The organism is Nocardioides humilatus (assembly GCF_008373755.1).
Classification (GTDB): Bacteria; Actinomycetota; Actinomycetes; order Propionibacteriales; family Nocardioidaceae; genus Nocardioides; species Nocardioides humilatus.
In genome coordinates this window covers 682565-794758 of the sequence record NZ_VUJV01000001.1, presented here as the reverse complement: position 1 = coordinate 794758, position 112194 = coordinate 682565, and the positions used below count along the sequence as shown (strand labels likewise).

114 protein-coding genes, 1 tRNA gene and 1 riboswitch (2 of these 116 only partly in view) are annotated in these 112194 nt (G+C 70.2%); of the genes, 67 read left to right on the top strand and 48 right to left on the bottom strand.

Features of this window, described 5'->3' with window-relative positions; translation table 11 throughout:
- The 4 genes in view from cysS to F0U44_RS03660 are tightly spaced (at most 32 nt apart) and all read left to right on the top strand, a layout consistent with a single transcriptional unit that may run on beyond the window.
- Positions 1-757: the 3' portion of a cysteine--tRNA ligase gene (gene cysS, locus F0U44_RS03675; RefSeq protein WP_149726869.1), read on the top strand. The gene continues 629 nt to the left of window position 1, outside the view; 757 of the gene's 1386 nt are visible here — the last part of the coding sequence; the start codon falls outside the window, past its left edge; its stop codon occupies positions 755-757.
- Entirely contained in the window at positions 757-1734 is a 978-nt protein-coding gene (gene rlmB / locus F0U44_RS03670; RefSeq protein ID WP_149726868.1) for a 23S rRNA (guanosine(2251)-2'-O)-methyltransferase RlmB, read from the top strand. Before cysS ends, rlmB begins: the two co-directional genes overlap by 1 nt.
- 32 nt (positions 1735-1766) lie before the next feature.
- Complete coding sequence (locus F0U44_RS03665) at positions 1767-3281, top strand: metallophosphoesterase (protein ID WP_149726867.1); 1515 nt, start codon at positions 1767-1769, stop codon at positions 3279-3281.
- Between the two features lie 18 nt (positions 3282-3299).
- Entirely contained in the window at positions 3300-4445 is a 1146-nt protein-coding gene (locus F0U44_RS03660) for an acyl-CoA dehydrogenase family protein (protein ID WP_246160276.1), read from the top strand.
- Here F0U44_RS03660 and F0U44_RS03655 read toward each other — a convergent pair.
- A complete protein-coding gene (locus F0U44_RS03655) occupies positions 4420-4944 on the bottom strand; it encodes a tumor necrosis factor receptor family protein (RefSeq protein WP_149726866.1) in 525 nt (174 codons plus the stop codon). The two genes, F0U44_RS03660 and F0U44_RS03655, sit on opposite strands and share 26 nt — an antisense overlap.
- A 78-nt stretch (positions 4945-5022) precedes the next feature.
- Here F0U44_RS03655 and F0U44_RS03650 point away from each other — a divergent pair.
- Together F0U44_RS03650 and F0U44_RS03645 are read left to right on the top strand one after the other, a co-directional pair.
- A tRNA-Gln gene (locus F0U44_RS03650) sits at positions 5023-5101 on the top strand.
- Between the two features lie 66 nt (positions 5102-5167).
- Positions 5168-5881 (top strand): hypothetical protein, encoded by a 714-nt coding sequence (locus tag F0U44_RS03645; RefSeq protein ID WP_149726865.1) that lies wholly within the window; start codon positions 5168-5170, stop codon positions 5879-5881.
- Positions 5882-5895: 14 nt separating this feature from the next.
- On the opposite strand, the gene F0U44_RS03640 is transcribed toward F0U44_RS03645, so the two are convergent.
- A complete protein-coding gene (locus tag F0U44_RS03640) occupies positions 5896-6864 on the bottom strand; it encodes a hypothetical protein (RefSeq protein WP_149726864.1) in 969 nt (322 codons plus the stop codon).
- A gap of 125 nt (positions 6865-6989) precedes the next feature.
- On the opposite strand from F0U44_RS03640, the gene F0U44_RS03635 reads away from it, so the two are divergent.
- The gene (locus F0U44_RS03635) at positions 6990-8357 is read left to right on the top strand and encodes a calcium-binding protein (protein WP_149726863.1); all 1368 of its coding nucleotides are present in this window, start codon (positions 6990-6992) and stop codon (positions 8355-8357) included.
- 16 nt (positions 8358-8373) lie between these two features.
- Here F0U44_RS03635 and F0U44_RS03630 read toward each other — a convergent pair whose 3' ends face one another.
- A complete protein-coding gene (locus F0U44_RS03630) occupies positions 8374-10329 on the bottom strand; it encodes a DUF5050 domain-containing protein (RefSeq protein ID WP_149726862.1) in 1956 nt (651 codons plus the stop codon).
- Between the two features lie 254 nt (positions 10330-10583).
- Between F0U44_RS03630 and F0U44_RS03625 the strand changes: the two genes are divergently transcribed.
- The 4 genes from F0U44_RS03625 (at position 10584) to F0U44_RS03610 (ending at position 16035) form a co-directional block, all read left to right on the top strand.
- The gene (locus F0U44_RS03625; RefSeq protein WP_149726861.1) at positions 10584-10853 is read left to right on the top strand and encodes a hypothetical protein; all 270 of its coding nucleotides are present in this window, start codon (positions 10584-10586) and stop codon (positions 10851-10853) included.
- A gap of 16 nt (positions 10854-10869) precedes the next feature.
- Positions 10870-11739 carry an oxidoreductase gene (locus F0U44_RS03620; RefSeq protein WP_149726860.1) on the top strand — a complete coding sequence of 290 codons (870 nt, stop codon included), beginning with the start codon at positions 10870-10872 and terminating at the stop codon, positions 11737-11739.
- Positions 11740-11883: 144 nt separating this feature from the next.
- Positions 11884-13776: a choice-of-anchor D domain-containing protein gene (locus F0U44_RS03615; protein WP_188113304.1), complete on the top strand. Its 1893-nt coding sequence runs from the start codon at positions 11884-11886 to the stop codon at positions 13774-13776.
- A gap of 60 nt (positions 13777-13836) precedes the next feature.
- Positions 13837-16035 (top strand): WD40/YVTN/BNR-like repeat-containing protein, encoded by a 2199-nt coding sequence (locus tag F0U44_RS03610; protein ID WP_149726858.1) that lies wholly within the window; start codon positions 13837-13839, stop codon positions 16033-16035.
- Positions 16036-16039: 4 nt separating this feature from the next.
- Here the strand turns inward: F0U44_RS03610 and F0U44_RS03605 are convergent, their stop codons facing one another.
- The 3 genes from F0U44_RS03605 to F0U44_RS03595 all read right to left on the bottom strand — a co-directional run bounded on the left by F0U44_RS03605 (position 16040) and on the right by F0U44_RS03595 (position 20339).
- Entirely contained in the window at positions 16040-18022 is a 1983-nt protein-coding gene (locus F0U44_RS03605) for a PD40 domain-containing protein (protein WP_149726857.1), read from the bottom strand.
- 80 nt (positions 18023-18102) lie between these two features.
- On the bottom strand, positions 18103-19227 hold the full coding sequence (locus F0U44_RS03600) for an oxygenase MpaB family protein (protein WP_223163564.1): 1125 nt from the start codon (positions 19225-19227) through the stop codon (positions 18103-18105).
- A complete protein-coding gene (locus F0U44_RS03595; RefSeq protein WP_149726856.1) occupies positions 19224-20339 on the bottom strand; it encodes a saccharopine dehydrogenase family protein in 1116 nt (371 codons plus the stop codon). Before F0U44_RS03595 ends, F0U44_RS03600 begins: the two co-directional genes overlap by 4 nt.
- Positions 20340-20487: 148 nt before the next feature.
- On the opposite strand from F0U44_RS03595, the gene F0U44_RS03590 reads away from it, so the two are divergent.
- Entirely contained in the window at positions 20488-21828 is a 1341-nt protein-coding gene (locus tag F0U44_RS03590; protein WP_149726855.1) for a lipase family protein, read from the top strand.
- Here F0U44_RS03590 and F0U44_RS22900 read toward each other — a convergent pair.
- On the bottom strand, positions 21785-22681 hold the full coding sequence (locus tag F0U44_RS22900; RefSeq protein WP_188113303.1) for a hypothetical protein: 897 nt from the start codon (positions 22679-22681) through the stop codon (positions 21785-21787). The two genes, F0U44_RS03590 and F0U44_RS22900, sit on opposite strands and share 44 nt — an antisense overlap.
- A gap of 57 nt (positions 22682-22738) precedes the next feature.
- Between F0U44_RS22900 and F0U44_RS22895 the strand changes: the two genes are divergently transcribed.
- Complete coding sequence (locus tag F0U44_RS22895; protein ID WP_188113302.1) at positions 22739-23179, top strand: SRPBCC family protein; 441 nt, start codon at positions 22739-22741, stop codon at positions 23177-23179.
- A 7-nt stretch (positions 23180-23186) separates the two neighbouring features.
- Here the strand turns inward: F0U44_RS22895 and F0U44_RS03575 are convergent, their stop codons facing one another.
- A complete protein-coding gene (locus F0U44_RS03575; RefSeq protein ID WP_188113301.1) occupies positions 23187-24923 on the bottom strand; it encodes a calcium-binding protein in 1737 nt (578 codons plus the stop codon).
- A 138-nt stretch (positions 24924-25061) separates the two neighbouring features.
- Positions 25062-26693: a helix-turn-helix domain-containing protein gene (locus tag F0U44_RS03570; RefSeq protein ID WP_188113300.1), complete on the bottom strand. Its 1632-nt coding sequence runs from the start codon at positions 26691-26693 to the stop codon at positions 25062-25064.
- A 76-nt stretch (positions 26694-26769) separates the two neighbouring features.
- Between F0U44_RS03570 and glmU the strand changes: the two genes are divergently transcribed.
- Entirely contained in the window at positions 26770-28209 is a 1440-nt protein-coding gene (gene glmU, locus F0U44_RS03565) for a bifunctional UDP-N-acetylglucosamine diphosphorylase/glucosamine-1-phosphate N-acetyltransferase GlmU (RefSeq protein WP_149726850.1), read from the top strand.
- A 90-nt stretch (positions 28210-28299) separates the two neighbouring features.
- On the top strand, positions 28300-29280 hold the full coding sequence (locus F0U44_RS03560) for a ribose-phosphate diphosphokinase (protein WP_149726849.1): 981 nt from the start codon (positions 28300-28302) through the stop codon (positions 29278-29280).
- A 5-nt stretch (positions 29281-29285) separates the two neighbouring features.
- Here F0U44_RS03560 and F0U44_RS03555 read toward each other — a convergent pair whose 3' ends face one another.
- Complete coding sequence (locus F0U44_RS03555) at positions 29286-30467, bottom strand: ATP-binding protein (RefSeq protein WP_149726848.1); 1182 nt, start codon at positions 30465-30467, stop codon at positions 29286-29288.
- A 279-nt stretch (positions 30468-30746) separates the two neighbouring features.
- Between F0U44_RS03555 and F0U44_RS03550 the strand changes: the two genes are divergently transcribed.
- The 5 genes from F0U44_RS03550 (at position 30747) to F0U44_RS03530 (ending at position 35315) form a co-directional block, all read left to right on the top strand.
- Entirely contained in the window at positions 30747-31403 is a 657-nt protein-coding gene (locus F0U44_RS03550) for a 50S ribosomal protein L25/general stress protein Ctc (RefSeq protein WP_149726847.1), read from the top strand.
- Positions 31404-31498: 95 nt separating this feature from the next.
- A complete protein-coding gene (gene pth / locus F0U44_RS03545) occupies positions 31499-32095 on the top strand; it encodes an aminoacyl-tRNA hydrolase (RefSeq protein ID WP_149727527.1) in 597 nt (198 codons plus the stop codon).
- Between the two features lie 19 nt (positions 32096-32114).
- On the top strand, positions 32115-32894 hold the full coding sequence (locus F0U44_RS03540; RefSeq protein WP_149726846.1) for a 3'(2'),5'-bisphosphate nucleotidase CysQ: 780 nt from the start codon (positions 32115-32117) through the stop codon (positions 32892-32894).
- A gap of 49 nt (positions 32895-32943) precedes the next feature.
- Positions 32944-34713: a DUF2207 domain-containing protein gene (locus F0U44_RS03535; protein WP_149726845.1), complete on the top strand. Its 1770-nt coding sequence runs from the start codon at positions 32944-32946 to the stop codon at positions 34711-34713.
- 41 nt (positions 34714-34754) lie between these two features.
- Positions 34755-35315, top strand: a complete 561-nt coding sequence (locus F0U44_RS03530; RefSeq protein ID WP_149726844.1) for a LemA family protein — start codon at positions 34755-34757, stop codon at positions 35313-35315.
- 38 nt (positions 35316-35353) lie between these two features.
- Here F0U44_RS03530 and F0U44_RS03525 read toward each other — a convergent pair whose 3' ends face one another.
- Positions 35354-35977 carry an alpha-ketoglutarate-dependent dioxygenase AlkB gene (locus F0U44_RS03525; protein WP_223163563.1) on the bottom strand — a complete coding sequence of 208 codons (624 nt, stop codon included), beginning with the start codon at positions 35975-35977 and terminating at the stop codon, positions 35354-35356.
- A gap of 123 nt (positions 35978-36100) precedes the next feature.
- Here F0U44_RS03525 and F0U44_RS03520 point away from each other — a divergent pair, with 123 nt between their 5' ends.
- Positions 36101-36823, top strand: coding sequence for a GntR family transcriptional regulator (locus F0U44_RS03520; protein ID WP_281292616.1), 723 nt, complete (start codon positions 36101-36103; stop codon positions 36821-36823).
- Positions 36824-36836: 13 nt separating this feature from the next.
- Here the strand turns inward: F0U44_RS03520 and F0U44_RS03515 are convergent, their stop codons facing one another.
- Entirely contained in the window at positions 36837-37211 is a 375-nt protein-coding gene (locus tag F0U44_RS03515) for a DUF8819 family protein (RefSeq protein WP_149726842.1), read from the bottom strand.
- Between the two features lie 51 nt (positions 37212-37262).
- On the opposite strand from F0U44_RS03515, the gene F0U44_RS03510 reads away from it, so the two are divergent.
- A complete protein-coding gene (locus F0U44_RS03510) occupies positions 37263-37532 on the top strand; it encodes a DUF4031 domain-containing protein (protein WP_149726841.1) in 270 nt (89 codons plus the stop codon).
- On the opposite strand, the gene F0U44_RS03505 is transcribed toward F0U44_RS03510, so the two are convergent.
- On the bottom strand, positions 37515-38132 hold the full coding sequence (locus F0U44_RS03505; protein WP_246160275.1) for an HD domain-containing protein: 618 nt from the start codon (positions 38130-38132) through the stop codon (positions 37515-37517). The genes F0U44_RS03510 and F0U44_RS03505 overlap by 18 nt on opposite strands.
- Before the next feature lie 58 nt (positions 38133-38190).
- On the opposite strand from F0U44_RS03505, the gene F0U44_RS03500 reads away from it, so the two are divergent.
- Both F0U44_RS03500 and F0U44_RS03495 read left to right on the top strand, forming a co-directional pair.
- Entirely contained in the window at positions 38191-38484 is a 294-nt protein-coding gene (locus F0U44_RS03500; RefSeq protein ID WP_149726840.1) for a chorismate mutase, read from the top strand.
- Between the two features lie 4 nt (positions 38485-38488).
- Positions 38489-38773 carry a DUF2087 domain-containing protein gene (locus F0U44_RS03495; protein ID WP_149726839.1) on the top strand — a complete coding sequence of 95 codons (285 nt, stop codon included), beginning with the start codon at positions 38489-38491 and terminating at the stop codon, positions 38771-38773.
- Positions 38774-38780: 7 nt separating this feature from the next.
- On the opposite strand, the gene F0U44_RS03490 is transcribed toward F0U44_RS03495, so the two are convergent.
- Together F0U44_RS03490 and F0U44_RS03485 are read right to left on the bottom strand one after the other, a co-directional pair.
- Positions 38781-40436 carry a DNA repair helicase XPB gene (locus tag F0U44_RS03490; RefSeq protein ID WP_149726838.1) on the bottom strand — a complete coding sequence of 552 codons (1656 nt, stop codon included), beginning with the start codon at positions 40434-40436 and terminating at the stop codon, positions 38781-38783.
- A 9-nt stretch (positions 40437-40445) separates the two neighbouring features.
- Positions 40446-42716: a helicase-associated domain-containing protein gene (locus F0U44_RS03485; protein WP_149726837.1), complete on the bottom strand. Its 2271-nt coding sequence runs from the start codon at positions 42714-42716 to the stop codon at positions 40446-40448.
- A 108-nt stretch (positions 42717-42824) separates the two neighbouring features.
- Here F0U44_RS03485 and F0U44_RS23680 point away from each other — a divergent pair, with 108 nt between their 5' ends.
- Positions 42825-44291 (top strand): FHA domain-containing protein, encoded by a 1467-nt coding sequence (locus F0U44_RS23680; RefSeq protein ID WP_149726836.1) that lies wholly within the window; start codon positions 42825-42827, stop codon positions 44289-44291.
- Positions 44292-44303: 12 nt separating this feature from the next.
- On the opposite strand, the gene F0U44_RS03475 is transcribed toward F0U44_RS23680, so the two are convergent.
- Positions 44304-44897, bottom strand: a complete 594-nt coding sequence (locus tag F0U44_RS03475; RefSeq protein ID WP_223163562.1) for a GNAT family N-acetyltransferase — start codon at positions 44895-44897, stop codon at positions 44304-44306.
- Between the two features lie 134 nt (positions 44898-45031).
- Between F0U44_RS03475 and F0U44_RS03470 the strand changes: the two genes are divergently transcribed.
- Positions 45032-45427 (top strand): cold-shock protein, encoded by a 396-nt coding sequence (locus F0U44_RS03470; RefSeq protein ID WP_149726834.1) that lies wholly within the window; start codon positions 45032-45034, stop codon positions 45425-45427.
- Here F0U44_RS03470 and F0U44_RS03465 read toward each other — a convergent pair.
- Positions 45424-46869, bottom strand: coding sequence for an MFS transporter (locus tag F0U44_RS03465; RefSeq protein WP_149726833.1), 1446 nt, complete (start codon positions 46867-46869; stop codon positions 45424-45426). The two genes, F0U44_RS03470 and F0U44_RS03465, sit on opposite strands and share 4 nt — an antisense overlap.
- Before the next feature lie 63 nt (positions 46870-46932).
- Between F0U44_RS03465 and F0U44_RS03460 the strand changes: the two genes are divergently transcribed.
- A complete protein-coding gene (locus F0U44_RS03460; protein WP_246160274.1) occupies positions 46933-47709 on the top strand; it encodes a DUF3027 domain-containing protein in 777 nt (258 codons plus the stop codon).
- Between the two features lie 3 nt (positions 47710-47712).
- Here F0U44_RS03460 and F0U44_RS03455 read toward each other — a convergent pair whose 3' ends face one another.
- A complete protein-coding gene (locus tag F0U44_RS03455) occupies positions 47713-48327 on the bottom strand; it encodes a SecDF P1 head subdomain-containing protein (protein ID WP_149726831.1) in 615 nt (204 codons plus the stop codon).
- A 7-nt stretch (positions 48328-48334) separates the two neighbouring features.
- Positions 48335-48625, bottom strand: a complete 291-nt coding sequence (locus tag F0U44_RS03450; protein WP_246160273.1) for a DUF2530 domain-containing protein — start codon at positions 48623-48625, stop codon at positions 48335-48337.
- A gap of 105 nt (positions 48626-48730) precedes the next feature.
- Between F0U44_RS03450 and F0U44_RS03445 the strand changes: the two genes are divergently transcribed.
- From F0U44_RS03445 to trmB, 9 genes are all read left to right on the top strand, one after another.
- A complete protein-coding gene (locus F0U44_RS03445) occupies positions 48731-49180 on the top strand; it encodes a MarR family winged helix-turn-helix transcriptional regulator (RefSeq protein ID WP_246160272.1) in 450 nt (149 codons plus the stop codon).
- Positions 49177-50523 carry an MFS transporter gene (locus tag F0U44_RS03440; protein WP_306461703.1) on the top strand — a complete coding sequence of 449 codons (1347 nt, stop codon included), beginning with the start codon at positions 49177-49179 and terminating at the stop codon, positions 50521-50523. Before F0U44_RS03445 ends, F0U44_RS03440 begins: the two co-directional genes overlap by 4 nt.
- On the top strand, positions 50441-51895 hold the full coding sequence (locus tag F0U44_RS03435; protein ID WP_149726828.1) for an NCS2 family permease: 1455 nt from the start codon (positions 50441-50443) through the stop codon (positions 51893-51895). Before F0U44_RS03440 ends, F0U44_RS03435 begins: the two co-directional genes overlap by 83 nt.
- Positions 51896-52107: 212 nt before the next feature.
- A complete protein-coding gene (gene rpsL, locus F0U44_RS03430) occupies positions 52108-52482 on the top strand; it encodes a 30S ribosomal protein S12 (RefSeq protein WP_109692297.1) in 375 nt (124 codons plus the stop codon).
- A gap of 1 nt (position 52483) precedes the next feature.
- Positions 52484-52954 (top strand): 30S ribosomal protein S7, encoded by a 471-nt coding sequence (rpsG, locus tag F0U44_RS03425; protein WP_149726827.1) that lies wholly within the window; start codon positions 52484-52486, stop codon positions 52952-52954.
- 80 nt (positions 52955-53034) lie between these two features.
- Positions 53035-55149 (top strand): elongation factor G, encoded by a 2115-nt coding sequence (gene fusA, locus F0U44_RS03420; RefSeq protein WP_149726826.1) that lies wholly within the window; start codon positions 53035-53037, stop codon positions 55147-55149.
- 78 nt (positions 55150-55227) lie between these two features.
- On the top strand, positions 55228-56421 hold the full coding sequence (gene tuf, locus F0U44_RS03415) for an elongation factor Tu (protein ID WP_149726825.1): 1194 nt from the start codon (positions 55228-55230) through the stop codon (positions 56419-56421).
- Between the two features lie 94 nt (positions 56422-56515).
- On the top strand, positions 56516-56869 hold the full coding sequence (locus tag F0U44_RS03410) for a DUF4190 domain-containing protein (protein ID WP_149726824.1): 354 nt from the start codon (positions 56516-56518) through the stop codon (positions 56867-56869).
- The gene (trmB, locus tag F0U44_RS03405) at positions 56866-57609 is read left to right on the top strand and encodes a tRNA (guanosine(46)-N7)-methyltransferase TrmB (protein WP_246160271.1); all 744 of its coding nucleotides are present in this window, start codon (positions 56866-56868) and stop codon (positions 57607-57609) included. The genes F0U44_RS03410 and trmB overlap by 4 nt, the downstream gene beginning before the upstream one ends.
- A 3-nt stretch (positions 57610-57612) precedes the next feature.
- Here trmB and F0U44_RS03400 read toward each other — a convergent pair whose 3' ends face one another.
- Positions 57613-61419, bottom strand: a complete 3807-nt coding sequence (locus tag F0U44_RS03400; protein WP_149726823.1) for a M6 family metalloprotease domain-containing protein — start codon at positions 61417-61419, stop codon at positions 57613-57615.
- A 63-nt stretch (positions 61420-61482) separates the two neighbouring features.
- Positions 61483-62208: a tetratricopeptide repeat protein gene (locus F0U44_RS03395; protein WP_149726822.1), complete on the bottom strand. Its 726-nt coding sequence runs from the start codon at positions 62206-62208 to the stop codon at positions 61483-61485.
- Between the two features lie 266 nt (positions 62209-62474).
- On the opposite strand from F0U44_RS03395, the gene phoH2 reads away from it, so the two are divergent.
- From phoH2 to F0U44_RS03375, 4 genes are all read left to right on the top strand, one after another.
- Complete coding sequence (phoH2, locus tag F0U44_RS03390) at positions 62475-63782, top strand: RNA 5'-3' helicase PhoH2 (protein WP_246160270.1); 1308 nt, start codon at positions 62475-62477, stop codon at positions 63780-63782.
- Between the two features lie 191 nt (positions 63783-63973).
- Positions 63974-64642: an aggregation-promoting factor C-terminal-like domain-containing protein gene (locus tag F0U44_RS03385; protein WP_246160269.1), complete on the top strand. Its 669-nt coding sequence runs from the start codon at positions 63974-63976 to the stop codon at positions 64640-64642.
- A 35-nt stretch (positions 64643-64677) separates the two neighbouring features.
- Positions 64678-64995: a DUF1129 domain-containing protein gene (locus F0U44_RS03380; protein WP_149726821.1), complete on the top strand. Its 318-nt coding sequence runs from the start codon at positions 64678-64680 to the stop codon at positions 64993-64995.
- A 5-nt stretch (positions 64996-65000) separates the two neighbouring features.
- Entirely contained in the window at positions 65001-65504 is a 504-nt protein-coding gene (locus tag F0U44_RS03375) for an HIT family protein (protein WP_149726820.1), read from the top strand.
- 1 nt (position 65505) lies between these two features.
- Here F0U44_RS03375 and F0U44_RS03370 read toward each other — a convergent pair whose 3' ends face one another.
- The 5 genes from F0U44_RS03370 to F0U44_RS03350 all read right to left on the bottom strand — a co-directional run bounded on the left by F0U44_RS03370 (position 65506) and on the right by F0U44_RS03350 (position 70523).
- Positions 65506-66894 (bottom strand): class II fumarate hydratase, encoded by a 1389-nt coding sequence (locus tag F0U44_RS03370; RefSeq protein WP_149726819.1) that lies wholly within the window; start codon positions 66892-66894, stop codon positions 65506-65508.
- Between the two features lie 46 nt (positions 66895-66940).
- On the bottom strand, positions 66941-67387 hold the full coding sequence (locus F0U44_RS03365; protein WP_149726818.1) for a hypothetical protein: 447 nt from the start codon (positions 67385-67387) through the stop codon (positions 66941-66943).
- 89 nt (positions 67388-67476) lie between these two features.
- The gene (locus F0U44_RS03360) at positions 67477-68451 is read right to left on the bottom strand and encodes a hypothetical protein (protein WP_149726817.1); all 975 of its coding nucleotides are present in this window, start codon (positions 68449-68451) and stop codon (positions 67477-67479) included.
- Between the two features lie 36 nt (positions 68452-68487).
- A complete protein-coding gene (locus tag F0U44_RS03355) occupies positions 68488-68760 on the bottom strand; it encodes a TFIIB-type zinc ribbon-containing protein (RefSeq protein ID WP_149727520.1) in 273 nt (90 codons plus the stop codon).
- 77 nt (positions 68761-68837) lie between these two features.
- Positions 68838-70523 carry a fumarate hydratase gene (locus F0U44_RS03350; protein WP_246160267.1) on the bottom strand — a complete coding sequence of 562 codons (1686 nt, stop codon included), beginning with the start codon at positions 70521-70523 and terminating at the stop codon, positions 68838-68840.
- Positions 70524-70587: 64 nt separating this feature from the next.
- Between F0U44_RS03350 and F0U44_RS03345 the strand changes: the two genes are divergently transcribed.
- The 8 genes from F0U44_RS03345 (at position 70588) to thiC (ending at position 77260) form a co-directional block, all read left to right on the top strand.
- Entirely contained in the window at positions 70588-71691 is a 1104-nt protein-coding gene (locus F0U44_RS03345) for an NAD(P)-binding domain-containing protein (RefSeq protein WP_149726815.1), read from the top strand.
- Positions 71657-71766: riboswitch (TPP riboswitch) on the top strand. Its footprint overlaps the gene before it by 35 nt.
- Positions 71766-72383, top strand: a complete 618-nt coding sequence (gene thiE, locus F0U44_RS03340; protein ID WP_149726814.1) for a thiamine phosphate synthase — start codon at positions 71766-71768, stop codon at positions 72381-72383. Its footprint overlaps the riboswitch before it by 1 nt.
- 4 nt (positions 72384-72387) lie before the next feature.
- On the top strand, positions 72388-73344 hold the full coding sequence (locus F0U44_RS03335; protein ID WP_188113373.1) for an FAD-dependent oxidoreductase: 957 nt from the start codon (positions 72388-72390) through the stop codon (positions 73342-73344).
- Positions 73341-73544: a sulfur carrier protein ThiS gene (thiS, locus tag F0U44_RS03330; RefSeq protein ID WP_149726812.1), complete on the top strand. Its 204-nt coding sequence runs from the start codon at positions 73341-73343 to the stop codon at positions 73542-73544. Before F0U44_RS03335 ends, thiS begins: the two co-directional genes overlap by 4 nt.
- Positions 73541-74302, top strand: a complete 762-nt coding sequence (locus F0U44_RS03325; protein ID WP_149726810.1) for a thiazole synthase — start codon at positions 73541-73543, stop codon at positions 74300-74302. The genes thiS and F0U44_RS03325 overlap by 4 nt, the downstream gene beginning before the upstream one ends.
- Positions 74302-74856, top strand: a complete 555-nt coding sequence (locus F0U44_RS03320; RefSeq protein WP_149726809.1) for a thiamine phosphate synthase — start codon at positions 74302-74304, stop codon at positions 74854-74856. Before F0U44_RS03325 ends, F0U44_RS03320 begins: the two co-directional genes overlap by 1 nt.
- On the top strand, positions 74853-75572 hold the full coding sequence (gene thiD / locus F0U44_RS03315) for a bifunctional hydroxymethylpyrimidine kinase/phosphomethylpyrimidine kinase (protein WP_149726808.1): 720 nt from the start codon (positions 74853-74855) through the stop codon (positions 75570-75572). Before F0U44_RS03320 ends, thiD begins: the two co-directional genes overlap by 4 nt.
- Positions 75569-77260: a phosphomethylpyrimidine synthase ThiC gene (thiC, locus tag F0U44_RS03310; RefSeq protein ID WP_149726807.1), complete on the top strand. Its 1692-nt coding sequence runs from the start codon at positions 75569-75571 to the stop codon at positions 77258-77260. Before thiD ends, thiC begins: the two co-directional genes overlap by 4 nt.
- Here the strand turns inward: thiC and F0U44_RS03305 are convergent.
- The 3 genes from F0U44_RS03305 to F0U44_RS03295 are packed head-to-tail and all read right to left on the bottom strand — an operon-like array spanning position 77214 to position 78512.
- Positions 77214-77555: an ArsR/SmtB family transcription factor gene (locus F0U44_RS03305; RefSeq protein ID WP_149726806.1), complete on the bottom strand. Its 342-nt coding sequence runs from the start codon at positions 77553-77555 to the stop codon at positions 77214-77216. The two genes, thiC and F0U44_RS03305, sit on opposite strands and share 47 nt — an antisense overlap.
- On the bottom strand, positions 77552-78016 hold the full coding sequence (locus tag F0U44_RS03300; protein WP_149726805.1) for an SRPBCC domain-containing protein: 465 nt from the start codon (positions 78014-78016) through the stop codon (positions 77552-77554). Before F0U44_RS03300 ends, F0U44_RS03305 begins: the two co-directional genes overlap by 4 nt.
- 34 nt (positions 78017-78050) lie before the next feature.
- The gene (locus tag F0U44_RS03295) at positions 78051-78512 is read right to left on the bottom strand and encodes an SRPBCC family protein (protein WP_149726804.1); all 462 of its coding nucleotides are present in this window, start codon (positions 78510-78512) and stop codon (positions 78051-78053) included.
- Positions 78513-78610: 98 nt separating this feature from the next.
- On the opposite strand from F0U44_RS03295, the gene F0U44_RS03290 reads away from it, so the two are divergent.
- Positions 78611-78931, top strand: coding sequence for a DUF1905 domain-containing protein (locus F0U44_RS03290; protein ID WP_246160265.1), 321 nt, complete (start codon positions 78611-78613; stop codon positions 78929-78931).
- Here the strand turns inward: F0U44_RS03290 and F0U44_RS03285 are convergent.
- Positions 78906-79298 (bottom strand): VOC family protein, encoded by a 393-nt coding sequence (locus tag F0U44_RS03285; protein ID WP_149726803.1) that lies wholly within the window; start codon positions 79296-79298, stop codon positions 78906-78908. The genes F0U44_RS03290 and F0U44_RS03285 overlap by 26 nt on opposite strands.
- A gap of 23 nt (positions 79299-79321) precedes the next feature.
- Between F0U44_RS03285 and F0U44_RS03280 the strand changes: the two genes are divergently transcribed.
- Positions 79322-80143, top strand: a complete 822-nt coding sequence (locus tag F0U44_RS03280) for an arylamine N-acetyltransferase family protein (protein ID WP_223163561.1) — start codon at positions 79322-79324, stop codon at positions 80141-80143.
- A 7-nt stretch (positions 80144-80150) separates the two neighbouring features.
- On the opposite strand, the gene F0U44_RS03275 is transcribed toward F0U44_RS03280, so the two are convergent.
- Positions 80151-80789, bottom strand: a complete 639-nt coding sequence (locus F0U44_RS03275; RefSeq protein WP_149726802.1) for a TetR/AcrR family transcriptional regulator — start codon at positions 80787-80789, stop codon at positions 80151-80153.
- An 80-nt stretch (positions 80790-80869) separates the two neighbouring features.
- Between F0U44_RS03275 and F0U44_RS03270 the strand changes: the two genes are divergently transcribed.
- Together F0U44_RS03270 and F0U44_RS03265 are read left to right on the top strand one after the other, a co-directional pair.
- Positions 80870-81748, top strand: coding sequence for an oxygenase MpaB family protein (locus tag F0U44_RS03270; protein ID WP_149726800.1), 879 nt, complete (start codon positions 80870-80872; stop codon positions 81746-81748).
- Complete coding sequence (locus F0U44_RS03265) at positions 81732-82214, top strand: PaaI family thioesterase (protein WP_149726798.1); 483 nt, start codon at positions 81732-81734, stop codon at positions 82212-82214. The genes F0U44_RS03270 and F0U44_RS03265 overlap by 17 nt, the downstream gene beginning before the upstream one ends.
- Positions 82215-82227: 13 nt before the next feature.
- On the opposite strand, the gene F0U44_RS03260 is transcribed toward F0U44_RS03265, so the two are convergent.
- The 5 genes from F0U44_RS03260 to F0U44_RS03240 are packed head-to-tail and all read right to left on the bottom strand — an operon-like array spanning position 82228 to position 87516.
- On the bottom strand, positions 82228-83421 hold the full coding sequence (locus tag F0U44_RS03260) for an ABC transporter ATP-binding protein (protein WP_149726797.1): 1194 nt from the start codon (positions 83419-83421) through the stop codon (positions 82228-82230).
- 7 nt (positions 83422-83428) lie between these two features.
- Positions 83429-84313 (bottom strand): carbohydrate ABC transporter permease, encoded by an 885-nt coding sequence (locus F0U44_RS03255; RefSeq protein WP_149726796.1) that lies wholly within the window; start codon positions 84311-84313, stop codon positions 83429-83431.
- Positions 84313-85257 carry a carbohydrate ABC transporter permease gene (locus F0U44_RS03250; protein WP_246160263.1) on the bottom strand — a complete coding sequence of 315 codons (945 nt, stop codon included), beginning with the start codon at positions 85255-85257 and terminating at the stop codon, positions 84313-84315. Before F0U44_RS03250 ends, F0U44_RS03255 begins: the two co-directional genes overlap by 1 nt.
- Positions 85254-86519, bottom strand: coding sequence for an extracellular solute-binding protein (locus F0U44_RS03245; protein ID WP_188113299.1), 1266 nt, complete (start codon positions 86517-86519; stop codon positions 85254-85256). The genes F0U44_RS03250 and F0U44_RS03245 overlap by 4 nt, the downstream gene beginning before the upstream one ends.
- A gap of 52 nt (positions 86520-86571) precedes the next feature.
- Entirely contained in the window at positions 86572-87516 is a 945-nt protein-coding gene (locus F0U44_RS03240; RefSeq protein ID WP_149726794.1) for an alpha/beta fold hydrolase, read from the bottom strand.
- A gap of 59 nt (positions 87517-87575) precedes the next feature.
- Between F0U44_RS03240 and F0U44_RS03235 the strand changes: the two genes are divergently transcribed.
- Positions 87576-88409 carry an esterase/lipase family protein gene (locus F0U44_RS03235; RefSeq protein ID WP_188113298.1) on the top strand — a complete coding sequence of 278 codons (834 nt, stop codon included), beginning with the start codon at positions 87576-87578 and terminating at the stop codon, positions 88407-88409.
- Positions 88410-88421: 12 nt separating this feature from the next.
- Here the strand turns inward: F0U44_RS03235 and glpX are convergent, their stop codons facing one another.
- The 5 genes from glpX to F0U44_RS03210 all read right to left on the bottom strand — a co-directional run bounded on the left by glpX (position 88422) and on the right by F0U44_RS03210 (position 92413).
- Entirely contained in the window at positions 88422-89432 is a 1011-nt protein-coding gene (gene glpX, locus F0U44_RS03230; protein WP_149726792.1) for a class II fructose-bisphosphatase, read from the bottom strand.
- A 98-nt stretch (positions 89433-89530) separates the two neighbouring features.
- The gene (locus F0U44_RS03225) at positions 89531-90493 is read right to left on the bottom strand and encodes an ABC transporter ATP-binding protein (protein ID WP_223163560.1); all 963 of its coding nucleotides are present in this window, start codon (positions 90491-90493) and stop codon (positions 89531-89533) included.
- On the bottom strand, positions 90490-91284 hold the full coding sequence (locus F0U44_RS03220; protein ID WP_149726791.1) for an ABC transporter permease: 795 nt from the start codon (positions 91282-91284) through the stop codon (positions 90490-90492). The genes F0U44_RS03225 and F0U44_RS03220 overlap by 4 nt, the downstream gene beginning before the upstream one ends.
- A complete protein-coding gene (modA, locus tag F0U44_RS03215; protein ID WP_223163559.1) occupies positions 91281-92021 on the bottom strand; it encodes a molybdate ABC transporter substrate-binding protein in 741 nt (246 codons plus the stop codon). Before modA ends, F0U44_RS03220 begins: the two co-directional genes overlap by 4 nt.
- Entirely contained in the window at positions 92018-92413 is a 396-nt protein-coding gene (locus tag F0U44_RS03210) for a TOBE domain-containing protein (protein ID WP_149726790.1), read from the bottom strand. Before F0U44_RS03210 ends, modA begins: the two co-directional genes overlap by 4 nt.
- Before the next feature lie 110 nt (positions 92414-92523).
- Here F0U44_RS03210 and F0U44_RS03205 point away from each other — a divergent pair, with 110 nt between their 5' ends.
- The gene (locus tag F0U44_RS03205) at positions 92524-93087 is read left to right on the top strand and encodes a DUF4245 family protein (RefSeq protein WP_149726789.1); all 564 of its coding nucleotides are present in this window, start codon (positions 92524-92526) and stop codon (positions 93085-93087) included.
- A 2-nt stretch (positions 93088-93089) separates the two neighbouring features.
- Here F0U44_RS03205 and F0U44_RS03200 read toward each other — a convergent pair whose 3' ends face one another.
- Genes F0U44_RS03200 through F0U44_RS03190 form a run of 3 tightly spaced genes read right to left on the bottom strand, consistent with a single transcriptional unit; the run spans position 93090 to position 96268 of the window.
- Positions 93090-93305: an exodeoxyribonuclease VII small subunit gene (locus F0U44_RS03200; RefSeq protein ID WP_149726788.1), complete on the bottom strand. Its 216-nt coding sequence runs from the start codon at positions 93303-93305 to the stop codon at positions 93090-93092.
- Positions 93302-94534, bottom strand: a complete 1233-nt coding sequence (xseA, locus tag F0U44_RS03195; protein ID WP_149726787.1) for an exodeoxyribonuclease VII large subunit — start codon at positions 94532-94534, stop codon at positions 93302-93304. The genes F0U44_RS03200 and xseA overlap by 4 nt, the downstream gene beginning before the upstream one ends.
- A 54-nt stretch (positions 94535-94588) precedes the next feature.
- Positions 94589-96268 carry an NAD(P)/FAD-dependent oxidoreductase gene (locus F0U44_RS03190; RefSeq protein ID WP_149726786.1) on the bottom strand — a complete coding sequence of 560 codons (1680 nt, stop codon included), beginning with the start codon at positions 96266-96268 and terminating at the stop codon, positions 94589-94591.
- A 58-nt stretch (positions 96269-96326) separates the two neighbouring features.
- Between F0U44_RS03190 and F0U44_RS03185 the strand changes: the two genes are divergently transcribed.
- From F0U44_RS03185 to F0U44_RS03175, 3 genes are read left to right on the top strand one after another with little or no spacing between them, the layout of a single operon-like run.
- Positions 96327-97217, top strand: coding sequence for a PfkB family carbohydrate kinase (locus F0U44_RS03185; protein WP_149726785.1), 891 nt, complete (start codon positions 96327-96329; stop codon positions 97215-97217).
- 19 nt (positions 97218-97236) lie between these two features.
- Positions 97237-98079 carry a tRNA pseudouridine(38-40) synthase TruA gene (truA, locus tag F0U44_RS03180; RefSeq protein WP_149726784.1) on the top strand — a complete coding sequence of 281 codons (843 nt, stop codon included), beginning with the start codon at positions 97237-97239 and terminating at the stop codon, positions 98077-98079.
- Positions 98076-98678: a class I SAM-dependent methyltransferase gene (locus tag F0U44_RS03175; RefSeq protein WP_149726783.1), complete on the top strand. Its 603-nt coding sequence runs from the start codon at positions 98076-98078 to the stop codon at positions 98676-98678. The genes truA and F0U44_RS03175 overlap by 4 nt, the downstream gene beginning before the upstream one ends.
- Here F0U44_RS03175 and F0U44_RS03170 read toward each other — a convergent pair.
- Positions 98668-99339, bottom strand: coding sequence for a maleylpyruvate isomerase family mycothiol-dependent enzyme (locus tag F0U44_RS03170; RefSeq protein ID WP_149726782.1), 672 nt, complete (start codon positions 99337-99339; stop codon positions 98668-98670). The genes F0U44_RS03175 and F0U44_RS03170 overlap by 11 nt on opposite strands.
- Positions 99340-99374: 35 nt before the next feature.
- Between F0U44_RS03170 and F0U44_RS03165 the strand changes: the two genes are divergently transcribed.
- The 7 genes from F0U44_RS03165 (at position 99375) to F0U44_RS03135 (ending at position 106586) form a co-directional block, all read left to right on the top strand.
- Positions 99375-100040, top strand: a complete 666-nt coding sequence (locus F0U44_RS03165) for an SIMPL domain-containing protein (RefSeq protein ID WP_149726781.1) — start codon at positions 99375-99377, stop codon at positions 100038-100040.
- A 55-nt stretch (positions 100041-100095) separates the two neighbouring features.
- Positions 100096-100635: a SigE family RNA polymerase sigma factor gene (locus F0U44_RS03160; RefSeq protein ID WP_246160262.1), complete on the top strand. Its 540-nt coding sequence runs from the start codon at positions 100096-100098 to the stop codon at positions 100633-100635.
- Positions 100628-101458 carry a hypothetical protein gene (locus F0U44_RS03155; RefSeq protein WP_149726780.1) on the top strand — a complete coding sequence of 277 codons (831 nt, stop codon included), beginning with the start codon at positions 100628-100630 and terminating at the stop codon, positions 101456-101458. The genes F0U44_RS03160 and F0U44_RS03155 overlap by 8 nt, the downstream gene beginning before the upstream one ends.
- Before the next feature lie 65 nt (positions 101459-101523).
- On the top strand, positions 101524-103218 hold the full coding sequence (locus tag F0U44_RS03150; RefSeq protein ID WP_149726779.1) for an ABC-F family ATP-binding cassette domain-containing protein: 1695 nt from the start codon (positions 101524-101526) through the stop codon (positions 103216-103218).
- A complete protein-coding gene (locus F0U44_RS03145; RefSeq protein WP_149726778.1) occupies positions 103215-104237 on the top strand; it encodes a GNAT family N-acetyltransferase in 1023 nt (340 codons plus the stop codon). Before F0U44_RS03150 ends, F0U44_RS03145 begins: the two co-directional genes overlap by 4 nt.
- Before the next feature lie 64 nt (positions 104238-104301).
- Complete coding sequence (locus tag F0U44_RS03140; protein ID WP_149726777.1) at positions 104302-105480, top strand: S1C family serine protease; 1179 nt, start codon at positions 104302-104304, stop codon at positions 105478-105480.
- Between the two features lie 152 nt (positions 105481-105632).
- Positions 105633-106586 (top strand): type IV toxin-antitoxin system AbiEi family antitoxin domain-containing protein, encoded by a 954-nt coding sequence (locus F0U44_RS03135; RefSeq protein ID WP_223163558.1) that lies wholly within the window; start codon positions 105633-105635, stop codon positions 106584-106586.
- A gap of 64 nt (positions 106587-106650) precedes the next feature.
- Here F0U44_RS03135 and F0U44_RS03130 read toward each other — a convergent pair whose 3' ends face one another.
- On the bottom strand, positions 106651-108270 hold the full coding sequence (locus F0U44_RS03130) for a long-chain-fatty-acid--CoA ligase (protein WP_149726775.1): 1620 nt from the start codon (positions 108268-108270) through the stop codon (positions 106651-106653).
- A gap of 77 nt (positions 108271-108347) precedes the next feature.
- Positions 108348-108944, bottom strand: a complete 597-nt coding sequence (locus F0U44_RS03125) for an HAD family hydrolase (protein ID WP_149727513.1) — start codon at positions 108942-108944, stop codon at positions 108348-108350.
- A gap of 72 nt (positions 108945-109016) precedes the next feature.
- Here F0U44_RS03125 and F0U44_RS03120 point away from each other — a divergent pair, with 72 nt between their 5' ends.
- On the top strand, positions 109017-109796 hold the full coding sequence (locus F0U44_RS03120) for a DUF2127 domain-containing protein (RefSeq protein WP_223163557.1): 780 nt from the start codon (positions 109017-109019) through the stop codon (positions 109794-109796).
- 106 nt (positions 109797-109902) lie between these two features.
- Here F0U44_RS03120 and F0U44_RS03115 read toward each other — a convergent pair whose 3' ends face one another.
- A complete protein-coding gene (locus F0U44_RS03115) occupies positions 109903-111192 on the bottom strand; it encodes a citrate synthase (protein ID WP_223163556.1) in 1290 nt (429 codons plus the stop codon).
- 257 nt (positions 111193-111449) lie between these two features.
- On the opposite strand from F0U44_RS03115, the gene rplM reads away from it, so the two are divergent.
- Complete coding sequence (gene rplM, locus F0U44_RS03110) at positions 111450-111893, top strand: 50S ribosomal protein L13 (RefSeq protein WP_149726773.1); 444 nt, start codon at positions 111450-111452, stop codon at positions 111891-111893.
- Between the two features lie 35 nt (positions 111894-111928).
- Positions 111929-112194 carry the 5' portion of a 30S ribosomal protein S9 gene (rpsI, locus tag F0U44_RS03105; protein WP_149726772.1) on the top strand. The gene runs 232 nt beyond the window's last position, so 266 of the gene's 498 nt are visible here — the first part of the coding sequence; its start codon is at positions 111929-111931; the stop codon falls past the right edge of the window.

Genomic DNA, 112194 nt, shown 5'->3' with positions numbered 1-112194 from the left:
CTGGCACATCGAGTGCTCGGCCATGGCCGGCAAATACCTCGGTCCGGCCTTCGACATCCACGGCGGCGGCGTCGACCTGCGCTTCCCCCACCACGAGAACGAGCAGGCCCAGTCCCGCGCGGCCGGGCGGCCGTTCGCGACGTACTGGATGCACAACGCCTGGATCACCACCGCCGGCGAGAAGATGAGCAAGTCGCTCGGCAACTCGCTGACGATCCCCAACGTGCTCGAGCGCTATCGCGGCATCGAGCTTCGCTACTACCTGGTGGCTGCGCACTACCGCAGCCACGTGGAGTTCTCGTTCGAGGCCCTCGACGAGGCGGCGGTCGCTTTCCGCCGCATCGAGAACTTCCTCGAGCGCGCGGGCGTCGTCGAGCCCGGCGACCTGCCGCAGGCCTTCGTCGACGCGATGGACGACGACCTCGGCACGCCTGCCGCGGTCGCGGTCCTCTTCGACATGGTGCGCGAGGGCAACCGCGCCGACGACCCGACGGTCCACGCCGGACAGGTGTTGGCGATGCTCGACGTGCTCGGCCTCAACCCGGCCGACCCCGCGTGGGCGGGCAGCGGCGCGGGCGCTGCGGACGACAAGCTGAAAGCGGCCATCGACGCCTTGGTGGTCGGCCTTCTCGACGAGCGGACCGCCGCTCGGGAGGCGAAGAACTGGGCACGCGCGGACGCGATCCGCGACCAGATCAAAAAAGCCGGCATCGAGGTCGAAGACACCCCGACCGGCCCGAAGTGGAGCATCGACTGATGGCAGGCAACTCGTCGCGCAAGGGCGCGATCCGCAAGACCAACAAGAAGCCGGCCGCAGGTTCTGGGGGTCAGGTCCGCCGCGGCCTCGAGGGCAAGAAGTCGACGCCTCGGGCCGAGGACCGGACCTATCACAAGGCTCACAAGATCAAGAAGGCCAAGGAAGCGGCCGAGAAGCGTGCCGCCTCGCCCCGCGGGGGCGGTCGTCGCCGCGGCAGCGCTGACGCCGAGTGGATCGCCGGGCGCAACCCGGTGGTCGAGGCGCTGCGCGAGCGCGTCCCGATCACCTCGGTCTACGTCGCCGAGGGCGCCGAGCGCGACGGCCGGCTGCGCGAGACGTTCAAGCTGGCGGCCGAATACGGCATCGGTCTGCTCGAGGTCAGCCGCGGCGAGCTCGACCGGCTCACCAACGGTGCGGTCCACCAGGGGCTGGCGGCGAAGATCCCGGCCTATGAGTACGCCCACCCCGACGACCTCCTCGAGGCCGCCGCGGAGATGGGGGAGAAGCCGCTCATCGTGGCGCTCGACGCCGTGACCGACCCACGCAACCTCGGCGCGGTCGTGCGGAGCGCGGCCGGGTTCGGTGCGCACGGCGTCGTCATCCCGGAGCGGCGGGCCGCCTCGATGACCGCGTCGGCGTGGAAGACCTCGGCCGGCGCGGCTGCCCGGATCCCGGTCGCTCAGACGGTCAACCTCACCCGGCAGCTGAAGGCCTACCAGGAGCAGGGCTGCTTCGTGGTCGGCCTCGCGGCCGATGGTGACCTCACCCTTCCCGAGCTGATCGCCGACCCCGACCTGGCCGGTGGCCCGCTCGTCCTGGTCGTCGGGTCGGAGGGCGACGGCCTGCACCGCCTGGTCGCCGAGACCTGCGACCGACTCGTGTCGATCCCGATGGCGGGCGTCCTGGAGTCGCTCAACGCCGGTGTCGCGGCCTCGGTCGTCCTCTACGCCGTGGCCGAGGCGCGCACGAAGCTGTAGCACCGTTGCCGGTCGCCCTGTAAACAGGGGAGATGGAGCGGTTCCGCGCCTGGCTCCCGGCGGCGATCTACCTCGTCGTCTGGCTCCTCCTGTCCGCGCTCGCCGCGGGCGGCTTCTTCCTGACCAGTGAGCGCACGGTCGAGGTCGCCAGCCACGAGGCGCGGGTCCAGCCGAGCTTCAGCGGGCAGGTCGTCGTACGGACGGGAGCGGTGCTGCCCGACGTGCGCACCGACTCGGGTGGCCCGGTCGGGGTCGAGATCGAGCTCGGCAAGACCGACGCCCGGTCCGTCGAGCAGCTGACCTCTCGTTACGCGGCGATCGGCAGCAACCCGGACGCCCAGATCGCGAAGGTCCGGCACGCGGTCGAGGACATGGCGATCGATGCGGTCACGCGTGGGTTGGCGTTCGGGCTGATCCCGCTGCTGGTCTGGGTACTGCTGGGTGAGCGGCGACGCAAGGAGATCGTCGACGCGCTGCCCACGCGCAACGGCGTCGTCGGCTTGGTCGTCGTCGCGCTCGTCGTGATCGGGCTGACCACGCCGTGGCGCGGTCTCGGGGGACCGGGGCGCAACGACCAGCCCGAGCACTGGGTCGCGTTGCGGACCTTCGTCGGGCCCGACGTCGAGCTCCCCGACGAGCTGCAGGACTTCGAGGTGCTCGCCGACACCACCACGCACGAGACCCAGCGCCTGGTCCGGAGTGCGATCGACTCTTACAAGGAGGGCCGGGAGTTCTACGCGCACGCCGCCGAGACCGCCAGTGAGCTCGAGCTGCGCGAGCCCGAGGACGGGGAGACCGTCGTACTCCTGCTCTCGGACCGGCACGACAACGTGGGCATGGACCAGGTGGCGCGGGCGATCGCCGAGCGGGCGGGCGCGACGGCCGTCTTCGACACGGGCGACGACACCTCGACCGGGGAGAAGTGGGAGGCCTTCTCGCTCGACTCCCTCGACGACGCCTTCGACGACGGCTACGACGGCTGGGCCGTCGCGGGCAACCACGACCACGGACGCTTCGTGCGGTCCTACCTGAGCGACCTCGGGTGGCACTACTTCGACGACGGCGACGTCCTGGACGGTCCCGGGGACACCCGACTGATGGGCGCCGATGACCCCCGGTCCAGCGGGCTCGGCAGCTGGCAGGACGAGACGGGACTGACCTTCGACGAGGTCCGCACCCGGCTCGCCGACGCCGCCTGTGCGGCCGACGACGACGGTGACCGGATCGACACCCTGCTCGTCCACGACGTCAACCTCGGCCGGGAGGCCCTCGATCGCGGATGCGTCGACCTGGTGGTCGGCGGCCACACCCACACGCAGTACGGCCCGGCCCTGGTCGAGGGGCCCGAGGGCGAGCGCGGCTACACCTACACGGTCGGTACGGCGGGCGGCGCCTCCTACGCGATCGCGCTCGGTGTGAAGCTGCGCCGGCCGGCCGGTTATGCGCTCATCACCTACCGTGACGGCGAGCCGGTCGGCATCCAGACGATCACCGTGCAGACGACGGGTCGTTTCGACGTCGCCCCCTTTGAGGAGCTCACCTACTAGTTCCTTAGAGTGACCCGGGTGACGAGCGTGACGCGGCTGCTGCCCAGTGACGAGGCCCGGGAGCTCCTCGAGCTGACCCGGGAGATCGCAACCAAGGAGCTCGCTCCGCAGGTCCACGAGGCCGAGGAGGCAGCGGTCTTCCCCGAGGCCGCCTACCGGCTGCTGGGGCGGTCCGGGCTGCTGAGCCTCCCCTTCGACGAGGAGTACGGCGGCGGGGGTCAGCCCTACGAGGTCTACCTCCAGGTCATCGAGGAGATCGCAGCCGCCTGGCCGAGCGTCGGCGTCGGCACCAGCGTGCACAGCCTCACCTCGACGGTGGTCGCAGCCAACGCGTCGGAGGAGATGAAGCAGGAGTGGTTGCCGAAGCTCCTCGGCGGTGACTGGCTCGGCGCCTACTGCCTGTCCGAACCGCAGGCCGGGTCGGACGTGAGCGGCATCCGCGCCTCTGCCGTACTCGATGGCGACGCCTACGTCGTCAACGGCACCAAGCAGTGGATCTCCAACGGCTCGTGCGCTGACTACTACATCCTCTTCGCCCGCACCTCACCCGACCCGAAGCGCGGCCTGTCCGCCTTCATCGTCCCCGACGGCACGCCGGGGATGGGCTTCGGTGCGCCGGAGAAGAAGATGGGTCTCGCGTGCGACGTGACCACCCAGGTGCTCTTCGACGACGCGCGGATCCCGGTCGCTCAGCTGATCGGCGAGGAGGGACGCGGCATGCAGGTCGCGCTCTCCGCGCTCGACGCGGGTCGGCTCGGCATCGCGGCCGTCGCCACCGGCATCGCCCAGGCCGCACTGGACTTCTCGGTCGACTACGCCAAGGAGCGGGTCCAGTTCGGCCGCCCGATCGGCGACAACCAGGGCCTGCAGTTCATGCTCGCCGACATGGCTGCGGCCGTGGAGCGGTCGCGGGCGTCGTACCTCCACGCGGCACGCCTCAAGGACGCCGGACTGCCCTTCTCCCGGCAGGCATCGATCGCCAAGCTGACCGCGACCGATGCGGCCATGAAGGTGACGACGGACGCTGTCCAGGTGTTCGGCGGCAACGGCTACACCCGGGAGTATCCGGTCGAGCGGCTCTTCCGCGACGCGAAGGTCACCCAGATCTTCGAGGGCACCAACCAGATCCAGCGGATGGTCATCGCGCGCGACCTGCTGCGCTGACGGTGAACAGGCAGATCACGGCCCCGGACGATGCCGGGTCGGTGATGTCGGGCGTGTACCACCGAAGGTTCACTCCCGCGCCGTCGTGGACCATCCGCTTCGCCACAGCTCGACGCGCCATGCAGCCGGTTCGGCTGGCGAGGTCGATGGCGGGCTGGGTGCCGAGGTCGTGGGCGCCCAGGGTGAAGACCGCGTAGACCTGGGCATCGTGCTCCTCTGCACAGGGCAGCACCTCGATGCCGGCGATGACCCGATCCTCGGTCAGCATCACGCAGTCGCCGGGCCCCAGTTCTGCCGCACCGATCACCGTGTGTCCGTCGCGGATCTCGGGTGCGTCACGCCACCAGACGATCAAGCCCCACCCGACGCCGATGACGAGAGCCAAGGCCGTCGCGCCCGCGACGACGGGCACGAGGCGACGGCGCGGCGCAGGGTCGTCGTTGCGCACCGAGAACCGACCGTACGACGGCGTACCTGTCTCGGGTGTCTCCTCAGCCACGGCGGGAGATTAGCCGGACTCCGACTCCTGGAGCGGTGCAATGACCGATGAGGTCGGCCTCTACGCTGGGACCAGCAATCCCCGGTTGGTCTGCCGGCAGGGCCCGCCTGACTTTGAATCAGGACAAGCGACGTAGGTTCGACTCCTACCCGGGGAGCAAAATTCCGACGGAGCCTGCCTGCCTATCGCATCGGGCTGTCGCCGTACGACAATTCGCCCTAGCGTGGCGAGCATGACCCCTCCTTTGTCGTCGCGCGTCCCCGTCGCCACAGCTGCGATCGCGCTTGTGGTTGCCGGAGCAGTGCTCGTGCCCGCCGCGCCGGCCGCCGCCGCGCCGGTCGACGGAGAGGTCGACTCCTACGCTTACGCCCGTGTCGCCGCAGGCAGCCTTTGCGGGGTCCCCCACGATCCGATGCATCAGCACAGGACCTTCACCCCGGCGACCGGCCGCCGGACCGCGACCGTCTCCCAGCTCTTCACTGCAGTGAGCAAGGAGACGACCGAGAACGGGCAGGTCGACAACTCGACGTCCGGGGAGGCCGACGCGAATCATGGAGCCTTCAACACGGTCCGGTTCGTCGCCCAGCACTCGGTGTTCATCCGGAACAGCGAAGGCCCCGATTGCGGTCTCGGAGTGATCGCTGATTCACAGCCTCGGGCGCTGCTCGAGGTGAACCATCGTGGTCGGGTTGATCTGGCTTGGGATCGTGGGCGAACCGGCCAGATCGAGTTCCTCGTCGTGACAGATCCCGACGGCAACAACATCGTCGACAAGCATCGCCCCGCGGCGCACGGCGACGTCACCTTCCGCGTGCACCCAGGGACTTACCAGCTCGCGATGAACTTCGTGACCCGCTTGAACGAGCGCGACGTCCCGGTGGGCGCCGACAAGACCAAGCTTGCGCACTTCAAGGTGGTCGCCGACTACCGTCGTTGAGCGGACGTCCCTTGCTAGTCGCCGAGCGCTGACGCGTAACCCGAGCAGTTGGGATCGATGGCGGCCTGCAGGGTGAAGCCCTCGCCATTCGGCCCTCGGACGATCATCTCCCCACCAACCGCGTTGGCGGCTGAGTCGTCAGCGACGGCCACTCCGTCATAGAGACCGGTGGCGTTGATTGCCTGAATTCCGCTCGGTCGGTACAACTTCCATCCCGCCGGGCCGGACACCGTGAGGACGTCGGGAAGTTGAAGTTGATTGAAGGTCGGGTTGATGCATTCCAAGTTGACGGACACGGGCCCCACGGTGATGAGGTTGAACGTCTGGTAGCCCAACGAGCTGACAGGCTGGAAGGAGACCCACTCCGACTCGGTCGGCCCCCCAGGCGGCTGCCATGCAGCCGTGCCGTCGCCGTCAGCGGTGAGGACGTCGCCCTCCTCGGCGGCATCGCTGTTGATCCCCGCGGCGGCGACCTGCGTGGAGTAGCCGGTGATCTTGAGGGTGGCAAATGCGCTCGCGAGGCTGTTGTTCTTGACCACGAGCTCGTCGTTGAGGCCAGCGTGCCTGGTCAGGGTGACAACGGTCGGTGACTCTGATGTGAACTCGATGTGGGCGCCCGGACCGGCCGCGATGTCGCCTCGAGAGAACACCGTGAAGTAGCCCCCCGTCGATCCGCGGCCGGCGGTCACGGTCAGCTCCAGCCGCACAGTCGTGGCGTTGGAGGGCACGGTGCTGTTGCCGCCGATCACAGTGACGAACGCTGCGCCGCCCTTGGAGATCGACTTCTTGTTGAGCATGACCTTGGGCGGCGTCATCTCGACAAAATCGACCTGGGTGGTCGGGTCGACGGTGTCGTCGGCGGAAGCCAGGTTGGTCACGAGCGCCCAGGACGCGACACCGAGCGCGAAGGTCAGCACCAAGGTGGTGCGGGGCATTCGAGCAACCGGCGCGGGAGTGACGGTCTTGGAGGCGCGTCGGAACATGGGTCCATCTCCTCGGTGCGGCGGACCCCTCCCCGCGACAAGTGGGCCAGATTTTGCTTGGAGGCACCATCCTCCGTTTGGAGGATTCCTCCGCAGAGGCCGGTGCGCGTGGGAACCTGATGTGCATGAGGTGGTCCAGCCGTGGGTCCGTGATCGTGTTGCTCGGGAGCGTGCTGGTCGTTCCTGCTGAGGTTGCGGAGGCGGGCGCGACGTGCGCCGGCCATGCCGTCACCATCTCGTTCCAGGACCTGCCTCGGGGCGTCACGACCATCAACGGCACGAGCGGACCTGACGTCATCCAGGGCGGGCCGGCCAGTGAGGTCATCAACGCGGGCGGTGGCGAGGACTACGTGTGCGCCGGTGCCGGCTACGACCTCATCAACGGTGGGCCCGGGCGCGACGAGCTGTTCGGCCAGGACGACAGCGACGAGTTCAGCGGGGCCGACCTCGGGCAGGACCTGATCACCGGGGGCAGCAAGGACGCCGACACCGTGAGCTACAAAGAACTGACCGCCGGGGTGCGCGTCGACCTCTCGACCGGACTGGTCACGCCGGTCGCGGGCGGTCCGTCGGGCGGCATCGTGGGCGTCGAGGTCGTCGCCGGGACGAAGTACGACGACGTGCTCATCGGGCAGTCCGGCAAGGAGGTCATCTACGGCGGCGGCGGCAAGGACACCCTGGACGGGCGCGGGGGTGACGACAACCTGTTCGGCGGCAAGGGTGCCGACCGGATCGTCTACGCCAAGGCCACGACGAAAGTGCGCGTCGACCTCACCGACGAGGTCGCGTTGGTCGGCAACGACCGCGACGACTTCCGCGACATCGAGGATGTCGTCGGAACGCGGTTCGACGACCGCATCGTCGGCGACCGCCACAACAACCACCTGATCGGTGGGGGCGGCGACGACCTCATCAAGGGCAAGAACGGCGACGACGTGCTCGAGGGCGGGGCGGGCGACGACCTGTTCTTCCCGAGCGGCGGTGACGACTTCGTCGACGGCGGCGACAACGACGCGGTCACGAGCACCGGCGAGCACGGCGACATGGTCTCCTACCAGGGCGACACCGTGGACGAGGGTGAGTCGGGGTTCTCTGCCGAGCTCCGCACACATCCCTTCACCGGAAACCCGCCGTTCGCGCAGGGCGTCGGCGACGACACCCTCTCCGGCATCGAGAGCGTGCGCGGCGTCAAGGACAAGACCAACATCCTGATCGGTAACGACGAGGCCAACGTGCTCATCGGAGGCGACAAGACGGACCTGGTCCACGGCCGTGGAGGCAACGACCTGATCTTCGGCCTGGGCCGTGGCGACTCGCTCTTTGGCGACAACGGACCTGACGACCCGGCCACGCCCTTCGGTGACGACTACATCGACGGCGGCAAGCCGACCGCAGCCGAGGGCGACGAGGACCACGCGCACGGCCAGGGCGGTGACGACACCTGCACCAATGTCGACTTCGGCCAGAGCACCGGCTGCGAGACCACTTTCTGACCTCGATCCCCAGTGCCTACGCCCGCGTCAGCACCGCTCCCGTGCAACTGGAGGCCGAGGGGTCAGCGACGGGGCCGATCTGGTCTCGCTCGGCGGGGTAGTCGGCATCGGCGCCACAGTCGATCTTGACGTCCTTGACCCCGTCTGCGGCGAAGATCTTGTCGGTTCCGGCCAAGCCAAGCATCGTGTCGGCGCCGGGACCACCCGTGATCTGATTGTCATCGCCGTTGCCCGACAGCGTGTCGTCAGCGCTGCCGCCGATGAGGTTCTCGACACTATTGGCGATGGTGTCGCGTTCGCCGGAAGGCCCGTCCTGCTTGCTGCCGTCATCGCCGGTGACACCGCCGATCGAGGCGACGACCCGAGCGACGCGCCCTGAATACGCCGTGGTGTCGGTTCCGGGGCCACCCGTCAGGATGTCGCTGTCGAAGCCACCGTCCAGGTAGTCGTTGTGGTCGCCGCCGAAGAGGCTGTCCTCACCTGCGTTTCCAGTGAGGGCATCGTTGCCGTCGCCCCCGCGGAGGACGTCGTTGCCGCTCTCTCCCGCCATCAGGAACTCGTTGCCGTCGCCCCCGATCAGGACGTCGTCGCCGCTGCCGCCGAGGAGGGCCTCGCTACCGTCGCCGCCGAGGAGGAGATCGTCCCCGCTGCCGCCTTCAAGGTTGTCGCCGTCGGCGCCTCCGGCCAGTCGGTCGTCGCCGACCCCGCCGAACAGGTAGTTGAATGCCGAGCTTCCGGTCAGGTCGTCGTCGCCGAATCCACCCGTGAGGTTCTCCACGTCCTTGCCGATCGAGTCCCGCGCGCCGAGCGGGCCGTCCTCGGCCGAGCCGTCGTCGCCGGTGCCGCCGGTGAGGTCGGCTGTCACGCCATCCTCGTGGTCGGAGTAGGTGACGGTGTCGTTGCCTGCGCCGCCGCAGAAGACATCGGCGCCGTCGAACCCCTGCAAGGTGTCGTTGCCGCCGAGTCCGGCGATCACGTCGGGTCCCGGCGTGCCCTTGAGGATGTCGTCGCCATTGGTGCCGGTGATGGTTGCGCCCCGGCCCTGGCAGTCGGTGTAGGCGCTTGACCAAGAGGGTCCGAAGTTCGCGTCGCCGAGCGGAGTGATCCGGGTCTGCGCGCTGCCGTCGGAGTTCATGGTGAAGATCTCGTAGCCGCCGTCGCGGTTGCTGACGAAGGCCACCTGGAGCCCGTCGGGCGAGAAGGCCGGATACAAGTCTTGTGTGGTGTTGTTCGTCAGCCGCGTCGGAGAGGAGCCGTCAGCGTTCATCCGGTAGATCTCGGGGTTCGACGTACCGTGACGGTACGCCGTGAACACGATCTGGCCGGTCGGCGAGAAGGCGGGGTGGATGTCGATGGTGGTGTTGTTGGTCAGCCGAGTGGGGGAGGTGCCGTCGGCCGCCATTCGATAGATCTCTGTGCCCCCGCTGCGGTCGCTCTGGAACGCGATGCTGAGCCCGTCCGGCGAGTAGGAGGCCGACTTGTCGTCGTCTGGGTCGCTGGTCAGTGGCACCTCGCCCGTCCCGTCCGCGTCCATCCGGTAGATGTCCGCGTCGCCGCTACGTGTGCTGTCGAAGACGATCGAGCGGCCGTCCGGGGAGAAGGAAGGGCTGAAGTTGTAGCCGGTGCTGTGCGTCAACTGCGTCTTGTCGCTCCCGTCGGCGTTCATCGCCCAGATGTTCGAGCCGCCCTCGTTGCGTTGGACGACGACCACTCGCTGGCCGTCTGGCGAGGCGGTCGGGCTCTCGTAAGCCCCCGAAACGGCGGCGTCGAACGTGAGCTGGACGCGGTTGCTCCCGTCGGCATCCATGCGGAAGACGTTGTTGAGCTCGGTGAAGAGAATCTCGCCGTTGACGCCCGGGGCCGCAGCAGCAGCCGCGGCAGGTGGGTTCGGTGCGGCGGCGACGGGACCGCCAAGGATGACGCCGCCCGCGCAGAGGGCGAGAACGGTGCTCCGAGCAAGGGCGTTGCGCATCGACTTCTCCTTGGCTGTGGTGGATCAGTTGCGGTCCTCGATGCGTGGCGTCACCGCTGTGCCATCCGGGGAGCATCGGAACTGCTCGGCACCCGAGGCCAGAGGCCGCCACGCTATCGATTGATGCGAGGGACGTCTTGGTCCGATCGGATGATTTGCGGCCCGAGCCGGCGTCACGCCGTCGTGCTGAGTCCGCTCGCGGGGCCACTTTCTGAACTCTCGATCCCGAGCCGCAGGATCGCTACTGTCCGGAGATGCACAACGGAATCTGTCACCGGTGCGGCGCGGCGACGGTCCGCGCAGCGGCCAACTCGCTCTCGTCCCAGTCGACCCACACAACGATGTGGCCGCCCCACCAACCGGGGGTCCGCGGGATCTTCAAGGCCAACCTCGGCCAGGTCTGGCAGTACGTCTGCACGACCTGCGGCGTGATGGAGTGGCGCATCCACGACCCGGCGACGATCGCCTGGATTAACGCCAACTGGGTGGCCGTACCGGTGCAGCAGGACCAGCCGCCGGGCTGACCGACATACTTCGGGCATGACCTCACCGGACCTCAGTGGCCGCACCTACATCGTCACCGGCGCCAACTCGGGCATCGGCCTGGAGGCGGCGAAGAAGCTGACGGCGGCGGGTGGGCACGTCGTGCTCGCCGTACGCAACCGGGCCAAGGGTGAGGCCGCTGCCAAGGCACTGCCCGGTCCCGGCAGCTCGGAGGTCAGGGAGCTCGACCTCTCCAGCCTCGCGTCCGTGCGCGGGTTCGTCGAGGAGTGGGGCGACCAGCCGATCACGACGCTGGTCAACAACGCGGGCATCATGATGGTCGCCGAGGGGCGGACGGCCGACGGCTTCGAGCTGCAGATCGGCACCAACCACTTCGGTCACTTCGCGTTGACCAACCTGCTGCTGCCCCACGTCGAGGACCGCGTGGTGACCGTGTCCTCCGGACTCCACAACGGGCCGCAGCTCGACTTCGACAACCTCGACCTCGACGGCTGCTACAACCCGAACAAGGCCTACCACCAGTCCAAGCTGGCCAACCTGCTCTTCACGTCCGAGCTGCAGCGCAAGCTGACCGCGGCAGGGTCGGCCGTGGTCGCGCACGGCTGCCACCCGGGCTACTCCGCCACCAACCTGCAGAGCAACCACGCCAATCCCCTGATGAACAAGCTGATGTGGGTGGGCAACAAGGTGATCGCGACGAGCGCCGAGTTCGGCTCGCGCCCCACCTTCCACGCGATCACCGCCGACCTGCCGCCGGACAGCTACATCGGCCCGTCCGGGTTCCAGGGCCTGCGCGGAGCGCCGGGCCCGAACCCGCGCTCGCGGGAGTCGCGCGACACCGACGCGGCAGCCCGGCTGTGGGCGGTGTCCGAGGAGCGCACCGGCGTCGTGTGGCCGTTGGGCTGAGCCCGCCCGTGGTGTGACGTTTGGTGTGACGGACGAGACACGCCACCACCGGGCTTTCCCCATAGACGTCAGGGCCGCGCGAGGCGAGACTCGATGCCGCGATCACCACCAAGCGGCTCGGGCTTTCTGGCAGCGAGGATGCACATGGGGCACATCTGGGGACGGATCCGGGTCGCTACCGCGACCGCCGCGACGCTGCTGGGCGCCAGCCTGGTCGTCGGAGGTCTGAGCGCCGCGGCCGATGCCGCGGCGCCGTTCGCCGCCTCGCCAGGCACGTTGAAGTTCGGCGCCGCTCCCTTCCAGGGCGACCTCGTCGAGCAGTCGGTGACCGTGACCAACAGGACCGGAGGCGCGGCAGAGTTCCGCGCGCGGATCGGGTCGGCCGACCGCGCCCAGGGCTTCACCATCGAGGGCGGCCACCTCAAGAACTCGCTGGACTACTGCGTCTTCAATGACGTCCTCGACTGGGGCGGAACGGCCTCCATCCAGCTGGCGGCCGGTCAGGCCTGCGTGGTCACGATCTCGTACGAGCCGGGCGACCATGCCCGCACCAGTTCGGGCCTGCTGCGGTTGTCGACGACCGTCGGTCCGGAGTATGCAAAGAGCATCGGTCTCACCGCGCGCACGGGCACGATCCTCGCGCCCCCGGGCACGCTCACCTTCGGCGACCGGACGGTCGGCGCACCGCCCGTCACGCAGACGATCACGATCACCAACGTCAGCGGTCAACGCATCGAGCTCGCCTTCTCGCAGGACCCGGCGATCGACTCGGCCTACTACGACGAACACTTCACGACCTTCGACCAGGCGGGCAGCTGCGTCGTCGGGGGGACCTTCCAGCGCTTCCTCGACAATCGGAAGTCCTGCACGATCTCCGTCACGCTGGCGACCGACCAGCTCGGCCTGCACCACTACAACTTCCTCCCCATCGTGAGGCGTGCGGACTCCGGCGACAGCTATCCGTGGGTCGCGCAGCCCGCGATCCCGGTGTCGATGAACGGTGTGCTGCCGTCGTACACGGTGTCTCCGGAGTCCTACGTGTTCGGGACCGTGACGGTCGGGCAGCAGTCGGGATTCCAGACGTTCAAGGTGAAGAACACGAGCAGCGCACCCGAGCGGATCGGTGTGGATGTCGGCTCTGACGGCGACACGGACGTCACGCGAGGGGCCGACTCGTGCGGCGGGGTGTTGCCGGTGCAGCCGGGCAAGACATGCACGGTGCGGCTGGCGCTCACGCCCCACCAGGGTGGGATGCGCGCGGTCTTCCTGCGGCTCTTCCTCCGCGAGCCTGGCGGCGGCGAGTGGGCCGGCACCGAGAAGCTGGTGCCGATGCTGGTGATCGGGACCGCGCCGAAGTACAGCGTGTCCGCGAAGTCGATCAAGTTCGGCAACGTGGTGATCGACCAGACCGCGTTGAAAGTCGTCGAGGTCAAGAACACCAGCAAGGTCGACGTCCAGGTGCGGGTCACGCCGCCGACGGGCGCGGGGTTCGACCTGATCAGCGGTACGTCGCGCTGCGACGGCGTGCTGCCGCGGCCGCTGGGCCCGGGGGAGACCTGCTTCCTCTACCTTGCCTTCCACCCGACGAGCCTCGGTCAGGCCTCGGGGAGTCTGTCGATCGACCTGGTCGACAGGTCGGGCCACTCGATCCCGGAGTCGGTGCGGTCGCTCACCTTCAACGGCAACGGCGTCGATCCCCAGTTCACGATCTCCCCGACCAACTACGACTTCGGCAACACGCGGTACGGCACGGCGAAGTCGGTGACGGTGACGGTGACGAACAAGAGCGGCGGGCCGATCCCGTTCGACAGCGAGATCCAGAGCGCGAGCGCGGGCTTTACCGCCGTGGGTTCGGGGAAGTCGCCCTGCTCGCCGACGACGATGGTCCCGTCGCGAGGGAAGTGCACCTACCTGCTCACCTTCAACCCCGGCGAGCTCGGATTCCAGACGGCCCAGCTCAACATCTGGCCGACCGGGCTGCCGACGTTCACCCAGTTCGTCGGCGTCTCCGGGACGGCGTTCCAGCCCGGTACGTGACGGGGGAAAGAAATCCGCAGAGTGCCCTCAGCGAGGTCGCGACGTCGCTAGGGTCCGCCTGTGCGTCGACTCCTCCAGCTGGTCCTGACCTTGGCTCTGCTTCCTCTGGTGCTCCTGGGTGCGACCGTGCCACCGGCGCACGCGGCGGTCCCGGACGTGTGGGTGAAGTGGAACCTCGGTGACCACTGGATCCGCTCGCTCGACTACGTGACCCCCGGGCAGCTGGTGGCCGGCTCGGAGACCGATGGGGTGTTCACGGCGGCGACCGCGGCAGGCCCGTGGACCGACATCAGCGGCAACCTGTCGACGCAGGGCAAGCAGGTGCACGAGGCCAAGGGGCAGTCCGGCCAGATCTTCCTCGCCACTAGTGCGGGCCTGTTCCGGGGCAGCGGCAACGGCACCTGGACCAAGCTCGGCGTCGACGAGGACACGCCGCAGCCGATGCGGCTCGACCAGGGTGGCGTGCAGTCGGTCGTCTTCCCGACCGCGGGCACGACCAACATCGTCGTCAGCACGGCCGGTTCCGGCCACGACGGCATCTTCTACTCCTCCGACTCCGGGGTGAAGTGGACCCAGGCGACCGGCATCACCGGCGGTGCCTACTCCCTCACCAAGGGCACCGGCAGCCTGATGTACGCCGCGTCGGCGACCGGCTTCTACATCTCGCTCGACGCCGGCAAGAGCTGGACGCTGTCCTCCGACGGCATCCCGCCGGGCGAGTCCGCGCTGCGCATCGCGGTGTCGCCGCTCGACCCCAGCGAGCTGATCGCCGCCACGACGAGCAGCGTCTACCGCTCCTCCAACGGCGGCCTCACCTGGTACGACGCCACCGGCTCGGGCCCGGGCGCACTCCTCGCGACGCAGGTCCGTGCGTTCCAGTTGATCCCGTCGGCCTACTGGGGTGGCGGAGAGCCGCGCATCGTTGTCGGCACCAACAGTGGCGTGTGGGCGACCGTCGACGGGGGTGAGCACTGGACCAAGATGTCGGCGACCAAGCTCAACGCCCCGGGCGAGATCGGCATGGACAACGAGTCGGTCTGGGCCCTCAACATCGGCTTCGGCACACCGGGCAGCCTGATCGCGGGCACCCAGGGCCACGGGATCTTCGCCCTGCCGCTGTCGGCGGTGGACGCACCGGGCGTCATCGCGGCCCCGAGCGGGAGTGCGGTCCAGGGCTACACGCTGACGGCCAACGACGGGGTGTGGGGCGGCACCGGGCCGTTCTTCTACCGCTACCAGTGGAAGCGGTGCACCTCGACCTCGACCGCCAGTTGCGTCAACATCGCCGGCGAGACCGGACGGACCTACGTCGTCACCAGCGGCGACGTCGGCAAGTACCTGCGCGTGGGCGTGCGCGCGATCAACGTCGTCACGCCCGTGTTCTCCACGGAGGTCCTCTCCAACCCGGTCGGGCCGATCGCCGCGCCTGCCGGTCCCGAGCCGACGCCTCCGCCCAACTACCCCAAGCTGCTCGACGCCGCGTCGGCACCGTGGGGAGCCACGTTCACCATCGACCCGAGCGACCTCCCGTCCAACCAATGGCGGTCCAACGGCACTCCGATGGCGACGACGTTCGAGTACCGCTGGTACCGCTGCGAGCAGAACCTCAGCGCGTGCCTGCTCCTCCCGCAGTCGGGCATCGCCTACACGAGCACGGTGGATGACGTCGGCAAGGTCATCCAGGCCACGGTGGTCGGGCAGATCGGCGGCACCAAGTCACCCGAGCGGCTGGCGGGCACGTCGGGCTCGGTCTACGAGCGCAAGCCGGTCAACACTGCGAAGCCGAAGGTCGTGGGTCCGGCGTACGTCGGGACCAAGCTCCAGTCGACCGCGGGCGCCTGGACCGGGACCAACCCCACGTTCACCCGGCGATGGTTCCGGTGTGCCGCGGACGGCACCCAGTGCAACCTGACCAGCCCAGTGGTGACGGCGCCGACCTACACGGTGACGAGCGCGGACCGCGGCTTCACGTTCCGCGTCGAGGTCACCGCCACCGTGACGGACCAGTTCCAGAACCGGACCGAGGTCGCCACCTCCGACAAGTCGGCGAAGGCCGTGAACCCGCCGCCGACCTGTGCGGAGCTGCAAGCGGCAATCGCGGCGGCGAAGGCCGACGTGCGGGCGAAGAAGCGTGCGCTCGCCAACGCCCAGGAGACCGGCAACGCGAAGAAGATCCGGATCGCCAAGCGTCGTCTCAGGGCAGCCAAGGCTCGGCTCGCCGAGGCCCAGGCCGCGCTGGCCAACGCGAACTACTGCTGACGGATCAGTCCAACGAGGCGCCCGTGCAGCTGGCTGCTGACGGGTCCACGACGCCGACCCGGTCGCGTTCGGCCGGGAAATCGGGACCGTCGCCGCAGTCGAGCTTGGTGTCCTTCACGCCGTCGAGAGCCTTGAGGAGATCGGTTCCGCCGAGGCCGAGGAGGGTGTCGGCGCCCAGTCCGCCGGTGAGCTGGTTGTCATCCGCGTTGCCCGTCAGCGTGTCGTTGGCGAGGCCTCCGATCAGGTTCTCGACGTTGTTGGCGATCGTGTCTCGCTCACCTGTTGGCCCGTCCTGTTTGCTGCCGTCGTCGCCGACTCCGCCGCCGATCGATGCCACGACGCCCGAGACGCGACCGTCGTAGGAGGTCGTGTCGACGCCGGGCCCCCCATCGATGACGTCGCTGTCCAGCCCGCCTTCGAGGAAGTCGCCGTGGTCGCCGCCGTACAGCTCGTCGTCCCCAGCGTTGCCGGTGAGCGCGTCGACGCCGTCGCCGCCGCGAAGGATGTCGTCGCCGCTCTCGCCGGCGATCAGGAACTCGTTGCCGTCCCCGCCGATCAGGACGTCGTCACCGCTGCCGCCGAGGAGCGCTTCGCCGCCGTCACCGCCGATCAGCACGTCGTCACCGCTGCCGCCGAGGAGGTTGTCGCCGTCGGCCCCGCCGCTCAGGTGGTCGTCGCCCGGCCCTCCGGTCAGGTTGTTGAACACCGAGCTGCCCGTCAGGTCGTCGTTGCTGAGGCCGCCGACCAGGTTCTCCACGTCCTTGGCGATGGAGTCGCGTGCGCCGAGCGGGCCGTCCTCTGCTGAGCCGTCGTCGCCTGCGCCACCGCCGAGGTTGGCAGTGACGTCGAGCTCGTGGTCGGCATAGGTCACCGTGTCGGTGCCCGGGCCTCCACAGAAGACGTCCGCGCCGTCGAAGCCCTGGAGTGTGTCGTCGCCGGCGAGCCCGGCGATGACGTCGGGGCCCGGCGTACCGACGAGGGTGTCATCGCCGCTGGTCCCCGTGATCGTCGCGGGCAGGCCTTGGCACTCGGTGTACGCCGGCGCCCACGCCGGACCGGTGGAGGAGCTGCCGTCCAGGCTGGTCAGGCGGAACTGGCCGGTGCCGTTGCCGTTCATGCGATAGATCTGGCTCGAGCCGTCGCGGTTGGAGACGAAGGCGATCTGCCCACCGTCGGGGGAGTAGGTGGGGTCCGTGTCGTTGGACGTGTTGATGGTCAGCCGGGTCTGTCCGGTCCCGTCGGTGTTCATGCGGAAGATCTCGAAGTTGCCGGCACCGATGCGGTCGGTCGTGAAGACGATCTGCCCCCCGTTGGGCGAATACTCCGGATCGGTGTCGTTGCCGCCGATGTTGGTCAGCCGGGTCTGGTTGGTCCCGTCGACGTTCATCCGGTAGATCTCCGGGTTGGGCGAGCCGTTCCGGGTCGAGACGAAGACGATCGACTTGCCGTCCGGCGAGAACGCCGCGTCATAGTCGGCGCCGGTGCTCGTCGTGAGCCGGACCACCCGGCCCGTGACCAGGTCCCGGCGGTAGATGTCGGAATTGCCGCCTGGGTCGCTGGAGTAGGTGACGTATCGGCCGTCGGGCGAGAAGGCCGGCCCGGACTCGCTGATATCGAGCCCCGTGTGGGTGAGCTGGACCTTGCCCGTGCCGTCCGCGTTGATGAGCCAAAGGTCGACCACGGTCCGGTAGACGATGCGCTGGCCGTCCGATGACACCGCCGCGTGCTCGGGCAGGAGCACGTCCCCGGGAGCGAACGGCGCGATCGGCGTCGGCTGGTTGCCGTCCGCCTCCATCCGGTAGATCCCGCTCTGCTCCGCGGTGGTGCCCGTCCGGCTGTAGTAGATGTCACCCATCAGGCCGGGAGTCACGGCTGCAGCGACGGCCGAGGCAGCATGGCTGGGTGCTGCAGTGGCCGGCGCGCTGAGTGTTGCGCAGGCGGCAACAGCCGCACCGGTGAGCACGCGGAAAACGACGGTACGCATCATGACCCCCAGGGAGCGACGGAGATATCGGCCAACCCCGGGAATTGGCTTCCGGAAAATTAACAGGTCGATTAACCGGGAGCCTATGCGTCGATCGGATGATTGGTGCTTCCCACGGCACCCGGCACGGCGTCGACGAGGTCGTGCTCCATGGCGTTGTCCGCCTTGAGGCGGGCGAGCTCGCGGTCGCGGGCGACGTAGCCTCGAGCAGTCACGCGGTCGCGGCCGAGCGCCAGGAGTCGCACCTGGTCGAGGGCCGTGAGGGCCGGTCGTGCGGCTCGGACGACGTGCTTGGTCGGACCGTCGGGGATGCCCAGGCTGTCGGCGGCGGCGTCGCCGAGGAAGACCCGTGCCATGCCGTACATCACCGCGACAGCAGTACGACGACGCCAGCTCGCGGGCCCCGGGATCATCGTCGCGAGCTGCTCGGCGAGGTAGCCCTCGATGAGTGCGGTGGTGAACTCCCGGCTGTCGGCGTCCGGGCCCGGCGAGGTCAGCCGGTAGAGCTCCTCGATCCGGACGTGGTCGGCCTCGTTGGTCGGGTTGAGTGCGTCGTCGACCCCGACGACGTGCCCGACGTAGCGCCACAGGTGGTAGATGTCGGCGAGCTCGTCGTCGCGGAGGCGCACGCCGAGATGGGCCATGGCGGCGAGTGCGATGTGACCGAACTCGGCGAGGGTGAAGGCCATGTAGGGCTGGGGGATCGGCACGCCCCAGGCGGCGTGGTCCCACGTGGCGGTGCGCTCGATGTGGCGCCGGACGCGGGCGTGGATCATCCGCACCCGCACGGTGTGCTCGAAGCCCGGCGCACCGACCGCCATCCCGCCGGGGCGGACGACGGCCGACAGCCAGTTGCCGACCTCGATCGACCGCACTGCTGGCTCCTGGCCGTAGCGACCGGTGAGGACGAGCGGCTTGGCGGCGATCCAGTTGTCCGCGCCGCGGAGCAACGACGCGGCCCCGAGCACGAGGCCCCACTGCGGTCCGTAGCGGACCAGCACGTCGGCTGCTCGGTCGAGCCGGTCGCGCTCGAGCCAGTCGGGATCGATGCCGAGATGGTCGCGGAGCGCCGTGAGCGCGGCGGGGTCGGCGACCGCTGCGTCTGCCAGGGGGTCGGCCTGCCACATGCCGGCCAGCCAGGCGGCCCCCAGGTCGCCGTACTGCTCGAGGGCGAGGTCGGTGCCGGGCAGGGCGGTCGGTGGGGTCACGCCTCGCTCGCCTCGACGAGCCCGGCCGCAGCGCAGCCGTCGGTGAGCTGCTGGAGGCCGAACGCGCCGACCGGTCCGAGCCCACCGACGCCCTGCAGGTGTCCCTCGGCGGCGGACATCGCGCCCCACGCCAGGATGTCGGCGGTGAAGTCGTAGGGGTCGCCGCCGTTGAGGGTCGCGGTCGCTAGCACCTCGCCGGACGCGGCGCGCGCGTTGGCCACGATCGTCACGCGGGCGCCGGCCCGCTTCTCGGCGGAGGGGCCTCCCGTCGACCCCTTGACCATCCGCGCGGCGAGGGCCTGGGCGGCCTTCTTGGTGGGGCCGATCCGTCGCACGGGCGTCGAGAGCAACGTGGTGGCGCCCATGCCGCGCGCGATCGCGGGCGGAGCGCCGAGGAACGAGTCGACGTCGCGCAGGTGGGGGTAGGCCGCGGGGAGGGCGAAGTGCTCGGAGCCGGGGACAGAGACCGCCGTCAGCGAGCGTCCGCCGACGTCGAACGTCTCGACCCGGCGCCCGGCGCGGACCTGGCGGATCGCGCCGTCGACGTAGGCGAAGCCCTCCTCCAGCATCATCCCGGCGATGGAGGCCTTGGTGCCGCCGCTGGTGCCGAAGCCCTTGACGAAGTAGGCCACGTCAAGCCCGGTCGCGGCCGTGCCGGCCTTCTCGAGCGCGAGTGCTCCCGCCAGGCTGCCCGGCACGAAGTCGAAGCCGAAGGCGCTCATCAAGGCGGCGTCGTTGCCGGCCGCGACCGGACCCCAGCGTTCGAAGACCGAGCGCAGGAACGGGCCCTCGCCGGTCGAGTCGAAGTAGTGCGCGCCCTTCTCGGCCGCGACGCGGACAGCGGCTTCGCCGTACCTCAGGAACGGGCCGACCGTGCTGATCAGCACGTCGCCCTTCTCGACGACCGCCTGCAGGTCCCTCACGTCGGTCGCATCGGCGACGGCGACCTCGAGACCGCCCAGCTCGGCGGCGAGCGCGGTGACCCGCTCGCGGTTGCGCGCCACGAGCACCGGCTGGGCGCCGCGGGCCACCAGGGCACGGGCGGTCAGGTCGCCGGTGTAGCCGGTGGCGCCGAACAGCAGGATGCGACGCGGGTCGGTGGAGTCAGGCACGGGAGCTCTCCTTCGAGGCGGACTGACGATGACAGTAGCGCTGTCACGGATCCGGTCGGAGGACCGGCATCCGGACGCTGGTCCGCAATTGACGACAGGCGGCTCCAGTTGCCGTTGAATGGCGCGGGGCTATCAAGGGGAGAACTCGATGAATCGTCGTCTCGGGGCGCTGGTCAGTGCTGTCGCTATCAGCGCGCTGGGCACGAGCCTGGCCGTCCTTCCAGCCGAGGCCCGGACCACGCCGGCGCCGGCCCGGTCAGCAGCGGGTCCGCTAGACGACCCGTTCTTCGATTACACCGGCGCCACCCCGCTGCGGGACGTGAAGCCCGGCACGGTCCTCAAGACCCGCACGGTGCCTTACAGCGTGCAGGGCGTCGACCTCCCGCTGGAGGCCGTCCAGCTGCTCTACCGCACGCGCAACGCGCGAGGTCGCGCCGTGGCCAACGTGACCTCGGTGGTCCGCCCGATCCTGCCGCTCGGTGGCGCCAAGGTGGTCTCCTACCAGTCCTTCTACGACTCGTTGAACCCCGCCGATCAGCCCTCGGTGGCCATCGCCGGAGGAACCGGCCTCGGGCCCGGCATCGCCAACGTGGAGACGACGCTCATCGCTCCGCTCCTGCTGGCCGGATTCACCATCAACATCCCCGACACCGAGGGGCCGACCGCCGACTTCGCTGCCGGACCCGAGTACGGCTACACCACGCTCGACTCGCTGCGTGCGATCACGCGAGCGGAGGCGACCGGCGTCGGACGCCGTACGCCGGTCGGGCTGATCGGCTACTCGGGCGGTGCGATCGGCAGCGAGTGGGCTGCAGAGCTCGCCCACGACTACGCGCCCGACGTCGCCCGCCGCATCGTCGGTACGGCGATCGGGGGCATCCTCGTCCACCCCGGTCACAACCTCCACTACATGGACGGATCGCTGGCCTGGGCGGGCGTCTTGCCGATGGCGCTCATCGGACTGTCCCGTGCCTACGACGTCGACCTCGCCCGCTACGCCAACGAGGAGGGCAAGGCGCTGCTGCGCAAGATGCGTCACGCGTCGATCACGCAGGCCATCGGCACCTACCCGGGACTGACGTGGAAGAGCATCGTGAAGCCGCGGTACGCGACGCCGGAGGCGGTGCGGCCGCTGGTGCGGATCGCGAACGGCCTGATCATGGGCAGCAAGCACACCCCGACCGCGCCGATGTTCATGGGGCAGGGCACGGGCGGCGTGCTCGAGGGCACCCAACCGCACCCGGTCTTCGGCAGCGGCGACGGCGTCATGGTCGCGGGGGACGTGCGCTCGCTCGCCCGCCGCTACTGCAGCCGGGGGCTGGACGTGGTCTACCACCAGTACCCGCTGTCGCACTTCACCTCGATCGCGACCTGGCTGCCGCAGGCCTACACCTGGCTGCTGGGCCGCTTCGGTGACGGAGCAGCGCCGAGCAGCTGTGGCGACATCAAGCGGGGGAACTCCCTCGCGCCCTTGAAGTACGCCGGCTGACCAGCAGTCCGACGGCGCCGGTCAGCGCCAGCGACCCCCCGGCGACGATCGCCGTCCACACGGTCGTGGTCGCCGGGACTGCCGTCGCCTCGACCAGTCGCGGCTGGGCGTAGCGGCTGAAGTCGACGAGGTCGCCGAACCGGTCGATGGCGGCTTCCGTCGCGGCGAGGTCCTCGGACGGCACGGTGGTGCCGTCGTACGCCTCGAAGACATGACGTACGGCGGCCAGACCCTCCTCGCGGCCGCGGACCTTCTCGATCGAGAACGGCCGCAGCGAGTCGAGCAGCGCTTCGGTGTCGTGCGCCTTGTCCAGGTCGTCGAGGGCGACGGGCGCGATGCTCATCCCCAGCCCGGCCACGAGCAGGACGCCGGCAGCCACCCGGGTCGGTCGCACCAGACCGGCTGCGCCGGCCAGCAGGGCCAAGCCGGCCACGGCGAGCCCACCGAACATGCCCTGGGTGAGGTCGATGCCCGGCGCCGGCAGGTCCGCCGCGCTCTCGAACTCGCCCTGCCGGTCCTCGAGATTGGTGATCACCTTGTCGGCAGTGCCCCGGATCTCGGGGAGCCTCCCGGCGACCTCCGCGAGACCGGCGTCGCGCCGTACGGTCGCGGTGAACGTCGGGTCGGCCGCCATCTGGGCGAACGTCTCGTCGATCTGGTCGAGGTCCGAGCGCATCTGGTGCAGGCCGTCGTCGGTGAGGAAGGGGGACGCGCCGTCGAGCAGCTCGTCGCCGGAGCGCGCTGCCTCCAGCTGGGCCGACGTCAGCGGTGCGATGACGAGGAAGAGGCCGACCAGGCAGGCCACGGCGAACGGGAGCCGCCTCGCGGCGTTGCTGATCACCAGGGGCGCCATGGGCGTCAGTATGGCCCGGTGTCCGGGGCCGCCGGTGGGTTCTGGAAGTCTTGTCCCGTGCCCAGCATCGTCGAGAACACTGTCGAGATCGCCAAGCCGGTGGGGGAGGTCTTCGCTTATGTCGACGACTTCTCCAAGACCAAGGACTGGATGTACGGCCTGCACAAGATCGACCCGGTCACCGACTTCACCCAGGGCGTGGGCGCGACCTACGACGGCGTGATGAAGCTCGGTGTCTCCCTCAAGTCGCGCATCCAGTGCAGCGGCTGGGAGCTGGACCGGCTCATCGAGATCACGTCGGTCAAGGGCATCAAGAACACCCAGAGGTGGACCTTCACCGATCTCGGTGAAGGTCGCACCCGGGTCGACGCCCACATCAGCTTCGAGCTGCCCGGTGGTCCGGCCGGCAAGGCGATGGAGGCTGCGGTGAAGCCCTTCATCGCCATCGCCATCCGGAGCACGAGCGAGGCGCTGGTGCGCAACGTCGAGGCTCTCTGATCTGACCTCAGGCCTCGCAGGAGGTCTTGTGCTCGGCGACGCAGGTGTCGGTCCCGGCACCTCCGGCCGCGGTGTCGTTGCCGGCACCACCGAGCAGGTTGTCGCCTCGGCCGAGACCCGTCAGGGTGTCGCCGCCACCGCCGCCCTGGATCCGGTTGGCGGTGTTGGACCCGGTCAGGGTGTCGCCGGCGGTGCCGCCCACGAGGTTTTCGACGGAGAGCGTGACCTTGTCGCCCTCGCCCGCCGCGCCGTCGTCCGCCACGGCGTTGATGGTGACGGTGATCGCCGCGTTGCGGCCGCCGTAGCTGACGGTGTCGACGCCGGGACCGCCGAAGAACTGGTCGGCGCCCGCCATGCCGTTGAGCAGGTCGTCGCCCGCTCCTCCGTTGAGGACGTTCTTGACCGCTGAGCCGGTGAGCGTGTCAGCGCCGCTGCCGCCGACCAGGTTCTCCACGTTGCCCGCGATCTGGTCGCCCTCGCCGGCCTCGCCGTCGTTGGCGGCACCGTCGAGGTTGGCGACGACCGACGCCGTACGACCGACGTAGGTGACCTTGTCCGAGCCGTTGCCACCGACGAGCACGTCGGCGCCCAGCCCGCCGTCCAGCAGGTCGTTGCCGTCACGACCCTGGAGGGTGTTGGCGTTGCTGTTTCCGGTGAGCTTGTCGGAGCCCTTGCCGCCGATGAGGCACTCGACGGCGCCGTCGATCGTGTCGTCCTCGCCGGCCTCGCCGCTGGCGCCGCCGCCGATCGTGGCAGTGACCGGCGCGGTCCGCTCCGCGTAGGTCACGCAGTCCGTGCCGGCGCCGCCGTTGTGGATGTCGGCGCCCGGCCCGCCCTGGAGCAGGTCGTCGGCGCTGCTGCCGTTGAGGGTGTCGTTGCCTGCGCCGCCGTTGAGGACCATCGGGCCGGAGGCGCCGGTGAGGGTGTCGTTGCCGGAGCCGCCGATGATCCGCTCGTTGAGCGAGTTGACGACGTCGCCCTCACCCGCCTCGCCACTGACGCCCGTGTTGCCGATGACGACTGTGACCGCGTTGGTGCGGTCGGCGTAGGTCACGGTGTCGGTGCCGTTGCTGCCGTTGATGACGTCCGCGCCCAGCCCGGCGTCGATGAGGTCGTCGCCGTTGCCGCCGTCGAGTACGTCGGCGCCGCTCGAGCCGACGAGCACGTCGTCCTGAGGCGAGCCCAAGACCTCTTCGATGTCCGTGCCGACCTGGTCGCCCTCGCCGGCCATGCCGTCGTCGGCGACGCCGTCGATGGTGACGTGCACGCTCGCCGTCGCATAGAAGTAGCTCACGCGGTCGCTGCCCGAACCTCCCACGAACGTGTCGATCGCGGGGCTCCCGCTGAAGGTGTCGTCACCGGTGCCGCCGTCGTAGGTCGACGGCAGGGCGACGTTGTTCAGGACCGAGTCGTCGCCCGCTCCGGTCGAGAACTGGATACGGGTGAGCCCCGCAATGGGGCAGATGACGCGATCCGCTGTGGTCCCCGCGCTGCACCCGGTGCCGGGCGCGACGGTCTTGCCGAAGTCGATGACGATGATGTTGCTGCCGTCGAGGTAGGTCTGGATGTTGTCGCCGTCGCTCGTCGCGTTCGCGACGATGAGGCCCGTGCCGTTGACGCCGACGACCGGGCCGCTCGCGGCATAGGACGGCTGCGCGGCGAGCGCGAGGCCCGCGCCGGCGGTGGTGGTCGCTGCGGCGATGATCGCGAGGCGGCGGACGGTGGGGGAGACGGTCGTGCGCATGGGGGGTCCTCCGGAACGGGGTGGATGTGCCCGCTGAGCGTGCCGCCCGCACCCGTCCGGCGGCATCGGTGAGACCACCCATGCGGACTACCCAATTCCGCCGGCCGGCGTGGGTGGGTGTGCTCAGACCGTGGCGGCTCAGACCAGGCCGTGCTCGGTGGCCACCGACGCAGCCGCGGCCCGGGTGCTCACCCCGAGCTTGGTGAGGATGTTGCTGACGTGGCGGTCGACGGTGCGGGGCGAGAGCACCAGCTCGTCGGCGATCTCGCGGTTGGTCGCTCCTGCCGCGACCCGGCGCAGCACGTCCACCTCACGCGTCGAGAGGCGAGCCGTGCCGATCGTGGTGCCGGGCCCTGGCTCGGGCGAGGGCTGCTCGGGAAGCCGGAGCCCGATCCGGTCGGCCAGGGCGACTGCTGCCGCCAGCTCGAGATCGGCCAGCGCGTCGTCGCCTTGGGCACGGTAGGCGGCGGCCGCGTCGGCGTGGCAGGTCGCGAGCTCGGCCGGCACGGCCAGCGCCCCGAAGGCGATGCAGCCCTGGCGGAAGCGCACCACGGCCGACGCCGGGTCGCCCTGGGCCAGGGCGACGACTCCAGCCGCCTGGTGCGCGCGGGCCTGCAGGAGTGGACTGTCCAGGAGGTTCGCGATCTGCTCGAGCTCTGCAGCCAGGACGGCGGCATCGGAGACCGACGTCGGAGCGGCGGCAGCGACCGCCACGGGCAGCAGGACCACCCGGTCGCACGCGTCGGTGAGCTCCGCGAGCGAGCGCGCCGTCAGGGCGCGGGCGATCGCCGGTTCGCCCTTGGCGAGGTGCAGCGCTGCCACCCCGGCCGCGGTGTCCCGCCCGGCCGCGGCTGCCTGGGCGTAAGCGGCCGCTGCGTCGTCGTAGTCGCCCTGCCGACGCAGGATCTCGCCGCGGAGGTAGGCGACCTCTCCGAGCAGCGGTCGGTCCGTCACCGTGTCGAGCTCGGCCAGCGCGGCCTCCCACTCGCCGGAGACCTGGTGCAGCTCCGCGCGGCACTGCGCGAGGACCCCGGCGAACGCGGTGAGCTCCGGACTGCGCGCGCGGAGCCGGTTGACGGCGGTCGTCCACTCCCGGGCGCGGCCGAGGTCCATCAGCAGGCGGCAGCCCGCCATCACCGCGAGGTAGACCAGGATCTCGACGAGCGGCGAGGAGAGCTGTCGCGACGACGCCGAGACCATCGCCTCGTCCATCAGGCGACGACCCTCGTCGGCGCTCCCCGTGCGGATGAGGAGCTGGCCGAGGGTCTGCCCGGTGAGGGCAGTGGCGTCCTCGTCGCCGTGACGTCGGGCGATGTCGTTGACCACCCGGGCGATGGCGATCGCCTGGTCGCGGCCGGCGGACTCGTCGCCGAGGATCGCCATCACCTCGAGGTAGGCGCTGGCCGCGCTCTCGCCGTGCTCGTCGACCAGGCGGCGGGCCGAGGCCATCCAGCCTGCGCTGTGGCCCGCCTCCCCGCGGATGAGGTGCATGATCCCGAGCCAGCACGCGCATCGGGCGGCGCGGGCCGGGTCGTCGTACGACGTGAAGGCGGCCGCGAGGTCCTCGAAGTAGCTGCGGGCGTCACCGAGCAGGTAGGCCAAGGTTCCGCGGAGCTCGAGGTCGGCCGCTTCGAGGCCGGGGATCGCGGCGAGCGCGGTGTGGGCTTCGCGCCACCGGCCGTCCTCGGCCAGGCTGCGCGCGGTGGCCACGCCGACGTCGGCCGGCGGAGGTCCCTCGCCCACGCCCCAGAGCGCCCGCACGTCTCCCACGGCGGGAAGTATCGCCGAAACCTGGGCAGGATTGGCCCGAACGGCAGGTACGGCGCCCTCCCCGTAGGCTCGGCACATGGCCGACCAGCTCACCGTGATCGTCCTCGCCGCCGGTGGCGGCACCCGGATGAAGTCCAAGACCATGAAGGTCCTGCACCGCATCGGCGGCCGCAGCATGATCGGTCACGTCCTGGGCGCCGTCGGGGGTCTTGAGCCGACCCGCGTCTGCGCGGTCGTCGGCCACCAGCGCGAGCAGGTCGGCCCGCACATCCTCGAGCTCCTGCCCGAGGCGGTGCTGGCCGTGCAGGAGCAGCAGCTCGGCACCGGGCACGCGGTCCGCGTCGCGCTCGAGGCGATGGCTGCCGACACCGGGGCGCCGGACAGCGGCACCGTCCTGATCGCGTACGGCGACACGCCCCTCCTCGAGGGCGCCACGCTGCGCTGGTTCGCCGCTGAGCACGAGGCGGCGCAGGCGGCCGTCAGCATCCTGTCGGGCGTCGTCGAGGCGCCGACGGGCTACGGCCGGATCGTCCGCGACGACGAGGGCGACGTGCTCGCGATCGTGGAGGAGAAGGACGCCAGTGCCGAGCAGCGGATGATCCGCGAGATCAACTCGGGGATCCTGGCCTTCGACGCCGGGTTCCTCCTCGAAGCGGTCGGGCGGATCGGCAACGACAACGCCAACGGCGAGTACTACCTGACCGACACCGTCCAGCTCGCCCGCGACTCCGGGCTGACCGTGACGGCCTTCCCGGTCGACGACGTGTGGCAGACCGAAGGCGCCAACGACCGCGCCCAGCTCGCCGTCCTCGGCCGCGAGCTCAACCGCCGGATCGTCACCCGCTGGATGAAGGACGGCGTCTCGGTGATGGACCCCGAGACGACCTGGATCGACGCCGACGTCGTGCTCGCCGCCGACGTCACGATCCTCGCCGGCACCCAACTCCTAGGGGCGACCGTGGTCGCCGAGGACGCCGTGATCGGACCCGACACGACGCTGGAGGACTGCGAGATCGGGGTGGGTGCGCGCGTCGTACGGACGCACGGGCAGCTCGCCGTCATCGGTGACGGTGCCACCGTCGGACCCTTCTCCTACCTACGACCCGGGACCCTGCTCGGCGCGGGCGGCAAGATCGGCGCCTTCGTCGAGACCAAGAACGCCCGTATCGGTGACGGTGCGAAGGTCCCGCACCTGTCCTACGTCGGTGACGCCGAGATCGGTGACGGCACCAACATCGGCGCCGGCACGATCTTCGCCAACTACGACGGGGTCGAGAAGCACCGCACGGTGATCGGCAAGCACGCGCGCACCGGTTCCAACAACACTTTCGTCGCGCCGGTCACGGTCGGTGACGGCGCCGGCACGGGCGCGGGCACGGTGGTCCGCAAGGACGTCCCGCCCGGTGCGCTGGGTCTCAGCTCCGGCCAGCAGCGCAACCTCGAGGGCTGGGCCCAGCGCAAGCGCGCCGGCACCGCCCAGGGCGACGCGGCCGCAGCGGCGACCGACGAAGAGTGAACTGTCCGAAAACGGGCGGGGACTTGGGACTGACGTCGGCGAGACGGCACAATCGGTGACAACTGCCGCAGGCGACCACAGGAGTTGCGCGTGACCGGAATCCTTCGGACCACTGAGAAGAACCTGATGGTCTTCAGTGGCCGGGCCCACCCGGAGCTGTCCGCAGAGGTCGCCGAGATCCTCGGCATCTCGCTCGTGCCGACCGAGGCGCGTGAGTTCGCCAACGGCGAGATCTACATCCGGTTCGAGGAGAGCGTCCGCGGCTGTGACGCCTTCGTGCTCCAGAGCCACACCGCTCCGATCAACGAGTGGATCATGGAGCAGCTGATCATGGTCGACGCGCTCAAGCGCGCCTCCGCCAAGCGGATCACCGTGGTCATGCCGTTCTGGGGCTACAGCCGCCAGGACAAGAAGCACCGTGGCCGCGAGCCGATCTCGGCCCGTCTGATGGCCGACATGTTCAAGACCGCGGGCGCCGACCGGATCATCACCGTCGACCTCCACGCCGACCAGCTCCAGGGCTTCTTCAACGGCCCGGTCGACCACCTGATGGCGCTGCCGATCCTCACCGACTACATCAAGGCCCAGTACGGCGCCCAGCCGCTCGCCGTGGTCTCGCCCGACGCCGGCCGCATCAAGGTCGCCGAGCGTTGGTCAGCCCGCCTCGGTGGCGCCCCGCTGGCCTTCATCCACAAGAGCCGCCGCACCGATGTGGCCAACGAGGTCGTCGCCAACCGCGTCGTCGGTGAGGTCAAGGGGCGCGTCTGCGTGCTGACCGACGACATGATCGACACCGGTGGCACGATCGTGAAGGCCGCCGAGGCCCTGATGGCCGACGGCGCCGCGGGCGTCGTCATCGCCGCGACCCACGCGATCTTGTCCGACCCTGCTGTCGACCGCCTCAAGAACTGCAGCGCGGTCGAGATCGTCGTGACCAACACGCTGCCGATCCCCTCGGACAAGCAGTTCGACAAACTCACCACGTTGTCGATCGCCCCGATGCTCGCCCGGGCGATCAAGGAAGTCTTCGAGGACGGCTCGGTCACGAGCATGTTCGACGGCCACGCCTGACCACGTCAGGCGTCGTCCAGGCTCCGCACGAAGGCTCCGAACTCGGGCAGCGTGAACCGCACCAGTCCGTGACCGACCGGCTCGATCACGCCCTTCTCGATCAGCCGGTCGCGGGGCACGCTGATGGACCGCGAGTCACGGCCCATCCGCTCCGCGATCTCCGCGCGGGTGACGTTGTCGACGCCCGCCGCTGCCATGGCCGCGAGGAACGACTTCTGCAGGGGTGAGGCGGCTCCCCATCGGGCCCGGTGCATGGCGGCGAGCTGGTCACGGGCCGCCGGAAGCCCCTTGCGGACGTCGGCGAGGTCCAGCTGGCCTCCCGCGAGCGGTGGGGCTGCCTCCCAGGTCGTGCTGCCGATGAGCTGCAGGAGGTAGGGGTATCCCCGCGACTCGGCGATCACGGCCTGGAGGGCTCGGTCGCTCCAGGTGACGTCTTCCGCGGCGGCGGCTCCGACCAGGAGCGCGCGGGCGTCCTCGTCGCTGAGCACGTCGAGGGACACGAACGCGCTGCGCTCCCCGAAGGTGGCGGCCCGGGTCAGTGCTTCCGGCGTGACGGGCAGTCCGGCTGCGACGACTGCCAGGGGGTTGTCCTCCCGGTGACCGTCGAGGTTCTGCAGGGTGTTCAGGAGCACGGACATGTCATCGGCCGATGCGGTGTGGAGCTCGTCGAGGAACAACAGCAGACCGGCGCCGCCGCGTCGTCGTACGAGCGTCGCGGTGTCGTGCAGCAGCCCCTCGAGGGCTGCGATCGGAGCCGTCGCGATGGGCTCCTCCGTTGCCGCCGGGGGACTCGCCACCGATGCCTGCACCTTGGCTCCCGGCAGTCCGACCTCGACCGTGACCGACTGGAGACGCTTGCGCCAACGGCCGCCGGCGCCGCCGCGCGGCATGGCGTCGGACCGTTCGAGCGCGGTCTGCAACGAGCGCACGAGCTCGGGAAGGACCTGCCGTTCCCGGGAGCACGCCACCCACGCGGAGGCGAACCCCATGGTCTCGGCGTTGCGTTCGGCAGCGCGTAGCAAGGAAGTCTTCCCCAGTCCGCGTGGAGCGTGGAACACCAGCAGCGGACCGCCGAGCTCGCCATAAGCGACGACGCGCGCGAGCCGATCCTCGATCCTGCGGAGCTCCGCCCTGCGGCCGGCGAGTATCCGCGGGATCTGGCCAGGCGTGTAGGGGTTGTCGACCATGGCGCGCCCTCCCGAGATACTCAAATATACTTTGGGCAAGTATCAACATGTATCGCAAGCTTGGCGACCCCGATCGTCGTTCCCTTGTGGATTTTGGCTGCGGACCGGTCGACGACTAGCATCTTCAGGTTGCCTCGGCGAGGGAGCTCCCGCTTCTGTGACTCCGTGATCGACTGGGCCGGCTCGTTTCGTACGACGCCGCGCGCCCACCGGTCATCGGGTTTGGGAAGCGCGGCGTTTCTGGTTTCCGGGGTCCCGACCACCACACAGGAGAGCCCCATGAGCGAGAAGATCACCGCCGAGCTGCGCACCGAGTTCGGCAAGGGCGCGGCCCGCCGCATCCGCCGCGAGGACAAGATCCCCGCGGTCGTCTACGGCCACGGCAACGACACCATGCACGTGACCCTCCCGGGCCACGCCACGATGATGGCGCTCAAGCACGGCGGCGCCAACGCGCTGCTCGAGCTCGAGATCGACGGCAAGATCCAGCTCGCGCTGACCAAGCAGGTCCAGGTCGACCCGGTCCGCCGCGTGCTCGAGCACATCGACTTCGTTGCCGTGCGCCGCGGCGAGAAGGTCACCGTCGACGTCCAGGTCGTCGTGGTCGGCGAGGCCGCCAAGGACACGCTCGTCGTTGCCGACAACACGACCGTCCAGGTCGAGACCGAGGCCACCCACATCCCCGAGTCCTTCGAGCTCGACATCACCGACGCCGAGGCCGGCACCCAGTTCCTCGCCGGCTCGCTCTCGCTTCCGTCGGGCTCGATCCTGACCTCCGACCCGGAGGCGCTGCTGGTCAACGTCACCGCGCAGGTCGAGCAGGACCTGGGCGAGGAGTCCGAGGCCGCCGCGAGTGACGAGGCCGCTGCCGAGGGCGACGCCGACGCCGCCGAGGGCGACGCCGACGCTGCCGCCGAGGGCGGCGACGAGGAGTGACGTTCACTCGGCTCAGGTGGTTCCTGGGCCGGCTGATCTCCCCGGCGCGCAACGGCGTGCCGGGGAGCACCCCGATCGATGCCGCGGAGGACGACATGACCGAACCCGCTGAGGTGTGGCTCGTCGTCGGTCTCGGCAACCCCGGACCGTCGTACTCCGGGCACCGGCACAACATCGGCTACCTCGTCGTCGAGGAGCTCGCGCGACGGATGGGCAGCGGTTTCCGCGCCCACAAGTCCGGTCGCGCCGACGTGGTCGAGGGTCGGCTCGGCGCGCCGGGCACGCCCGGCCCGCGGGTCGTCCTCGCCAAGGGCCGCTCCTACATGAACGAGCTCGGCGGTCCGATCAAGGCGCTCGCGACCTTCTACAAGGTCCCGCCGGCCCGGATCGTCGCGATCCACGACGAGCTCGACATCCCCTTCGGCACGCTCCGCGTGAAGATCGGCGGCGGCGACAACGGCCACAACGGCCTGAAGTCGATGCGCTCCTCGCTGGCCACCGGCGACTTCCACCGGGTCCGGGCCGGCATCGGCCGCCCCCCGGGTCGCCAGGAGGTCGCCGACTTCGTGCTGTCCAACTACTCCTCGACCGAGCGCAAGGAGATCCCCTTCCAGGTCGACACGGCGGCCGACGCGGTCGAGACGCTCATCGCCGAGGGCCTCGAGCGCACCCAACAGAAATTCAATTCCTGAGGGCCTCTACCCTGACCGCGTGACTTTCGACGCCGGTACCCCCGCTCCCGAGGTCGTCGCCGACGACCACCTGCTCGCCGCCTGGCTGGCCGAGGCCGCTGGCCGCCGCCTGCTCGAGGTGCGTGCTGAGGGGCTGGAGGGCAAGGAGCTCAAGGACGCCGGTGACGCCGCCGCCCACGAGCTGCTGATGGGCCTGCTGGCCACCTACCGGCCCGACGACGCGGTGCTGTCGGAGGAGGGCAAGGACGACAAGGCTCGGCTCGATGCGGCGAAGGTGTGGATCATCGACCCGCTCGACGGCACCCGCGAGTTCAGTGAGCCGCCGCGCGACGACTGGGCCGTGCACGTCGCTCTCTGGGAGGGCGGCACGCTGACCGCCGGCGCGGTCGCGCAGCCCGTGATCGGCGAGACGTTCAACACCGGCACGCCGCCGGTGATCCCGGCGCGTACGTCGGACCGCCCCCGCATCGCCGTCAGCCGCAGCCGCCCGCCGGCCTTCGTCGAGGCGCTCGCGGCCAAGCTCGACGCCGAGCTGGTCCCGATGGGCTCGGCCGGCGTGAAGATGATGTCGGTCGTGCGCGACGTCGCTGACGCCTACGTCCACGCCGGTGGCCAGTACGAGTGGGACTCGGCCGCCCCGGTCGCGGTCGCCCGCGCTGCCGGGCTCTTCACCAGCCGGGTCGACGGCAGCGAGCTGATCTACAACCAGGACGACGTCTACCTGCCCGACGTGATCGTCTGCCGCCCCGAGCTGGCCGAGGACATCCTCGCCTTCATCGCCGAGCACGGCACCGACTAAGCCTTGCGGATGACGCGGTAGGGGCCGGTGAACCCCTAGCGTTGCGTCCATGAAGCGCCTCATCGCGTCGGCCATCACCTTCTTGGTGCTGGTGGGGGTGCTCTGCATCCCGGCCCTGTTCTACGACGTCGACTTCGAGTCGACCGACATGACGGCCTCGGAGCCGACGACGATCCGGGCCTACAAGGCCGACTTCACGGTCGACGAGGACGGCGACCTCGACGTCGTCGAGACCCTCACGGTGAACTTCCCGGTCAGCGACCGGCACGGCATCTTCCGGTTCTTCGACCGGGTCGACAGCACCGATCCCGACATCCGGCGGATCCCCGAGGACTTCGAGGCCACGGCCGACGGCGTCGACACCGACGTGAAACACACGGTGGAGCAGGGACGCTACGACAACTACCGCATCGGCGACGCCGACACGACGCTGTCGACCGGCGACCACGTCTATGTCCTGAAGTACCACATGGACGCGGCCCTGACCCCGGGCGGCAACGACGTCTCGACGGACTCGCAGTTCTTCTGGAGCCTGATCCCCTCGGGGTGGCAGCAAGACATCGACAAGGCCGTGCTCACGGTGCACCTGCCGGCGCCTGCGGAGGACGTCCAGTGCCTCGTGGGTGAGGGCACCGTCGACGACGGGGCCGACCCGTGTGACGTGCAAGGTGTCGGGACCCAGGACCTGACGATCAAGGCTCAGGGGCTGAGCCCGCACACCCCGATCACGCTGATCGCGGGGCAGGACGTCGCGCCGCCCGAGGAGGCGACGTTGCCGTGGGCACCCCGCTTCGACGACGTCCTCGGCACGAACGTCTCGACGTTCGGCGTGTTCGCGCTGATCGCGCTGCTCTTCGGCGGTCTCGGCCTGCTGCTCAACTGGCTGGCCTACGAGCGCGAGCCGCGGTTCCCGCTCATGTATGCCCCGCCCGAGGGCGTGGGGCCGGCGCAGGCGCAGTTCATCCTGAAGGAGAGCGTGGACCGGCGCGCGTTCGTCGCGAGCCTGATGCAGGCGGCCGAGCACGGGGCGGTCGACCTCCAGCGCAGCGACATCGGCTGGACCATCAGCGACAAGGCCGGCCCGCAGGGCTGGGCCGGGCTCGACCCGATCACCACCAGTATCGCGGGCCTGCTGTCCGGACCCGGCTCGCACTTCTTCGCCGGCAAGAAGGACGTCCACGCGGGCCAGGTCCTGCAGACCCAGCTCTCGTCCTTCACGGCTGAGACCAAGACGTGGGCGATCATGAACGGCCTGCTCTCCCGCGCAGGCATGGGTGGCTTCGGCGGCCTCATGGTCCTCCTCGGATTCGCCGCCACGATCACCTTCACGTTCTGGCGTCCCTTCCACCTCTCGGTGATGGGCCTGCCGTTCGCCGCCTTCACCGCCGGCGCGATCGCGCTGCTCCAGTCGGGGGCATCGACCAAGCGCACCCCGGCCGGACGGGAGCTGTGGTCACGCATCGGCGGCTTCAAGCGGATCCTGTCGACGCCTTCGAGCAAGGACCGGTTCGACTTCTCCGGGCGCCAGGAGCTCTATACCTCCTACCTGCCCTACGCCGTCGCGTTCGACTGCGCCAAGGAGTGGGCCGAGAAGTACCGGGTCGAGGTCGGGAGCGAGCCGCCCACGCCGTCGTACTGGTACTACGGCGCCGGCTACAACACCGTCGGCTTCGCCGACTCGATGGTGGCCGACTTCGACAGCACGCTCAGCAGCGCGATCTCGTCCTACGAGGCGACCCAGAGCTCGTCCTCCTCCGGAGGCGGTGGCGGCTTCTCGGGTGGCGGCGGAGGCGGCGGAGGTGGCGGCGGTTCGTGGTGACCGCCTAGCCTTCCAGCAACTTCGAGAGAGGGAACCCCTCCATGATCTACGTCATCATCGCCGTCGCCGTCCTGGTGCTGCTCGGCCTGTTCTTCGTCGTCGGCTTCAACAAGCTGCGCAAGCAGGACATCGGCGCCCAGGAGGCACTCGGCGGCATCGACGTCCAGCTCACCCGTCGGGCCGAGCTGATCCCCAACCTGGTGCAGACCGTCAAGGGCTATGCCGCCCACGAGGCGGGCGTCTTCGACGAGATCACCAAGGCGCGCGCGGGCGTCACGGCCGCGGCAGCCGGTGACGACGTACCGGCGAAGGCCGCTGCCGACGCGGCCCTCCAGCAGGCCCTTGTGAAGGTCAATGCCGTTGCCGAGGCCTATCCGGACCTCAAGGCCGACGCCAACTTCCGCGACCTGCAGGCCCAGCTGGCCAAGACCGAGGACCAGATCGCCTTCGCCCGGCAGTACTACAACGACGCGACCGCACAGCTCAACCAGTCGGTGCGCACGATCCCGTGGATGTTCTTCTCCGGCGTGGCCGGGGTCAACACCCGCGAGTTCTACGACGCCCCGGCCGAGAACACCGCCGCGCCGGGCGTGGAGTTCTAGGGTTTCGAGGCTCGCTTCGCTCGCACCTCAACCACCGGTTAGAAAACGTTGAGCGGCCGGAACTGGACCGAGATCCTCGGTCCGGCTGCGGCCACCTTCGGGACGGCGTGCTCCCAGGTGCGCTGGCAGCTGCCACCCATGACGAGCAGGTCGCCGTGGCCCATCTCGAAGGAGAGCGACGCCGCGCCGTCGGAGCGGTCGCGCGGACGCAGCGCGAGCCGACGGGGGTCGCCGAGCGACACGATGGCGACCATCGTGTCGTCGGTGGAGCCGCGGCCGATGGTGTCGCCGTGCCAGGCGACGCTGTCGCGACCGTCGCGGTAGTAGCAGCACCCGGCCGTGCGGAACGCCTCGCCCAGCTCCGGGAGGTAATGCTCGGTCAGCGCCTCCCGAGCGGCGCTCAGCGAGGGATGGGGGAGGTCCTCGCCGATCATGTAGGTGTAGACGAGACGCGGTACGTCGACGATCCGGTCATACATCCGTCGGCGCTCGGCGCGCCACGGCACCCCACCCACCATGGTCGTGAAGACGTCGTCGGGATCGGTCAGCCAGCCACGAGCGACGTCGACCCAGGCGCCGGCGCTGAGCTCATGGCGCTCCAGGCCCGCGAAGCCCAGGTCGCCGCCCGCAGCCGGTGCGAAGAGAGCGCTCTGGAAATCCACGGGACCGAGAATACGTCAATCGTTCGAACAGGTGTTCGTACACGCCGTGCATGCGGATCTGAGGTGAACGGCAGGTTTCGCGGTTCTCGGGACGGGCGAGGTGCACCGCCCTAACCTTCGATTGTGGAGACAGTCGACAGGGGGACGGCTGAACGTCGGGCACTCAAGCATGTGGCGATCCGGGAGTTTGTGAGAGACCTGGTCGCCGGGAGTGCACCCGGCACGGCAGCCCCATCCGAGCGAGACCTGGTCGAGCGATTCGGCGTGGCGCGGATGACCGTGCGCCAGGCCCTCGACGCGTTGGTTGCCGAGGGCGTGCTGCAGCGCTTCCCCGGCCGGGGGACCTTCGTGGCGCCGCCACGGCGCAAGCCGAGCCGGGTCGCGAGCTTCACCGAGGACATGGCGACCCGGGGCACCGTGGCCGAGAGCCGCACCCTGGCCGCCGAGAAGGTACGGGCGCCTGCGGGCGTCGCCCGCGCGCTCGGGCTCGGGCCGCGCGAGGCCGTCCTGCGCTGGCGCAGGATCCGCCTCGCCGACGGCAGCCCGGTCTGCCTCTCCGACTGCTACATCAACGCCGCGCTGGCGCCCGGCCTGCTCGACGGCCCGGACCTGCCCGCGAGCCTCTATGACGAGCTCGCCGCCCGCGGTCGCCGGCCCACCTGGGCCGAGGACTCGCTCTCGGCCGGTGTCGCCACTCCTGAGGAGGCGGCGCTCCTGGAGTGCAAGGAGGGGACGGTCGTGATCCGGTTGACCCGTCGCGCGCTCTGGGAGGACCGACCGGTCGAGGTGTCGCGCAGCGTCTACCGCGCCGACCAGCACACCTTGTCGTTCCAGCTCGGCGTCTGAGCTCCTCGGCGTCCTAGCTGATCTGGCTGCCGAGGCGGCCCAACGCTGCGACCTCGGTGCCGGACTCGTCGCACACCCATGTGGGGTCCGGCCCGCCCAGGTCGGGCTCGATGTGGAGCGCGTGTAACGGCACGTCGTCGCACCGCTGGCACAGCGGCCACAACCCCGTCGGGCCGGTGCGCCCGTGCTCGTCGACCAGGGCGTCCTGCACGTCCTGGGCGATCAGCCCCGCGACGAAGTCGGCTCCCTCGGGCCACTGCTCGATCCACCAGCGTCGCTGGGAGCAGGCCTCGTCGAGCACCGAGACGGTGCCGGCCGTCGCGACCCCGCGGGCCTCGAGGTCAGCCAGGACCGAGGCTCGGGCCTCGAAGATCACACGGTCGTCCACCGGGCCATTGTGCGGTCGGGGGCCAAGCCAGTGACGCCGTACGCTCGCCGCGTGATCCTCATCGACCCGCCCAACGCGCCGGGGCACGGTCGGATGTGGTCGCACCTCGCGAGCGACGAGTCCTACGACGAGCTGCACGACTTCGCGCGCCGCGCCGGGATCCCGGCCAAGGGCTTCGACCGCGACCACTACGACGTGCCCTCGGAGTGGTACGACGCCATGGTCGCTCTCGGCGCCCAGCCGATCACCTCGCGCGAGCTCGTCGGCCGGCTCAGCGCAGCCGGCCTGCGCCGGCGGCGCGGGTCACGCGGCGAGGACTGACAGCTCCCGCTCGACGTTGCGGCGAGCCGGCTCCTCCCAGTGGGCGAGGGCATAGGCGGTGTGGAACAGCCGAGGCTTCGCGACGAGCTCGCGGAGCACGTCGGCGCGGCCGGCCGTGAAGACGTCGTCGGGGAGGTGGCCGTATTCGGTGCGGACCGCCGCGACGTATTCGTCGTAGCGGCCGTCGGCCGCCGCGAGGATGCCGAGGTCGGCGTCGGAGAGCGCACAGCCGTTGCGGTCGGCGTCGTCGGGTCGGTGCGACTCGGTGAGCCGCACCAGTCGCGCCACCTCGGCCACGGTCGCTGCATCGACCAGCCCCGGTAGCGCCTCCTCCGCCCACGAGGCCGAGCGCTCCTCGGCGTCGCGCTCGCCGTCGTAGACGGCGTCGTGGAACCACGCGGCGAGCAGAACGGGCGTCCGATCGAAGTCGGCCCCCGCCTCCGCGAGCTCCCCGAGGCGCTCGAGGACCTCGCCGAGGTGACGCGCGTCGTGGTAGCCGCGGGCCGGGTCGGCGTAGGCGGCCAGCAGCGCATCGCGCAGGGCGAGCCCGTCGGTCAGGGGCCATGCCAGGGTGCGTTGGTCGCCGGGTCTGTCATCCATCGTCCCCGATTGTGGTCCATGTGCGCGCGGATCGGGAGGGGTCGGCGAGGATGGACCCGTGACTCCTGACGAGGCCAACGAGGAACTGCTGCGACTGCGCTCGAGCATCGACAATCTCGACGCAGCGCTCGTGCACCTACTGGCCGAGCGGTTCAAGTGCACCGAGCAGGTCGGTCGGCTCAAGGCCCACGCCGGCATGCCGCCCGCCGACCCGGACCGCGAGGCCATCCAGATCGAGCGCCTGCGCGCGCTGTCGGAGACGTCGGGGCTCGACCCGCACTTCGCGGAGAAGTTCCTCAACGTGATCATCGCCGAGGTCATTCAGAACCATCGGCAGTTCCTGGACGAGTGAGCCGATGGGCGCGACCCCGGCCGACGACGCCGAGACGCTGCGTCGGTTCTTCGCCCCTGATGGGCGGCTGCACACGATGCCGACCCGCCACGTGAAGCGGCTGCTCGTGCTCGACCACGTCGCTCAGCGGTTCGAGCCCGGACGCACCTACGCGGAGCGCGAGGTGGACGCCGTACTCAAGGAGGTCCACGAGGACCACGCCGCGCTGCGGCGCTACCTCGTCGACGACGGCTTCCTCACCCGTGAGGACAACGTCTACTGGCGATCGGGCGGCACCTTCGCCATCTGACGGCGCTTCAGGCGCCGACGTCCTCCGCGTCGATGATCCGGTAGGCGTAGCCCTGCTCGGCCAGGAAGCGCTGCCGGTTCTGGGCGAACTCCGCGTCGACCGTGTCGCGCGAGACGAGCGTGTAGAAGCGGGCGACCTTGCGCTCGCCGTCGGGGCCGGGCTCGCCGGGGCGCAGCAGCCGGCCGAGGCGCTGGGCCTCCTCCTGGCGCGAGCCGAACGAGCCGGACACCTGGATCGCGACCTCTGCTGAGGGCAGGTCGATCGAGAAGTTGGCGACCTTGGAGACGACCAGGAGGTCGATCTCGCCGTGGCGGAACGCGTCGTAGAGCCGCTGCCGCTCCTTGACCGTCGTCGCTCCGGTGATGACGGGCGCGTCGAGGGCAGTGCTGAGCTCCTCGAGCTGCTCGAGGTACTGCCCGATCACCAGCGTCGGCTGACCGCGGTGCCGGGTGACCAGCTCCTGGGTGACCGTGATCTTCTCGCGGGTGCAGGACGCCAGGCGGTAGCGCTCCTCCGGTTCGGCCGTCGCGTAGGCGAGCCGCACCGCGTCCGGGAGCGTCACCCGCACCTCGACGCAGTCGGCCGGTGCGATCCAGCCCTGCGCCTCGATGTCCTTCCACGGAGCGTCGTAGCGCTTCGGCCCGATGAGGGAGAAGACGTCGCCCTCGCGGCCGTCCTCGCGGACCAACGTGGCGGTCAGGCCGATCCGGCGCCGGGCCTGGAGGTCGGCCGTCATCCGGAAGATCGGCGCGGGCAGCAGGTGGACCTCGTCGTAGACGATGAGGCCCCAGTCGCGGGCGTCGAAGAGCTCCAGGTGCGGGTAGACGCCCTTCCGGCGCGTCGTCATCACCTGGTAGGTCGCGATGGTGACCGGGCGGATCTCCTTGACGGCGCCGGAGTATTCACCGATCTCGTCGGCCGTCAGCGACGTGCGCCGGACCAGCTCGTCCTTCCACTGGCGGGCGCTCACCGTGTTGGTGACGAGGATCAGGGTCGTGGCCTGAGCCTGCGCCATCGCGGCCGCGCCGACGATCGTCTTGCCCGCGCCACAGGGGAGCACGACGACCCCCGACCCGCCGTGCCAGAACGACTCGGCGGCTTCCTCCTGGTAGGTCCGCAGCTCCCAACCGTCAGGCGTGAGGGCGATCGGGTGCGCCTCGCCGTCGACGTAGCCCGCGAAGTCCTCGGCCGGCCAGCCGATCTTCAGCAGCGCCTGCTTCAGGTTGCCGCGCTCGGAGGGGTGCACAGCGACCGTGTCGTCGTCGAGGCGGTTGCCGAGCATCCCCGCGATCTTCTTGGCGCGCAGGACCTCCTCGAGCACCGGGCGGTCGGTGCTCGACAGCACCAGGCCGTGGACAGGGTGCTTCTCGAGACGCAGCCGTCCGTAGCGGGCCATCGTCTCCGCGACGTCGACCAGCAGCGAGTGGGGCACCGCGTAGCGGCTGTAGGTCAGCAGGGTGTCGACCACCTGCTCGGCGTCGTGACCCGCGGCGCGCGCGTTCCAGAGACCCAGCGGGGTCAACCGGTAGGTGTGGATGTGCTCGGGGCTGCGCTCGAGCTCTGCGAAGGGTGCGATCGCGCGGCGGCACTCGGCCGCCTGCTCGTGGTCGACCTCCAGCAGCAGCGACTTGTCCGACTGCACGATGAGGGGGCCGTTGGTCACTGCACGAGTTTACGGGCCCTCCGGCACGGGGGTGACTCGGGAGATGCGGTGCACGGCGAAGGTGCGGACGTCGTCGGCGGTGCGGTCGTGGGCAGTCAGCTGGCCGCCCTCGACCGCGAAGGGCTCGACGACGCGCTCGCCGACGACGCCCTGGTTGTCGGTGAAGGCGATGACGACCGAGGCGCGACGCTCGATGGCGTCGCGCAGCGCGGACAGGGCGCCGGCCGGCGAGACCGCCGCGGCCGGGCGCACCCGGGCGGCCGCATCGGCCGCGCGCAGGGCTCGTACGGCGGCCGCGACCTGGGCCGCATGACGGGCCTCCTGCTGGCCCGACCCGCGGGCCTTTGGCGTGCGGGCGCGCACCTCGTCGACCCGTCCGACGCGGACGGTGCCGTCGGGGCCTTCGACGACCGGGGCGACGCCCAGCTCGCGCAGCCGGGTGAGGAGCAGGTCGACGGGCGTCGTACTGACCATGACGGTGGAGGCGATCAGCCGCAGCCCGAGGGAGGCGGCCTTGGGGTGGTGGGCCAGCGCCGCGAGCGCGGCCTCGTCGTCGGAGCGGACGAAGGCCTCGGCGTAGCCGACCCGCAGCTGGCCGAAGGTCCGCACCGCGTCGTCGACGAGATAGGTGAGGGGCTGGGGGACCGGGGTCCGTGAGACCGAGGCGAGGAAGGCGTGCACCTCGGCGGCGGTCCATCCTGCGTCGAGCGCCCTCCGGAGGGACCCGGCGCTGAAGCGGTAGACCGTCGCCGCGCCCCGGGACTCGACGTCGGCGACCAGCTGCAGGGAGCGGGCGATGCCGGTCTCCAACGGGCCCGGTGCGACCGCGGTGAGGTCGGCCTGGATCAGCACGTGGTCGACAGGCTCGGGGAGGAGGGCGGCGAGCAGCGGCGTCGGGTCCTCCCCAGCGACGAGCGCTCGGCCGTACGACGACAGCGTGTCCAGTCCCGTCACCCCGATCACGGCGGCCTCGGCCACGGTCCACGCGACCTGGTCGGCACGCGACCGCGGGCGTCGGGACCGGCGCCACGCGAGCAGCGTCACCAGCGAGGGCAGCCCGGTCCCGGCCGCGAGGGAATGACCGGGTGGCACCTCGGCCAGCGCTGCCAGGGTCATCGCGCGAGTCTCCGGCATCAGGACCGAGGCGAGCTCGGGCGTCAGCGCGTTCCAGGGCTTGTCGTCGGCGCCCCTCCCGCCCACGAGCGAGGGCATCCGCGGGCTGGCCAGCCAGGCGCGGGCGAGGGTGACCCATCGCTCGGCGACGTCGGTGGCGAGCCAGGCGTCGAAGGCATCGGTCGGCACCCAGACCGGGTTGCCGTCGGCGTCGGCCCGGGTCGCGACGAGGTGCGCCGCGTGGGCGGTCTCGACGACGAGTGCCGTGTCCAGCTCCGAGAGCTGGAGGTGCGCAGCGGTGGCCTTGAGCTCGCGGACACCGAGGCCGCCCGTCCGCAGCGCGGCCGCGGGCCGGGTGCTCCACCACTCCAGCAGCAGCTCGGTGCGCCGACAGAGCTCGAGGGCCGCACCCGCGGCCGCGCTCTCCGTGAGTCGCGCGGGCCGCTCCGCGGTCGCGAGCCCCGGCGGCACGTCGACCGGTTCGAGGGTCGTACGCCCACCGCGCAAGGCGAGTCCGACCTCGCCGGGGACGACCAGCAGGTCGTCGCGGCCCGGCACGAGCAGGGCGCGGGCGAGCAGCTCCTCGACGGGTCCGGCGGCGTCCTCCGGCCGGACGGTACGGCGCGCGGCGCCCGCGGTCGCCTCGCCGCCGTTGGCGAGCACGTGGTCGAGCATCGCGCGGGCCTCCTCGGACACCTGCCCGAGCCGCTCGGTGACGACCTCGGGCGGCGGTGCGTCGCTCGAGCGGGGGCGCAGCCCGCTCACGCCTGCACCCGTGCCGCCGACCAGGCTGTCGGCCACTCCGCTCAAGGCCCGCAGTCCTTCGGGGGAGTCCCACGCCAGGGCAAGGCCTCGCAGGTGGGCCACCGCCTCGGTGACGTAGCGCTCCTCAGCGTTGACCATCGTGGCCAGCTCGGCGTCGCTGGTTTGGCTCGCGACGACGAGGGCATCAAGGACCGAGAGCTCACCTCGGGTGAGCGAGTCCAGGGCCCGACCGAGCGAGCTGCGTACGGCGGCGCGCGAGGCCAGCTGGGAGAAGTCGTGAGGGGGTGGCGTGGTCAGGTCCGGACGTAGCGTGAGCAGCCTGCTCACCTCGTCGTCCGACCACGAGCGCAGCTGGTCGGCGAGCGACCGGTGCCGCGCCGTACCTCCCGCTGGACTGCCCACCCGGTCAACGCTAACGGCGGCCCTCACGGATGTGGTGGGATGGGTCCCGCAGAAGCCGCAGGGTCTCGACGTGCGGCGGATTACGACGGAGCAGGAGACGTGATCGCGATGAGCTCAAACGGCGGAGCAGGGGCGTGGTCCTACCGCACCGGACCGTGGTTCGCGGCCTTCGGCCCGCGCGTCAGCGTGCTGCTGCCGGAGTCGCAGCGGGGCCACGTGATCGGCGTCTGGTCGCTGGTGGACGGCGGCGCCGCCTTCGACGAGGTCCTCGACGCGCTGCTCGCCTCGGGCCTGAGCAAGCTGCCGGCCTTCGTGCTCGTCAGCACCGACGACGGCCCGACCCGCGTGCTCCTCCGCGGCGCCGGGGTCAGTGCCACGCTCGCGACCGAGGGTGACGACGTCACCCTCGACGGCAGCGAGAGCGCGACCTGGGTCGAGCGCAGCGTCGACGGCGTCACCGCCCTGTCCGTGTCGCTCGCCGATGCTGATCCCGACGACGAGCACGCCGGCCACGACTTCGGGGTCGTCACCGGACTGGTGCGGGTCTCTCGCATCGACCGTCCCCCCTTCGCCGAGCCCGTTGCCGAACCCGAGCCCGTTGCCGAGCCCGTCGCCGAGGTCGCTCCCGTCGTCGAGGTGCTCGAGCCGGAGGTCGCACCCGAACCTGAGGCCGAGGTAGCGCCCGAGCCCGAGGCCGCGGCCCCGGAGGAGCCTGCGCCGTTCGACGAGCCGGCCCCCTTCGACGAGCCGACCGACGCCGAGGTCACGATGCCGCCCGGTGGCGACCCGCTCACCGACCCGATGCCGCCCGCCCCGGCGCCGAGCGACTGGGTCACGCCGTGGGACACCCCGCCGCCGGCGGTCGACCCGATGGCCGACCCGGAGGTCGAGCCCATGTCCGACGAGATGGTCGAAGAGGCCGTCGAGGACATGATCGAGGAGGGTGGCCCGATCACCGAGGTCATGGACATGAGCGAGCTCGGCGCGATGACCGACGCCCCCGTGACTGACGCCCCGATGACCGACCCGGTGCCGCCCGCGACCGAGCTCGCCCCACCGGACTTCGCTCCACCCGGCTTCGCGCCGCCGCCCTACGCGCCGCCGCCCCCGCCGGTCGCCCCCCCGTCGATCGACCTCCCGCCGCCGCCGCTGACGGTCGGGTCGTGGGAACCGATCGGGGGCGTCGCCCCGCCGCCGCCGGCACCGGAGGCGCCCGCCAGCGGCGCAGCCGCCAAGCTGATGATCAGCGATGGTCAGCAGGTCGTCGTCGATCGGGTGATCCTGATCGGCCGCGCTCCCGAGGCGCGCCGCTTCGACGACACCGAGCAGCCACTGCTGATCAGCGTGCCGAGCCGCCTGCACGAGATCTCCTCGACCCACGTCGAGGTGCGCCCGGGCACCGGCGCCGACCAGGGGAGCGCGGTCGTGACCGACATGGGCTCGACCAACGGCACGGTGCTCGTGCAGCCGGGGCTCCAGCCGGAGGACCTCAAGCCGGGCATCGCGGTCGTCCTGCAGACGGGCGCGATCATCAACCTCGGTGACGGCGTCACCATCCAGGTCACCCGCGGCTAGGTCAGCCCTCGATCAACCCGGGGGCCACTCCTCCCGGAGCAGCCCGTAGATCGCGTCGTCGGTCCAGGTGCCGTCCGCCTCGGGCCAGTCGCGCCGCAGGTGCGCCTCCTTGGTCATCCCGAGGCGCTCGCACAGCGCTGCTGACCGGGTGTTGCGCGGGTCGAGGTGAGCGACCAGGCGGTGCACCGGGTAGTGGTCGAAGGCGAGCGTCACGAGCGCCGTCGCGGCTTCGGTCGCGAAGCCCTTGCCGGCAGCTGACGGCGCGAAGGCCCAGCCGATCTCCGCGACCGATGGTGCGGTGCTCGGGTCGGCCCGCTTGCCGAGGCGGAGGATCACGTCGCCGACCAGCGTGCCGTCGTGGACGACGGCCAGGGAGAGCACCTCGTCGGGTTCGGAGGGTGCGAGCCGCTCGGCCATCATCGCGACCCGCTTGACCAGCGCCGCCTCGTCGGCCGCCGGGAACGGGAGGTAGCGGCACACCTCGGGGTCGGTGTAGTAGCGCAGCGCATCGAGGTCGTCCGTCGTGACGTGGCGCAGCTCGAGTCGCGCGGTCCGGAGGGGCACGGGAGGTGCGGGGAGCCGGGGTGCGATGGTCGGATCCGTCACCGTCCGCACTGTGCCACAAGGCACGAACGGGGCGGCAGCGAAAACGCGTTCGAAGCGGCACGGCATGATGTCCTACGATTTCTGGCTGCACTCGGGATCGGCCCGGGTGCTCCTGCGACAGAAGGGTCGAGACCGTGCCGACTGGCAAGGTGAAGTGGTACGACGCGGAGAAGGGCTTCGGCTTCCTCTCCCAGTCCGAGGGTCCGGACGTCTACGTCCGCTCGGACGCGCTCCCCGAAGGCGTCACCAACCTCAAGGCCGGCACGCGGGTCGAGTTCGGCATCGCCCAGGGCCGCCGCGGTGACCAGGCCCTGCAGGTCAAGGTGCTCGACGCCCCCACCTCGGTCGCGCGCAACCAGTCGCAGGCCAAGAAGAAGAAGCCCGAGGAGATGGTCCCGATCGTCGAGGACCTGATCCGGCTCCTCGACGGCATCGGTGAGGCCTACCGTCACGGCCGCCACCCCGACCGTCGTACGGCGCAGCCTGTCGCCAAGCTGCTCCGCGCGCTCGCCGACGAGCTCGAGAGCTAGTTCGAGGGCTTCGCGGGCTTGGCCGGCTGCCCCACGGCGATCGGCTGGCCGGGCTGACGCGGGGCCGGTCGGCGGCGCAGGGCGAAGACCGCCCATGCGCCGACGATCAAGGCTGCCGTCGGAAGGCCCAACGCGGGGAACCACGACATGATCACGCCGAGGAAGCCCCCGACGACCCAGGCCATCTGGAGCGTCGTGTCGCCGCGGGCAAACGCGCTCGCGTGCGCTTGGACCGGCACGCCGGTCTGGATGGTCGAGTCGAGCGACACCTTCGCGAGGTACTGCATCAGGCCTGCCGTCAGGCCCAGGGCGATCAGTGTGACCAGGCTGTAGAACAGCGCCGCGACCACCAAGATCGCGACGTCGGCGAGCAGGGCGACGACCACCATGAAGGACGGGTTGATCTTCTTCGCGACCGAGGCCGTCACGATGCCCAGGGTGTTGCCGAGGCCCGCGGCTCCGATCACGAGTCCGATAAGCAGCGCTGTTCGGTCCTCCCAGCCGTCGATCGGATCGGTGCGCAGGACGAAGGCCATGTACATCGTCAAGAAGCCGGACAACAGACGCGGACCGCAGTTGGCGCGGAGGGCGAACGACACCTGGGGCGGCAGGCCGCTGCGCCGCCCGCCGCTGGCTGCGCGCTGCGCGAGCGTGATCTCACCCTCGGTCGAGTCGACCTTGGCCGGCAGGAGGATCGCCGCGACGGTGCCGAGGGCGAACACCAAGAAGGCGTAGCGCAGCGCCCACTCGGCTCCGAAGTAGGCAGCAAGGCCGGCCAGCGGCGCCGACACCGACGCGCCGACCACTCCGGCGAGCGAGACCCGGCCGTTGGCCTTCACCAGGGTGATCTCCGGTGGCAGCAATCGAGGGACCGCGGCGGCTTTCGCCACGCCGTAACCCTTCGAGGCGATGAGGACCCCCAGCGCTGCGGGGTAGAACCAGAGCGAGTCGGAGGTGACCGCGCCGGCGATGACCCAGCAGAGGAACGCCCGGAGGGCGAACGCGGCGCCGATGGCCCAGCGGCGCCCGTGGCTGAAGCGGTCGAGGAACGGGCCGAGCAGCGGCGCGACGACCGCGAACGGCAGCATCGTCAGGCCGAGGAAGAGCAGCACCGGGCCGCGCTGCTCGCTGGTAGCGCCGGCGAAGAAGATCGTGCCGGCGAGGGCGATCGTGAAGGCGGCGTCGCCGGCCGCGTTGAACGCGTGCAGCTCGATCAAGCGGTTGAGCCCGGAGCGCTCGGCTCCCTGCGCCCCTGCCGCCCGGCGCGCTTGGCGCACGGTCGCGCGACCGAACCGGCCGGTCACCCGGGCGAAACCACGCAGCCCTCGAGCCGTCGCCTTGGCCCCGGTGCTGACGTTCTGCCCGACGGTGCGTCCGGGCGGAAACTCCTCGGGCGCACCGACGCCGCCCACGGGTGGGCGATCCGGCGGCAGCGAGGTCATGCGCCTATCTTGCCCCGTGGGGCCGACGTGACGCCTAGGGGCTGCATGGGGAACACTGACCCGGTGACCACTCTCGAGCGCAAGTCGACCGACTCCGTCGCGGCTGCCGCCGTCGACCGGGCGCGCGCGGCTCTGCTCGAGGACGTCGACGCCGCTGACGTCGGCGACTACCTCGGTCACGAGATCGACGGCCAGCGCGTCGTCACGCACCTCTTCGGCTGCACGCGCCGCGGCTACGTCGGTTGGCAGTGGTCGGTCACGCTCACCCGCGCCTCGCGGCAGAAGCAGGTCACGGTCGACGAGGTCGTGCTGCTCCCCGGGCCCGACGCGATCGTCGCGCCGGCGTGGGTGCCCTACCGCGAGCGCATCAAGCCGGGCGACCTCTCGCCCGGTGACCTGCTGCCGGTGTCCGACGACGACCCGCGGCTGGTGCCGACGTACTCCTTCGGCGACGACCCGCTCGACGCCGACGCCAAGACCCAGATCCGTCAGGTCGCCAAGGACCTCGGCCTCGGCCGGGTCCGCACCTTGTCGCCCGAGGGGCGCGACGCTGCCGCCGAGCGGTGGTACGACGGCGACGGCGGCCCCGACGCCCCGCTCGCGAAGTCGGCCCCTGACAGCTGCACGACGTGCGGGTTCCTCGTGCGTCTCGCCGGTCCTCTGGCGGAGACCTTCGGCGTATGCGCCAACGGCGACGCCAACGACGACGGTCGGGTCGTCACCCTCAATCACGGCTGCGGCGCCCACTCCGAGGTGCGCCTCAGCAAGCGGCAGATGCCGATCCCGCCGGCTCCGCCGGTGGTCGACACCCTGAGCCGCATCGACCTCGAGACGTTCTGAGTCTTACGACGCCAGGCGGGTCGCGAGGTCAGCGGCCTTCGCAGCGGTGGTGTCCCCGAGGGTGATCCGCAGTCGACCGTCGGTGATGGTGTCGTACGGCGCGATGGTGGTCACCACCCGTCCGTCCACGACGAGCGCGATCTGGCGGCCGGTGCCCGACAGCTCCTCGGTGAGCTGCTCCAGGGTCGCTCCGGCGTCGTCGGTGAGGACGACGTCGATCACCCAGCCGTCGGCGCTCTCCGGCTTGCCGGCCTCGGCGGACCCGATGCCGCGGCTGATCTCGGTCTTCCCGAGCAGGAAGCCCTCGCGTTCGTAGGCGTCGGTCCCGCAGACGAGGAGGTAGTCGTCGTCGAGGTCCTCGGGCTCGGTGGGGCAGGCGAAGTCCTTGAGCGCCGCGCAGGCGTCGGCCGACGGTGCGTCGGGGGCGGACGTGCACTGCTTCTGGCCGCTCGTGCTGGAGACCACGCGGCGGAACTCGACCGACGAGTGGCTCGCTGCCTCGGCCACCGGGTCGGCCTTCTTCTTCGGCTCGTCGCCCGAGCAGGCGCCGAGGGCGAGGGGCAGGGCAAGGGCGGCGAGCGCGCCGAGGGCGCGCCGACTCCGAGAGAGGGAGAGCATCAGCCGCTCAGACCTCATCCGCGTCGCGTTCGGCCCGGAACCGCCGACGACGCTTGCAGTACTCCATGCCCAGCAGCCCGAGTCCGACCCCGGTCAGGCACATCCAGAGCAACCAGGTGCGGCCGGCTTCCTCCAGCGGGGCCCAGAACGGGATCAGGCCGAGGAAGCCGAGCAGGAAGAGCCCCGTGCCGACCTGCACCGTGCGCACCCCGTCGACATCGAGGGGCTCCACCGGAGCGATCAGGTAGGTGCGGTTGCCGATCTCGTGCTGCGTCGGCTGGTCGTCACGCAGGTCCACGTCGCCATCGTAGACGCGCAGGCCGCTGGTTGAGGTGCGAGCGGAGCGAGCCTCGAAACCAAGGCTCAGGAATAGTTAGCAAGGGTAATGACTTATGCTAACGATATGCCCACTGCTGAGAAGGTCGTCCGCACCGATGCCGGGCTCGCCAGCGAGCTCCGTACGTCGGTCATGCGGCTGCGACGTCGCCTCGCCGGTGAACGTCACCCGGACAACCCGCTGAGCATGGGTCAGCTGGCCCTGCTCGGAGCGCTCTACCGCAACGGCGACCTGACCGTCGGGGAGCTGGCCGCGCACGAACGCGTGCAGCCGCCCAGCATGACCCGCACCGTCAACGCCCTGGCCGAGGGCGGCTGGGTGGCGCGACGGCCGCACGAGTCCGACGGCCGTCAGGTCGTCGTCACGCTCACCGAGGCGGGTCGCGCGGTCCTGATGGCCGACCGGGCACGCCGCGACGAGTGGCTCACCCGACGTCTGTCGGCCCTCACCGCCGAGGAGCGCGACGTGCTCCGCAAGGCGACCCCGATCCTGCAGCGGCTGGCCCAATCTGACTGATCCGGCCGACTGAACACGACCCGAAGGAGGACCCCACGAGTCCCACGTTCCGATCCCTGTCCCATCACAACTACCGCCTCTACCTCGCCGGCAGCATCGTGTCCAACGTGGGCACCTGGATGCAGCGGGTGGCCCAGGACTGGCTGGTGCTCACCATCCCGGGCAACGGAGGTGCGGCGCTCGGCATCACGACCGGGCTGCAGTTCCTGCCGATCCTGCTGCTCTCTCCCTACGCCGGTGTGATCGCCGACCGCTTCCCGAAGCGCCGTCTCCTGCAGGTCACCCAGGCGACGATGGCGCTCGCCTCGCTGACGCTGGGCGTGATCGCCGCCCTCGGGGTCGCGCAGACCTGGCACGTCTACCTGATCGCGGTCGCCTTCGGCGTGGGCGCCGCGTTCGATGCGCCCGCCCGTCAGGCCTTCGTGTCCGAGATGGTCGGGCCCGACGACGTCACCAACGCCGTGGGCCTCAACTCCGCGGCCTTCAACACCGCGCGCATCGTCGGGCCGGCGCTGGCCGGCGTGATGATCGGGCTGCTCGGTGGCGGGATGCGGGCCACGGGCTGGGTGATCCTCGCCAACGCCGTGTCCTACCTCGCTGTCATCTGGCAGCTCGAGCGCATGGACACCCGCGCCCTGCACACCCCCAAGCCGATCGCGCGACGCCCCGGCATGCTGCTCGAGGGCGTCCGCTACCTGCGAGGTCAGCCGAAGATGCTGATGATCCTCGTCCTGGTCTTCTTCGCCGGCACGTTCGGGATGAACTTCCAGATGACCTCGGCGCTGATGGCGACCGAGGTCTACGGGAAGGGCGCGGGGGAGTTCGGGATCCTCGGCTCGGCCCTCGCCGTCGGCTCGCTCACGGGTGCGCTGCTCGCGGCGCGTCGGCCGCGGGTCCGGCTGCGCCTGCTCGTGTTCGCGGCGACCGCCTTCGGCATCGCGGAGATCGTGGCGGGATCGCTGCCGTCGTACCTCTCCTTCGCGCTCTTCGCCCCGCTCATCGGCCTGTCGACCATCACCCTGCTCAACTCGGCCAACGCCACGCTGCAGGTCGAGTGCGACCCGGAGTTCCGGGGGCGGGTGATGGCGATCTACATGACGATCGTGATGGGCGGTACTCCGATCGGCGCACCGGTCATCGGCTGGATCGGGGAGACGTACGGCGCGCGCTGGACCCTCGTCGTCGGCGGCACCATGGTGCTGGTCGGTGTCGGGCTCGCGATGCTGGTGCACCGGTCGGCCGGTCTGGCATCGTGCCCTCATGAGCAGTCCGGCGACCTCAGCCACCTCGGCCCTCGACCGCTACTTCAAGCTGACGGAGCGCGGCTCCAGCGTCGGCCGTGAGGTCCGCGGAGGCGTCGTCACCTTCTTGACGATGGCCTACATCATCGTGCTCAACCCGATCATCCTGCTGGGCGGCGTCGACATCGACGGCAACCAGCTCGCGGGCGGCGACGGGGCGCAGATCGCGGCCGCGACCGCACTGGTCGCCGGGGTGCTGACGATCCTGATGGGAGTGGTGGCCAACTTCCCGATAGCGCTGGCGACGGGGCTGGGTCTCAACGCCTTCGTGACCTACTCGATCGCGAGCCAGATGACGTGGGCCGACGCGATGGGCTTGGTCGTCATCGAGGGCCTGATCATCCTGGTGCTGGTCTTCACCGGGTTCCGCAAGGCGGTGTTCAACGCCGTGCCGCCGCAGCTGAAGGTCGCCATCGCGGTCGGTATCGGCCTCTTCCTCACCATCATCGGTCTCGTCGATGCGGGGTTCGTCCGGAGCACCGGGCTGGCCGCTCCGCCGGTCCAGATCGGCGTGGGCAACGAGCTGCAGGGGTGGCCGGTGGCCGTGTTCTGCGGTGGGCTCGCGCTGATGATCGCGCTCTACGCGCGCAAGGTGCCGGGCGCGATCCTGATCTCGATCGTCGTGACCACTGCGGTCGCGATCATCGTCGAGAAGGTCGCCGACATCGGCCCCACCTTCGTCGACCCGGTGACCTTCAACCCGGCGGGCTGGAACCTCAACGTCCCGGTCCTTCCCGACGAGGTCTTCGCGACGCCCGACCTGGGCCTGCTCGGCGAGTTCAACCTGCTCGGCTCGTGGGACAAGGCGGGCTTCGTGGCCGTCGTCCTCCTGATCTTCACGCTGTTGATCTCCGACTTCTTCGACACCATGGGCACGATGACGGCGATCGGTGAGGAGGCCGGGCTGCTCGACAAGGACGGCATGCCGCCCCACACCCAGCGCATCCTGCTGGTCGACTCGTTGGCCGCGGCCGCGGGCGGCGCCGCGGGCATCTCGTCCAACACCTCCTACATCGAGTCGGCCTCGGGCGTGGCCGAGGGCGCGCGCACGGGACTCGCGAGCGTGGTCACGGGGCTGCTGTTCCTCGCGGCGATGTTCATCGCGCCCGTCGTGACCGTGATCCCCAACGAGGCGGCGGTGCCTGCCCTGGTGCTCGTCGGCTTCCTGATGATGCAGCAGGTCAAGGGCATCGACTGGAGCGACATCGAGATCGCCCTGCCCGCCTTCCTGACCATCGTCCTGATGCCGTTCACCTACTCGATCTCGGTCGGGATCGGCGCCGGATTCGTGGCGTACGCCTTCCTCAAGCTGGTCGTCGGCAAGGCGCGCGAGGTCCACCCGCTGCTCTGGGTGATCGCCGGCTTGTTCGTCGTCTACTTCGCGATCCACCCGGTGACGGACTGGCTGACGTAAAAGCCCCGGATTCACGGCGGCTCCAACGATTTTGACCCCCCTATGAGCGGCCGGTAGCCTCGTACCTTGTGTCTGGCACTCCCAGACACGTCGAGCGTGCCCGGAGTCCACCTGGACCGGCAGGCGCGCGAGCGGCACAGAGAAACACCGCAGTACTCCCGTGCCCGACAAGGTGTCGGGCCGTGATCAGAAACAGGAAAGGGAACCACCAGGTGCCCACCATCAACCAGTTGGTCCGTAAGGGCCGCCAGGACAAGGTGTCGAAGAACAAGACGCCTGCCCTGAAGGGTTCGCCCCAGCGACGCGGTGTGTGCACCCGCGTCTACACCACCACCCCGAAGAAGCCGAACTCCGCTCTCCGCAAGGTCGCCCGTGTGCGCCTGAGCAGTGGCGTCGAGGTCACCGCCTACATCCCGGGTGAGGGTCACAACCTGCAGGAGCACTCGATCGTGCTCGTCCGCGGCGGTCGTGTGAAGGACCTGCCCGGTGTCCGTTACAAGGTCATCCGAGGCGCCCTGGACACCCAGGCCGTGAAGAACCGTAAGCAGGCTCGCAGCCGCTACGGCGCCAAGAAGGAGAAGAGCTGACATGCCGCGCAAGGGCCCCGCGCCGAAGCGTCCCCTCGACGTCGACCCGGTCTACGGCTCGCAGCTGGTCACCCAGCTCGTGTCGAAGGTGCTGATGGACGGCAAGAAGCAGGTTGCGCAGCGCATCGTCTACTCCGCTCTCGAAGGCACCCGTGAGAAGACGGGCGTCGACCCGGTCATCACGCTGAAGCGTGCGCTCGACAACGTGCGTCCCGCGATCGAGGTCAAGTCCCGCCGCGTCGGTGGCGCGACCTACCAGGTCCCGATCGAGGTCAAGGGCACGCGTGGCACCACGCTCGCGCTGCGCTGGCTCGTGGGCTACGCCCAGGACCGTCGCGAGAAGACCATGAGCGAGCGCCTCATGAACGAGATCCTTGACGCCTCCAACGGCCTTGGCGCCGCTGTGAAGAAGCGCGAGGACACCCACAAGATGGCCGAGTCCAACAAGGCCTTCGCCCACTACCGCTGGTGACTTGGTCGGGACGGGCGCCCCACAGGGCAGCCCGTCCCGGCACTCACCTGCCCACTACTTCCTAAGGAACGCTGACTCACGTGGCAGTCGACATCACGACGGACCTGAACGTCGTCCGCAACATCGGCATCATGGCGCACATCGATGCCGGCAAGACCACCACCACCGAGCGCATCCTCTTCTACACCGGCATCACCTACAAGATCGGTGAGGTCCACGAGGGTGCCGCGACGATGGACTGGATGGAGCAGGAGCAGGAGCGCGGCATCACGATCACGTCCGCCGCGACGACCTGCTGGTGGAAGAAGCACCAGATCAACATCATCGACACCCCCGGCCACGTGGACTTCACGGCCGAGGTCGAGCGCTCGCTGCGCGTCCTCGACGGCGCCGTCGCGGTCTTCGACGGCGTTGCCGGCGTCGAGCCCCAGACGATGACGGTGTGGCGTCAGGCCAACAAGTACTCCGTGCCCCGTATGTGCTTCGTCAACAAGCTTGACCGCACCGGTGCCGACTTCTTCCGTTGCGTCGACATGATGGTCGAGCGCCTCAACTCCACCACGCTGGTCCTCCAGCTCCCGATCGGTGCCGAGTCCGACTTCATCGGCGTCGTCGACCTGGTCGAGATGAAGGCCAAGGTCTGGCGCGGCGAGACCCAGATGGGTGAGGACTACGAGGTCGAGGAGATCCCGGCCGACCTGCAGGAGCAGGCCGCGGAATACCGCGAGAAGCTGGTCGAGACCCTCGCCGAGGCCGACGACGAGATCATGGAGGTCTACCTCGAGGAGGGCGACGTCTTCGACGTCGCGACCCTCAAGGCCGCCATCCGTCGCGCGACCCTCGCCGACAAGCTCAACCCGGTCCTGTGCGGCACCGCGTTCAAGAACAAGGGCGTCCAGCCCCTGCTCGACGCGGTCGTCGACTACCTTCCCTCGCCGCTCGACATCGACGCCATCGTCGGTCACGACCCGCGCGACGAGGAGAAGGAGATCAAGCGTCAGCCTTCGGACAACGAGCCGTTCTCCGGTCTGGCCTACAAGATCGCCACCGACCCGCACCTCGGCAAGCTGATCTACGTCCGCGTCTACTCGGGCAAGCTCGAGGCGGGTTCGACCGTGGTCAACTCGGTCAACGGCCGCAAGGAGCGGATCGGCAAGGTCTACCAGATGCACGCCAACAAGCGTGAGGAGATCGCGTCGGTCGGCGCCGGCCAGATCGTGGCCGTCATGGGTCTGAAGGACACCAAGACCGGTCACACGCTGTCCGACCCCAACAACCAGGTCGTCCTCGAGTCGATGACGTTCCCGGCCCCGGTGATCGAGGTCGCGATCGAGCCCAAGACCAAGAGCGACCAGGAGAAGCTCGGCACCGCCATCCAGCGGCTGTCCGACGAGGACCCGACCTTCGTCGTCAAGACCGACGAGGAGACCGGCCAGACCATCATCGCCGGCATGGGCGAGCTCCACCTGGAGATCCTCGTCGACCGGATGAAGCGTGAGTTCAAGGTCGAGGCGACCGTCGGCAAGCCGCAGGTGGCCTACCGCGAGACGATCCGTGCCGCGGTCAACAACCACTCCTACACCCACAAGAAGCAGACGGGTGGCTCGGGTCAGTTCGCCAAGGTCGTCATCTCGATCGAGCCGAACATCGACCCCGAGACCGGTCTCGGTGCGGGCTACGAGTTCGCCAACAACGTCAGCGGCGGTCGCGTGCCGAAGGAGTACATCCCTTCGGTCGACCACGGTGGCCAGGAGGCCATGGAGTTCGGCGTGCTCGCCGGCTACCCCATGGTCGACGTGAAGTTCTCGCTCGAGGACGGCGCCTACCACGACGTCGACTCGTCCGAGCTCGCGTTCAAGATCGCCGGTCTGCAGGCGTTCAAGGAGGCGGCGCGCCAGGCGCGTCCCTGCCTCCTCGAGCCGATGTTCGCCGTTGAGGTCACCACGCCCGAGGGCTTCCTCGGCACGGTGATCGGTGACATCAACAGCCGTCGCGGTCAGATCCGTGCGCAGGAGGAGCGTCACGGCGACATCGTCGTCAACGCCCTCGTGCCGCTGTCGGAGATGTTCGGGTACGTTGGCGACCTGAGGTCCAAGACCTCCGGCCAGGCTTCGTACTCGATGGAGTTTGACTCGTACGCCGAGGTTCCCACGAACATCGCCGACGAGATCATCAAGAAGGCTCGTGGCGAGTAGTCATCCGACTACGACCCCGGCCCTCGGCATTACCCCTTTAGTACGAGTCAAGTAACACATCAATCAGGAGGAGCCCCAGTGGCTAAGGCGAAGTTCGAGCGGACCAAGCCGCACGTCAACATCGGCACCATCGGTCACATCGACCACGGCAAGACGACGCTGACCGCGGCGATCACCAAGGTGCTGCACGACAAGTACCCGAACCTCAATGAGGCTTCGGCTTTCGACCAGATCGACAAGGCGCCCGAAGAGCGCCAGCGCGGTATCACCATCTCGATCGCGCACGTCGAGTACCAGACCGAGGTGCGTCACTACGCGCACGTCGACTGCCCCGGTCACGCTGACTACATCAAGAACATGATCACCGGCGCGGCTCAGATGGACGGCGCGATCCTCGTGGTTGCCGCCACCGACGGCCCGATGCCGCAGACGCGTGAGCACGTGCTGCTCGCCCGCCAGGTCGGCGTGCCGGCCCTGGTCGTGGCGCTCAACAAGTGCGACATGGTCGACGACGAGGAGCTCATCGAGCTCGTCGAGATGGAGGTGCGCGAGCTCCTCTCCGAGTACGAGTTCCCGGGCGACGACATCCCGGTCGTGCGCGTTGCGGCCTTCCCGGCGCTCAACGGCGACGCCAAGTGGGGCGACTCGGTCGCCGAGCTCATGGCTGCGGTCGACGAGTACATCCCGACCCCGGCGCGTGACACCGAGAAGCCGTTCCTCATGCCTGTCGAGGACGTCTTCACGATCACCGGTCGCGGCACGGTCATCACCGGTCGCATCGAGCGCGGCATCGTGAAGGTCAACGAGGAGGTCGAGATCATCGGCATCCGCGAGACCTCGCAGAAGTCGACGGTCACCGGTGTCGAGATGTTCCGCAAGCTCCTCGACGAGGGCCAGGCTGGCGAGAACGTCGGTCTGCTCCTCCGTGGCACCAAGCGCGAGGACGTCGAGCGCGGCATGGTCGTGATCAAGCCGGGCACGACCACCCCGCACACCAACTTCGACGCGTCGGTCTACATCCTGTCGAAGGAGGAGGGCGGCCGTCACACGCCGTTCTTCAACAACTACCGCCCGCAGTTCTACTTCCGCACCACGGACGTGACCGGCGTCGTGACCCTCCCCGAGGGCACCGAGATGGTCATGCCGGGCGACAACACTGAGATGGCCGTCGAGCTCATCCAGCCCATCGCCATGGAAGAGGGCCTCCGGTTCGCCATCCGTGAGGGTGGCCGCACCGTCGGTGCCGGTCGCGTCACCAAGATCACCAAGTGATCTGACTCGACCTCAGCGTCAAACGACGGCCCCGGACCGCAAGGTCCGGGGCCGTCGTGTTTCCCGACCCTGGACCGATGGAAGGATCGACCCCATGACCGAACAGCCTCCGGAGCCCCCGCAGAATCCCTACCAGCCCTACACCGGGCCGGGCTACGGGCCGACGGGTGCGCCGTACTGGACCCCGGACCACCCGGAAGCGCAGATGGTCCTGATCCTGGGCATCCTCGGCATGGCTGTGTGCCAGGTCATTGCGCCGTTCGCCTGGGTCAAGGGCGCCCGGGTGAAGAAGGAGATCGACGCCTCCGGTGGACGCCTCGGCGGTCGCAGCCAAGCGCAGATCGGCTACGTCCTGGGCATCGTCGGCTCGATCATGATGATCGTGAGTCTGGTCTTCGTCGTCTTCTACATCGGCATCGTGGTGGTCGCCGTCGGGTCGAGCGTGTGACCGAACCAGGATCCGGCGTCACGCCGGCACGCCCGCACCACAAGCTGACCGAGGACGGCCGCCGGATGCGGGAGGTCCTCACCTACAGCCGCCGCGGCAGCAGGTTCACCCCCATCCAGGCGGCCGCCTGGGAGGCGCACCACGAGGAGTGGGTCGTCCCTGACGAGGCCGTCGACGAGCCAGGCTTCTCGTTCGACACCTGGTTCGGCCGTGGACCGGCCGAGCGCGACGGCTTGATCGTCGAGATCGGCTCCGGTGTCGGCGAGGCGACGGCCGCGCTGGCCGCGACGCGGCCGACGTACGACGTCCTCGCCTTCGAGGTCTGGAAGCCCGGTATCGCCGCGACCCTCGGGCTGGTCGGCGAGGCGGGCGCTGCCAACGTGCGGATGTGCGGCGTCGACGCCGTGTGGTCGATGGAGCACCTCATCGCGCCCGAGTCCATCAGCGAGCTCTGGACCTTCTTCCCCGACCCGTGGCACAAGAAGAAGCACAACAAGCGGCGGTTGGTGAACCCGACCTTCGCCGACCTGGTGACGACCCGCCTGAAGCCCGGGGGCGTGTGGCGGCTCGCCACCGACTGGGCCGACTACGCCGAGCAGATGATCGAGGTCCTCGACGCTGCTCCGGGCCTCGAGGGAGGCGTGGTCGAGCGGTGGTCGGAGCGCCCGGTCACCAAGTTCGAGCGCAAGGGCGTGGCCGTCGGCCGCGACATCACCGACCTCCTCTATCGGCGTCCCTGACGCTCAGCCCTCGCAGTTGAGCCGGGTGTCGCTCAGCTCCACGCACGTGTCGGTGTCGGGTCCGCCGTCGAGGTTGTCGCCACCCAGGCCGCCGATGAGGCTGTCGTTGCCGGCGCCGCCGTACAGGTAGTCGGCGTCGTCGCCTCCGCGGAGGGTGTCGTTGCCGTCCTCGCCGTAGATGCGGTCGATCCCGGCGCTGCCGTCGATGGTGTCAGTGCCGTTGCCGCCGTAGATGTAGTCCGGGCCGCCGCGTCCGTCGATGGTGTCGTTGCCGTCGCCGCCCGTGATGTAGTCGGCGCCGAGGTCGCGGCCCACCGGCACCAGACCGAGGATCGAGTCGTCGTAGGGCGTTGCGATCAACCGCTCGATGCCCGTGCCGGCATCGGTGCCGTCGGCGAGCTGGAAGCCGATCGGCGGCGCGGCGATCGCGGCCGAACCGTCTTGGTGGGAGAGGTCGAAGATCATCCGGCCCGCAGCTCCGGAGTAGCTGATCGTGTCCGTCCCGGACCCGCCGAAGAGCTTGTCGTTGCCCCTGCCGCCGGTGAGGAGGTCAGCGCCCCCGCCGCCGCAGAGGACGTCGGCACCGGTCGTCCCGGTGACGGTGTCGTTGAACGTCGTGAAGTCGTTGTCGCAGATGAAGTCGGGGGTGGCTGTCGGGCTCGCCGTGTTGCCGGCCGGGTAGTCGTCGGGCGTCACGAGGGAGACCGCCGCGGTGTGCGGCCCCTCCGAGCGGGGGTCGACCACGAGCACCACGGTCCCGCGACCGTCGGCAACGATCGTCCCGAGGTTGCAGCGCACCGTCCGCAGCAACAGATCCTGGGTGCACCCGGCCGGCAGGGTCGTCGTGCCGACCGTCGTCGGCACGGCGATGTCGACGGTGACGGGTGCGGGGGCACCGGCCAGGCGGGTGACCGTGACGTCGTAGGCGAACGTCGTGGTGCCGGGCACGTCCTGGACGGAGGCGTTCACCACGAGGTCGGAGAGCTCGTGGAACTTCAGCTGGACGTCACTGCTGGCGGTGCCGTAGTTGTCCACGGCGATCCGGTAGGTCTGCCCGGCGACGGTGTTGAAGGTGACCTTGCTCCAGTAGATGTCGGTGGTCACGTCGTCGTTGGCGGCGACCTGGGTCAGGCCGCCGACGGTCGAGCCGGTGTAGGCCGCGAGGACCGTGTCGCCGGTGCTGCCCTCGGTGTCGAAGGTGACCTGCCCGGTGCGCTGCGCGGTCCATTGCCACCACACCGATCGCCCGGCGCCGTTGCCGGCGTGGGTGGGCTCGCCCGTCTCCTTGGTGGCGTTGGTCGTGAAGCTGGTGCTCGACCCGGCCGGCCCGGTGAGGCTTCGCGCCTGGGCGAAGTCGTCGTTGGCCGGCTTTGCGGTCATCGTCATCGACAGTGACCCGCCTCCGTAGGCCCCGCCGACCTGCAGGTAGTAGGTCTGGCCGGCCTGGAGCGTCACGTCGACCAGGCTGATGAGGGTGCGGTCGCTGGCGTCGTCGTTGCACCCGATCGGGGTCATGGCCCCGCGGTAGGACTGCCAGACGGAAGCGATCGTGTCGAAGCTGCTCCCGGTGGTGGCGAACCGGACGACGCTGTCGTGGGTCGGCCGGTAGCGGTACCAGACCGAGTTCACGATCAGCGGGCAGTCGGTGTTGCGGGGCTCGGTGGTTTCGGCTGTCGCCGTACCGGTGTAGATCGCGCGGGTGGTCTGGCGTCCGGCGAGGGAGAGCGCGCCGTTGAGGTCGTCGTTGATGGGACGCAGACTCAGGCTGAGGTCGAGGTCGCCCCACCAAGGCTGGAAGTTGTTGCCGACGACGCTGCCGATCTGGACGTAGTAGGTCTGCCCCTTGGTGACGCGGAGGTCGCTGATGATCCCCGGGACGGGGTTGCCGTCGCCCAGGCAGGTGATCCGGGTGGCATCGCTCGGGGTGCCGCGGTAGACGACCATGCGTGCGGAGCCGTAGTTGTCGTTCCTGATGTCGAGGGTCAGCAGGCCGTCGGCCGGCGGGGAGTAGCGGTACCAGACGGTCTCCCGCACCGTGCACGTCTCGCCGTACGGCGTGCTGGGCTCGTTGGTCTCCTCCGTCGCGAACGCGTTGGTCGTCTGGACCGGGATCGGCTTCCAGCCCGCGAGGACCTGCGCGCCGGCGATGTTGTCGTTGGCCGGTGCGGCGCTCGGTGGGGCCGTGAAGGTGGCCGCCATGGTGTCGGAGCTGGCGGAGATGCGGGACACGCCCACGCGTTCGGAGCCGCCCGGGCCGTTGTTCCACCACTCCGAGCCGACCTGCACGTTGGTGTCGTCGCCGTAGTTGTCCTTGACGACCAGGTTGCTCCCGCCGATGACCTTGACCAGCTGGTTGCTCGAGTTGTCGTCGGAGTACTCGTCGATCTTGAGGATGAGGAGGCCGGCAGCGGGGAGGGCGGCGTCGTAGCCGGTCTGCTGGCGGTTCTCCACCAGGTAGTAGCGCCCGGAGCCCGTGTCCCAGGTCCAGTCCGGGCCGTTCAGGTTGTCGAGCAGCTGGACGGTGGTGTTGGTGCCCATGCCGGTGGAGGCGGCCTTCAGCGACGTCCGTGCGTAGCCGCTCATCTGGTGCGGGGTGATCCAGCCGAGGGTCCAGCGCGACCACGCGTCGAGCATGACCGGGGTGGCTCCGAAGTACGTCGACGGGTCGGTCGGCGTCTTCCCCCAGGACCCGTGGCCCATGAGGCTCCAGTCGCCGACGCCCAACGTGTTGTCGGAGGTGTCGTAGAGGTCGGGGAGCACCAGGTCGTGCGCGAGCTCGTGGGCGATGATGCCCGTCGGGGCCTGGTGGGTGTCGATGGTGCCGTTGATGAGCTCGACGCGGTGCTTCTCGCCGTAGGTCAGGAACCCGATGTTCCCCACCTGCTTGCCGTCGACGGTCGGGGTGTTCGCCTCGTCGAGGAACCACCGGTTCGCCCAGATCGAGTTGCCGTGCGTGTCGCCCGAGATCGACTCCTCGAGACCGGCCATCACCACGTTGATGTGGAGCTCGGTGGTCTGCAGCGTGCCGTCGCCGTTGGTGTCGAAGGACGCGTAGTTGACGTAGGGGTCAGCGGCCTTGATGGCATCACGGATGACCGGGCGCTCCACCTGATTGCGTTCGTCGGGGTGGTTGGTCGGGAGCGTGAGCCAGCCGACGACACCGTTGTTGGCGGTGCCCTGCGACTCCGCGGCCGGGGTGAACGTGAACTGGTTGTAGGAGTTCTTCTTGTAGTAGTCGACGACCGACCTTCCGGCACCGAAGTAGCGGTTGTACCAGTTGGTCTGGGTCGTGCCGAGGTTGGACTGGTCGGCGAACTGCACGAGGATCACGAGCACCTTCTGGCTGCCGATCGCCGCGACGCCGGGGTGCGCGCCGTTGCGGTCGGACGTGCGGCTCGCGAGCCGGACCAGTTCAGTGCGCTGCTGCTCGGCCTTTGCCACGCGGCCTGCGTCGCGCAGGTGCGGCCGCATCGTCGGCCGGTCCTCGCCCACGCGGAGGTCGGTCGGGCGCAGCGTGCCGTCGGCCTTCCGGGTCGCGTAGACCCACCAGCCCTGGTGCTTGAGGATCGTGTGGCCGGACCGCGTCTCCATGCCGTGGTACCACTCGTCACCGAACTGACGGACCTTGATCGTGGTGCCGTCGGGCTGCTGCACATCGACCACGCCGGGCCCGGCGGGGACGGCGTCGGCCGGTGAGGCGCCCGCGAGTGCCCATGCGGTGGCGACGAACGCCCCGAGCACGCCGAGGAGCCACCACCGAGGCGACGTGGTGCGGGCGGGCGAGGAGACAACGGGGGGCTGCGTGTCCATGGCCCTGACGCTAGGTGGCCGAGCCGACCCGAATAATCGGGGAAAACCCTTGGCTTCTGAGGGTTACCCCTCGAGGAGCGCGAGCTCCTCGTCGACGTAGGGGTCCTCCTCGCCGCGGGAGGCGAGGTCCGCCTTCAGCGCCCGCTGCATCACCAGCGCCTCGTCGGTGCGCCCGAGGTTGCGCAGCGCCCAGGCGATCATCCAGCGGGCGACGCCGAGCTCGGTCGGCGTGCCGTCGGTCTCCTCGCGCGCAGCGAGCGCCTGCTCGAAGTTGTCGAGCGCGTCGGCCCAGCGGCCGGCGTCGGAGTGGACCATCCCGATGTTGTTGAGCAGTGACGCCCGCCAGCGCCGAGCACGCGGGTCGGTGGCGGCCTCGGCCGCGGCCAGGGCGACGAGCTGCGCGTCGAGCTGCTCCTCGGTCGGTACGACGAGCGCGACCATGTGCAGCGCATCGACCTCGAGCTCCTCCAGACCGGCCTGTCGAGCGACCTCGACCGCCTCGGCGAAGAACCGGCGCGCGTGGTCGGGGTCGCCGGAGGAGCGGTAGACGCGGCCGCGCTCGAGCAGCAGGCGTGCCTCCACCTCCGGCGAGTCGCCCGGCACGAGGTCGTCGAGGACGTCGTGCGCGTCGTCGTACCGCTCCTGGAGACCCAGGGCGCGGGCCACCTGCGTGAGCCAGACGGCCTGCGGGGAGCCCTCCGCGGCGGCGGCCGCGTCGCGAAAACGCTGCTCAGAGCCGGCCGGATCGCCGAAGTCCCACAGGTCGCTGGGGTGCCCGTTCGACTGCATGGATCGATTCTCGCTCGTCACATGAACTTCACCCCCGCGCTAGGGCGTGTCGCGCAAAGCGGCCAGGGGAGCGGCGTACTTTCGCAAGCACTGGCGAGTGGGGAAGCTCGCCACATCGGGAGGCCCGACGTGACGAACCACGGCTGTGCAACCCGGTCCCTCTTCAACGAATAGGGCCGGGCGCGGCAGACGCGTGCGGTCCGGTGAGGTGCGAAGTGCCTAACTCGAAGTCGCGCGCCACTGCCAGCTCTGACCGGGTGCCGAACGTGCCCGTCCCTGGCCGCCGAACCTACGTCCTCGACACGAGCGTGCTGCTGGCCGACCCAGCAGCTCTACGCCGGTTCGAGGAGCACGAGGTGGTGCTCCCTGTCGTCGTGATCACCGAGCTCGAGGGGAAACGGCACCACCCCGAGCTGGGCTACTTCGCCCGCAGCGCGCTGCGGATGCTCGACGAGATGCGCATCAGCCACGGTCGCCTCGACACCCCGGTCCCGGTGGGGGAGGACGGCGGTTCGGTCCGCGTCGAGCTCAACCACACCGACGCAGCGTCCCTGCCGTCGGGCTTCCGGCTCGGCGACAACGACACGCGGATCCTCGCGGTCGCGCGCAACCTGGCCGACGAGGGCTTCGACGTCACCTTGGTCTCCAAGGACCTGCCGCTGCGGATCAAGGCGTCGGCCGTGGGTCTGACGGCGGAGGAGTACCGCGGCGAGACGATCAACGACTCCGACACCGGCTACTCCGGCCTGGCCGAGCTGGAGGTCGCTGCCGAGGACCTCGACGAGCTCTACGACGACGGGACCCTCGAGCTCGAGTCGGCTCGCGACATGCCGTGCCACCAGGGCCTCGTGCTCCTTTCCGACCGGGGCACCGCGCTGGGGCGGGTCGGACCCGACAAGCAGATCCACCTGGTGCGGGGCGACCGGGAGGCGTTCGGCATCCATGGTCGGTCGGCTGAGCAGCGGATCGCGCTCGAGATGCTGCTCGACCCCGACATCGGGATCGTGTCGCTCGGCGGTCGCGCCGGCACCGGCAAGTCGGCCCTGGCGCTCTGCGCCGGTCTGGAGGCCGTCATGGAACGGCGTCAGCACAAGAAGGTCGTCGTCTTCCGCCCGCTCTTCGCTGTCGGCGGCCAGGAGCTCGGCTACCTGCCCGGTTCGGAGTCGGAGAAGATGTCGCCCTGGGCGCAGGCCGTGTTCGACACCCTGGGCGCACTCACCTCGCCCGACGTGATCGACGAGGTCCTCGACCGCGGCATGCTCGAGGTGCTCCCGCTGACCCACATCCGGGGTCGCTCGCTGCACGACTCGTTCGTGATCGTCGACGAGGCGCAGTCGCTGGAGCGCAACGTGCTCCTGACGGTCCTGTCGCGGATCGGCGCCAACTCCAAGGTGGTCCTGACCCACGACGTCGCCCAGCGTGACAACCTCCGGGTGGGCCGTCACGACGGCGTCGTCGCGGTGGTCGAGAAGCTGAAGGGCCACCCGCTCTTCGCCCACGTCACCCTGACCCGGTCCGAGCGTTCGCCGATCGCGGCGCTGGTGACCGAGATGCTGGAGAACGTCGTGGTCTGAGGGTCGATAGCGAGACCTGTGTGGCGGGTGTGATCCCTGTGATGAAAGGGATCACACCCGCTGCCACGTCCTGGGCGCTTCGGTTTGCGACCGGTCGTGAAGTCAGGCATCGTGTGCGGGGTTGCCTTGGCGTGTGATCAAGATCGCACGTCGCTCGGAAGGCAGCCGTCCTGTTGCCGCACACGGAAATCGTGCCCTTGTCGAAACACGCGAAGCCTGTCCCCAAGCACCGCGGCAACCCCAAGCACGCTCACCTCGCAGAGGCTCCGAAGCGCGCCGTCCGCAACACCGTCGTGCTCTCAGGCGTCGCCATGGCCGTCACCGGCATCACGATCGGCGGTGGGCTCCTCGGCAAGACCGACGCGGCGCAGCCCGGTCTGGCCGCTGACCTCGACAACACCGTCGGCGAGCTCCGGGCGCAGGCCGACCTGGCCGCTGCCCCGAAGCGGCTCCCCGTCGTCTCGCGCAGCGACCACCGCGGCGCGGCTGACCCGACCAAGCAGGCCGTGATGGCACCGACCCAGGCGTCGGCCGTCACCGAGTCCGAGACCCTGTCGGAGTCCGACCCCCACGACATCGCCCGCGCGCTGCTCGGCGACTACGGCTGGAGCCAGGACCAGTTCGGCTGTCTCGACCTCCTGTGGACCCGCGAGTCCAACTGGAACCCGCTCGCCCACAATCCGTCTTCCGGTGCCCACGGCATCCCGCAGTCGCTGCCCGGCTCGAAGATGGCCTCGGTGGGCGCGGACTGGTACTCCAACCCGGTCACGCAGATCAAGTGGGGCCTGGGCTACATCCAGGACCGCTACGGCAGCCCGTGCAGCGCCTGGGGCCACTCGCAGGGTCACGGCTGGTACTGAGGTTGGTCGCACGGGCGGCTGGGTAACAGACGACCATGGGCATCCTCTGGTTGATCATCGTCACCCTCATCGGCGGCACCGTCATCGGACTTCTCGGCAGAGCCGTCGCCCCGGGCGACCGCGACAAGATCCCGTTCTGGCTCACGGTCGGCTGCGGCATCGTCGGCATGATCGTCGGCAGCTACCTCTACTGGGCGCTGTTCGGTGACAACAACGGGCGGTTCGACGGTCACGCGGCGTCGGCGACCAACGCGACCAACGGCATCGACTGGGTCCGGCACCTCTGGCAGGTCGGCGTCGCCGCCGTCACTGTCATGATCGCGGCGACCGTGACCGGTCGCAGCAGCTCCTGACCCGGGTGGCGACCGAGGGCGCGGACTTCCGCGCCGATCGCGTCGGCAGCGCCCTGGCCGGCACCAACCCGACGGTGCTGCGGCGGATGCGGGCCGGCTTCGCCGTGATCGGCGACGTGCAGCACCTCCCGGGCTACTGCGTCCTGATCACCGACACCCCGGGTGCCGACCAGCTCGCCGACCTCCCGCCCGAGCGGCAGCTGCTCTTCCTCGAGGACATGGCGATCCTCGGGCGTGCCGTCACCGCGGTCTGCTCCGCTCGAGATCCGCAGTTCCGTCGGATCAACCTGGAGATCCAAGGAAACACCGACGCCTTCCTGCACGCCCACGTGACGCCTCGCTACGACTGGGAGCCGGCGGAGATCGTCGGGTGGCCGGCGGCGCTGCACCACTGGACCAAGCTGATGACCGATCCGGGCAGCTGCCCGCTCGGTCCCGAGCACGACGGTCTGCGGGAGCTGCTCGGAGTGGAGATCGACCGCCAGCTCCTCGCGGCTCGCCCGGGCTGAATCAGGGGTGGGTCATCGACTCGACGTCGAGGGCGGCGTCGAGCTGCTCGAGGGTGATCTCGCCGCGGTCGACATAGCCGAGGGCGAGCACGGTCTCCCGGATCGTCGCGCCATCGGCCAGGGCCTGCTTCGCGATCTTCGCAGCGGACTCGTAGCCGAGGTAGCGGTTGAGGGGCGTCACGACCGAGGGTGACGACTCGGCGTAGCGGCGCATCCGGTCGGCGTCGGCGGTGATCCCGTCCACGCACCGGGTGGCGAGGGTGCGGGTCGCCGTCGAGAGCAGGCGGATCGACTCGAGCACGTTGCGGGCGAGCACCGGCATGGCGACGTTGAGCTCGAAACTGCCGCTCGCGCCTGCCGCGGTCGCGGCGGCGTCGTTGCCGATGACCTGCATGCAGACCATCAAGGTCGCCTCAGGCAGCACCGGGTTGACCTTGCCCGGCATGATCGACGACCCCGGCTGCAGGTCGGGCAGGTGGATCTCGGCGAGGCCGGTCGTCGGCCCGGAGCCCAGCCAGCGCAGGTCGTTGCAGATCTTCGTCAGGCCGACGGCGATCGTCTTCAGCACGCCGCTCAGCTCCACCAGGGAGTCGCGGGTGCCCTGCGCCTCGAAGTGGTTGCGCGCCTCGGTGAACGGCTGGTCGGTCGCCGCGGACAGCGCCTCGATGGCGGCGGTCGGGAACCCCTCAGGGGTGTTGATGCCGGTGCCGACGGCGGTGCCGCCGAGCGGCAGCTCGCGCACCCGCGGCAGCACGGCGTCGAGCCGCTCGACGCCGTACCTGATGGTGGCGGCGTAGCCGCCGAGCTCTTGGCCCAACGTCACCGGCGTGGCATCCATCAGGTGGGTGCGGCCCGACTTCACCAGGCCGGCGAACTCGGTGGCCTTCGCCTCGAGGCTGGTCGCGAGCACGTCGAGCGCGGGTTCGAGGTCCGCGACGACGGCGAGCGCCGCGGCCACATGGATGGCCGTCGGGAAGACGTCGTTGCTGGACTGGCTGGCGTTGACGTGGTCGTTGGGGTGGACGTCGATGCCGCCCAGCCCGGCGAGGCTTGCGATGACCTCGTTGGCGTTCATGTTGGAGCTGGTGCCCGAACCGGTCTGGAAGACGTCGATCGGGAACTGGTCGTCGTGGCGACCGTCGGCAACCTCCCGCGCGGCCGCCGCGATCGCGTCGGCGACGTCGGCGGGCAGCACACCGAGGCGACCGTTGGCCGCGGCGGCAGCGGCCTTGACCTCGCCCAGCGCGTGGATGAGCGCCGGTTCGATCGGTGTCCCGCTGATGGGGAAGTTCTCGACCGCGCGCTGCGTCTGCGCCTTCCACAGCGCGGCAGCGGGCACCCGGACCTCGCCCATGGAGTCGTGCTCGACGCGGAAGTCGGAGTCGCTCATGCCTCCGACACTACTGAGCGCACCGGAGCGAGAGGAGCAGTCAGCGTCAGCCGGCGGCCGTGCAGAACTCGGAGCCGAACATGTCGATCGTTTTGTCATGCACGCTGTAGCCGCCGTACTCGTCAGTGTGGTCGTCGCCTGGCCCGTCCCAACCGACCAGCACCTGCTTGGTCGGTTTCTGCACCTCGAGTGCCGGGTCGTGGCTGCCGTCGTAGTAGGAGCACTCGGTGCGGTCGCTCGCGACCGTCCTCCAGTGCCCGTCGCGGCGGAGCTTCATCTGGACGAACGCCCTCTCCCGGTCGTTGATCGAGAGGGTGAAGCGCACCTTCCGCCCGCCGATCTGCACGGTCTTCACCACGAGGTTGGTCAGCGGTGCCACGGCTCGGTCCGCGCGGGGAGCGGCGGGCCGGGCGGCCTCGGCGGTGGCGACGGGTGGCGCGACCAGGGCCAGCGCGAGCAGGGCAGTGGCAGCAGCAGGGACGGATCGACTCACGAGGTCAGCCTTTCGCGACGGCCGCCCGAGCGGAGGAGGGAGAGCCCCCAGGGTGAACGCGCGCTCGCCGGGTGTCAACGGCGCTGCCGCTACTCCACGCCCGGGCAGACCGGCTCGGCGTCGGGGTCCGCGAAGTTGACCAGGACCTCGTCGGCCACCTGCACCTGACCGTAGGCGCCGAAGCCCGCGGTGCCGGTGTTCTGCCAGCCCCAGTAGATGTCCTGGCCGTTCTGGTTCTGGATCCCGGCGTCGTAGGCGGTCTCGAGGTAGGGGCAGCCGGCCGGGATCCGGTCGACCTCCTCGGCGCTGCCGTCGTGGTCGGCCAGCAGGACGAGTGAAGCCTCGGTGCCTTCGTGGACGAGCTGGACCCGGACCTCCTTGTCGCCGTCGGTGACGGTGATCTCGCCGAGCACCTCCTCAGAGCCTGAGGCGCTGGTGGAGTTCGGGTGGTCGTCGGCCGGCGAGTCCTTGTCGTCGTCGCGCAGGAGGAGCAGCGCGATCGAGGAGACGGCGACGATCGCGAGCGTGGCGACCACGCCGACCAGCACCGGGCTGATCCCGCGCCGCGCAGCTGCAGAAGGTGGCGCGGCCGTGGGCGGAGGCGGAGGGGGCGGCGGCGCGATCGGATCCGGAGGCCGCGGGACCGTCGCGTCGTCCGGGATGGTCTGCGTCGGCCCGGGATCGATCGAGTCGGGACGGTCGAGCGAGGACGGGAACGTCGCCGGCCGGGTCGGCACCATGTCGGCCGGGATCACCCCGATCGCGTGAGCGAGGACCGAGACCGCCCAGCGAGCTCCGTCGGACTCGCTCGTCCCCCGATCGCGCGCGAGGTTGTCGCCCTGGCTCGCGATCGAGGTCGCCGGGTCCGCGCCGAGGGCGAGCTGGTCGCGCAACCGCTGCACCGCACCGGTCGCGATCGCGCCCACCAGCAGGCTCACCTCGCCGGTGGTCGCCGAGCCCTCCGGGACGAAGTCGTCGAAGGCGGCTCGGAAGGACACCGGGTCGTCGAACACCTGCGGTCCGACCGTCATGCGGAGCTCGGCCAGCTCGTCGTGAAGTGCCACGCCGCACAGCATGGCACCACGTGGAGCGCCGCGGGATCAGTCGAACAGCTCGCTGAGCCAGCTCTCCCGCTTCTTCTTCTTGGGGTAACCCTGCTGGGTCGGGTAGGGCTGCTGGGGTCGGCGTTCCTCGTAGCGGTCGTACTGCTGCTGCGCCGCAGGCGCCGGCGGGGGCATCGAGATCGACCGCTCGACGAGCTTGTCGAGCTCACCGCGGTCCAGCCACACGCCGCGGCACTGCGGGCAGTAGTCGATCTCGATCCCGCTCCGCTCGCTCATCACCAGCGTGGTCTCGTCGATCGGGCAGCGCATCGGGTTCTCCTCGGGGGTCGGGTGCTTCTCCTTGCCCAACGGGCCCGCTGCGGGTGAGGTTCCCGGTGTGGTGAGCGCTACTCCGCCGAGCGCACCCGGATCCCGCTGATCGGCACGTTGACCGCGCCGGACGGGTCGGTGAAGAAGTCGTTGCCCTTGTCGTCGACGACGATGAAGGCGGGGAAGTCCTCGACCTCGATCTTCCAGACCGCTTCCATGCCGAGCTCGGGGTATTCGAGCACCTCGACCGACTTGATGCAGTCCTGGGCCAGCCGCGCAGCGGGGCCGCCGATGGAGCCGAGGTAGAAGCCGCCGTACTCGTTGCACGCCTCGGTCACCTGCTTGGACCGGTTGCCCTTGGCGAGCATCACCATCGAGCCGCCAGCGGCCTGGAAGGACTTCACGTAGGAGTCCATCCGGCCCGCGGTGGTCGGGCCGAAGGAGCCGGAGGCGAATCCCTCGGGCGTCTTGGCCGGGCCGGCGTAGTAGACGGGGTGGTCCTTGAGGTACTGCGGCATCCCCTCGCCGGCGTCGAGCCGCTCCTGGATCTTCGCGTGCGCGATGTCGCGGGCCACGACCAGTGGGCCGGTCAGGGAGAGCCGGGTCTTCACGGGGTAGGTCGAGAGGATGCGCAGAATTTCGGGCATCGGCTGGGTGAGGTCGATCTTGACGACCTCGCCGCCCTGGATGAGGTGCTGCTCCTCGGTGTCGGGAAGGTAGTGGGCCGGGTCGGTCTCGAGCTGCTCGAGGAAGACGCCGTCGGCGGTGATCTTGCCGAGCGCCTGCCGGTCGGCGGAGCAGGACACGGCGATCGCGACCGGGCACGAGGCGCCGTGGCGGGGGAGGCGGACGACGCGGACGTCGTGGCAGAAGTACTTGCCGCCGAACTGCGCGCCGATGCCGAAGGACTGGGTCAGCTTGAAGACCTCCTCCTCCAGCTCCAGGTCGCGGAAGCCGTGGGCGCTCATCGAGCCCTCGGTGGGGAGGTTGTCGAGGTAATGGGCGCTGGCGTACTTGGCGGTCTTGAGCGCGAACTCCGCGCTGGTGCCGCCGATGACGATCGCCAGGTGGTAGGGCGGGCAGGCGGCCGTGCCGAGCGAGCGGATCTTCTCGTCGAGGAAGCTCAACATCCGCTTGGGGTTGAGGATCGCCTTCGTCTCCTGGAAGAGGAAGGACTTGTTGGCCGAGCCACCGCCCTTGGCCATGAAGAGAAACTTGTATTCAGGCCCCTTCTCGCCCTGCGCGGTCGAGTAGAGCTCGATCTGCGCGGGCAGGTTGGTGCCGGTGTTCTTCTCGTCGTAGGTCGTCAGCGGCGCGAGCTGGCTGTAGCGCAGGTTGAGCTTGGTGTAGGCGTCGTAGACACCCTTGCTGATCGCCTCGGCGTCGTCGGAGCCGGTGAGCACGCCCTCGGACTTCTTGCCCATCACGATCGCGGTGCCGGTGTCCTGGCACATCGGGAGGATGCCGCCCGCGGAGATGTTGACGTTCTTGAGAAGGTCGAGCGCGACGAAGCGGTCGTTGCCCGACGCCTCGGGGTCGTCGATGATCTTGCGCAGCTGCGCCAGGTGAGCGGGCCGCAGGTAGTGGCTGATGTCGTGCATCGCCTCAGCGGTGAGCCGCTGGATCGCCTCGGGGTCGACCTTGAGGAAGGTCCGGCCGTCGGCCTCGAAGGTCGACACGCCCTCCGTGGTGATCAGTCGGTAAGGAGTCTCGTCCTTGCCGGTCGGGAGGAGGTCGGAGTAACGGAACTCTGCGTCAGCCACGGTGTCTGAGGATACGCGTGCGGCTCGGCGGGCATACGCCGCGTCCGGGATTGGTTGACATGTCATGCACGTGTACGACGCCGTGGTGATCGGAGCAGGCCAAGCGGGTCTGTCCGCGTCCTTCCACCTGCGTCGCCTGGGCATCGACCACGTGGTGCTCGATGCCAACCCGACGCCCGGCGGTGCCTGGCAGCACCGGTGGGACTCGCTCTCGATGGACGACGTCCACGGCGTGGCCGACCTGCCCGACTCGCCCGCGCCCGGCCGTGGTCGCGACCGCGCCAACAACGTCATCCCCGGCTGGTTCGGCGACTACGAGCGCGCGCACGCGCTGCCGGTCGTCCGGCCGGTCCGCGTCGACCGCGTCGACAAAGCCGGCGACCTGCTCGTGGTCCGTGCCGGCGAGCGCTCCTGGACCACGCGCACCCTCATCAATGCGACCGGCACCTGGACCCGACCGTTCGTGCCGTCGTACCCGGGAGCGGAGACGTTCCTCGGCGAGCAGCTGCACACGGTCGACTACCCCGGACCGGAGCACTTCGTCGGCAAGCGGGTGCTTGTCGTCGGTGGTGGCGCCTCAGCCGTGCAGTTCCTCGGCGAGCTCGCGCCACTCACCGACGTCGTGTGGGTGACCCGTCGCCCGCCGGTCTGGCGCCAGGAGTGGGGTGAGCACGCGGGCCGGGATGCGATCACCCTGGTGCAGCAGCGCGTGGCGGCGGGGCTGCCGCCCGCCAGCGTCGTGAGCGTGACCGGGCTGGGACTGCGGCCGCAGGAGCAGGAGGCTGCCCGGCTCGGGGTCTACGACGCCCGTCGGCCGATGTTCGCGCGGATCGAGCCCGATGGCGTGCGGTGGGCGGACGGTTCCTTCGAGGCGGTCGACGTCATCCTCTGGGCCACTGGCTTCCGGCCTGCCGTGACCCATCTGGCGCCCCTTCACCTGCGCAGCCCGCTCGGCGGCATCGCGCTCGAGAGCATCGGCAAGGACGTGCAGACCGCCGTCACCGCCGTCGCCGACCGGCGGGTCCAGCTCGTCGGCTACGGCCCCTCGGCGAGCACGATCGGCGGCAACCGGGCGGGCCGGGCCGCGGCGACCGCCGTACGCCGCTATCTGGGCGTGGGCTACGGTGACCCCACTCATCAAGCACGGGAGTCCGCGGCAGCGGGCTGAGAGGGAGCTGGAGCCGCTCCGACCGTCGAACCTGATCCGGGTCATGCCGGCGCAGGAAGCGAAGGAGCAGCCCCATGGGCCGTGTCGATCACCTGGACCGCGTGCCGCGCCTGACCTGCCTGGTCTCCGAGCGCGACGACCTCACCTTGCTGCCTGCGTTGGCGGAGGTCGGGGTCGACGGGTTCCAGGTGCGCGCCAAGACGTACGGCGGCCGTGCACTCTGCGCGCTGACCGAACGCGTGCTCGGGGCCGTTGCCTTCACCGACGCGCGGGTGCTGGTCAACGACCGGCTCGACGTCGCTCTCGCCGTGGGCGCCGACGGGGTGCACCTCGGTGCGTCCGACCTGCCGGTCGCCGAAGCGCGCCGGGTCGCGCCTGACCTGCTGATCGGTGCGACCTGCCGGTCCCGCGCGGAGGTCCTGCGCGCAGCAGGCGACGGGGCCGACTACGCCGGGTTCGGTCCGGTCTTCGCCACCACGAGCAAGGCCGGCGTGCCCTCACCGCTCGGGCCCGAGGCACTCACGCCGGCGGTTGGGGTGATCCCGCTCGTCGCGATCGGCGGCATCGATGCAGCGCGGGTCGCGGCGGTGGTCGCCGCCGGCGCGTTCGGCGTGGCCGTCATCGGCGGTATCTGGCGACATCCGGATCCGGTGGGTGCAGCGAAGGAGCTGGTCGCGGCCATCGGTGGTTGAGGTCGTGCGCACCAAGATCCTGGGCGCCGGCATCATCGGCCTGTCCGTGGCCGACGAGTTGCAGCGCCGTGGTCATGCCGTGACTGTCGTCGACCCCGCTCCCGGCAGCGGTGCGTCTCACGCTGCAGCCGGGATGCTCAGCCCGTCGGCCGAGCTCTGGCACGGCGAGGAGACGCTGCTCGGCCTCGGTCGGGAGTCGCTCGCGCTCTGGCCGGCCTTCGCCCGCGACCTCGGGGTGCCGCTCCACGACACCGGCACGCTGCTGGTGGGCCACGACGCGGGTGACCAGCAGCAGGTCGCACGGCAGGTCGCGCTGTTGCGACACCACCATGCGCCCGCCGAGGAGCTCGACGACGGGTCGGTGCTGCTGCCTGACGAGGCCAGCGTGGATCCCCGCGCCGTTGTCCGGGCGCTGCTGGCCCGGGTGCCGGTCGTCCCCGTCGACCCCGGCGGTGACCACGACGTCACGATCCTCGCGACGGGCGCGGTGCTGCCGCCGCCGTACTCCTCGATGGTGAGGGGGGTGCGTGGCGAGATCCTGCGCCTGCGCTGCGACGACCCGCCGCCCCGCACCCTGCGCGGCTGGGTGCACGGCGAACCGATCTACGTGGTGCCGCGAGCGGACGGCGAGGTCGTCGTCGGCGCGACCAGCGAGGAGCACGACGCCGCCCCGGTCGTCACGGCCGGGGGAGTGCTGCGGCTGCTGACGGCAGCCCGCCTGGTGTGGCCCGCGCTCGATCGGGCCGAGCTGGTCGAGGCGACCGCGCGGGATCGGCCGGGGACGGCCGACAACCTGCCGCTGGTCGGCCCGGTTGCCCCGGGTCTCGTGCTGGCCGCCGGCCACTACCGCCACGGCGTCCTGCTCGCCCCGCTCACGGCGCGACTGGTGGCCGACCACCTCGAGACGGGCGTCGTCTCGCCCGCACTCGACCCCCGACGACTCCTAGGAGGAGATCGATGAGGCTCATCGTCAACGGAGCGGCCACCGACGTCGTCGGCCCCACGGTCGCCGACCTGCTCGCCACCTGCCTCAACGACGCCCGTCCGCACGGCATCGCGGTCGCCGTCAACGGCGAGGTGGTCTGCCGCAGCGACTGGCCGCGGTGGGCGCTCGCCGAGGCCGACACGGTCGAGATCGTGACGGCGGTGCAGGGCGGATGAGCGGGCTCACCATCGCGGGTCGCGAGCTGACGTCCCGATTGCTGCTCGGTACCGGCGGCCTGCCGAGCCTCGCCCTCCTCGAGCCGGTGCTCGCCGCGGCTGATCCGGGTCTGGTCACGGTCTCGGTGCGGCGGACCTCCTCGACGCGCGAGGGCGGACTGCTGTCGGTGCTCCGGCGCCACGGCGTGCCGCTGCTGCCCAACACGGCCGGCTGCCTGACTGCCCGGGAGGCGGTGCTCACCGCTGAGCTCGCGCGCGAGGCGCTCGAGACGGACTGGGTGAAGCTCGAGGTGATCGGCGACGAGACCTCGCTGCTGCCCGATGCCGTGGGCCTCCTCGACGCTGCCGACCAACTCGTGCGCCGCGGATTCACCGTGCTGCCCTACACGACCGACGACCCGGTCCTGGCGCGCCGGCTGTCCGACGTCGGCTGCGCTGCGGTGATGCCGCTCGGGTCGCCGATCGGGTCCGGCCTCGGCGTCCTCAACCCCCACGCGATCGAGGCGGTCCGCGCTGCGGTGGCGGTGCCGGTCGTCCTCGACGCAGGCGTCGGTACGGCGAGCGACGCCGCGCTCGCGATGGAGCTCGGCTGCGACGCGGTGCTCGCGGCGACCGCGGTGACGAGGGCCGACGACCCGGTGGCGATGGCGCGGGCGCTCCGACTCGCCGTGGAGGCCGGGCACGCGGCGCGTGGGGCCGGCCGCATCCCGCGTCGGGCCGTCGCCCGCGCGTCGTCGCCGACGGCGGGGCGGATCTGATGACCCCGCTGTTGGTGCTCACCGACCGGGCCCAGCTGCGGCTGGGGCGTGGTCTCCTCCGGACGATCTCCGAGTGCGTCGACGCCGGGCTCGAGGCGGTCGTCGTGCGCGAGCACGACCTCGCCCCCGAACGACGGCAGGCACTGGTGGCCGGTCTGGCGGCACTGCCCGGGCTCACCGTGATCACCTCGCGCATCCCCGATCCGGCCGCGCATGCCACCCACCTGGCGGCCGACCAGCCCCGCGTGGACGGCCGGTTCGGGCGCTCGTGCCACGACCGGGCCCAGGTCGCCCGCGCGGCGGAGGGCGGGGCGAGCTGGGCGACGCTGTCGCCGTACTCCACGAGCGTGAGCAAGCCGGGCTACGGCCCGCCCCTCCCCATCAGTGAGTACGACGACCTGCCCCTGCCCACCTACGCACTCGGCGGCGTCACCCCCGCCAACGCGGCGGCGGCGGTCGAGGCCGGGGCGTGCGGGGTCGCCGTCATGGGCGAGGTCATGCGGTCCGCCGAGCCCGCGCGCGTCGTCGCCGCACTCCTCGGGGTGCTGCGGTGACGCCGCCCGTCGTCCTCACGATCGCGGCCACCGACTCCGGCGGGGGCGCGGGGATCGCCGCGGACCTGGCCACGTTGGCGGCGCTGGGGGTGCACGGCGCGTGCGTGGTCACGGCGGTGACCGCGCAGGACACCCTCGGCATCCGCGCGATCCATCCGGTGCCGCTCGAGGTCGTCGCCGCCCAGCTCGACGCCGTGCTGGACGACCTGCCGGTCGCGGTGATCAAGACCGGGGTGCTGGCTACTCCCGAGGTCGTCCGGCTCGTCGCGGACCGAGTTGGTGGGCGGAGAGTGACCCAGGGATCACTCTCCGCCCACCGACCCCTGCTCGTGGTGGACCCCGTCATCCGCGCCACGACCGGCGCGAGCTTCGCCACCAACGAGGTGATCACCGCCTACCGCGACCACCTGCTCCCGATCGCCGACGTGGTGACGCCCAACGAGGACGAGTTCGTCGCGCTCGGGGAGCCCCACTACCCGGGAGTGATCGTCACCCGGGGCGGCCCGATCCGCACCACCAACGACCACGGCACCGGCTGCACCTATAGCAGCGCGCTGGCCGCGCACCTGGCCCACGGCTCCGACGTCGGCACCGCCGCCGTCCGGGCGGCCGACTTCGTCACCCACCAGCTCCTCATCAGCTCGGACTGGGACCTCGGCCGCGGCCGAGGGCCGGTCGCCCACACCATCACCCCCCACCAAGGAGTCCACAGATGACCGTCCACCCCGCCCACACCCGCATCGAGGTCGGTGACCTGCGCGTGCCGTTCACCCGCGTGCAGCTCACCAACGGCGAGACCTTCGACCGCTACTGCACCGAGGGGCCAGGCAGCGAGCCCGAGCGCGGCCTCGCGCCGATGCGCGCGTCGTGGATCGAGGACCGCGGCGACACCGAGATCTACGACGGCCGCGAGACCCAGCTCGTCGACAACGGCCGTGCCGCGATCCGTCGGGGCGAGGCCAGGGGCGAGTGGCAGGGCGAACGACGCGCGCCTCGTCGTACGACCGGGGGCGCCGTCACCCAGATGGCCTACGCCCGGGCCGGCCTGGTCACCGAGGAGATGCGCTACGTCGCTGACCGCGAGCAGTGCGACGTCGAGCTGGTCCGCAGCGAGGTCGCGGCGGGTCGCGCGATCATCCCGTCCAACGTCAACCACCCCGAGTCCGAGCCGATGATCATCGGCCGGCGCTTCCTCGTGAAGATCAACGCCAACATCGGCAACTCCGCGGTGACGAGCTCGATCGCCGAGGAGGTCGACAAGCTGACCCACGCGATCACCTGGGGCGCGGACACCGTGATGGACCTCAGCACGGGCGACGACATCCACACGACGCGGGAGTGGATCGTGCGCAACAGCCCGGTCCCGATCGGCACCGTCCCGATCTACCAAGCGCTGGAGAAGGTCAACGGCGAGGCCGACAAGCTGACGTGGGAGATCTTCCGCGACACCGTCATCGAGCAGTGCGAGCAGGGCGTCGACTACATGACGATCCACGCGGGAGTGCTCCTGCGCTACGTGCCGCTCACCGCCCAGCGCGTCACGGGCATCGTGTCCCGCGGTGGCTCGATCATGGCGGGCTGGTGCCTGGCCCACCACGAGGAGAACTTCCTCTACACGCACTTCGACGAGCTCTGCGCGATCTTCGCCCAGTACGACGTCAGCTTCTCCCTCGGCGACGGACTTCGCCCCGGCAGCACCGCTGATGCCAACGACGAGGCGCAGCTCGCCGAGCTGCGCACGCTGGCCGAGCTGACGGCGCGCGCGTGGGAGCACGACGTCCAGGTCATGGTCGAGGGCCCCGGCCACGTGCCGCTCCACCTGGTCGAGGAGAACGTCCGGCTGCAGCAGGACTGGTGCCACGGCGCGCCGTTCTACACGCTCGGACCGCTGGCGACCGACATCGCGCCGGGCTACGACCACATCACCAGCGCCATCGGAGCAGCGACGATCGCGATGCACGGTACGGCGATGCTCTGCTACGTCACGCCCAAGGAGCACCTCGGTCTGCCCGACCGCGACGACGTGAAGACCGGCGTCATCACCTACAAGCTCGCCGCGCACGCGGCCGACGTGGCCAAGGGGCACCCGGGTGCGCGCGACTGGGACGACGCGCTGTCGAAGGCGCGCTTCGAGTTTCGATGGCACGACCAGTTCGCTCTGTCGCTCGACCCGGTCACGGCTGAGGCGTTCCACGACGAAACGCTGCCGGCCGACAGTGCGAAGACCGCGCACTTCTGCTCGATGTGCGGGCCGAAGTTCTGCTCGATGCGGATCAGCCAGGACGTGCGGGACCGCTTCGCTCCCGAGATGGCCCAGAAGTCCGCGGAGTTCCTGGAGCTCGGCGGCTCGGTCTACGTCAGTCCTGACGCGTCGCTCGGTGAATCCGCTCCGCGATCCGCTTGATCCGCCGCAGCCGGGCGTCCCACGCAGCGCCGACGTCGGCCAGCTCGGCTGCGGCCCGGGCGAGCTGCTGCTCGTCGACCCGGTAGCGACGTTCGCGTCCGACCTGGTCGCAGTGGACCAGGCCGGCGCGGTCGAGCACGGCGAGGTGCTTGGTGACGGCTTGGCGGGTGACCGGCAGCTGCCCGCCGAGGCTGGTGGCCGTGCCGCCGCCCTCGGCGATCAGCAGGTCGAGCATCCGGCGGCGGGTCGGGTCACCGATCGCTGACCACAGCTCGTCGTCGACAGCGGTGCTCATCGGACCGCACCCGTGCGGGCGGCGTAGTCGGCGAGGCGTCCGAGGAAGTGGTCCCAGCCGTTGGTGTGGTCGGCGTGGACGTCGCGCGCCTTCGCCTCGCTCCAGCCGCGCTCGCGGAAGCCGACCTCGCTGAACACCAGGCGGGTCCCTGCTCCGGCCGGCTCGAGCTCGAAGACGACCAGGTTGGAGTTGGTGGGTGTGGGCTTCACGCCCTCCTCGTGGGTCCACCGGAAGGAGAACAGCCGGTGCGGCACCGCGTCGGCGACCTGGAAGCTGACCCGCTTCCCGTCCGCCTCCAGGTCGCCGAACCCGAGCCAGCCCGGCTCGCCCTCCGCGAACTCGGCGTCGTCGGCCCACCACTCGCGCACGTGCGCCGGGTCGCTGATGACGGCGAAGACCACCTCGGGTGGGGCGTCGATGTGCAGTGACCGCTCGATCGTCGCGTAGTCCCCAGCGTCCATGCCGGTCAGTCTGGCACCCGGAGCGCACATGGCTTCAGTGCCAGTCGCTGATCATGACGTCCCGCGGCGACGGCGCCCCGCTGCCCGTCTCGACGAGCTGCTTGAGGCTCAGCAGGTAGGTCGCCCACTTGGTGCTGCAGTGGTGGAGGAACTCGACCTCCTCGGCCCAGCCCAGGTGGCCGAAGTTGAGGATCGTGAAGCCGCCGTCGGCCTCGGTCAGCTCGAACTGTGCACGGGTGCCCAGCCACTCCTCGGGTCCGCCGGTGAATCGCCACACCACGCGCTTGCCGGGCTCGAGCTCCTCGACCTCGAATTCGATCGAGCCGACCAGGTCGCCGTTCTCACGACGGAACGTCACCTCGATGGGGGTGCCGAGGTCACCGTCGCCGCTGGTCTCGCCCGTCCACCACGCGGCAACGCCGGCGGGCGTCGCGATCGCGCTGTAGACCTCGTCGATCGGCGCGACCGCGCCGATCCGGTGCCAGATGTCGATCATTTGTCTTCCTCTCATGTGCAACCTTTGGTTGCATGTGACCTTACGTGCGATCCGCCGAATATGCAACCAAAGGTTGCACGTCAATTCACTGGCGCTCCGTGGCGACCTACGCTCTCCTCGTGGAGTTCGAGTTCTCGGCAGCGGTCATCGAGTGGCGCGGGCCGGCGCCGTTCTACTACGCCGACATCCCGGTCGAGGACAGTGACGACGTCAAGGACGCGGCGAAGGGCCTGGAGTACTGGGGCCAGGTCCCGGTCACCGCCGTCATCGGCGACACCGAGTTCACGACCGCGCTGTTCCCGAAGGACGGCCGCTACCTGCTGCCGCTCAAGGACGTCGTACGACGAGCCGAGGGCATCGAGCTCGGCATGACGCTCGAGGTCGGGATGGACCTCAGGCGCGCTCCTCGAACAGGGTGAGGTGCACCTCGCCCGGCGCGTCGAAGCGGGCGTTGAGCGAGACCCACGGCGTCAGGGTCGGCGGCGCGACCGGCATCGCGCCTCCCGCCTCGGCGGCGGCGCTCGCGTCCGCACAGTCGTCAACCTCGAGGGCGACCCGGAAGTGCGGTGCGACCCGGCGCCCCACCTCGACCTCGTCGATGTAGTCGACCTGAGCGTCGTTGCAGATCTCGAGGGTCGCTCGGCCGGCGTCGAGGATCGCGACCTCGGCGCCGCCCGGTCCCGAGTAGGCCTCGGCCTGGGGCATGCCGAGGGCGTCGCGGAAAAAGGTGAGGGCCCCCTCGTAGTCGGAGGCGTGCACGACGAGGCGGAGTTGGCGGACGGTCATGGCACCGACCTTACGATCGGCGGGTGAGTGCAGACCCCTGGCAGATCGACCTTCTCGACCTCGACGGCTACCTCGGACGGCTCGGGCTCGCGGCCGAGCCCCCGAGCCGGGCGGCGCTCGACGCGCTCCACGAGGCGCACGTCCGCACCTTCACCTTCGACAACATCGACGTGCTGCTCGACCAGCACCGGGGCGTGAGCATGGAGGCGCTCAACGAGAAGTTCGTCGGTCGGGGGAGAGGCGGCTACTGCTTCGAGCACGCGTCGGTCTTCGCTGCGGCGCTCGAGCGCCTCGGCTACGACGTGCGGCGTCACCTCGGCCGGGTCGGCGATCCGACGACCGGGCCGGTGCAGGGCCGCACCCACATGACCGTCGAGGTGGTGCTCGACGGAGAGCGGCTGCTGTGCGACCCCGGCTTCGGCATGAGCCTGCTCCATCCGGTGCCACTCCTCGACGGCGCGGAGAGCGACCAGCGCGGCTGGCCCTACCGCGTCCGCGGTGACGGCGTGCGCGGTTGGCAGCTGCTGCGGCTGCGCGAGGAGGGATGGGAGGTCACCCACACCGTCGACGAGCTCCCCGTGCTGCCGGTCGACGTGGTGATGGGTCACCACTACACGAGCACCTTCCCGACCTCGCACTTCCGCAGTGGGCTGATGATCACCCAGCACGAAGAGGGTCGGCACGTCACCGTCACCGGAACGACCCTGACCGTACGGCGACCCGGTGAGCCCACCGAGCACCGCGATCTCGCCGATGGCGAGCTCGCCGGATGGCTCAGTGCGTTGGCGGTGGGGCTGGCCGCTGATGAGGAAGCCCGCCTCGTCGCGCGCCTCGCTCGAAATTGAGCCCTGATCAGCTGGTGATCGCCTTGAAGGCCACGCCAGTGCCGAGGAGCAGCTCGGTGAGGTGGTCGACGAGGACGTCCCGGTCGAGGTCCAGACGTCCGGCCAGGACTCGGGCGAGGGTCTCGGCCATCCCGCCAACCGCGAACTGGGAGGTGACCACGACGGCGCCGGCGTCGGGGGCGTGCCCGCGCCAGGCGCCGGTCGCGAACTCGGCCAGCACGCCCGCGAACCGTTCGGCGGCGTCGAGCCGTAGGGGGCCGAGGGCGGGGGAGGCGACGGCCTCGACCAGGACGATCCGCCCCTTGCGGGGATCGTCGAGGAGGACCTCGCACAAGGCGAGCAAGACCGCGCGGATCCTGGCGCGGGCGCGCCTCGGGGCCGATTCGAGCGCACGGCGGGCGCCGTCCTCCACCTCGGCGAGGACCTGCTCGAACACAGCGACCTGCAGCGCGTCGGTCGACGCGAAGCTCTCGTAGAAGTAGCGCGGCGCCAACCCGGTCTCGGCCAGGGCGCGCCGGACTGTCAGCGCGGTGGCCCCGTCAGTGCCCAGCACCTCGAGGCCGGCAGCGAGCAGGCGGGTACGGCGACTGCTGGCGCGCGCGGCCGCGTCCTGGCCGGCGTAGTCCCGCGCTGTGTCGGTGCTCACCACCCGACCATCTTGTCACGCCCGTTATCAGATGCGTAGCCTGGCATCAGGTAACAGGTGTAATCAGATGGGAGATCTTCATGGAACGCACCTCGGTGGCGGTCGACTGGGCTGAGGACTGGCGGTTCCTCATGCTGGTCGGCACCGGTCTGTTGATGCAGGTCTCCCACCCGGTCATCGGCGGAGGGGTGGAGGCGTACTCGACCTATGCGACCGATCCTTACGGCCGCTTCGACCGCTCGGTGTGGCCGGTGCTGGCGATGGTCGTGATGGGCGAGGAGGCAGCGGGGTTCAGCGCGGACCTGCGCGCGATGCACAAGCAGATCGGCGGCACCGACCACCAAGGCCGGTCCTTCCACGCCTGGGACCCCGAAGGGGCATTCCTGGTGCCCGCCACGGCCTGCTACGCCACGGAGAAGGCGGCCGAGATCTTCGGGAAGCGGCTCACCGCCGACGAAGCTGAGGACGTCTACGCCGCCTGGCGAGCAGCCGGACTTGCCTTCGGCATTCCGGAGTCGCGCGTGCCGAAGGACTACCTCGCCTACCGGGAGTGGCTCGACGCCGTTGTCGAGGAGCGCCTCGAGGACCACCCGACGGCCCACGAGGTCCTGGGCACGATCCGCCGTCCGCCAGCGCCGCCGCGAGTCCCGGCCATCTTGTGGCGCCCGATCGGACACGGGGTCGTCGGCCGCGTGGCCCTGCTGGTCACCGTGGGCACCATCCCGCCGACTCTGCGCACCACTCTGGGACTGCGCTGGACCGCTCGCGACGAGCGGGCGCTGCGCGCGTTCGGCACCGTGGTCCGGCTCATCGACCGCGCACTGCCGCGCGTGCTGCGCAAGCCCACCGGGCGGATCATCCGCCACCGTTGGGACTCGTTTCGCACCTACGCCGCGCACGGCGCGGCGCTCGGCATCGCACCGAACCTGGCGAAGGAGACGCGTGAGCACGTCGCCTGAGACCACGATCGCGGGCGCACTCACACCCCACCACGACCGCTGCTTCGTCTGCGGCCCGTGCAGCCCGGCCCAGGTGGAACTGGACCTCCGGTGTCCTGGCGAGGAGGGCATCGTCGGTGATGTGGTGCTCGACGCTCGGCACCAAGGCGTGCCGGGCATTGCTCACGGTGGCGCGATCGCGGCGGTCGTCGACGAGATCGCCGGCTCGGTCCTCACCCGGTTGGGTGTGCGCTTCGTGACGGCGAGCCTCACCACCACCTATCACGCTCCGGTGATGACGGGGGAGCGGTTGACCTGCTCGGCGTGGATCGAGAGCACGGTGGGCCGCAAGCGAACGGTCGTCGTCGAGCTGGCGGGCGCCGCCGGTCGCGTCGTCACCGGTCGCGCCCTCTGTGTCGACGTCCCCGAGGAACACTTCACCCGGCTCGGGTTGGGGAGCGAGGTCACCGACCTGTTCGGCCGGTGACCGGCTGCTTGCTTCAGGCCGGCACGGCGGCGCCGGGGATCTGACCCGCGTTGGCCGGATCGACCGTGAGGTTCTCCCCGGTCGCCGGATCGAAGAAGTGCATCTTCGACGCATCGACCGAGATCTCCGCGGTCTCGCCCTCCTTGATCCGGCTCGCCCCGTCGAGGGTGATGACGAGCTGGGTGCGCATCGCCTCGCCGTCGAGGTCCTTCTCGAGCTGGTGCAGCTGCTTCGCCACCTCGGGGGGCGCCTCGAACGGGATGTAGGCGTAGGTCTCGTTGCCGAGCCACTCGACCACGTCGACCTTGGCCTGGAAGGTGCTGCCGCCGCTGCCGTCGGTGAGGGAGGCGTCCTCGAAGTGCTCGGGTCGGATGCCGGCGATGAGCAAGCCGCGCCCCGCCACCTTCTGCGCCTTGTCGGCGGGGAGCTCGACGGAGCCGAAGGGGAGCTTCGCCGACGTGCCGTCGACCTCGACGGGGAGGAAGTTCATCGGGGGCGAGCCGATGAAGCCGGCGACGAACAGGTTGCCCGGGTTGTCGTAGAGCTCGCGCGGGGTGGCGAGCTGCTGGAGGATGCCGCGCTTGAGTACGGCGACCCGGTCGCCCAGCGTCATCGCCTCGGTCTGGTCGTGGGTGACGTAGACCGTGGTGATGCCGAGCTTCTTCTGCAGCCGCGAGATCTCGGTGCGCATCTGGCCGCGCAGCTTGGCGTCGAGGTTGGAGAGCGGCTCGTCGAAGAGGAACGCGTCGGCCTGGCGCACGATCGCCCTGCCCATCGCGACCCGCTGCCGCTGGCCGCCGGAGAGATTGCCGGGCTTGCGCTGGAGGTGCTCCTCCAGCTCGAGCGTCGCCGCTGCCTCCTTGACCAGCTTGTCGACCTCGGCGTTGTCCTTCTTGGCCAGTCGCAGCGGGAAGGCGATGTTCTCGTAGACCGTCAGGTGCGGGTAGAGGGCGTAGTTCTGGAACACCATCGCCAGGTTGCGGTCGCGCGGTGCGAGGTCGTTGACCCGGCGGTCGCCGATCTTCAGGTCGCCCGAGCTGATGTCCTCGAGACCGACGATCATCCGCAGCAAGGTCGACTTCCCGCAGCCGGACGGCCCGACCAGGATCATGAACTCGCCGTCGGCGATGTCGATCGAGACGTCGTTGACCGCAGGGAAGCCGTCGCCGTACTTCTTGACGAGGTGCTGGATGGAGATCGATGCCATGACGGTCCTATCCCTTCACTGCGCCGGAGGTGAGGCCGGCGACGATCTTGCGCTGGAACAGCAGCACGATGACGATGATCGGGACGGTGACGACGACCGAGGCCGTCGCCAGCTGCCCGTAGGGCGGGTTGAACGGATCGGCCCCGACGAAGAACGACATCTGGGCCGGCACGGTCCGGGAATCGGTCGTCGAGGTGAGCGAGATCGCGAGCACGAACTCGTTCCACGCGAAGAAGAACGTCAGGATCGCTGCGGTGAAGACGCCCGGCGCAGCGAGCGGCACGATGACCTTGCGGAAGGCCTGCCACGAGGTCGCGCCGTCGACCTGCGCCGCCTGCTCCATCTCCCACGGGATCTCGCGGAAGAAGGCCGACAGCGTCCAGATCGCCAGCGGCAGCGTGAAGGTCATGTAGGGGATGATCAGGCCCGGCCAGGTGTTGAACAGGTGGAACGTGCGCCACATGTCGAAGAGCGGCCCGACGAGCGAAACGACGGGGAACATCGCGATCGCGAGCGCGAGCGAGAGCACCAGTCGCTTGCCCTTGAACTCGAGCCGGGCGATGGCGTAGGCGGCCAAGGTCGCGAAGACGACCGACAGCAAGGTCGCGATCAGCGCCACGCCGAACGAGTTGATCAGGGCGTGCAGGAAGTCGTGGGAGACCGCCGGGTCGGGCTCGCTGCCGTCGCTGAGCTTGCCGACCCCGAGCAGGGTCTTGTAGTTGTCGAGCGTGCCGTCCTTGGGCAGGAACTGTGGGCTGCCGGCGCCGGTCTCGGCGGTGGACTTGAACGACAGCGAGATGATCCAGGCCACCGGCAACAGGCACCAGATCATGATCACCACGAACCCGACCGAGGTGCCGGCCACGGTGCCGGCGCGGGCCTTTGTGCTCATCAGCTCTCCCCTCTGGCCTGGGCCAGATCGACCCGGAACAACCGCACGATGAGGAACGCGAGCAGCAGCACCGTCAAGAAGAGCAGCACCGACAGCGCTGACCCGAGACCGAGCTGGAACTGCTCGATGACCTGGCGGTAGGTCAGGAACGACGACGACTCGGTGTCCTGGGCGCCTCGCGTCATCACGAAGATGTTGTCGAAGATCCGGAAGGCGTCGAGGGCGCGGAACAGGACGGCGACCATGATCGCGGCCCGCATGTTGGGCAGGACCACCTTCCACAGTCGCTGCCACCAGGTCGCGCCGTCGACCTTCGCGGCCTCGATCATGTCCTCGCTGACCTGCGACAGACCCGCGAGCAGCAGCAGCGACATGAACGGCGTGGTCTTCCAGATCTCCGACACCATGATCGCGAACATCGCCGGCCAGTGATCGCCGAACCAGTTGGTGTCGGCGGCGATGCCGGGCAACCAGTCGAACCAGCTGTTGACCCACCCGTTGCTCAGGCTGAACGTGAACTGCCACGCAAACGCGGAGACCACGGTGATGATCCCGTAGGGGATGAGGATCGAGGTCCGGATCACCCCACGGGCGAAGATCACCCGGTGCATCACCATCGCGAAGACGAAGCCGATCACGAGCTCGATCGCCACGGTGACCACCATGATGATCACCGTGTTGACGGTGTCCTTCCAGAAGAGGCCGTCGGTCAGGATCGAGGTGTAGTTGCCGATCCCGACGAACTCCTTCTCGTCGGGGGTCGTGAGGCGGTACTTGAAGAGCGAGAGGTAGAGCGCCTGGATCATCGGCCACGCGGTGACGATCAACATGACGACGACCGCCGGGGCGACCAGGCGCATCCCCAGGCGGTTCTCCGCGTTCGACCGGTCGCTCTTGGTCGCGCGGCCGGCGGTGGCTGCGGGGGTGGTGGCGGTCGCGGTCACAGGAGGCTCCTTTGGTGCAGCACGTCCTCTATGAACTTCTGCGCATCCGCCGGGGTGTCCTCGTCGACCGATGACGGCGGGTGGAAGCGGCTCTGCAGCGCGCCGGAGATGTCGCTCCAGTACGGCGAGACGGTGCGCGGCGCGGCCGCGTCGAGGCTCTCCTGGAACAGGTCGAGCAGCTCCTGCGGATAGATGTCCTTCAGCGCCGGGTAGTCGTAGCCGGCCGGACTCGACGGCATGTTGCCGGTCATCTCGGCGTTGATGCCCTGGTTCTCCGGGCTGGTCAGGCACTCCAGCGCATGCATGGCCTGGTCCTCGTGGTCGGAGTAGGCGCTGACGCCGATGCCGATGCCGCCGTACGGCGGGCGGGACTCCTCGCCCGCGACGGTCTGCGGGTAGCGGGCGAAGCCGAGGTCCTTCTTGACGTCGGGTTGCGTCGCGTCGTAGTTGGTCCAGATGTAGGTCCAGTTGACCATGAACGCGCCCGTGTCCCCGCCGAAGGTCGCGCCTGCCTGGCCTTCCTGGGCGACCGACATGTCGGCGGGCGCGGCGGAGGAGCTGGCCAGCTCGGAGATGACGCCCGCAGCGTCGTCGCCGGCGGCGGAGTCGACCTCGATCGTGGCGTCGGCGCCCTTCTCGGTGTCGGTCGCGATCGCGCCGCCCGCGCCGGCGATGAGCGCGTTGATCCAGACCGCGTAGCCCTCGTACTTGTTGGACTGGACGGCGACCTTGCCGCCGTTGTCGGCCGCCGCCTGGATGATCTGGTCCCACGTGACGGGCTGGGTCAGGTCGAGGCCGGCCTTCTCCGCGAACGACTTGCGGTACCAGAGCACCTGGGTGTTCGACCAGAACGGTGCGACGACCAGTTGGTCGTCCCAGGTGGCGGCCGCGGCTGCGCCGGTGAACGCCTGGTCACGCAGGCGCTGCTGGAGATCGTCGGGGAGCGGCGCGAGGTAGCCGGCGTTGGCGAACTCCGCCGTGTAGGGCGGGTCGATGCTCATCAGGTCGATGGAGGGGTCCTCGGCGGCGAGCCGCCGGGCCAGCTGGATGCGCTGTTCGCCCGCGGCCTGCGGAAGCACCTGGGTGGTGATCTCGAAGCCGAGCTCCTTGCTGCACGCCTTCGCCACCGCGGCCTGGCCGCCGGAGTCGGGGTTGATGTACCAGACCAGAGCGTCGTCGGAGTCGGAGCCACAGGCCGACAGCAGCGTGGCGACGAGACCGAGCGTGGCTGCGGTCGCGAGAATTCCCGAGCGTTTCGCCATTGATCCTCCCGAGGTGTGGCCCTGCCACATTCACCCCGGAAGGAGATTTTTTCTAGCCCGGTTGTTCGGCGCTCTTCGGGGTAATGCGATCGGCCGTCCGACGGATCGCGCCGGCGAACGTCTCGAAGAGGGCGGCCGGCAGGTCGTGTCCCATGCCGTCGATGAGGAGGAGCTCGGCGCCCGGGATCGCGGCAGCGGTCGCGCGGCCGCCGGAGACGTGGACCATCCGGTCCTGGAGCCCATGGATCACCGTGGTCGGGGCCGTGATCCGGGCGAGGTCGGACGTCCGGTTGGGCTGCGTGATAACGGCCATCATCTGCCGCATCACGCCCGACCTGCTCACGCCGCGGTCGAACGTCTCGCCGGCGCGGCTGGCCAGCTTCCCCTCGGCGGGCGGGTAGCCGGGCGAGCCGATCAGGCCCCAGACCCTCAGCGCGCCCTCGAGGTAGTCGTCCCTGCTGGGCCCGCGCCCCGAGATCAGGGTCGGGAGGAGCACCGGGCTCTGCCAGCCCGCCGTACGTTGCCCGGTCGTGGACATGATGCTCGTCAGCGACCGCACCCGCTCCGGCTCGGCGAGCGCCATCGTCTGGGCGATCATGCCGCCCATCGACACGCCGGCGACGTGAGCAGAGCTGATGCCCAGGTGGTCGAGCAGGCCGAACGCGTCGCCCGCCAGGTCGCGCAGGGAGTACGGCGGCGCCGTCGGCCGCCCGACGAAGGCGCGGACCAGGTCGGCCTTCCTGACCCGACCCGGGAAGCGGGAGGACCGCCCGGTGTCGCGGTTGTCGAACCGGATCGCGAAGAACCCGCGCTCGGCGAGGAGGGTGCACAGCTCGGTGTCCCACCAGGTCATCGGACCGCCGAGGCCCATCACCAGGAGGAGCGGGTCGCCGTCGGGGTCGCCGAAGGTCTGGTAGCAGAGCTCGACGCCCCCGGGCAGCGGGGCGAATAACTCTTCGGACACCACGACGTTGGTCTCATCGGCTGACGCACTCATGAACCCCAGTTTGCCGAATGGCCACCAGTTCATGTTTCAACCAAGTTAAGGTCGTTGCTATGAGCACCGTGCTGGCGCCCTACCTGATGCCGGACGGCTTCGGCCGTCCGCCGCTCGCTGCGCTCCTTCGGGAGGGCAGCGTGGTCACCGAGGCCGGTCGACTGGCCGTCCACCGAACAGGGGCGCGCCAGGCGCGGCGCAAGACGCCGTACGCCGCTCGCTCGGCCGTGCGCGCAGCCGAGCCGGTGCTCCTCGTGCCGGGCTTCCTCGCCGGTGACTGGACGCTGACGCAGATGGCCGCCGGGCTGCGCGCCCGCGGGTTCCGCACCTACCGCTCCACCATCCACGCCAACGTCGGCTGCACGCTCAACGCGGCTGCGCTGGTCGAGTCGCGGCTCGAGCGGATCGCGGAGCGCCGCGGCACCCGCGTCCAGATCGTCGGCCACAGCCTCGGCGGCATGATCGCCCGCGGCATCGCCGTGCGCCGCCCCGACCTGGTCTCCGGCATCGTCACCATGGGCAGCCCGATGCTCGCGCCCGGCGCCCACCACCGCCTGCTGACGGGCGGGGTCACCGTGCTCAACCGGCTCTCCCAGATCGGCATCCCCGGCGTGATGTCGGCCGACTGCGTGTCGGGCCCGTGCGCCGAGATCAGCTTCAACGAGGTCCGCGAGCCGCTTCCTGCCGGCGTCGCGATGACCAACGTCTACTCACGCCGCGACGGCATCGTCGACTGGAAGGCGTGCATCGACCCGCTCGGCGTCGCCGTCGAGATGCGCGCCTCCCACATCGGGCTGGCCGTCGACCCCCGGGTGATCAAGGTCGTCGGAGAAGCGCTCCTGCGTCAGTCGTCGACGGGTGTGGCGACCCTGTCGATCGCCGGCACTGCCTGAGGCTGAAGCGCCTCAGTCGAAGTCGATCGACGAGAACTTCCGCAGCTTCTGGAGCTGGTGCTCGGAGGTGATGGTGCGGATCGTGCCGGAGCGCGAGCGCATGACGAGCGACTCGGTCACGCAGCCGCCGGCGCGGTAGCGGACGCCGCGGAGGAGCTCACCGTCGGTGATGCCCGTCGCGACGAAGAAGCAGTCGTCGCCGGTGACCAGGGTGTCGGTCGTGAGCACGTGGTCGGGGTCGAGGTTGTGGCCGGCGTCGATGGCGCGCTGGCGCTCCTCGTCGTCGGTCGGCCACAGCCGGCCCTGGATCGTGCCGCCCATCGCCTTGATGGCGCAGGCGGTGATGATGCCCTCGGGGGTGCCGCCGATGCCGAGCAGCAGGTCGACGCCGGAGTTGGAGCGGGCCGCGGAGATCGCGCCGGCGACGTCGCCGTCGGTGATGAACTTGATGCGCGCACCCGTCGCCCGGATCTCGTCGACGAGCGTGGCGTGGCGGGGGCGGTCGAGCAGCACGACGGTGACATCGGAGGCGTTGGAACCCTTGGCCTTGGCGACCTGGTTGATGTTCTCCGCGACCGGGTAGCGGATGTCGACGACGTCGGCGGCCTCCGGGCCGGTGACGAGCTTCTCCATGTAGAAGACGGCCGACGGGTCATACATCGAGCCGCGCGGGGCGACGGCCAGCACGGCGATCGCGTTGCTCATGCCCTTGGCGGTCAGCGTGGTGCCGTCGATCGGGTCGACCGCGACGTCGCACTCCGGGCCGGTGCCGTCGCCGACGACCTCGCCGTTGTAGAGCATCGGGGCGTCGTCCTTCTCGCCCTCGCCGATCACGACCACGCCGTTCATGCCGATCGTCGAGATCATCACGCGCATCGCGTTGACAGCGACGCCGTCGGCGCCGTTCTTGTCGCCGCGGCCGACCCAGCGTCCGGCCGCCATCGCAGCGGCCTCGGTCACCCGCACCAGCTCGAGGGCGAGGTTGCGGTCGGGGGCCGGCGGGGGCACGGCGAGGGAGCTCATGGGGCGAACCTTATCCCGCGTCACGCCGTGATCGTGACACCGCAACAGGGGTCGGACGGGTTGTCGGCCGCCCGGCCGTCAGTCGGCGTCAGGAGGCGTCAGACGGCGTCGTACGTCGTCACGGCGGTCTCCTTCACCGACAACCAGACCTCGCGGCCCGGTGCCAGGGCGAGCTCGCGGGAGGCGGCGGGGGTGACGTCGGCGATGAGATCGCGTTCGCCGCTGACCTGGAGCCGGATCGCGTCGCCGTGCGGTGCCGCGCCCCGCACGACGCCCTGCCAGCGGTTGCGCGCCGAGTCGTCCGGCGCGTGCACCGAGACCGTCACGACGGACGGTGAGAATGCCCGGATCCGGTCGCCCTCACGGATGACGTTGAGGCCGACCAGGCGGGCGACGTGCTCGGTGAGCGGCCGGGCCGCGACCTCGGTCGGCGGACCGACCTGGGCGACCTGACCGGCATCGAGGACGACGACCTGGGTGGCCAGGGTGAGGGCGTCGAGCGCGTCGTGGGTGACCAGGACCGTGATGCCGGCGAAGTCGGCGAGGTGGCGCCCGAGCTCGATCCGCAGCGTGGCGGCGACGCCGACGTCGAGCCCGGCGAAGGGTTCGTCGAGCAGGAGCAGGTCGGGCGAGGTCACCAGGGCGCGGGCGATCGCCACGCGCTGGGCCTGCCCGCCGGACAGCTGGCCCGGCTTGCGCGCGGCGAGCTCGGCGATGCCCAGCCGGTCCAGCCAGTCGAGACCGGCGGCTCGGGCCTGGTGCTTGTCGGCGCCTCGCGAGCGCAGGCCGAAGGCGACGTTGTCGACGGCGGAGAGGTGCGGGAAGAGGCGCTGGTCCTGGAAGACGACACCGACGTTGCGGTCCTGGGGCGTGCGGCCGAGCAGGTCCATGCCGGCGAGCCGGGCGTGGCCGGTGCAGGCGACCAGGCCCGACAGGGCGTGGACCAGGGTGCTCTTGCCAGCCCCGTTGGGGCCGACGACGGCGACCACGTCGCCGGGCTCGGCGACGAGGGTCGCGTCGAGCCGCCCCTCGACGTGGAGGTGCGCGTCGAGCCCGGTCACGCGGGCACCAGCCAGCGGTCGCGCAGTGCGACGAGCACCGTGATCGAGACGGCGAGCATCACCAGGCTCAGCGCCAGGGCGGCGTCGGCGTCGGACTGGCGAGCGACGTAGATCAAGGTCGGCATCGTCTGGGTGGTGCCGGGGTAGTTGCCGTTGAAGGTGATCGTCGCCCCGAACTCGCCCAGGGACCGCGCCCAGCCGAGCACCATGCCCGCGGCGATGCCCGGCAGCGCCAACGGCACCGTGACCCGCCGGAAGGTGGTCCAGCGGGTAGCGCCGAGGGTGGCCGCCGCGTCGTCGTACGCCGTGCCTGCGGTCCGCAGGCCGCCCTCGATCGCGATCGTGACGAAGGGGAGCGAGACGAAGACGTGGGCGAGCACCACACCCCACGTCGTGTAGGGGAAGGCGAAGCCGGTGGCGTCGAGGAGCGGCTCGCCGAGGAGCCCGCTGCGGCCGAACGCCGAGCGCAGCGCGATGCCCGCGACGACCGGCGGCAGCACCATCGGCACCGTTACGAGAGCGCGCACCAAGCGGCGACCGCGGAAGTCGACGCGCGCGAGGAGCCAGGCGAGCGGGAGGCCGAGCGCCAGGCAGACGAGCATCGCGACGGTCGAGGTGAGGAGCGACAGCCAGAGCGCCTCCTGCAGCGCCTCGGTGCCGAGCGCGTCGACCAGGCTGCCGGGATCGGTGGCCAGCACCATCGCGCCGAGCGGCACGAGGAGGATCAGCACGGCCGCGGCCGCCGGCACGAGGAGTGCCAGCGGCGCGCGGCCGAGCGGGTCACGGCTCATGGAAGGGTGAAGCCCGCTTCCGTGAGCGCGGCCTGGCCCTCGGGGCTGGTGACGAGGTCGATCCACTCCTGGGTGAGTTCGGAGTCCTCGGACTGGTCGAGGGCGGCGACGAAGTAGGTCGTCAACTGGTCCTCGGCACCCGCGATCGGGATCACCTGGACGGCGTCACCGGCCGCCACCGCGTCGCTGGCGTAGACGAGGCCGGCGTCGGCCTCGCCCGAGGTGACCTTGTCGAGGGTCGAACGCACGTCCTCCTCGAGGCTGGCTGGTTCGGCGTCAACACCCGCCGCCTCGAGTACCGCGAGCGCGACTCGGCCGCACGGCACGTCGTCGGCGCAGCGCACCCACGTGTCGCCGACCAGGTCCTCGAGGTTGGTGATGCCGGCCGGGTTGTCGGGCGGCGTGACGATGACGAGCACATTGGTCGCGAAGCTCGTGGGATCGGCCACGACCCCCGCGTCCTCGGCGACCGTCATCGCGGTCTGGTCAGCCGTCGCGAGCACGTCGCCCGGCGCGCCGTCAGCGGCCTGTTCGGCGAGGTCGGTGCTCGAGCCGAAGGAGAACTCGACGTCCACGCCGTCGTGGTCGGCCTCGAACTGGTCGCCCAGCGTGGTGAAGACATCGGTCAGCGACGAGGCGGCCAGGACGGTGAGCGTCTGGTCGTCGTCGCTGTTGCCCGTGTCGTTGCACGCCGTCAGTGCCAGGAGGAGGGGCAGGGTCATCAGGATCTTGTTCACGTTCTCTCCACCACCACTGCGGTCGACTTCACGGACGCGATCGCACGCACACCGGGCTCGAGGCCGAGCTCGGTGGCCGCCTCCGCGCTCATCAGCGACACCACCCGGTAGGGACCACAGACCATCTCGATCTGCGCCATGACGGTGTCCTTGACGACGCGGGTGACGATCCCGGTCATCCGGTTGCGCGCACTGACCGACCCGGCGCGGGTCCGTTGCCGCTCGGCGTCGTCGACGAGCGATGCCGCGAGTGCGGCGAGGTCGGCACCGGGGATGACGGTCCGTCCGCCGCTGGTCCCGCTGGGCAACCGCCCCGCATCGACCCAGCGACGTACGGTGTCGTCGCTGACGCCGAGCACCTCGGCGGCTTCCGCGATCCGGTAGTCAGTCACGGCAACAGTATTCCGCAGATGCGGACAAGATGGGTTACTGAGTCCGCATTTGCGGAAAACGTGGGGGATGTCGCCGGGCGGCGGGACGCGGCTGGGAGGATGGACCCGCTATGAGTACGTCGAGCGTGGGCCGCCCCGGCAAGTACCAGCGATCGGCCGGTGGCCTGCTGGCCGCCCTGGTCATCACCGTCGTCGCGATCGGTGCGCTGCTGTGGTTCATGGGCCTCTTCCGTGACGACGTCGACAATCGCCCCGACCGCGTCGACTACCTCGAGACGGTCAGCGAGGCCCAGGACGCGAAGCTCTCGCCGATCTATCCCGCGGAGCTCCCGAAGGGCTGGATCGCGACGGGCTTCGACGTCGTACCCGGCGACAATCCGACCTTCGAGATCCGGTTGCTCACCGACTCCGACAAGTTCATCGGCATCCGCCAGGAGGCCGAGGACGTCAGCACCCTGATCCGTCAGTACGTCGACGAGGACGCCTCAGCGACCGACATCTACTCCGCCCGCGGCTCGGTGGCCGAGGCGTGGCAGGGCTACGAGGACGACGGCGGCGACTCGGCGTACGCCTCCGAGGTCGATGGCGAGACCGTCCTCGTCTACGGCTCGGCCTCGGCCGCCGACCTGCGCGAGGTCATCGACAGCCTCACCACCGAGGCGCTCGACGACTGAGGTCAGTCGTCGTCCTCCCCGAGTACGGCGTCGAGGCGCTCCCGCGCCCCGTCGAGCCACTCCTGGCAGATCGTGGCCAGCTGCTCGCCGCGCTCCCAGAGGGCGAGCGACTCCTCGAGCGTGGTGCCACCAGCCTCGAGGCGGCGCACCACCTCGACCAGCTCTTCGCGCGCCTCTTCGTAGGAGGGGCGGTCCTCGGCATCTCCGGACGCGGTCATGGGGTCTCCTCGAACACTTCGGTGCGGGTGGTGGTCACGTGGATCCGGCCGTCAGCGACCCGGACGCTCATCGCTGCGGCGGTGCCGACCCCGGCGGCGGAGGTGACGACGTGGCCGGCGTCGTCCTGGAGCACGGCGTAGCCGCGTTGCAGGGTCGCGAGCGGGGACAGCGCGCGGGCGCGGGCTCGGTGGTGGGCGATGTCGTCGGCCGCGCGGTCGAGCTGATGACCCAGGGTGCGACGCATCCGCTCGCACAGACCGTCGAGCTCGTCGAGGCGCCGGTCGAGCAGGTTGCGCGGGTCGGCCAGCACCGGGCGTGAGCGCAGGGCGTCGAGCCCCGCCTGCTCACGGGCGACCTGCCCGACGAGCACCCGCCGCAGCCGGTCGCGCACCTGGGCGACCCCGGCCGACTCGTGGGCGACGTCGGGCACGATCAGCTTGGCGGCGTCGGTCGGCGTCGACGCGCGGACGTCGGCGACCAGGTCGAGCAGCGGCTGGTCGGGCTCGTGCCCGATCGCCGAGACGACGGGGGTGCGCGCCTTGGCGACCGCACGGATCAGGCCCTCGTCGGAGAAGGGCAGCAGGTCCTCGACCGAGCCGCCGCCGCGGGCGATCACGATGACGTCGACGTCAGCGCGACCGTCGAGTCGCTCGAGCGCCTCGATCACCTCGAGCGCGGAGCGCGGCCCCTGCATCGCGGCGTAGACGGTCTCGAAGGCCACGCCCGGCCAGCGCCGGGTGGCGTTTTCGACGACGTCCTTCTCTGCGGCGGACTTCGGCGCGGTGATCAGCCCGATCCGACCCGGCAGGAACGGCAGGCGGCGCTTGCGCTCCTGGGCGAAGAGCCCCTCGGCCGCGAGCAGCTGGCGGCGCTGCTCGAGTCGTGCGAGCAGCTCGCCGAGGCCGACCATCTTGATGTCGCGGGCGTAGAGGGAGAACGTGCCGCGGTTGGCGTAGTAGGACGGCTTGGCCTGGATCACGACGCTCGCGCCCTCGACCAGCGGCGGCTGCAGCCCGTCGAAGAGGACCCGCGAGCAGGTCACCGGCACGGAGATGTCGGCGACCGAGTCGCGCAGCGTCATGAAGACGGTGTTGACGCCGGGCCGCCTGCTGACCTGGGCCACCTGGCCCTCGACCCACACCACGCCGAGCCGGTCGATCCAGCCCGCGACCGCGTTGGCGATCGACCGGACCGGAGCCGGTTTCTCGAGCGAGGTCTCCAGAGCCACGGACCGAACCTAGTGGAGACCTCCGTCAGTCCCCGGCAGTCCCCGCCAGCGACCTCAGGAGCCCGCCAGGTAGGCGTGCACCAGGGGTACGACGGACGACCCCTCGCCGCTCGCCGCGGCGACCCGCTTCATCGAGCCGGAGCGGATGTCGCCGACGGCGAAGATGCCGGGGACCGTCGTACCGAGGCTGGGTGGCGGCACGCCGTCGCTCCACGTCTCCGCGGGCACGTCGCGGCCGGTGAGCACGTAGCCGTTGTCGTCACGGGCGACCGCGGCTGGGAGCCAGTCGCTGTGCGGCTCGGCGCCGAGGAGCAGGAAGAGGCCGCCGGCGGGGACCGTGTCGGCGGTGCCGTCGCGGCTGTCGCGCAGGGTCAGCCACTCCAGGCGGCCGCCACCGCCTCCGTCGACGACCGAGGTGAACGGCCGCACGGTGACGCGGTGGTGATAGCTGATCTCCTTGATGAGGTACGACGACATGGTGGCCTCGAGCCCCTCGCGCCGCACCACGATCGTGACCGACCGCGCGAAGCGGGCCAGGTGGAGTGCCGCCTGGCCGGCGGAGTTGCCGCCGCCGACGACCACGACGTCGGCGCCCTCCATCTCGCGCGCGACCGACATCGCGCTGCCGTAGTGGACGCCGAGCCCGACGAGGGCCTCGAGCGGCTCGACGCCGAGCTTGCGGTAGGTCACGCCCGTCGACAGCACGACGGTGCGGGCGTGCAGGTCGCCGCCGTCGGTGTGGAGCACGTGGGGCGCGCCGTCGGCGCCGGGCGTCAGGCCGGTGACCTCCCAGCCGGTGAAGAAGCGGGTGCCGAAGCGGATCGCCTGGCTGCGCGCCCGCTGAGCGAGCCGCATGCCGGAGACCCCGCGCGGGAAGCCGAGGTAGTTGCGGATCATCGAGCTGGTGCCGGCCTGGCCGCCGATCGCCTCGGCCTCGACCGCGACGGTCGAGAGTCCCTCGGAGGCTCCGTAGACGGCGGCTGCGAGCCCCGCAGGACCCGCGCCCACGATGCACAGGTCGACGATGGCGTTGGCGCCTTCGGGGTCGATCGAGTCCGGACGCCCGTAGATGAGTGCTGCGACGTCGCGGACTGTCGTCGGTGCGATGACACCGCCGCGGATGTGGCTCACCAGGGGATAGGTCGGCTCGGTGCCGTGGGTGGTCCGCCACTCCTCAGCGGCCGCCTTGCCGACCTCGGAGGCGGGAGCATAGGTCGCGCTCGGCATCCCCATCCGCGCGAAGAACTCCCGGATCGCGACGGCCAGCGCGTTGCCGGGCTCGGCGACGACCTCCGCGGTCGTGACCTCCGGCGCGGCGACGGTCGAGCCCCAGTCGGAGAGCAGTTCGCACACGGCGGTGTGGAACTCCTCGTCGCGCGCGCCGCGGGGCATGAGCAGGAAGGCGTCGTACTTGCCGGTCGCGAGCCCCGGTCGCAGCGCCTCGGCCGTCTCGAGGAAGTCCTCCCAGTGCGCCGCCACCATCCGTCGAGCCGTCGGTACGACGACGCGCCACCGGTGCAGCGCCAGCAGGACCGCCGAGTCGGGCAGCCGCGCCTCCGTGACGAAGAGCGCGACCTGGCCGCCGTCGTCGACGATCTGCTGGGCGAGCGCCTCGGCCTCGGCGGCTGACGTCGCGCCGAGCAACGTGTAGTCGCGGACATAGCGCCCGAACTCGTCGAGGAGGAAGTCGGCGCGTGTCTCGGAGACGAGGATGATCGCGGGGTGCTGTGGCACGCGTGAAGTATGGCCCGATGGTGGATGACGGGGTGGGTGACCGGGCAGAGTGGCAGCCGTGGACGGCGTCGCTCTCGTGGTCGGTGAGGCTCTGGTCGACGTGGTGGAGCGCGCGGACGGCACCACGGTCGAGCGGGCGGGCGGGTCTGCCCTCAACGCGGCCGTCGCCCTGAGCCGGCTGGTCCGGCCGGTGCTGCTCGCGACCTCCTTCGGACCGGATGCGCGCGGCCGGTTGATCACCGAGCACCTCGCCGCCAGCGAGGTCCCGTTGGCGCGGGACCCGCACGTCGTCGCGCACACGTCTGTCGCCCACGCCCGCATCGGCGTCGACGGGGCGGCGACCTACGACTTCGACGTGACCTGGGAGCTCGGACCGGTCGCGATCACCAACGTCCACGTGCTGCACGTCTGCTCCCTCGCTCCGCTGCTCGACCCAGGTGCGGCCGTCGTCGACGAGCTGGTCGACCGGCTCGCACCGACCACGACCATCAGCTACGACCTCAACGTCCGTCCGGCGATCATCGGGGTCGGTCCCGAGGTCGTCAAGCGCGTCGAGCGGATGGTCGCGCGGGCCGACCTCGTGAAGTGCTCCGACGAGGACCTCGCCGCGCTGTGGCCGAGCTATGAGGAGGACGAGGTCGTCGAGCACCTCCAGGACCTGAGTGGCGCGCCGGTCGTCGTGACCCGCGGCGCCGACGGTGTCACCCTGGCGCTCGGCTCGACGGCTGCCCTGTACGTCGGCGACCCGGTCCAGGTCGTCGACACCATCGGTGCCGGCGACACCTTCGGCGCGGCCCTGCTCGACGCCCTCTGGGACCGGCTCCCCGCCGGTGACCTGGGTCAGGTGTCGCAGGAGGAATGGTTGACCGCACTCGCCCACGCGTCGCGCTGCGCCGCGATCACCGTCTCCCGGGTCGGGGCCGACCCGCCCTGGCGCCACGAGCTCTGAAGGCTGACAGACTGACCCCGTGCGGCTCCGGATCGACCTCGCCTATGACGGCACCGACTTCCACGGGTGGGCCGCACAGCCCGGTCTCCGGACCGTGCAGGGTGAGCTGACGGCGGCGTTCACGACCGTGCTGCGGCGACCCGAGAGCGAGCTGCACATCGTCTGCGCGGGACGCACCGACGCAGGCGTCCACGCCCGCGGGCAGGTCGCCCACCTCGACCTTCCCGACGGTGTCGGCTCCCAGGACCCCGAGGAGCTGGTGAAGCTGGCCCGGCGGGTCAACGGGGTGGGGGCGGCCGACGTACGGGTCAAGCGGATCGTCGTCGCGCCCGACGGCTTCGACGCCCGGTTCGCGGCGCTGTGGCGGCGCTACGCCTACCGCATCGCCGACGACCCCGCGCTCTTCGACCCGCTGCAGCGCCGCCACGTCGTGCACTGGTCACGGCCCCTCGACCTCGACGCGATGAACGAAGCCGCCGCCCACCTCGTCGGCCTCCACGACTTCGCGGCCTTCTGCAAGCAGCGGCCGGGGGCGACGACGATCCGCACGCTGCAGGAGCTGTCGTGGTCGCGCGGCGCCGACGGCATCGCGGAGGGTCGCGTCGTCGCCGACGCCTTCTGCCACTCGATGGTGCGTGCGCTCGTCGGCTGTCTCGTCGCTGTCGGCGAGGCCCGCAAGTCGCCGGAGTGGGCGCGCGAGATCCTCACCGGGCAGCGCCGCGACCCGCGCGTCGTCGTCCTCTACGCGCACGGGCTGACGCTCGAGGAGGTCGCCTACCCGCCGGACGCCGAGCTCGCCGCCCGAGTGGAGCGGACCTCGGCGGTGCGGCAGGCCGACCAGGTGGACCGGGTGGACCGATGAGCGACGAGCACTACTTCACCGCAGATCCGGCGGCGCCCTTCCAGCGCGCCGCCGTCCGGGCCGACGTGTGGGGCCACGAGCTCGCCCTGTCCAGCGGGTCGGGCGTCTTCGCCCAGGGTCGCGTCGACATCGGCACCTCGGTGCTCTTCCGGGAGACCGAGCCGCCGGCCGGCGGACGGATCCTCGACCTCGGCTGCGGCTACGGCGTCATCGGGCTCGCGGTCTGCGCGGCGGTGCCGACCGCCGACGTCACGGCGGTCGACGTCAACCAGCGCGCCGTGCTGCTGGCCAACGAGAACGCCGAGTCCCTCGCCTTCGGCGACCGCTACCGGGCGATGACGCCGGACGAGGTCCCGGCCGACGCGACCTTCGACGAGATCTGGTCCAACCCTCCGATCCGGATCGGCAAGCAGGCCCTCCACGAGCTGCTGCTGACCTGGCTGCCGCGCCTCGCGCCGGGCGGCCGGGCCGTGATGGTCGTCGGCAAGAACCTCGGCGCCGACTCGCTCCAGCGCTGGCTCGGCGAGCAGGGCTACCCGACGTCGCGCATCGCGAGCGCCAAGGGCTTCCGGGTGCTGGAGACCCGCGCTACGGAGTGATCGCGGTCTGCAGGAGCTCGGCCGCGCCGGGGTCCTCGACCGTCGCCCGCTTCCACAGCGCCAGCAGCAGGTACGACGACGAGCCGGTCAGCTCCGCGCCCGGATCGCCGCTCCCGATCTCGACGGGCGCGGCGTCGACGTCCGTCGCAACGCAGCGCAGGGTCCCTGGCAGCGGCTCGATCCGTTCGAGGCGCACCTGGCGCGCGTAGAAGATCGTCGCGACCTCGTCCACGCCGTCCCAGGCCAGCTCAGGGGTGGGCGACCACTCGGCCTCGCGCCCCTGCGACAGCAGCGCGTCGTAGAGGTGCATCACGGTCTCGTGGACCTGCCGCCGCCGCCAGAAGCCGGCCACCTGCTCGGGGCCGAAGGTCCACGCGGTCGCCTCGACCGGCGTGCCCTTGAGGACGTCGACCAGACCGCGGGCCGACTCGCGGTACCACCGCACCAGCCCGTCCTTGTCCGCCGGCGCCGGCGTCGGCTGGCCCTTGGGGTCGCCGACCACGACTGCGTGCGTCGCCCATTGGTGGACGCCGCCGAGGTGGTCGGCCAGGTCGCGCAGCGACCAGCCGGGGCACGAGGGCACGGGCGCGTCGAGGTCGCCGTCGGCCAGCACCTCGGCGAAGTCGGTCGTGGCGTCGCGCAGCAGCGGGATCCAGTCCATGCCGCAGATCTTGTCAGCACGGCTACGGTCGCTGCATGACGACCGAGATCACGGTGCGCGGCTCGTTCTCCGCGTTCCAGCCGCCGGAGCGCGCGACGGTGCGCGCGACCCTCGCTTTCGAGGGGCCGCACATGCAGCCGGTCTACGAGCGCGTCGTGCGCGACCTCGAGGCCGTCAAGGCGTCGGTCGTCGAGATCCACGACCCCGAGCGCGGCCCGGTTACCTGGTGGTCGACCAAGCATGTCAGCACCTGGTCCAACCGGCCCTGGAACCAGGACGGCAAGCAGCTCCCGCTCGTCCACCACGCGAGCGTCGGTGTCGCGGTGAAGTTCCGCGACTTCGCGGCACTCACGGGGTGGGTCGCCCGCCACGTCGAGCAGACCGCCGGCTTCACCCTCGACGGCGTCGAGTGGGCGCTGACCGAGGCGCGGCGCAAGGAGCTGGCCAGGGACGTGCGCACCCGCGCCGTGCAGGACGCCGCCGCTCGTGCCCAGGAGTACGCCGACGCGCTCGACCTCGGCGCCGTCCGCCCTGTCGCGCTGGCTGATGCCGGGATGCTCAGCGAGGGCCTCCATCCGCAGGCGCACGCCGAGATGGCCTTCGCCCGGATGGCCAAGGACAGCAGTGGCGGCGAGCTCGCTCTCTCGCCCGACGACATCGAGGTCACGGCCGTGGTCGACGCCCGGTTCGTGGCGGGCTGAGCCCGGCTCGCAACAAGACTCGCAACAAGATCCTGAGTCCGAGCGTCTGTAGGGCGTGGAGGCAACCATGGACCACCTCGGCACCCGGGCGGCAACGTCGTCGTTCGACGACTGGGTCGCGGTACGCGGCGAAGCGCTGTTGCGGCTCGCCTACGTGCTGACCGGCAACGCCGCCGATGCCGAGGACGTCGTGCAGGACGCGCTCTCGCGCGCACTGCCGCGGTGGGACCGGATCTCGCAGGCCGATGACGTCGACGCCTACGTGCGGCGGATGGTCGTCAACGCGCACACCTCGTGGTGGCGCAAGTGGCGCCGGCGGGAGTCGCCGGTCGCGGAGGTGCACGCGGATGCGGTCGTCGCCGGGCCCGGGGAGGGCGTTGCCTCCGACGAGCGTCGTCGCCTGTGGGCGGCCTGCCAGGCGCTGCCCGCCGACCAGCGCACGGCGGTCGTCCTCCGCTACTACGAACAGCTCGACTACGACGAGATCGCCGCACTCACGGGCGTCCGCGAGGGCACGGTGCGATCGCGGGTCTCCCGCGGGATCGCCGCGTTGCGGACACAGATGGGCGAGGAGACGGGTGGATCCGATGACTGACTTCGACGAGCGGCTCACCGCCGTACTCACTGCGGAGGCGGACGACGCCCCGCACCTCGCCGGGCTCGCCGCGGCTGCTCGCCGCCGGCACTCACGGCGCCGCCGTCAGCGCCTCGCGCTGGGCGCCACCGGCGCCGTCCTCGCGGTCGTGGCCTCGGCCGCGGCGCTCACCGGTGGGAACGAGCCAGCCGGTGACTCGATGGTCGCCGACCCCGGGCCGTCGACCATCGCCGACGACCCGTGGCAGACCATCGAGAAGGACGACGTCCGCGTCGACGTACCTCCGGAATGGAAGAAGTTCAGCTGCACCTGGGACAACGGGGTCGGCGGTGAGTTCGAGGCCTATGGGGAAGACAAGGACGATGCGTGCCACTTCCGAACCGCTCTGACGTTCTATGCGAGCGCGATCTTCGACGCGATCACAGCGCCAGGGGAGATCGCCGGCCAGGACGATGGCAGCTGGGGCGGCTACAGCACGATCGGTGACTACGCCGTCTGGGTGGTCACCGACGACCGTGGCCTGACGCGGCAGATCCTCGCGTCGGTGCGGTTCGAGGGCGAGCCGCAGGTGCGCGCCGACCGCTGGGTCACCGGCACCGTGGACGGTCGGACCTACGAGATGCCCGTCGGCTGGGGTGTCGGCGCCGGTGACGACGCGGGCTACTCGGTGGAGGAGTACACCCCCGAGTTCTCCCGCGACACCGACGGGTCGGAGACCATGGACGCGACCCACTTCCGGCGCTACCGCGACCTCATCCAGGTCATCGCCCCCACGCGCGCCGTCGCCGAGCTCGTGATCCGCTCGGTCAGCCCGTCCCGATAGTCGCACCCTGCGATCGGACGAAAACCCGTCGCGCGGTCGGTCGACCTGCCGGAGGATGGACCCTTGTGGGTCACGTAGAGGTCGCCGGTGTGCGTTACGAGCTTCCCGACGGTCGGGTGCTCCTCGACGACGTCTCGTTCCGGGTCGGCGACGGCGCGAAGGTGGCGCTGGTCGGCGCCAACGGGGCCGGCAAGACCACGCTGCTCAAGATCATCACCGGTGAGCTCGTCCCCCACGCGGGCGCGGTCACCCGGTCGGGTGGGCTCGGGATCATGCGGCAGGCCGTCGGCGCGGGGCTCGGGGACGAGCCGACCGTGGCCGACCTGCTCCTCTCGATCAGCCCCGAGCGGGTGCGAGCGGCTGCGGCTGACGTCGACCGCTGCGAGCGCGCGCTGATGGACGTCGACGACGAGGAGACCCAGTTCGCCTACGCGCACGCGCTCGCCGACTACGCCGACGCGGGTGGCTACGACCTCGAGGTCACGTGGGACGTCTGCACGGTCAAGGCGCTGGCGGTGCCCTACGACCGCGCGAAGTACCGCGAGCTGCGCACCCTGTCGGGCGGCGAGCAGAAGCGGATCGTCCTCGAATACCTGCTCGCCGGCCCCGATGAGGTCCTCCTCCTCGACGAGCCCGACAACTACCTCGACGTGCCCGGCAAGATCTGGCTCGAGGAGCGGATCGCCAGCTCGGACAAGACGATCCTCTTCATCAGCCACGACCGGGAGCTGCTCGCCAACACCGCGACCCGTGTCGTCACTGTCGAGCTCGGCGCCGCCGGCAACCTCGTCTGGACCCATCCGGGTGGCTTCGCCAGCTATCACGAGGCGCGCAAGGACCGGTTCCTCCGCTTCGAGGAGATGCGGAAGCGCTGGGACGAGGAGCACGCCAAGCTGAAGGCGTTGGTGCTGCGCTACAAGATCAAGGCCGAATACAACGACGGCCTCGCGTCGCAGTACAAGGCAGCCCAGACCCGCCTGCGGAAGTTCGAGGAGGCCGGCCCGCCGACCGAGCAGCCGCGTGAGCAGCAGGTCACGATGCGCCTCTCCGGCGGCCGCACCGGCAAGCGCGCGGTCGTCTGCGAGGACCTCGAGCTCACCGGTCTGATGCGTCCCTTCGACCTCGAGGTCTGGTACGGCGAACGCGTGGCCGTCCTCGGTTCCAACGGCTCCGGCAAGTCCCACTTCCTGCGCCTGCTGGCTGCGGGAGGCAGCGATCCCGATGTCGAGCACCGACCGGTGGGCGAGGTCGTCGTACAGCCGGTGCGGCATGCGGGCCTCGCCAAGCTCGGCGCTCGCGTGCGTCCGGGCTGGTTCGTGCAGACCCACGAGCACCCCGAGCTGGTCGGGCGCACCCTGCTCGAGATCCTGCACCGCGGTGACGGTGCGCCCAACGGCCGCCAGGGCATGGGCCGCGAGCAGGCCGCCCGGGTGCTCGATCGCTACGAGCTCAGCGCGGCGTCGGAGCAGAAGTTCGAGTCGCTCAGCGGCGGTCAGCAGGCGCGCTTCCAGATCCTGCTGCTCGAGCTTTCGGGCGCGACGTTGCTGCTGCTCGACGAGCCGACCGACAACCTCGACGTGGCCTCCGCCGAGGCGCTCGAGGACGGTCTGGAGGCCTTCGCCGGCACGGTGCTCGCGGTGACCCACGACCGGTGGTTCGCGCGTGGCTTCGACCGGTTCTTGGTGTTCGGCGCCGATGGTGGCGTCTACGAGTCCGACGAACCCGTGTGGGACGAGGGAAGGGTGGCGCGCGTCCGATGAGCATGCAGATCGTGGAGGTCGACCGGCTGGACGAGGCTGGCCTCGCAGCGTGGTTGGAGGTCACCAACGTCGTCGACGCGCACGAGCGGGGGCCCGCCTCGACCACCTGGACCCTGCCCGAGCTCCTCGCCGGGGCCCGGCATCCCTCGAAGAGTCAGAAGACGGTGCGTCTCTCCGGCCTCGTGGATGGTGAGGTGGTGGCGACGGGTCAGTTGCGGTTCCCGCTGCTCGACAACCTGTCCGCGGTCGACCTCGAGGTCTCCGTCCTGCCGGAGCACCGGCGCCGCGGCCTCGGCTCGCAGCTGCTCGAGGAGTGCGAGCGCATCGCCCGCGACCACGACCGCACCCGCTTCGACGCCATGACCTCGTGGCGCTACGACGGGCCGGCCGATGGTGCCGGCACGCCGGGCGTCGAGTTCGGCAAGGTGCACGGCTACGTCTTCGGGCTCGGTGACGTGCAGCGCGAGGTGGTCCTCCCGGTCGACGACGCGATCCTCGACGAGCTCGCCGCCGAGGCCGCCGAGCGGTCCGACGGCTACGAGCTGCGCTCGTGGACCGGTCCGTTCCCCGACGACCTGGTGCTGAGCTATCTCGAGCTCTCCTCGAAGCTGATGACCGAGGCGCCGATGGGCGACAACGACTACGAGGACGAGGCCGTCGACGTGGAGGCGCATCGCCAGCACGAGGAACTCGTCGAGCTCCAGGGCCGCACCCTCTTCACGACCGTGGCGCTCGCCCCCGACGGCACGGTGGCGGCCTACACCGACCTGATGGCGCCGATCCACGACACGAGGTGCGTCTACCAGTGGGGCACCCTCGCGGGCCGCGCCCACCGCGGGCACCGGCTCGGGCTCGCGGTCAAGATCGCCAACCTGCAGGCCCTCCAGGCAACGGGTCAGTACGACGGCCGCCGCCTGGTCACCTGGAACGCCGAGGTCAACGACCACATGATCGGCATCAACCACCGGATGGGGTTCGTGCCCGTGGGGCGGGCCGGGGAGCTCCAGAAGAAGATCTGAACCTCTGAGGAAACGTGAGGCAACGTCTCAGGTCACTCACAGGGATGCTCTGCACGCTGGGTGCATGACGTTCTCCGCACCGCCACCGCACCAGCAGTGGCCGCCGCCTATGAGCACACCGCCGCCGCCCCCGGGAGCCCCGCGTCCGCGTCGCGGCGGGTTCGCGGCCGCGGTGCTGGCCGGCGCTCTGGTGGTCGGTGGTGGTGCGGGTCTGGGTGGCGCAGCGTTGTGGTCGGCAATTGACGACGGCAACAGCAGCGCCGACTCAGGCGCGTCGACGTCCGTCCCGCTCCAAGTCGCTGACGGTGCAAGTGGCGACGCTCCTGCCGGGAGCGTCGAGCAGGTCGCGAAGGCGGTCTTGCCGTCAGTCGTGTCGCTCGACGTGTCCTCCGGCGGCACGGCAGGGAGCGGGTCGGGCGTCGTCCTCACTCAGGACGGCCTGATCCTCACCAACAACCACGTCGTGACCCTGGCCGGCGCGATCGCCGCCGACGGCGCGAAGATCACCGTCTCCTTCTCCGATGGATCGACCGCAACCGGCACCGTGGTCGGCACGGACCCGCTGACGGACACGGCCCTCGTTCAGGCCGAGGACGTGTCCGGGAAGACTCCGATCTCGATCGGGAAGTCCACCAACCTCGACGTGGGTGAGCAGGTCGTCGCGATCGGCTCGCCGTACGGCCTCGACTCGACCGTCACCAGCGGCATCGTCAGCGCTCTCGACCGGCCCGTCGAGGTCGGCCGCGACGACAGCGGCAACACGACCGCCTACCCCGCCATCCAGACCGACGCCGCGATCAACCACGGCAACAGCGGCGGCGCCCTGGTCAACATGCAAGGCCAACTGGTGGGCATCAACGCCTCGATCCAGACCGCCGAGGACGGCAACGCCGACGGCGGCTCCATCGGCATCGGCTTCGCGATCCCGATCGACGAGGTCGTCCCGATCGTCGAGCAACTGCGCAACGGTGACACCCCGACCCACGCTCGGCTCGGCATCGAGGTGCAGGACGCCGACGGCGGCGCCGCGGTCCACTCCATCGAGGACGGTTCCGCCGCGTCCGAAGCAGGCCTCCGAGAGGGCGACGTCATCACGAAGGTCGACGACCACGCCGTCGACAGCTCCGGCGCTCTCGTCGCCACGGTCCGGTCCTACCGGCCCAACGACAGTGTGACCGTCACCTACGTCCGCGACGGCCAGACCAGGACGACTCGGCTCGCCCTGGGCTCCGACGCGACCTGACCTGCCGCTCCCCACAAGCGGCAGCCCACCAAGTGGGGAGGATCCGACGTACCAGCCACGTCGGTTCCTCCCCACTGTCATATTTCCGACCGCTTTCCACAGGCAGACGGGCGCCGGGTGCGGATTGACGCCGATTCGGGCAGTTTCGCCTGGTGGACGCGATCTCGGATCTCCTCGCCCTCCAGGACGGAGTCATCTCGCGACGTCAGGCACTGGAGGCCGGTCTGCGACCTCACTCGATCGAACGCCTGCTGCGGCGACGGGTTTGGGTCGCAGTCCATCCCGGCGTCTATGTCGACCACACCGGCCGGCTGTCGTGGCGACAGCGAGCTTGGGCTGCCGTGCTGGCCTGCTGGCCGGCCGCTCTCGATGGCCGGTCCTCACTACGAGCCCACGAGGGCCCGGGGCGCCGCAGCAGCGACGGCCACCCGATCGAGGTGATGGTCGCTCACAGCCGACGAGTCGATCCGCCCGCAGGCGTGCAGGTGCGCCGGAGCCGCCGGTTCGACGAGCAGGTGCACTGGAACCTCAACCCGCCTCGCATGCACTACGACGCCACGATCATCGAGATCGCCGACACCGCGGCTCGTGAGCTCGATGTCATCGCCGTGCTCGCTGACGCCTGCGGCGCCCGTCGTACGACGGCTGCTCGCCTCCGTGATCGCATCGACGACCTGCCCCGTTTGCATCAACGTGACCTGTTGCTCGGCATCCTCGACGACGTCGCTGAGGGCACCTGCTCCGTGCTCGAGCACCGCTACCTCACCCACGTCGAGCGCCCGCACGGACTGCCCCGCGGTCTGCGCCAGGATGCCGTCATCCGGTCGGACCGACCGATGCTGCGCGACGTCGTCTACCGCGGGCTGCGGGGGGCCTGGACTCAGGTCGTCGAGCTCGATGGACGCCTCCACCATGACAGCGCAACCGCACGCGACCGGGACATGGAGCGCGATCTCGACGCCGCGCTCGAGAGGGAGCACTCGGTGCGGATCGGCTACGGGCAGACCTTCGAGCGGGCCTGTGTCACGGCGGCCAAACTGGATCGGCTGCTGGTCACGCGCGGATGGGCGGGCCGGGCAAAGCGCTGCCCCAAGTGCCCGGGGTAGCCAGAAGTGGGGAGGATCCACCGCAGCATGTACGTCGGATCCTCCCCACTGAGGTGAAGCTCGCTCAGACCTGGCGGTCGCGTCCCTCCCAGAACGGCGCCCGCAGCTCGCGCTTGAGGATCTTGCCGGTCGGGTTGCGGGGGAGTGCCTCCACGACGTCGACGCTCTTGGGGCACTTGTAGTGCGCGAGCCGCTCGCGCGTGAACTCGATGATCTCCTCCGGCGTCGAGCTCGCGCCCTCCTTGAAGGCGACGAACGCCTTCACGGACTCGCCCCACTTCTCGTCGGGCACGCCGACGACGGCGACCTCGAGCACGGCGGGGTGCTCGGACAGCACCCGCTCGACCTCGGGTGAGTAGATGTTCTCGCCGCCGCTGATGATCATGTCCTTGACCCGGTCGGAGACGTAGAGGAAGCCGTCGGCGTCGAGGTGGCCGATGTCGCCGGTGCGGAACCACCCGTCCTCGGTGATCACCTCGGCCGTCGCCTCGGGCTTGTTGAGGTAGCCCTTCATGAGCTGCGGGGTCCGCATCCAGATCTCGCCCGCCTCGCCGGTCGGCAGGTCGCTGCCGTCGGCGTCGACGATGCGCAGCTCGCAGCCGGGGATGGCCTTGCCCGCAGACAGCAGCCGCTCGGGGTGGCCCTCGGCCTCGGCGTTGCGGTGGTCCTCGGGCAGCAAGTGGGTCGCGACGCCCGACACCTCGGTCAGGCCGTAGACCTGCATGAAGTCGGTCTCCGGCCAGGCCTCCATCGCGGCACGGAGCAGCGGCGGCGGCATGGGCGCGGCGCCGTACGTGTAGAAGCGCAGCGCGCCGAAGAGCTTGATCGCGTCGGGTCCGGACTGGAGCACCTGGGCGAGCACGGCTGGCACCAGGAAGGTGCAGTTGGCGCCGGCGAGGATCGCACCTGCGAGCGAGCCCGCGTCGGGCTCGCGGGTCATGACGGTGGGGACGCCGTCGTGGATGCCGAAGAGGACGTACGACGACCCGCCCACATGGAACAGCGGCATCGCCACCATCGACTTGTTGCCCTCACCGAAGGCCCAGCCGTCGTGGGAGTGGACCGTGTGGCTGACCATGTTGCGATGCGTGAGCATCACGCCCTTGGGCCGCCCGGTGGTGCCGGAGGAGTAGAGGATCAGGCAGACGTCGTCCTCGACCACGTCGGGGCCGTCCTCGCAGGATCCGGACGCAGCGAGGAAGGCTTCGTACTCGTCGCCCTCGGCGCCGTCGGGCGTCACCGCGATGATCTTCTCGACGTTGGGCAGGCGGTCGCGGATGGCCTCGATCGTCGGCATCAGCTCGGCGCCGACGAAGAGCACCTTGGCGCCGGAGTCGTTGACGACGTAGTCGACCTCGTCGCCGGCCATCCGCCAGTTGACGATCGCGTTGGCCGCGCCGATCGAGCCGGCCGCCATGCTGATCTCGACGCAGGCCGGGTGGTTCTTGTCGAGGAAGCCGACGACGTCGCCGCGTGCGATGCCGAGCTCGCGCAGGCCGCACGCGGCCCGGTGCACCCGCTCGTGGAACTGCGCCCAGGTCCAGGTGCGACCGAGGTAGGTCATCGCCTCGCCGTCGGGGTTGGCGTCGGCCCAGTGGTTCAGGCGGTCGTGGACGTAGACCGGCTCGGGGGGCTGCGCGGGCGGCCAGGAACGGCGGGCGGGGGCATCAGCGACGGTGCTCATTCGGGGGATTGTGGTCTACCTCACACCCCGGCACAACGACCGTGACCGCGTGCCGGGATCGTCGCTCTCCGCAGACCTCAGACAGGGAGGCCCGCGGCGCGCAGATCGGCGCGCAGAGCGGCGCCGTCGGTGAAGACGTGGCCGCGCATCCCCAGCGCCTCGGCCGCCTCGACGTTGAGCTGCTTGTCGTCCACGAACACCAGGGCAGCCAGCGGAAGACCGGCTCGCTCGGCGACGAGCCGGTAGATCGCGGGGTCGGGCTTGGCGATGCCCTCGCGACCCGACACCACGACGTCGTCGAGCAGGTCGAGGAAGGGGAAGCGCTCGGGCGCCTGGGGGTAGAGCTCGGCGGAGAAGTTGGTGAGACCCACCTGCGGCACTCCGGCGGCGTGGAGGTCGCGCAGCAGGGCGACGCTGTCGGCGTGCTCGCCGATAAGCGACGCGGCGAAGTAGTCCCGGTAGGCCCGGCCGTGCGGGAGCCACTGCGGGTGCTCCCGTCCGAGGACGGCGAGTGCCTCGGCCCACGGTTGCCCGGCGTCGCACGCGTGGTTCCATGCGGCGAAGTCGAACGCGGCGAAGAACCGATCAGCCTCAGCCTCGCCCAGCCCCGCCGCCACTGCCGCGTGGGGGTCCCAGTCGATGAGCACGTTGCCCAGGTCCCAGACCACTCCCATGCGCACGGCCCCGATCCTGCCTGATCGCCAAACCGGTGACCCGCGACGGTCCGGACCAGCAGACTGGCGCGCGTGAGATTGACGCCGTTCCGCGCCTTCGACTGGAACCTGCGCTCGTGCGGGCTGCACGGCCATGTGACCTACCGGCCCGACGAGGAGGAGCTCGCCGCGCGGCTGCACACGACGACCCCCGCTGGCGAGGTGTGGCGCTGCCTGCGGTGCGGCACCTTCGCCCTCGGTGCTCCGGCCTCCTCCGGGCCGGCCGACGAGGCCCCACTGGTCCTGCGCGGCCGGGCGCTCCGCGACGCCGCGATCCTCCGGGTCCTCGCGGTCGAGCGGGGGGTCCGCGGACTGTTGTTGCTGCTGCTCGCCTACGGCATCTACCGCTTCGACGGGTCGCGGGAGGCGCTGCGACGTACGTTCGACGAGTACCTCCCGCTGCTGAAGCCGGCGGCGATGCGCGCGGGCGTCGACCTCGAGGAGACCGGGCCGGTCCGGCTGATCGAGCACGCCCTGACCCTGCAGCACAGCACCCTCCTCCTGGTCTCGATCGGCGTGCTGGCCTACGGGCTCCTCCAGCTGACCGAGGCGGTCGGCCTGTGGCTGATGAAGCGGTGGGGGGAGTACGTCGCGGTCGTCGCGACCGCGGTCTTCATCCCGCTCGAGGTCTACGAGCTCGTCGAGGGCTTCACCTGGCTCAAGGTGGCCGCGCTCATCGTCAACCTGGCAGCGGTGGTCTACCTGGTGTGGTCCAAGCGCCTCTTCGGTGTCCGGGGCGGGCACGCCGCCTTCGAGGCCGAGCGGCACGCGGAGTCGCTGCTCGAGGTCGAGCACGCCGCCGCGTTGGCGTGACCTGGAATGCAGGAATCCCCGGTGCACCGGGGATTCCTGCACTTATCGGGGGTTGCAACACCCGATAAGTGCAAGTTTCACCGGTGAACCGGGGATTCCGTCAGGCTCAGGCCCAGCGCTCCTCGGCGGGGACGAAGGTCAGCTGCCGGTCGCCGGTGTAGATCTGCTTGGGGCGAGCGATCTTCTGCTCCTTGTCCTCGATGAGCTCCTGCCACTGCGCGAGCCAGCCGGGGGTGCGGCCGATCGCGAAGAGCACGGTGAACATCTCGGGCGGGAACTCCAGGGCCTCGTAGATGAGGCCGGAGTAGAAGTCGACGTTGGGGTAGAGCTTGCGCTTCACGAAGTACTCGTCCTCGAGCGCGATCTTCTCCAGCTCCTGGGCGACCTCGAGGAGCGGGTTGACCCCGGTGACCTCGAAGACGTCGTCGCAGGCCTTCTTGATGATCTTGGCGCGGGGGTCGTAGTTCTTGTAGACCCGGTGGCCGAACCCCATCAGGCGCTCGTTGCCGTTCTTGACGCCCTCGATGAACGCGGGGATCTCGGACTTGTTGCCGATCCGGCGCAGCATCTTGAGGACGGCCTCGTTGGCGCCACCGTGCAGCGGGCCGAAGAGGGCGCCGATGCCGGCGGAGACCGCCGAGTAGGGGTCGACCTGCGAGGAGCCGACCGAGCGCACGGCGTTGGTCGAGCAGTTCTGCTCGTGGTCGGCGTGCAGGATGAAGAGGGTGTCGAGCGCCTTGGCGATGCGCGGGTCGGGGTCGTACTTGACCTCGCTCATCTTGAACAGCATCGACATGAAGTTCTCGGCGTAGGACAAGTCGTTGTCGGGGTAGACGTAGGGCTTGCCCTGCGCGTGGCGGAAAGCCCAGGCGCCGAGGGTCGGCATCTTCGCGATCATCCGGATGATCTGGATCTGCCGGTTGTCGGGGTCGGAGATGTTGGCGGCCTCGGGGTAGAACGTCGAGAGCGCACCGACCGACGCCATCAGCATCCCCATGGGGTGGGCGTCGTAGCGGAAGCCCTGCATGAAGGCCTTCACGTTCTCGTGGACGAACGTGTGGTAGGTGATGTGGTGCACCCAGTGGTCGTACTGCTCCTTGGTCGGCAGCTCGCCGTGGACCAGGAGATAGGCGACCTCGAGGAAGTTGGACTTCTCAGCCAGCTGCTCGATGGGATAGCCGCGATATTCGAGGATCCCCTTTTCTCCGTCGATGAAGGTCACGGAGCTGCGGCACGAGGCTGTGTTGACGAAGCCGGGGTCGTAGGTGGCGATGCCCGGGGTGTCGTCGTTGAGCTTGATCTGCCCGAGGTCGGCGGCCTTGATGGTGCCGTCGGTGATCGGGATCTCGTACTCCGCGCCGGTGCGGTTGTCGCGTACGGTGAGAGAGTCAGTCACGTCCAGCACCGTAGTCCTCGCGCCCACGCGCACGTAAGGCGGTGTCCGGACACTGGCCCATCGCGGATCTGGCGCAGGCGTGGTCAGCCGCGTTTTGACCCTCTCCCGAGTGGACCGTAATCTTGTCGATTGCGTCTTCTGCCGCTTTCGCATGCGGAGGCAGCGCCTCGCCCAGCAGGGGGAGGCCAGTGTTCGTCAGAAGACGCCGCGGTCGGAGCCTTCGGCCGTGTCCACACGAACGAGAAAGTGACGCAGCCATGCGCACCTACGCTCCCAAGCCCGGCGACATCGAGCGCCAGTGGCTCGTGATCGACGCGACGGATGTTCCGTTGGGTCGTCTCGCCACCACGGCCGCCAACCTCATCCGCGGCAAGCACAAGGCGATCTTCGCGCCCAACGCTGACACCGGCGACTACGTGATCATCATCAACGCCGAGAAGGTGTCGCTCAGCGGCAAGAAGCGGACCGACAAGATGGTCTACCGCCACTCGGGCTACCCGGGTGGTCTGACCGCGACCCCGATCGGCGAGGTCCTGGACAAGGACGCCCGCAAGGCCGTCGAGAAGGCCGTCTGGGGCATGGTCCCCAAGAACAAGCTCGGCCGCCAGATGCTGAAGAAGCTGAAGGTCTACGCCGGCCCGGCCCACCCGCACGAGGCCCAGCAGGCCGTCCCCTACGAGATCTCCAAGATCTCCCAGTGACTGAAGCGAAGGATCTGAGGAACACCGTGGCTGACATGACCACCGAGAACGAGGTCGAAGAGACCTTCGAGACCGACGAGCAGGGCCTCGCCTACACGAGCGAGACCTCCCCGTCGGCTGCCGTCGCCAGCGCGCCGGCCACCATCGCCCCCGGCGCGGCCACCGGCCGTCGCAAGGAGGCCGTCGCTCGCGTCCGGATCGTTCCGGGCACCGGCGTGTGGACCATCAACGGCCGCTCGCTCGAGTCGTACTTCCCCAACAAGCTGCACCAGCAGGTCGTCAACGAGCCCTTCGCGGCTCT

Bases quoted from the DNA above. Each gene is read 5' to 3' on its own strand.
- F0U44_RS03445 (WP_246160272.1), top strand. From the start codon at position 48,731: ATGCCCACTGCTGAGAAGGTCGTCCGCACCGATGCCGGGCTCGCCAGC.
- F0U44_RS03605 (WP_149726857.1), bottom strand. From the start codon at position 18,022: ATGATGCGTACCGTCGTTTTCCGCGTGCTCACCGGTGCGGCTGTTGCC.
- F0U44_RS03295 (WP_149726804.1), bottom strand. From the start codon at position 78,512: ATGATCGACATCTGGCACCGGATCGGCGCGGTCGCGCCGATCGACGAG.
- F0U44_RS03260 (WP_149726797.1), bottom strand. From the start codon at position 83,421: ATGGCATCGATCTCCATCCAGCACCTCGTCAAGAAGTACGGCGACGGC.
- F0U44_RS03285 (WP_149726803.1), bottom strand. From the start codon at position 79,298: ATGACCGTCCGCCAACTCCGCCTCGTCGTGCACGCCTCCGACTACGAG.
- F0U44_RS03380 (WP_149726821.1), top strand. From the start codon at position 64,678: ATGGGCATCCTCTGGTTGATCATCGTCACCCTCATCGGCGGCACCGTC.
- F0U44_RS03555 (WP_149726848.1), bottom strand. From the start codon at position 30,467: ATGGTCGACAACCCCTACACGCCTGGCCAGATCCCGCGGATACTCGCC.
- F0U44_RS03625 (WP_149726861.1), top strand. From the start codon at position 10,584: ATGCACAACGGAATCTGTCACCGGTGCGGCGCGGCGACGGTCCGCGCA.
- F0U44_RS03535 (WP_149726845.1), top strand. From the start codon at position 32,944: ATGAAGCGCCTCATCGCGTCGGCCATCACCTTCTTGGTGCTGGTGGGG.
- F0U44_RS03320 (WP_149726809.1), top strand. From the start codon at position 74,302: ATGACCCCGCTGTTGGTGCTCACCGACCGGGCCCAGCTGCGGCTGGGG.
- F0U44_RS03395 (WP_149726822.1), bottom strand. From the start codon at position 62,208: ATGCAGTCGAACGGGCACCCCAGCGACCTGTGGGACTTCGGCGATCCG.
- F0U44_RS03245 (WP_188113299.1), bottom strand. From the start codon at position 86,519: ATGGCGAAACGCTCGGGAATTCTCGCGACCGCAGCCACGCTCGGTCTC.
- F0U44_RS23680 (WP_149726836.1), top strand. From the start codon at position 42,825: ATGAGCTCAAACGGCGGAGCAGGGGCGTGGTCCTACCGCACCGGACCG.
- F0U44_RS03145 (WP_149726778.1), top strand. From the start codon at position 103,215: ATGAGCATGCAGATCGTGGAGGTCGACCGGCTGGACGAGGCTGGCCTC.
- pth (WP_149727527.1), top strand. From the start codon at position 31,499: ATGACCGAACCCGCTGAGGTGTGGCTCGTCGTCGGTCTCGGCAACCCC.
- F0U44_RS03455 (WP_149726831.1), bottom strand. From the start codon at position 48,327: ATGCTCTCCCTCTCTCGGAGTCGGCGCGCCCTCGGCGCGCTCGCCGCC.
- F0U44_RS03575 (WP_188113301.1), bottom strand. From the start codon at position 24,923: ATGCGCACGACCGTCTCCCCCACCGTCCGCCGCCTCGCGATCATCGCC.
- F0U44_RS03200 (WP_149726788.1), bottom strand. From the start codon at position 93,305: ATGACCGCGTCCGGAGATGCCGAGGACCGCCCCTCCTACGAAGAGGCG.
- F0U44_RS03370 (WP_149726819.1), bottom strand. From the start codon at position 66,894: ATGAGCGACTCCGACTTCCGCGTCGAGCACGACTCCATGGGCGAGGTC.
- F0U44_RS03175 (WP_149726783.1), top strand. From the start codon at position 98,076: ATGAGCGACGAGCACTACTTCACCGCAGATCCGGCGGCGCCCTTCCAG.
- F0U44_RS03435 (WP_149726828.1), top strand. From the start codon at position 50,441: ATGAGCAGTCCGGCGACCTCAGCCACCTCGGCCCTCGACCGCTACTTC.
- F0U44_RS03590 (WP_149726855.1), top strand. From the start codon at position 20,488: ATGAATCGTCGTCTCGGGGCGCTGGTCAGTGCTGTCGCTATCAGCGCG.
- F0U44_RS03355 (WP_149727520.1), bottom strand. From the start codon at position 68,760: ATGCGCTGCCCGATCGACGAGACCACGCTGGTGATGAGCGAGCGGAGC.
- F0U44_RS03300 (WP_149726805.1), bottom strand. From the start codon at position 78,016: ATGGACGCTGGGGACTACGCGACGATCGAGCGGTCACTGCACATCGAC.
- F0U44_RS03130 (WP_149726775.1), bottom strand. From the start codon at position 108,270: ATGAGCACCGTCGCTGATGCCCCCGCCCGCCGTTCCTGGCCGCCCGCG.
- F0U44_RS03240 (WP_149726794.1), bottom strand. From the start codon at position 87,516: ATGAGTGCGTCAGCCGATGAGACCAACGTCGTGGTGTCCGAAGAGTTA.
- F0U44_RS03495 (WP_149726839.1), top strand. From the start codon at position 38,489: ATGGGCGCGACCCCGGCCGACGACGCCGAGACGCTGCGTCGGTTCTTC.
- F0U44_RS03205 (WP_149726789.1), top strand. From the start codon at position 92,524: ATGAGTACGTCGAGCGTGGGCCGCCCCGGCAAGTACCAGCGATCGGCC.
- thiS (WP_149726812.1), top strand. From the start codon at position 73,341: ATGAGGCTCATCGTCAACGGAGCGGCCACCGACGTCGTCGGCCCCACG.
- F0U44_RS03615 (WP_188113304.1), top strand. From the start codon at position 11,884: ATGGGGCACATCTGGGGACGGATCCGGGTCGCTACCGCGACCGCCGCG.
- rlmB (WP_149726868.1), top strand. From the start codon at position 757: ATGGCAGGCAACTCGTCGCGCAAGGGCGCGATCCGCAAGACCAACAAG.
- thiC (WP_149726807.1), top strand. From the start codon at position 75,569: ATGACCGTCCACCCCGCCCACACCCGCATCGAGGTCGGTGACCTGCGC.
- F0U44_RS03345 (WP_149726815.1), top strand. From the start codon at position 70,588: ATGCACGTGTACGACGCCGTGGTGATCGGAGCAGGCCAAGCGGGTCTG.
- F0U44_RS03220 (WP_149726791.1), bottom strand. From the start codon at position 91,284: ATGAGCCGTGACCCGCTCGGCCGCGCGCCGCTGGCACTCCTCGTGCCG.
- F0U44_RS03630 (WP_149726862.1), bottom strand. From the start codon at position 10,329: ATGCGCAACGCCCTTGCTCGGAGCACCGTTCTCGCCCTCTGCGCGGGC.
- F0U44_RS03270 (WP_149726800.1), top strand. From the start codon at position 80,870: ATGGAACGCACCTCGGTGGCGGTCGACTGGGCTGAGGACTGGCGGTTC.
- F0U44_RS03620 (WP_149726860.1), top strand. From the start codon at position 10,870: ATGACCTCACCGGACCTCAGTGGCCGCACCTACATCGTCACCGGCGCC.
- F0U44_RS03635 (WP_149726863.1), top strand. From the start codon at position 6,990: ATGAGGTGGTCCAGCCGTGGGTCCGTGATCGTGTTGCTCGGGAGCGTG.
- F0U44_RS03325 (WP_149726810.1), top strand. From the start codon at position 73,541: ATGAGCGGGCTCACCATCGCGGGTCGCGAGCTGACGTCCCGATTGCTG.
- F0U44_RS03155 (WP_149726780.1), top strand. From the start codon at position 100,628: ATGACTGACTTCGACGAGCGGCTCACCGCCGTACTCACTGCGGAGGCG.
- rplM (WP_149726773.1), top strand. From the start codon at position 111,450: ATGCGCACCTACGCTCCCAAGCCCGGCGACATCGAGCGCCAGTGGCTC.
- F0U44_RS03410 (WP_149726824.1), top strand. From the start codon at position 56,516: ATGACCGAACAGCCTCCGGAGCCCCCGCAGAATCCCTACCAGCCCTAC.
- F0U44_RS22900 (WP_188113303.1), bottom strand. From the start codon at position 22,681: ATGGCGCCCCTGGTGATCAGCAACGCCGCGAGGCGGCTCCCGTTCGCC.
- thiE (WP_149726814.1), top strand. From the start codon at position 71,766: ATGGGCCGTGTCGATCACCTGGACCGCGTGCCGCGCCTGACCTGCCTG.
- F0U44_RS03305 (WP_149726806.1), bottom strand. From the start codon at position 77,555: ATGAGCACCGCTGTCGACGACGAGCTGTGGTCAGCGATCGGTGACCCG.
- F0U44_RS03165 (WP_149726781.1), top strand. From the start codon at position 99,375: ATGACGACCGAGATCACGGTGCGCGGCTCGTTCTCCGCGTTCCAGCCG.
- glmU (WP_149726850.1), top strand. From the start codon at position 26,770: ATGGCCGACCAGCTCACCGTGATCGTCCTCGCCGCCGGTGGCGGCACC.
- F0U44_RS03665 (WP_149726867.1), top strand. From the start codon at position 1,767: ATGGAGCGGTTCCGCGCCTGGCTCCCGGCGGCGATCTACCTCGTCGTC.
- F0U44_RS03400 (WP_149726823.1), bottom strand. From the start codon at position 61,419: ATGGACACGCAGCCCCCCGTTGTCTCCTCGCCCGCCCGCACCACGTCG.
- F0U44_RS03550 (WP_149726847.1), top strand. From the start codon at position 30,747: ATGAGCGAGAAGATCACCGCCGAGCTGCGCACCGAGTTCGGCAAGGGC.
- glpX (WP_149726792.1), bottom strand. From the start codon at position 89,432: ATGAGCTCCCTCGCCGTGCCCCCGCCGGCCCCCGACCGCAACCTCGCC.
- rpsG (WP_149726827.1), top strand. From the start codon at position 52,484: ATGCCGCGCAAGGGCCCCGCGCCGAAGCGTCCCCTCGACGTCGACCCG.
- F0U44_RS03255 (WP_149726796.1), bottom strand. From the start codon at position 84,313: ATGAGCACAAAGGCCCGCGCCGGCACCGTGGCCGGCACCTCGGTCGGG.
- F0U44_RS03530 (WP_149726844.1), top strand. From the start codon at position 34,755: ATGATCTACGTCATCATCGCCGTCGCCGTCCTGGTGCTGCTCGGCCTG.
- F0U44_RS03505 (WP_246160275.1), bottom strand. From the start codon at position 38,132: ATGGATGACAGACCCGGCGACCAACGCACCCTGGCATGGCCCCTGACC.
- F0U44_RS03235 (WP_188113298.1), top strand. From the start codon at position 87,576: ATGAGCACCGTGCTGGCGCCCTACCTGATGCCGGACGGCTTCGGCCGT.
- F0U44_RS03170 (WP_149726782.1), bottom strand. From the start codon at position 99,339: ATGGACTGGATCCCGCTGCTGCGCGACGCCACGACCGACTTCGCCGAG.
- F0U44_RS03140 (WP_149726777.1), top strand. From the start codon at position 104,302: ATGACGTTCTCCGCACCGCCACCGCACCAGCAGTGGCCGCCGCCTATG.
- F0U44_RS03125 (WP_149727513.1), bottom strand. From the start codon at position 108,944: ATGGGAGTGGTCTGGGACCTGGGCAACGTGCTCATCGACTGGGACCCC.
- F0U44_RS03640 (WP_149726864.1), bottom strand. From the start codon at position 6,864: ATGTTCCGACGCGCCTCCAAGACCGTCACTCCCGCGCCGGTTGCTCGA.
- F0U44_RS03465 (WP_149726833.1), bottom strand. From the start codon at position 46,869: ATGACCTCGCTGCCGCCGGATCGCCCACCCGTGGGCGGCGTCGGTGCG.